Annotated in this window: 74 protein-coding genes and 2 pseudogenes (1 of these 76 running past the window's edge); 58 read left to right on the top strand and 18 right to left on the bottom strand. The window is 67.0% G+C overall.

The features are described from left to right. Positions 1–1182 carry the 5' portion of a TolC family protein gene (locus LT948_RS24550; RefSeq protein WP_003139513.1) on the bottom strand. Its footprint begins 81 nt before the window's first position, so the window shows 1182 of its 1263 coding nt (coding positions 1–1182); the start codon lies at positions 1180–1182; the stop codon falls past the left edge of the window. A gap of 706 nt (positions 1183–1888) precedes the next feature. Between LT948_RS24550 and LT948_RS24555 the strand changes: the two genes are divergently transcribed. Together LT948_RS24555 and LT948_RS24560 are read left to right on the top strand one after the other, a co-directional pair. After that, positions 1889–2623 (top strand): helix-turn-helix domain-containing protein, encoded by a 735-nt coding sequence (locus LT948_RS24555; protein ID WP_003117280.1) that lies wholly within the window; start codon positions 1889–1891, stop codon positions 2621–2623. A gap of 73 nt (positions 2624–2696) precedes the next feature. After that, on the top strand, positions 2697–3551 hold the full coding sequence (locus LT948_RS24560; RefSeq protein WP_023095634.1) for a sterol desaturase family protein: 855 nt from the start codon (positions 2697–2699) through the stop codon (positions 3549–3551). A gap of 29 nt (positions 3552–3580) precedes the next feature. Here the strand turns inward: LT948_RS24560 and tnpC are convergent, their stop codons facing one another. Next, positions 3581–3943, bottom strand: coding sequence for a Tn3 family transposase post-transcriptional regulator TnpC (tnpC, locus tag LT948_RS24565; protein WP_003117279.1), 363 nt, complete (start codon positions 3941–3943; stop codon positions 3581–3583). Then, positions 3943–6960, bottom strand: coding sequence for a Tn3-like element ISPa42 family transposase (locus LT948_RS24570; RefSeq protein ID WP_003117278.1), 3018 nt, complete (start codon positions 6958–6960; stop codon positions 3943–3945). Before LT948_RS24570 ends, tnpC begins: the two co-directional genes overlap by 1 nt. A 144-nt stretch (positions 6961–7104) precedes the next feature. On the opposite strand from LT948_RS24570, the pseudogene LT948_RS24575 reads away from it, so the two are divergent. Both LT948_RS24575 and LT948_RS24580 read left to right on the top strand, forming a co-directional pair. Further along, positions 7105–9216: pseudogene (locus tag LT948_RS24575) on the top strand (efflux RND transporter permease subunit); the annotation flags it as partial. 10 nt (positions 9217–9226) lie between these two features. Next, positions 9227–10189 carry a WD40/YVTN/BNR-like repeat-containing protein gene (locus tag LT948_RS24580; protein WP_023091813.1) on the top strand — a complete coding sequence of 321 codons (963 nt, stop codon included), beginning with the start codon at positions 9227–9229 and terminating at the stop codon, positions 10187–10189. 84 nt (positions 10190–10273) lie between these two features. Here LT948_RS24580 and LT948_RS33280 read toward each other — a convergent pair. Then, a pseudogene (locus tag LT948_RS33280) lies at positions 10274–10417 on the bottom strand (phytanoyl-CoA dioxygenase family protein); the annotation flags it as partial. A 234-nt stretch (positions 10418–10651) separates the two neighbouring features. On the opposite strand from LT948_RS33280, the gene LT948_RS24590 reads away from it, so the two are divergent. Then, positions 10652–11851 (top strand): PucR family transcriptional regulator, encoded by a 1200-nt coding sequence (locus LT948_RS24590; protein WP_023091811.1) that lies wholly within the window; start codon positions 10652–10654, stop codon positions 11849–11851. A gap of 22 nt (positions 11852–11873) precedes the next feature. Here the strand turns inward: LT948_RS24590 and LT948_RS24595 are convergent, their stop codons facing one another. Both LT948_RS24595 and LT948_RS24600 read right to left on the bottom strand, forming a co-directional pair. Next, positions 11874–12416 (bottom strand): hypothetical protein, encoded by a 543-nt coding sequence (locus LT948_RS24595; protein ID WP_003122765.1) that lies wholly within the window; start codon positions 12414–12416, stop codon positions 11874–11876. A gap of 714 nt (positions 12417–13130) precedes the next feature. Further along, complete coding sequence (locus tag LT948_RS24600) at positions 13131–14225, bottom strand: MBL fold metallo-hydrolase (RefSeq protein WP_196583550.1); 1095 nt, start codon at positions 14223–14225, stop codon at positions 13131–13133. Here LT948_RS24600 and LT948_RS24605 point away from each other — a divergent pair. From LT948_RS24605 to LT948_RS24695, 19 genes are all read left to right on the top strand, one after another. Next, entirely contained in the window at positions 14160–14480 is a 321-nt protein-coding gene (locus LT948_RS24605) for a hypothetical protein (RefSeq protein ID WP_159060630.1), read from the top strand. The genes LT948_RS24600 and LT948_RS24605 overlap by 66 nt on opposite strands. Positions 14481–14574: 94 nt before the next feature. After that, positions 14575–14937 carry a hypothetical protein gene (locus LT948_RS24610; RefSeq protein ID WP_003089210.1) on the top strand — a complete coding sequence of 121 codons (363 nt, stop codon included), beginning with the start codon at positions 14575–14577 and terminating at the stop codon, positions 14935–14937. 49 nt (positions 14938–14986) lie between these two features. Then, positions 14987–15727 (top strand): SDR family NAD(P)-dependent oxidoreductase, encoded by a 741-nt coding sequence (locus LT948_RS24615; protein ID WP_073657025.1) that lies wholly within the window; start codon positions 14987–14989, stop codon positions 15725–15727. Positions 15728–15942: 215 nt separating this feature from the next. Further along, complete coding sequence (locus LT948_RS24620) at positions 15943–16662, top strand: MOSC domain-containing protein (RefSeq protein ID WP_003117249.1); 720 nt, start codon at positions 15943–15945, stop codon at positions 16660–16662. A 117-nt stretch (positions 16663–16779) separates the two neighbouring features. Then, on the top strand, positions 16780–17376 hold the full coding sequence (locus LT948_RS24625) for a transglycosylase SLT domain-containing protein (protein ID WP_003089218.1): 597 nt from the start codon (positions 16780–16782) through the stop codon (positions 17374–17376). 527 nt (positions 17377–17903) lie between these two features. Continuing rightward, positions 17904–19340: an undecaprenyl-phosphate glucose phosphotransferase gene (locus tag LT948_RS24630; RefSeq protein WP_003111160.1), complete on the top strand. Its 1437-nt coding sequence runs from the start codon at positions 17904–17906 to the stop codon at positions 19338–19340. Then, positions 19340–20806, top strand: a complete 1467-nt coding sequence (locus tag LT948_RS24635; RefSeq protein ID WP_003089225.1) for a mannose-1-phosphate guanylyltransferase/mannose-6-phosphate isomerase — start codon at positions 19340–19342, stop codon at positions 20804–20806. The genes LT948_RS24630 and LT948_RS24635 overlap by 1 nt, the downstream gene beginning before the upstream one ends. After that, positions 20806–21717: a glycosyltransferase family 2 protein gene (locus LT948_RS24640; protein ID WP_003089226.1), complete on the top strand. Its 912-nt coding sequence runs from the start codon at positions 20806–20808 to the stop codon at positions 21715–21717. Before LT948_RS24635 ends, LT948_RS24640 begins: the two co-directional genes overlap by 1 nt. Positions 21718–21746: 29 nt before the next feature. After that, positions 21747–22517, top strand: coding sequence for a polysaccharide biosynthesis/export family protein (locus tag LT948_RS24645; RefSeq protein WP_003089227.1), 771 nt, complete (start codon positions 21747–21749; stop codon positions 22515–22517). 14 nt (positions 22518–22531) lie between these two features. Further along, positions 22532–24520, top strand: a complete 1989-nt coding sequence (locus LT948_RS24650) for a GumC family protein (RefSeq protein WP_003113719.1) — start codon at positions 22532–22534, stop codon at positions 24518–24520. Then, on the top strand, positions 24520–25707 hold the full coding sequence (locus LT948_RS24655) for a glycosyltransferase family 4 protein (protein WP_003089229.1): 1188 nt from the start codon (positions 24520–24522) through the stop codon (positions 25705–25707). The genes LT948_RS24650 and LT948_RS24655 overlap by 1 nt, the downstream gene beginning before the upstream one ends. After that, the gene (locus tag LT948_RS24660; RefSeq protein ID WP_003089230.1) at positions 25697–27025 is read left to right on the top strand and encodes a cellulase family glycosylhydrolase; all 1329 of its coding nucleotides are present in this window, start codon (positions 25697–25699) and stop codon (positions 27023–27025) included. The genes LT948_RS24655 and LT948_RS24660 overlap by 11 nt, the downstream gene beginning before the upstream one ends. An 8-nt stretch (positions 27026–27033) precedes the next feature. Further along, entirely contained in the window at positions 27034–28242 is a 1209-nt protein-coding gene (locus tag LT948_RS24665) for a glycosyltransferase family 4 protein (RefSeq protein WP_003111163.1), read from the top strand. Next, the gene (locus LT948_RS24670) at positions 28233–29336 is read left to right on the top strand and encodes a glycosyltransferase family 4 protein (RefSeq protein ID WP_003089232.1); all 1104 of its coding nucleotides are present in this window, start codon (positions 28233–28235) and stop codon (positions 29334–29336) included. The genes LT948_RS24665 and LT948_RS24670 overlap by 10 nt, the downstream gene beginning before the upstream one ends. A gap of 2 nt (positions 29337–29338) precedes the next feature. Further along, positions 29339–30775 (top strand): biofilm formation protein PslJ, encoded by a 1437-nt coding sequence (locus tag LT948_RS24675; RefSeq protein WP_003111164.1) that lies wholly within the window; start codon positions 29339–29341, stop codon positions 30773–30775. Between the two features lies 1 nt (position 30776). Further along, on the top strand, positions 30777–32186 hold the full coding sequence (locus tag LT948_RS24680) for a lipid II flippase MurJ (protein WP_003111165.1): 1410 nt from the start codon (positions 30777–30779) through the stop codon (positions 32184–32186). An 82-nt stretch (positions 32187–32268) separates the two neighbouring features. After that, complete coding sequence (locus tag LT948_RS24685) at positions 32269–33336, top strand: acyltransferase family protein (protein WP_003089238.1); 1068 nt, start codon at positions 32269–32271, stop codon at positions 33334–33336. A gap of 187 nt (positions 33337–33523) precedes the next feature. Then, on the top strand, positions 33524–35257 hold the full coding sequence (locus LT948_RS24690) for an FAD-dependent oxidoreductase (protein ID WP_073657023.1): 1734 nt from the start codon (positions 33524–33526) through the stop codon (positions 35255–35257). A 55-nt stretch (positions 35258–35312) separates the two neighbouring features. Beyond that, a complete protein-coding gene (locus LT948_RS24695) occupies positions 35313–36314 on the top strand; it encodes a DNA topoisomerase IB (protein ID WP_031636165.1) in 1002 nt (333 codons plus the stop codon). Here the strand turns inward: LT948_RS24695 and LT948_RS24700 are convergent, their stop codons facing one another. Together LT948_RS24700 and LT948_RS24705 are read right to left on the bottom strand one after the other, a co-directional pair. After that, a complete protein-coding gene (locus LT948_RS24700; protein ID WP_031636164.1) occupies positions 36315–36608 on the bottom strand; it encodes an inner centromere protein in 294 nt (97 codons plus the stop codon). A 71-nt stretch (positions 36609–36679) separates the two neighbouring features. Further along, positions 36680–37141, bottom strand: coding sequence for an Lrp/AsnC family transcriptional regulator (locus LT948_RS24705; RefSeq protein WP_003089245.1), 462 nt, complete (start codon positions 37139–37141; stop codon positions 36680–36682). A 309-nt stretch (positions 37142–37450) separates the two neighbouring features. On the opposite strand from LT948_RS24705, the gene LT948_RS24710 reads away from it, so the two are divergent. The 4 genes from LT948_RS24710 to lpdA are packed head-to-tail and all read left to right on the top strand — an operon-like array spanning position 37451 to position 42417. Further along, positions 37451–38683, top strand: a complete 1233-nt coding sequence (locus tag LT948_RS24710) for a 3-methyl-2-oxobutanoate dehydrogenase (2-methylpropanoyl-transferring) subunit alpha (RefSeq protein ID WP_003124669.1) — start codon at positions 37451–37453, stop codon at positions 38681–38683. Beyond that, positions 38680–39732 carry an alpha-ketoacid dehydrogenase subunit beta gene (locus LT948_RS24715; RefSeq protein ID WP_003089248.1) on the top strand — a complete coding sequence of 351 codons (1053 nt, stop codon included), beginning with the start codon at positions 38680–38682 and terminating at the stop codon, positions 39730–39732. The genes LT948_RS24710 and LT948_RS24715 overlap by 4 nt, the downstream gene beginning before the upstream one ends. Further along, positions 39733–41019, top strand: a complete 1287-nt coding sequence (locus LT948_RS24720; protein WP_073657022.1) for a dihydrolipoamide acetyltransferase family protein — start codon at positions 39733–39735, stop codon at positions 41017–41019. A 3-nt stretch (positions 41020–41022) separates the two neighbouring features. Beyond that, positions 41023–42417 carry a dihydrolipoyl dehydrogenase gene (gene lpdA, locus LT948_RS24725; protein ID WP_003120146.1) on the top strand — a complete coding sequence of 465 codons (1395 nt, stop codon included), beginning with the start codon at positions 41023–41025 and terminating at the stop codon, positions 42415–42417. Between the two features lie 132 nt (positions 42418–42549). Here the strand turns inward: lpdA and LT948_RS24730 are convergent, their stop codons facing one another. Beyond that, complete coding sequence (locus LT948_RS24730; RefSeq protein ID WP_003089253.1) at positions 42550–43368, bottom strand: transcriptional regulator; 819 nt, start codon at positions 43366–43368, stop codon at positions 42550–42552. Positions 43369–43536: 168 nt separating this feature from the next. Here LT948_RS24730 and LT948_RS24735 point away from each other — a divergent pair, with 168 nt between their 5' ends. The 6 genes from LT948_RS24735 to pvcD all read left to right on the top strand — a co-directional run bounded on the left by LT948_RS24735 (position 43537) and on the right by pvcD (position 50356). Beyond that, entirely contained in the window at positions 43537–44982 is a 1446-nt protein-coding gene (locus LT948_RS24735) for an alanine/glycine:cation symporter family protein (RefSeq protein WP_003089254.1), read from the top strand. Between the two features lie 99 nt (positions 44983–45081). Continuing rightward, the gene (locus LT948_RS24740) at positions 45082–46068 is read left to right on the top strand and encodes an asparaginase (protein ID WP_024947110.1); all 987 of its coding nucleotides are present in this window, start codon (positions 45082–45084) and stop codon (positions 46066–46068) included. 214 nt (positions 46069–46282) lie between these two features. Then, entirely contained in the window at positions 46283–47269 is a 987-nt protein-coding gene (pvcA, locus tag LT948_RS24745; RefSeq protein WP_003139453.1) for a paerucumarin biosynthesis protein PvcA, read from the top strand. A 17-nt stretch (positions 47270–47286) separates the two neighbouring features. Further along, positions 47287–48162 (top strand): paerucumarin biosynthesis oxygenase PvcB, encoded by an 876-nt coding sequence (gene pvcB / locus LT948_RS24750; RefSeq protein ID WP_003089257.1) that lies wholly within the window; start codon positions 47287–47289, stop codon positions 48160–48162. Between the two features lie 51 nt (positions 48163–48213). Then, complete coding sequence (gene pvcC, locus LT948_RS24755; RefSeq protein WP_042858150.1) at positions 48214–49716, top strand: paerucumarin biosynthesis protein PvcC; 1503 nt, start codon at positions 48214–48216, stop codon at positions 49714–49716. Next, the gene (gene pvcD / locus LT948_RS24760; protein WP_003120142.1) at positions 49709–50356 is read left to right on the top strand and encodes a paerucumarin biosynthesis heme-binding protein PvcD; all 648 of its coding nucleotides are present in this window, start codon (positions 49709–49711) and stop codon (positions 50354–50356) included. Before pvcC ends, pvcD begins: the two co-directional genes overlap by 8 nt. Positions 50357–50459: 103 nt before the next feature. On the opposite strand, the gene ptxR is transcribed toward pvcD, so the two are convergent. Next, positions 50460–51398 (bottom strand): HTH-type transcriptional regulator PtxR, encoded by a 939-nt coding sequence (gene ptxR / locus LT948_RS24765; RefSeq protein WP_003110741.1) that lies wholly within the window; start codon positions 51396–51398, stop codon positions 50460–50462. A gap of 562 nt (positions 51399–51960) precedes the next feature. Between ptxR and ptxS the strand changes: the two genes are divergently transcribed. The 8 genes from ptxS (at position 51961) to LT948_RS24805 (ending at position 61147) form a co-directional block, all read left to right on the top strand. Then, on the top strand, positions 51961–52983 hold the full coding sequence (gene ptxS / locus LT948_RS24770; RefSeq protein ID WP_003089268.1) for a transcriptional regulator PtxS: 1023 nt from the start codon (positions 51961–51963) through the stop codon (positions 52981–52983). Between the two features lie 71 nt (positions 52984–53054). Beyond that, positions 53055–53837: a TIM barrel protein gene (locus LT948_RS24775; RefSeq protein WP_033995477.1), complete on the top strand. Its 783-nt coding sequence runs from the start codon at positions 53055–53057 to the stop codon at positions 53835–53837. Beyond that, positions 53830–54780 (top strand): sugar kinase, encoded by a 951-nt coding sequence (locus tag LT948_RS24780; protein ID WP_003089272.1) that lies wholly within the window; start codon positions 53830–53832, stop codon positions 54778–54780. Before LT948_RS24775 ends, LT948_RS24780 begins: the two co-directional genes overlap by 8 nt. 61 nt (positions 54781–54841) lie before the next feature. After that, complete coding sequence (locus LT948_RS24785; protein ID WP_003113740.1) at positions 54842–56149, top strand: MFS transporter; 1308 nt, start codon at positions 54842–54844, stop codon at positions 56147–56149. 18 nt (positions 56150–56167) lie between these two features. Next, the gene (locus LT948_RS24790) at positions 56168–57154 is read left to right on the top strand and encodes a 2-hydroxyacid dehydrogenase (RefSeq protein ID WP_023097613.1); all 987 of its coding nucleotides are present in this window, start codon (positions 56168–56170) and stop codon (positions 57152–57154) included. A 167-nt stretch (positions 57155–57321) separates the two neighbouring features. Beyond that, positions 57322–58038 carry a gluconate 2-dehydrogenase subunit 3 family protein gene (locus tag LT948_RS24795; protein WP_033995475.1) on the top strand — a complete coding sequence of 239 codons (717 nt, stop codon included), beginning with the start codon at positions 57322–57324 and terminating at the stop codon, positions 58036–58038. A 2-nt stretch (positions 58039–58040) separates the two neighbouring features. After that, positions 58041–59816, top strand: coding sequence for a GMC family oxidoreductase (locus LT948_RS24800; RefSeq protein ID WP_073657021.1), 1776 nt, complete (start codon positions 58041–58043; stop codon positions 59814–59816). Positions 59817–59827: 11 nt separating this feature from the next. After that, complete coding sequence (locus LT948_RS24805; RefSeq protein ID WP_023099583.1) at positions 59828–61147, top strand: cytochrome c; 1320 nt, start codon at positions 59828–59830, stop codon at positions 61145–61147. A gap of 100 nt (positions 61148–61247) precedes the next feature. On the opposite strand, the gene LT948_RS24810 is transcribed toward LT948_RS24805, so the two are convergent. After that, positions 61248–62144, bottom strand: coding sequence for a LysR family transcriptional regulator (locus LT948_RS24810; RefSeq protein WP_009315794.1), 897 nt, complete (start codon positions 62142–62144; stop codon positions 61248–61250). 86 nt (positions 62145–62230) lie between these two features. On the opposite strand from LT948_RS24810, the gene LT948_RS24815 reads away from it, so the two are divergent. Next, positions 62231–63301, top strand: coding sequence for a CTP synthase C-terminal region-related (seleno)protein (locus tag LT948_RS24815; protein ID WP_015502924.1), 1071 nt, complete (start codon positions 62231–62233; stop codon positions 63299–63301). On the opposite strand, the gene LT948_RS24820 is transcribed toward LT948_RS24815, so the two are convergent. Beyond that, positions 63265–64470, bottom strand: a complete 1206-nt coding sequence (locus LT948_RS24820; RefSeq protein WP_003110750.1) for an MFS transporter — start codon at positions 64468–64470, stop codon at positions 63265–63267. The two genes, LT948_RS24815 and LT948_RS24820, sit on opposite strands and share 37 nt — an antisense overlap. A 146-nt stretch (positions 64471–64616) precedes the next feature. Here LT948_RS24820 and LT948_RS24825 point away from each other — a divergent pair, with 146 nt between their 5' ends. The 3 genes from LT948_RS24825 to LT948_RS24835 all read left to right on the top strand — a co-directional run bounded on the left by LT948_RS24825 (position 64617) and on the right by LT948_RS24835 (position 67549). Further along, complete coding sequence (locus tag LT948_RS24825; protein WP_003089292.1) at positions 64617–65207, top strand: TetR/AcrR family transcriptional regulator; 591 nt, start codon at positions 64617–64619, stop codon at positions 65205–65207. 7 nt (positions 65208–65214) lie between these two features. After that, the gene (locus tag LT948_RS24830; protein ID WP_003139434.1) at positions 65215–65730 is read left to right on the top strand and encodes a GNAT family N-acetyltransferase; all 516 of its coding nucleotides are present in this window, start codon (positions 65215–65217) and stop codon (positions 65728–65730) included. Positions 65731–65851: 121 nt separating this feature from the next. Continuing rightward, positions 65852–67549, top strand: coding sequence for a peptidoglycan D,D-transpeptidase FtsI family protein (locus LT948_RS24835; RefSeq protein ID WP_003110751.1), 1698 nt, complete (start codon positions 65852–65854; stop codon positions 67547–67549). 7 nt (positions 67550–67556) lie between these two features. Here the strand turns inward: LT948_RS24835 and soxR are convergent, their stop codons facing one another. Continuing rightward, positions 67557–68027 carry a redox-sensitive transcriptional activator SoxR gene (soxR, locus tag LT948_RS24840; protein WP_003089301.1) on the bottom strand — a complete coding sequence of 157 codons (471 nt, stop codon included), beginning with the start codon at positions 68025–68027 and terminating at the stop codon, positions 67557–67559. A 77-nt stretch (positions 68028–68104) separates the two neighbouring features. Between soxR and pumA the strand changes: the two genes are divergently transcribed. Beyond that, a complete protein-coding gene (pumA, locus tag LT948_RS24845) occupies positions 68105–68482 on the top strand; it encodes a monooxygenase PumA (protein WP_003089304.1) in 378 nt (125 codons plus the stop codon). A 24-nt stretch (positions 68483–68506) separates the two neighbouring features. Here the strand turns inward: pumA and LT948_RS24850 are convergent, their stop codons facing one another. Next, complete coding sequence (locus LT948_RS24850; RefSeq protein WP_003139432.1) at positions 68507–69568, bottom strand: NAD(P)-dependent alcohol dehydrogenase; 1062 nt, start codon at positions 69566–69568, stop codon at positions 68507–68509. A 208-nt stretch (positions 69569–69776) separates the two neighbouring features. On the opposite strand from LT948_RS24850, the gene LT948_RS24855 reads away from it, so the two are divergent. From LT948_RS24855 to arsH, 5 genes are all read left to right on the top strand, one after another. Then, positions 69777–70667, top strand: a complete 891-nt coding sequence (locus LT948_RS24855) for an AraC family transcriptional regulator (RefSeq protein WP_003110753.1) — start codon at positions 69777–69779, stop codon at positions 70665–70667. Positions 70668–70745: 78 nt separating this feature from the next. Next, complete coding sequence (locus LT948_RS24860; RefSeq protein ID WP_003089312.1) at positions 70746–71096, top strand: metalloregulator ArsR/SmtB family transcription factor; 351 nt, start codon at positions 70746–70748, stop codon at positions 71094–71096. A 13-nt stretch (positions 71097–71109) separates the two neighbouring features. Further along, positions 71110–72393 carry an arsenic transporter gene (locus tag LT948_RS24865; RefSeq protein ID WP_003089314.1) on the top strand — a complete coding sequence of 428 codons (1284 nt, stop codon included), beginning with the start codon at positions 71110–71112 and terminating at the stop codon, positions 72391–72393. A gap of 31 nt (positions 72394–72424) precedes the next feature. Next, positions 72425–72895 carry an arsenate reductase ArsC gene (locus tag LT948_RS24870; RefSeq protein WP_003112098.1) on the top strand — a complete coding sequence of 157 codons (471 nt, stop codon included), beginning with the start codon at positions 72425–72427 and terminating at the stop codon, positions 72893–72895. Positions 72896–72906: 11 nt separating this feature from the next. Beyond that, on the top strand, positions 72907–73599 hold the full coding sequence (gene arsH / locus LT948_RS24875; protein ID WP_023097609.1) for an arsenical resistance protein ArsH: 693 nt from the start codon (positions 72907–72909) through the stop codon (positions 73597–73599). A 12-nt stretch (positions 73600–73611) separates the two neighbouring features. On the opposite strand, the gene LT948_RS24880 is transcribed toward arsH, so the two are convergent. Then, on the bottom strand, positions 73612–74466 hold the full coding sequence (locus LT948_RS24880; protein ID WP_003122741.1) for a helix-turn-helix transcriptional regulator: 855 nt from the start codon (positions 74464–74466) through the stop codon (positions 73612–73614). Positions 74467–74753: 287 nt separating this feature from the next. Here LT948_RS24880 and LT948_RS24885 point away from each other — a divergent pair, with 287 nt between their 5' ends. From LT948_RS24885 to LT948_RS24910, 6 genes are read left to right on the top strand one after another with little or no spacing between them, the layout of a single operon-like run. Further along, a complete protein-coding gene (locus LT948_RS24885; RefSeq protein ID WP_003089323.1) occupies positions 74754–75182 on the top strand; it encodes a hypothetical protein in 429 nt (142 codons plus the stop codon). Positions 75183–75188: 6 nt separating this feature from the next. After that, entirely contained in the window at positions 75189–76646 is a 1458-nt protein-coding gene (locus tag LT948_RS24890) for a M48 family metalloprotease (RefSeq protein ID WP_209364720.1), read from the top strand. Continuing rightward, a complete protein-coding gene (locus LT948_RS24895) occupies positions 76643–77314 on the top strand; it encodes a hypothetical protein (protein WP_209364718.1) in 672 nt (223 codons plus the stop codon). The genes LT948_RS24890 and LT948_RS24895 overlap by 4 nt, the downstream gene beginning before the upstream one ends. After that, a complete protein-coding gene (locus LT948_RS24900; RefSeq protein ID WP_003089328.1) occupies positions 77311–77973 on the top strand; it encodes a hypothetical protein in 663 nt (220 codons plus the stop codon). The genes LT948_RS24895 and LT948_RS24900 overlap by 4 nt, the downstream gene beginning before the upstream one ends. Next, on the top strand, positions 77974–79518 hold the full coding sequence (locus LT948_RS24905) for a M48 family metallopeptidase (protein ID WP_024947115.1): 1545 nt from the start codon (positions 77974–77976) through the stop codon (positions 79516–79518). After that, complete coding sequence (locus LT948_RS24910) at positions 79505–80140, top strand: hypothetical protein (RefSeq protein ID WP_003089334.1); 636 nt, start codon at positions 79505–79507, stop codon at positions 80138–80140. The genes LT948_RS24905 and LT948_RS24910 overlap by 14 nt, the downstream gene beginning before the upstream one ends. A gap of 12 nt (positions 80141–80152) precedes the next feature. Here the strand turns inward: LT948_RS24910 and LT948_RS24915 are convergent, their stop codons facing one another. The 3 genes from LT948_RS24915 to LT948_RS24925 all read right to left on the bottom strand — a co-directional run bounded on the left by LT948_RS24915 (position 80153) and on the right by LT948_RS24925 (position 85224). After that, positions 80153–80440, bottom strand: coding sequence for a hypothetical protein (locus tag LT948_RS24915; RefSeq protein WP_003089338.1), 288 nt, complete (start codon positions 80438–80440; stop codon positions 80153–80155). 120 nt (positions 80441–80560) lie between these two features. Continuing rightward, the gene (locus LT948_RS24920) at positions 80561–82681 is read right to left on the bottom strand and encodes a TonB-dependent receptor family protein (RefSeq protein WP_033995469.1); all 2121 of its coding nucleotides are present in this window, start codon (positions 82679–82681) and stop codon (positions 80561–80563) included. Positions 82682–82812: 131 nt separating this feature from the next. Then, positions 82813–85224 (bottom strand): glucose/quinate/shikimate family membrane-bound PQQ-dependent dehydrogenase, encoded by a 2412-nt coding sequence (locus tag LT948_RS24925; protein WP_033995467.1) that lies wholly within the window; start codon positions 85222–85224, stop codon positions 82813–82815. Positions 85225–85424: the final 200 nt, after the last annotated feature.

The raw sequence follows: 85424 nt of genomic DNA on the forward strand, positions 1-85424 counted from the left end.
TTGCGCATCAATCAGGTCGCGCTGGGCAGTAATAACGGATGTGAGCTGGCTGTTACCGGCTTGGTAGGCGGCCAGTTCGAGATCGGCACGTTTGCTTGCAAGCGGGATCAAGGTTTTTTCGGTGCGTGACAAGGTCCTGCGCAGTTGCTCAAGCTCGGCAATACCGCCTTCCAGCTCAGCCTGATGGGCGCGCAGTAATGCTTCCTGCTCGGCTTCCATCTGCGACACGCTTTGTTGTCTGGCGTTGATCTTGGGCCCCTGACGTGTGCCTACGAACAACGGCAGGTCGAAGGTAAATTGCACCATCACCATATCGCCGAACTGGTTGTCGCGATTGTTGTAGGCAAACTCAACACCCCAGTCGGGGGTCTTCTCGGCGATGGCCTCGTTCAGCTCGGCGCTAGCCTCGCCGACTCGGGCGGAGGCAGCGCGCAACTCAGGGTGTGAGGCAATGCGTTGCTGCAGGTGCGGTGCCACCAGGTTCAGACTGGGAACACCTCCTTGCAAAGGCTGGTCAGCCTCGTTGCCTATCCAGCGGCGCAGCTTGGCACGAGCTACTGCCACATCGCGATTCAGTTCATCTCGCCGATCTTGTAACGCCAAAGCTTCCTGGTCGGCCTGCAACAGCTCGCCAGGCTGAGCACTACCGCCGGCAATCAGCGATTGCACGGTCGAGCGGAGCATCTCGATCTGACGGTCCAGTTGATCGAAGAGGCCAACACTGCGTTCGGCGTAGTACACATCCAGCCAGCTCACTGCCGTCTGGCGCTTGATCTCCAACTGCATGGCACGCTGCTCGGCCTCGGCTCGGCCTACTGAAGCCTCGGCCAACTGGCGCCGAGCCTGACGCTTGTCACTGTTGGGGACTTCCTGCATGAACCCAATGCGGCGCATGGTCATGGAGTCACGATTAAGCGTGTAACGGTCAGGGCCTTCGATCGGCAGGTTGTCGATGCCTAGAATCAGCTTGGGATCGGGCAGGGCGTCTGCGGGCTCGACAGCCTGCTGTGCCGATGCCACCTGCGCCTGGCGCGCGAGGTTCTCAGGGGCACTCTGCTCGGCCAGAGCTTGGGCTCGTTCGAAAGTTAGGGGCTGCGCCTGCGCGGCAAGCCAGGGAGCTGCCCAGAATGCGGCAGCCAACACACCGAGAAAGCCACGGCGTGGAAAAAGGAAAGCGGACATGCTTTCGCCTCCAATGCGATTGATCGAAGTCGCGACTACGAAACGTGACCGCGACGATGCGCCTGACTGTAAGGCGCGGGATGATCACTGCATTAGACGAAACGAGGAGGGCGCCAGAGTCCTGCGGGCTCTCGCTTAATCACCGACTGGGTCAGCAATATCTCGGGGCGTGAGGGGAGAGGGGATATGCTCTTGATCACGGTGGTCTGGAGAAGTCCTCCGGTCTTGCATTCCTGGCCGGGTTTGCAAGGGGACTTCTTGGCCACCCCATCAGACTTGTCCATTTGCTCGCAGCACGGAGCATCGGCCATTGCATGGCCCTGATGATCGGCGCTCTGCATCGGGCAAGGTTGTGCCGGCATGCTGAAAGCCACACCGCCGAAGGTCGGCAGCACGAGGCTAGCAATCATTAGCAGGATCAATCCAATCCGACGCACAGCAATTCACCAGTCGGGGCAATAGGCCGACGATAGCAGATTGCCCCCGAGCCATGAATGCTCCTTTTGACGATAACAGCACTTCGTTGATTTGGATCAAATAGAGTGTCTAGTCTCACAGGGCGAGCTGATTTTGTAGCGGGTGAGATTTCAATCGAGCAAGCGATAGAGTTCAGGCCAAAGAGGATTCTATAATCACTCCACAATTAGCTATAAAGCTCATTAGTGCACAAAATGCAGCGGGATGTGGAACCCTGAGGTGCCGCTGAATGAACGCAACGCAGGGTATCGGCTGGCATGGCAGAGCCTGGATTTCACCCGGGCTGGGCATTTTTCTGGGGCAGGCGGGTAGCCAAGATTGGCATAGCCACATGGCGCATCAAATTACCGTCAGCTTGAACGGCAGCTTGACTGTGAAGTGTACATCCTCGTCGGTGACGGCAAGGGCCATCTGCATCAGGGCAGGGGTGGCCCATCAGATCGAAGCTGACGAAGTGTTGTCGATCTACCTCGACGCGCTGTCCGATGAGGCGCGAGCACTTCCCGATAACATCGGGGAGGGCATCACTCCGATTCAGATGGGCGATACAGCATCGCTGCGAAAATTGCTGAGCAGCTCCGATCCGTCAGCCCAGCAAATTCGGGAAATGGTGCGCCTTGTTCTCAACCTTACGACTCCGCCGGCCTCCGATCCGCGACTGCAGTCGGTCCTCGCTGCGTTAAAAGAGCCGATTAATGGCAGGCAGGCGTTGGCCAAGCGCGTTCATCTGTCGCCTACCCGATTCTCACATTGGTTCGTCGAACAGACCGGTCTGCCGCTGCGCAGCTACCGGAAATGGAATCGCCTGGTCATAGCGCTCCAGCATATCGCCAGCGGCGCCAACCTGACTGCGGCCGCCCACGCTGCCGGCTTCGCTGACGCTGCCCACTTTTCCCGCACCTTCCGCGACCTGTTTGGCCTCGACCCCTCATCTGCCTTGGGTCATGTCAGTCTGAAAGGCTGAATTCAGCTTTTCTGTTCAAGCGCCATCACAGGTGATTGGCACAAAGTGGAGTCATCTCAGGGAGGGCTTCACGATGGGCAATTCACTCAGGTTCATGATCCGCTGGCTCAGCTACCCAACAATCTTTGGCGGGGCCGCAGCTTGGATGATCTGGTTGCTCTACACGGGTATTCCGTATTGGCCCAGCACGCCGATCATTGCCGCCCTAGGGATTCTGCTGGTGGCGCTGCTGGAACGCGTGCAGCCGTTCCGTGACGACTGGTTGGAGGACCACCAGGATACCCTTACTGATATCATCCATATGGTCGTGAACCTGTCCGTGATCCAGATTACGGCGACCGTGCTGGCCCGGCTGGGCGATTGGGTGCCCGCAGAGTTCCGTGTCTTCCCAACAGAGTTACCGCTGTGGGCTCAGCTAGTCATTGTCGCCGCCGTGCTGGACCTTAGCTTGTACGCCATGCACCGCTTCAGCCATCAGGTTCCATGGCTGTGGCGCTTGCATGAGCCACATCATAGCGCTGAGCGGCTCTACTGGATGAACGGCGAGCGCCGGCACCCGTTGCATGCCGCCATCATGGCAGGGCCTGGGCTGCTCGTGCTCTTTGCGATGGGCACTCCTTCTGCACTCGTGGCCACCTGGTTCGGCATCCTGACGGTACATTTGGCCTTCCAGCACTCAAATCTGGACTACTCGTTGGGCTGGCTACGGCGCGTCATCGGCGTTGCAGAAACACACCGCTGGCATCACAAACGCGACTTCGAGGATGCGCAGGTCAATTTTGGTGAGTTCTTGCTGGTGTGGGATCAACTGCTTGGAACCTTCTATGACAGCGCAAGCAAGCCCAGCAGCGCCGAAGTAGGACTGCGTGACCGGGACTATCCAACAGGCTATGTGGGTCAGATTGTCGAGCCGTTCAGAAGTCAGTAGCTTGCTCGGTGTCGCTGGCGACTAGCTGGTTAATGAGGATCGACCGGCATGAGTTCGATCAAGGGTTTCAGTTGAACTCTGACACTGGCCAGCCAATTGCCCAGTTCCACCAGATCCTCATCAAGCGACTCGGCTTCCTCCCAGATACTGCCGCCTTCCGTCACAGACACCGATAGTGCCGCACCATCGAGCACCGTTTTCGCCATGGCATGTACCCGCAGGAGGCCATCCCTGAGGCCGCCGATGTTGTTCATTTCCTTCAGCAGCAGATCCAGCCCATCGACTAGACGCAGCAACTGGATGGTGTCGTAGTCGTCATGCAAACGCTCCAGCGCCTCGGCATCTACCTCGCCGTAGGGCGTGACGCGAAATGACGCAGGAGGAATGTTCATCAGGTCATCTCCTCGGTTTCCGCAGTACCGAGCTTGCCAGTGCGGATGGACCCGGCTGCCTGCTGGAACACCGAGTCTTTGATCCAGGGCTCCGGCGGCCGGTTGAGCTTGAGGTTGAACTCGCCGAAACGCTTGACGTTGCTGGTCAAGTAGGGGCTGAGGAAGGACACATCTTCATCGGTGAACTGCCAGCCCTCGCGGGCCAATTTCTGCAGGATCCGCATCATGTCCACAGTGTTCTGCAGGATCACCGACGAGGCCACCATGTCGTTGTAGCGCAGTCGCTTCTGTTGCTCGTCCGGATCGTTCTCGGCGATCACGTCGCCACCGAAGGACAACCACTTGGAGAATCCGTTGTAGGACTCGATCTTGTTGGTGTTCGCGGTAACCTCCTGGCGCAACTCGCGACTGCCGATCCAGGTGAGCAGGAAGATCGTACGGATCACGCTGCCCAGTGCCTGTGCCGCGTGGTAGAGCTTGTTACGCCGGCTGTAGGAACCGAGTTTTCGCAGCAACATAGGCGAGGAGATTTTGCCCGCCTGGATCGATAGCGCGACCTGCATCAAATCCTGCCAATGGGTTTCAATCAGGTGCCAGTCGGCGGTGTCGGTGAACAGGCGGTTGATATGCTTATACGCAGCGCCGCGATCCGGCCGGCACATCACCAGGTCGCGCCAATTGCGGATGCGTGGCATCAGGTTGATACCAAGCAGATGAGTGAAGGCGAACACCGTGGCCGACTGGCCCTGGGTATCGGAATACACCGTATCAGCTTCGACGCTGAGATCGGCCTTGAGCAGCCCCTCGATTACATAAATTGCCTCCCAGATGCCCGGGGGGATGAAGTGCTGGAATACAGCGATGTAGTTGTTGGCCACATGCCGATAGGCAACGGCTCCCATCTTGCGGTAGCGGAAGTGGTAGCCGGCCAGCAGGTTGTCGTCATAGAAGTCGAACTGGGTGCCGTCCGCAGCCACCGCCTTGCCATCGCCCCAGAGTTTGGGCAGATCGAGCTGCAGGTAGAGCTCCACCAGCTCGCGGTTAGCCTTGTCCAGTTTCTCCAGCGAGAGGTGACGGCGATTGGTATAGGAAAGCATGTGGGGGGTGACATTACCGGCCAGATGCCGCGCGGCCTGGCTGGGGCCGAGGTTGCAACCCATGGCGAAGATCGTCATCAGGTAGCGCTCGGCAGGTTCTTTGAGCTTTGGCTCGTTGCCGGACATCGGCCCGAAATGTCGAGTGAACTGAATCCAGTGCTCGATGTTGGCCATGATGTCGAGTACGTGCCTGGCCGGCATGCGTTGCATGAGGGCCGTCTGTAGCGAGATGGCCGATGGCGGGATGTCGCGCGCCGTCACTCGGCGCAATACCGGTTCGCCGGCTTCGTTGATCGATACGTCCCCTCGGCAAGAGGGGAATTTGTCATCCAGTTGCTGCGCGGTTTCCTCCAACTGGGTCTTGAGGGAGGTAACAAATTCCTTCGCCGTGCCAGGCAGTTCCATCTTTTCGCAGTAGGCTGGTAGTCGCTGGAGACATTCGTCCCAGGGTAGCAACTGCTTGCGATAGTCGGCGAAGGATTCCGACCCTTGTACGCACATGTCACCGGATCGCAGTTCGTTGGCCAGGTAGGAGAATACGCAAACTTCCAGATAGCGCCGGTTGGTCGGTGGCCCCTCACTGGCAGGACGACGAACGACCTTGACCCAGCGCTCCGACGCAAACGACAAGTCGACGTGCTCGTCGATCCACACGCGGTGCAAATTCTCGCTGTCCTGTATCAGTTGAAGTGCCTGAACCAGCGACCGATCCTGAGTCGTGGGCTCCAGTTGGAGAAGGTGGCTGAGACGGAACAACAGCGAGCGATGGGACCTGAAATGCTTCCAGATCAACGGCAGGTAGTTATTACCGCCGGTAGCCTGGACTTCGGCACAGGTTTCGCGTAACCGTTCCAGGTTGCCGTCGGGGGAGAGGTATTCCCGAATCAGGCTACCTGCCTCTTGGTCATCCGGTTCCTGAACCAAAATCTGCACCACACCGTCCAGGGTGGCCGCCAGCTGCTCCAGCTTCTGACGTTGCCGTGCTTGGATTTGCTCTAGTTCTTCCTTGGCACGTTTGTGAATCGTAGAGATTCGCCGGATGAACATCTCGGCTAGGTGATCCCGAGTCCGCACGCGCATCCGATAGATCAAGGCAAGCATCAGCGTGTAACGCTTCGGCAGCGAACAGTCCTTAAGCTCGGCGACGTCCGACGCCGCAGCTTGGGCAGCGAAGTGGCGGATTTTGGTATCGACGATTCCATCAAAAATGGCATCTAGATTCCCAAAGCTCTCGAGCCAAGCCATGTGATCTATCAGCACTTCCAAGTGTTTGCGGGATGGCTTCTTGGGTGCCTGCTTGAGGGCGTTGAAGTCACTTTGGCGTCGCCCGAAATCCGTTTCGAGCAGTTCTTTCAGTTTGTAGACCACCTCAATTGGCGCCCTGGTCACAACGAGATTGAATAGCCGCTCCTGCATTGCAACTAAGGCATCCTCAGCAGCGTCATTGAGGGTGGAATAGGCTGGGAGTTCGTAGCTGCGCTGCAGCAACTCGCCGATCAGCACATTGATGATATCCGCCCGCTGGTCGAGTACCTCGGCAGATTCGTGCGCAAGGTGGAGAGCTATGGTGAGCGCTTCACTACCATAGAAAGCCTTGATCTGGAGGTACTCACGAATGGCCGCCTGATGCCTATAAAAAGTACGCGAGTTGGTATAGCGGGAAGTGATACGAGGGCCAAAACCGAGTGTATTCCTGATGTGGTCAGTGATTTCTGGAGGTATCTCGTCTAGGGGAGGAAAGTAATGGAGCTCTTGGAATACCTTGAGCTGGACTGCCAGCCCAAGGGAAAGGGCTGGGCTACGAGCTGTCCTGGAAATCCAGTCAAGCTCTCCTGAGGAAAGCGAATAGTTGCGGTGTAAGTCCTTCGCACTGAGGGTAGTTGCTAGTCGTGGATATGCCGTTCTCTCCAAAGCCGCCATCGCTCAGCCCCTATGCATGCAAATAGATCAGCATAGACGCTTCCGGGCATGAGGCAGGCGGGACAAACAGGCCAAGTGAAATTCTATTTATATCAATAGGATAGAACCACTATGTCCTAATTTTCCTTTATCTCGGCATGACCCCTGAAGCGGCTGTATGACGTCACCCAGGCGGTGACCTTCCTCCCCGGAGTATCGCGCAGCAGCGTGCGCTCCCTGTGGACGCCCAACGCCTTCGTCAACGAAATCACCGAGGAAGGTTTTCGTGCTGATCCGCTGGTACCCGGAACGGTTTCTCCCGAGCACCTGGATGACCGGATCATCGCGAAGATCGCCAATTCCACTGCCCAGGGCGGCTTCATCGGTACGCTGGTTTCCCGGGACCAGAGCAGCGCGATGATCACGGTGGAACTCAACGAGTACGATAGCCAGGGCGCCCATCTGGACTACGTAACCTTCAACCATCGGCTGGAGAAAGAGATCCGCCAGCGCTTCGAAGACGGCGATTTCGAAATCCAGATCATCGGTTTCGCCAAGCAGATCGGCGACATCGCCGACGGAGCTTCAGCCGTGCTGGAGTTCTGTTTGTTGGCGTTGCTGCTGACGGCGGGGGCGGTGTACTGGTATTGCCACTCGCTGCGTTTCACCTTGCTGGCGTTGGTCTGTTCGCTGGCCTCGCTGGTCTGGCAGTTCGGCAGCTTGCGCCTGTTGGGCTACGGGCTCGATCCGCTGGCAGTGCTGGTGCCCTTCCTGGTGTTCGCCATCGGGGTTTCCCATGGGGTGCAGCAAATCAACTTCATCGTGCGCGAGATCGCCATCGGCAAGAGCGCCGAAGAGGCGGCACGCTCGAGCTTCACCGGGTTGCTGGTTCCCGGGACGCTGGCGCTGGTGACCGCGCTGGTTTCCTTCGTGACGCTGCTGTTGATCCCGATCCCGATGGTGCGGGAACTGGCGATCACGGCTTCGCTTGGCGTGGCCTACAAGATCGTCACCAACCTGGTGATGCTGCCGTTGATGGCGTCGTTGCTGCGCGTCGACGACAAGTACGCAGCCGCCCAGGAGGTTTCCCGGCAGCGTCGCAGCCGTTGGCTGCGGGGCCTGGCCCGGCTCGCCGAGCCACGCAAGGCGCAGTGGGTGCTCGGCGCAGCCTTGGCGGTGTTCCTGGCGGCGATCTGGCAAAGCCATGACCGCGTCGTCGGCACGCTGCAGGCGGGTGCGCCGGAGTTGCGCGAGGACTCGCGCTTCAATCGCGACGCGGTCTCCATCGCCAGCAACTACGACATTGGCCTGGACTGGCTCAGCGTGGTGTTCGAAGTCGACAAGGCTCCTTCCGAGGTGGCCTGCGAGGATGTCGCCCTGGGCCAGTACCAGGATCGTTTCGTGTGGGCCATGCAGGGGGTGCCCGGCGTCCTCTCGGTCGCGTCCTTCTCCACCACCATGCGTCAGTTCAACGAGGGCTACAACGAAGGCAACCCGAAGATGGCGGCGGTGCCCATCGACCCGATGAACTACGCCGCGCTGGCCACCGAGGTTGCGCGAACCCCCGGGCTGATGCGCATCGATTGCAGCATGTCGGCCGTGCACCTGTACCTGGCCGATCACAAGGCCACGACCATCAACCGAGTGGTGGACGCCGCCAAGGCCTTCCGCAGCGAGTATCCGATGTCAGGCATTTCGATCCGCCTCGCCTCCGGCAACGCCGGCGTCCTGGCAGCGATCAACGAAGAGGTGGAGAAGAGCGAGACCCCCATGCTGCTTTACGTCTATGCCGCCATCGCCTTGCTGGTGTTCGTGGTCTATCGCGACTTGCGGGCGGTCCTGGTATGTTGCCTGCCGCTGACCATCGGCACCTTCATTGGCTACTGGTTCATGAAGGAGCTGCAGATCGGCCTGACCATCGCCACCTTGCCGGTGATGGTGCTGGCAGTGGGCATTGGCGTCGATTACGCCTTCTACATCTACAACCGCCTGCAACTGCACCTGGCCCATGGCCAGACGATCACCAAGGCGGTGGAGTACGCGCTGCTCGAGGTGGGCGTCGCCACCATTTTCACCGCCATCACCCTGGCCGTTGGCGTGGCCACCTGGGCCTTCTCGGAGCTCAAGTTCCAGGCCGACATGGGCAAGCTGCTGGCCTTCATGTTCATCGTCAACATGGTCATGGCCATGACCGTGCTGCCGGCCTTCGCCGTGTGGCTGGAGCGGGCGTTCCCGCGCAAACGTCCCGTGCGCATGATCGGCGCGCTGGTGCACTGAGGAGAGAAACATGAAGTTCAGGGTTTCACTCACCGTGGCCTTGCTCGCAGCAGGATTGCCGCTGATGTCTCTCCAGGCCGCGCCGTTGCAGGCCATGCCGGCCGTGCAGGCGGGCAATGCCACGCAGGCCACCATGCTGGCCGCCGGCTGGGCCGGAGAGCGGGTGGTTGCCGTGGGCGACCACGGTGTCGTGTTGTTGTCCGACGACCAGGGCAGGCAGTGGCGCCAGGCACGCTCGGTCCCACTATCCACGCCATTGACGGGTGTGTCCTTCGTGGATGCCAGGCACGGCTGGGCGGTGGGTCACTGGGGCGCGATCCTGTCCACCGCCGACGGCGGGGAATCCTGGCAGGTCCAGCGCCTGTCGAGCGAAGAAGACCGGCCGCTGTTCGCCGTGCACTTTTTCGATGCCCGGCAGGGCGTTGCGGTAGGCCTCTGGTCGTTGGTGCTGACCACCGAGGATGGCGGCAAGACATGGACGGAGCAGCCGTTGCAAGCGCCTCCAGGAGCCAAGCGGGCCGACCTCAACCTGATGGGGCTGTTTGCCGACAACCACGGCAGCCTGTACGCCACGGCCGAGCATGGGCAGGTGCTGCGCTCCGACGACCAGGGGAAGAACTGGCGTTACCTGGATACCGGCTATGAAGGCACCCTGTGGTCTGGCGCGGTGCTGGCCGATGGGCGTCTGCTGCTGGGTGGTCAGCGTGGCACCCTGTTGCAGGGCTCTGCCGATGGCAAGGCTTTTCGCAGAGTGCCAACGCAAGGCAAGGGCTCTGTCACATCCATAGCAGTGGCTGGCGCGCGGGTATTGGCGGTCGGGCTTGACGGACTGAAGGTACGGAGCAGGGATGGTGGAAACAGTTTCCAGGAAGCACCGTCGGCTGACGGCCTCTCGCTGACGGCGGCGCTGTTCAACGCCGACGGCACGCCGCTGCTGTTTTCACGTCGCGGAGTAATGCCCCGCCAGGAATGAAAGTGTTCACCGGCCTCTTTGCTTGTCCGGGGACTCGGTTGGGCCTGGCGCCTTCGGGGCCAGGCCGGCCAGCGTGGAGGGCTTCTAGAGCTGGAGATAGTCGGCCAGGTCTGCGTAGTTATGTTGCCACAGGCCTGGGCTGCCATTGGGGTACTGGGAGCGGAAGCCGAGGATCTTCTGAACGCGCGGAGCAAGCGTTCTGACCAGTTCGAGCGGCACGATCAACGGGCACCGGCGAACAAGCCCGCTTGCCACTGCGCTAAACCCCAAAAAAAGAACATGGAGCGTCACGGCGCCTCCTTGTATTTTTTGTTCAGGCAGTGAGTTCATGCTAGGTTTCCCCCAACCTTGCGCCAAGGTACGAACTGCACCATTTCCTCTGTGATTTTTGAGTGATTTGCACCGCCCATGACCAGTACGCCATCCTCCTGGCCACGCCCATCGGAAGCCGTTCGTGAACTCATGCGCAAAGGCGCCGAGCTCGCTCAGGCGCTGCCGCCGGAGTGGGTCGAGCGCCTCAATCAGGCGCTGTTCTCTTCACCGGAAGATGCCAAGCTGCTGGAGGACCCGGTCATCCTCGCGGCGTGCCGGCGCGCCAACCGCGCAGAGTTGCTGCATTGGGCGAACGCCAATCTGCAGCGCCCCGGAGAACCGGTGCAACCCTACGTCTCGGCCGACATGGTGGACACGGCCAGGGAGCTCGCCCGCAGAGGGCTGTCCGAGCTGCTGATGAATGTCGCGAGGTCGACACAGAACACCGCCTGGGAGCTATGGATGAAGATGGCCTTCAACCTGACGCAGGATCCCAGGGTGCTCGAGGAGTTCCTGGAGGTCTCGTCGCGGTCCATCTCGGAATTCATCGACAGCAACATGCGTGTGGTGACCCAGATCATCCTGGAAGAAAAGAGCGCCCAGGCCCATGACGACCCGATCGACAAACGAAGCCTGGTCAGTCGGCTGCTCGACGGCAGGGATGTGGATACGGAGCAATTCGGCAGGCGGCTGGGCTACAGCCTTTTCCAGAAGCACTACGCCGGCCTGGTCTGGTGCGAAAGCCCGGACGCCGAGATCCGCCTTCTGGAGGATGTGGCGCGTACCCTGGCGCAACTCACGGGCACGGCGGCGCCGTTGATCGTATTCGCCGGCCCCGCGACCCTGTGGGTCTGGAGCCATGCGGCGAAACCGCTGGACCTGAACCTGCTGCAAGGCATCGCACTGCAGTTTTCAGGGATTCGCGCAGCAATCGGCTCGCCGGGCACGGGAGTCAATGGCTTCCGTCGCTCGCATCTGGAGGCCCTGACGACGCAAAGGCTGATGGGCCGCCTGGCGGGCGCACCCGCCGTTGCCACCATCGACCAGGTGAGGATGGTGTCGCTGATGACCCAGGACGACCGCGCGGCCAGGCAGTTCGTCTTGAGCACCCTGGGGCGGCTGGCGACGGAGCCTTCGGTGCTTCAGCGCTCGCTGCACGCCTTCCTGGCCAATGGCTGCAATGTCACCCAGACCGCAGAAGCGCTGGGCACGCATCGCAACACATTGCTGCGCCGGCTGGAGCGTGCCCAGGACCTGTTGCCCGTCCGGCTTGCCGATCATCGCATTCAGATCGCCGCGGCCCTTGAACTGGTGATCTGGAGTACTCCCCTGATCGATGATGATAAATAACCATAAAGACCGAACGCGCTCTTCACAGTAAAAAGGATGCCCCGGTCAGGAAAAGACCGCCAATAAGGAAGAGGGTGATCAGACGAGTGCTGAGCCTGAGAGGAGGCTGATGCTCGACAGTCTTGTCCAGGGCGAAATAAAGCTTTCTGAGTATTTGCCGCTCATCGATATCGTCTGCATCGAATATTGAATCGATCACCGAGTCCGCGCTTGGAAATGGGTTATGCAAGAGCGGAGCGACATCGAATGCACTTTTCTGGAGCGCCCGCGCGGAAAGCAGAGCCGAAGTGACCAGGGCCGCAAGCGCTGCGATAGCAAGAACCACCTCCAGGGGAGTGATCATGCTGATACTGGCCGAAGTGCCAAAGCGAAGCATGGTCCCATATAGAGTTATCACGCCGGCGAGGGCACCGAGTGACAACGTGAACATGAGGCGAAGGTAGACCGTCACCAGGTTCCTTGAGGAAGAAACCTGCTCAAGATAGATTTTCACCAGTGCTTCAATGGTCAGTCGGCGCGCTTCGAATACAAGCCGACGCTCGTCGGGGGAGGGGCTAGGTGACATCCGTCGTCCTTCTGCTATGGTTGCCTGCTCGTTTCATCTTCGAATAGAAAGATGAGTCCCGCCAGAGCACTTTTTGAATATTCAATGCAGGACGGCGCTTGCTGCAGCAGCGCCGTCATCGTCAATGGAACATACCTACAATTTCATCTTCATGTCATGTTCCGGTTTCGACTCAAGACAGCGGACGTCGTCCCAATGCATTCAACGTCGATCTATCCATTCGACTGTTGATTGCCAATCCATTGTCCAGACGGAGTGCCAGAGCAGCCGGCAGGCTGCGAGTACGTGGCACAGGGTGAAAAAATCAGCCATGGGGCCAATGAGCCGCGGTACAGATGCAGTTTCATGGCTGCGCGATATTCAGCGTGCAGACGGGCATTTGCTCATGTCGGGTCCGTGTCGGCGATACCGCATTGTTGCAATCGGCTCCGTGCGAAGGAGGTAGCAGAGGTCTTGTGCGGGTGCTGCCAAATCTGTCCGGGATTTAACCTGGGCAGCGCCGTCGAGGTGTGGGACTCGACTGAAGGCTTCAAACCAAGCATGGAAGCGGGAACGGAGCGCAAAAGAGCAAGGATCTGATAAACGATACATGAGATTTAACATAATATACATTATGCGAATATAAAGGTTCACAGGACCTAGGGCAGCATCACGCATTTCGAAGCGACTCCATGGCGGCTTCCGTCTGGAGCCCTCGTGCGATCGCTCGCCGACCTAGCTTCTGCAACAGCCGTAACCCTGCACCTGCGTTTCGCTGTCGACCACTTCGCGCCACCAGCGTCGGCCGGCATGCGGTGCTTGCAGATCGATCCGTTCGCCCATCATCGGCGTGGAAACCCGTACGCCGTGTTCGGTGGCCAGTTCGAGTATCCGTTCGAACGGCTCGTACCAGGCATGCATGGCCAGGTCGAAGGTGCCGTTGTGGATCGGCAGCAGCCAGCGCCCGCCAAGATCCCGGTGAGCCTGGAGGGTCTGCTGCGGGTGCATGTGCACGTAGGGCCAATGTTCGTTGTAGGCGCCGGTTTCCAGCATGGTCAGATCGAACGGTCCGTAGCGTCGGCCGATCTCGGCGAAACCATCGAAGTAACCGCTGTCTCCGCTGAAGAACAGCTTCAGTTCGGCGCTTTCGATCACCCAGGAACACCACAGCGTACGGTTCCCATCATGTAGCCCACGGCCTGAGAAGTGCTGTGCCGGCGTGGCGGTCAGGCGCAAACCGCCAGCCTCGATATCTTGCCACCAGTCCAGTTGGCGCACCTTGCCTGGCGGTACGCCCCAGGCCAGCAGGCGGTCGCCTACGCCGAGCGGCGCCAGGAACAGTTCGACGAGCGGGACCAGGGCCTTGATCGCGGCGCGGTCCAGGTGGTCGTAGTGATCGTGGGAAAGAATTACCCCACGGATCGGCGGAAGATCCGCCAATGCCACCGGCGGCGCATGGAAACGCTTCGGCCCGGCGAACGGCAACGGCGAGGCGCGCTCGGAAAATACCGGGTCGGTCAGCCACCAGCTACCGGCCAGTTTCAGCAGCAAGGTCGAATGACCCAGGCGGAACAGACTGCCATCGACGGTCGCATCGAGTTCGGCACGGCTCGGGCTGAGCACGGGTAAAGGCTGCCGCGGGACGGTGCTTCTCGGCTTGTTGAAAAGCGCGTTCCAGAGCACCCGGGCACCGGGTGCCGGCATGTCCGCCGGCCTGGGGCTGAGATTGTGGAAACGCCCCTGGCGCAATTGCGGGGAATCGTGATGTCCGCCGATGGCGGCTCGCCGTATCGAGGGAAGTTTCAAAGCGTCATTATTCCTGTCTGGCATTTCGACAACCGCAGCGCAGCCGCCGGCATTCGTTCGCGGTCACTATTGGGCATCCTCCCCTCCTCGTCATTGCCTATTCCTCGGGAGTCCTTGCCCGATCGTGCGGGCCTGCTCAAACGGTCGAATACCCCGCTCGCCCCGATCATTGAGCGTCATCGACGAGGCCGTTCCGAAGCGCCCGAAGCTGTCATCGGCGCAGAGTCAAATCGACTCCATGCGGGTCATTACGACCGCAAAAAGACCGTGTCAATATGACTCATAAACCTTCAAATCATTGATCTACATCAATAAAAAACCTGGCATGGGAAATGGAAAGCCAATGGCGACTCCTTCCCATTCAGGATTTCCCATGAAACGCATGCTCCCGCTCATCGCACTGGCCCTGGCAACCACGACTCCCCTCGCCCACACCGCCGAAGTGATTTCCGCAGATAGGGACCGAACGGTCGGCTACGGCGCTGGCGGCGTGGTTGGCGTCATGGTCGGCGCGGCCCTCGGCGGTCCCCTGGGCGCTATCGCCGGGGCCGCGCTGGGAGCCCTGGGAGGCGCCTCCGTCCAGCAGGCAACCGGTCTGAGCGAAAACGCCTACACCGTTCGCTACGAGGACGGCACGACCGAACGCTTCCGCTCTCCCAACGCCCGGTTCGACGCCGGCGACCAGGTGCAGGTACAGGGCATCCGCCTCATCCCTGCCCCGTCGCTCTCGCGTTGATCCATCCCTATCGAAGACCCGTATCTCCATCACCCCACGAGGGATTCCCATGAGTGAATTCAACGACCGGTTCGCCGTCGTCACCGGCGCGAGTTCCGGCATCGGCCTGAAACTGACCGAAACGCTGCTCGGGCACGGCGCGACTGTCCTGGCGATGGCAAGGCGCGAACGACCGCCGGAAAGCCTGCACGCCCACTCCGGCAAGCGTCTGCACTGGCTGGCGGGCGACGTCACCCGCGAACGGGACCTGGACGCCCTGGCTTCGCGTGCCGCGTCCATCGGCCCCGTCGATTACCTGGTACCCAACGCCGGCATCGCCCAGCTCGCCGATGGCCTGGACAGCCTGGCGTTCGAGCAGCAGTGGCGGGTCAACGGCGCCGGGGCGCTGAACACCTTTTCCGTGCTCAGCCGGCAAACGAGCAAACCGGCCAGCGTAGTCTTCATCGGTACCTTCCTCAGCCAAGTGACCTTCCCCGGGCTCGCCGCCTACATCGCTTCCAAGGCGGCCCTGATCGCCCAGGCCAGGACGCTGGCGGTGGAATGGGCGGAAAAAAGCGTGCGGATCAACCTCGTCTCCCCCGGCCCTACCGCCACCCCGATATGGGCGTCGCTGGGCCTGAGCGATGCCCAGGCGGAGTCTGTCACCCGGAGCATCAACCAGCGCCTGGTCGACGGCAGCTTCCTCAGCCCCGGGGAAATCGTCGACGTGGTGATGTTCCTGCTGTCGTCGAAATCCGCCGGGCTCTACGGCCAGGAGTTGATCGTCGACAAGGGCTACGGGCTGCGCTGAGGGCCGCCGATGCCGGACGTCGTATCGCGACGTCCGGCGCCTTTGCGGTTTCCTGTCGGGACCCCACGGCAGCTCAACTAGGGGGCCTGGATGCCCCCGGCCCGCCGAGGCTATCGACGCATCCGGAGGGTCTGGCGGCTTGACAGCGGGCGAAGGCTTGGCGGACTCTACATTGTATTTAGTCGATACCATCTCGCATCTTAGAGAACCCTCCCATGCCCCTGCCTGCCCTACCCCTGGATGCCCTTCTCACCGGCCGCGCCCGGCCCTTCACCCGCCCCGGCTCGCGCAGCGGCATCGCCAAGTCTCCGCGCGACGGTGCGCTCAGGGTCACCCCCGTCGGCCTGGAGGGCGACGAACAGGGCGACCTGCGCGTCCATGGCGGCGTCGAGAAAGCGATCCACCATTACCCACGCGAACACTACGCCGCCTGGATCGCCGAACTGGGCGAACACCCCCTGCTGATGCAGGCGGGCGCCTTCGGCGAGAACTTCAGCACCAGCGGCTGGAGCGAAGCCGACGTCTGCCTCGGCGACCGCGTGCGGGCCGGCACCGCGCTGCTGGAGGTGTCCCAGGGGCGCATGCCCTGCTGGAAACTCAACGACCGCTTCGAGGTCGCCGGGATGTCCCTGAGGGTGCAGGAGTCCGGGCGCACCGGCTGGTACTACCGGGTGCTGGAGGAAGGCGTGGTGGCGGCTGGCGATATCCTGCAACTGGTCGAACGGCGCCATCCGGACTGGTCGCTGTTGCGCCTGTCCGAGGTGCTGTTCGACAGGCGGGCCGACGCCGAGCTGCTGCGCCAGTGCCTGGCGCTGCCGCTGACGCCATCCTGGCGGCGCACCCTGGAGCGGCGCCTGGAAAAAGGCCAGGTCGAGGACTGGGGGCCGCGCCTGGAGGGAGCCCCCGGCCAGGCCGAGACGCCCAGGCCGACCTGAGGAAGCGCCGACCGCCCCCGCAGGCAGGGAATCGGCCTGGGGATGCATGGAGTGCCGGAAAGCGGGTATAAAGCGCCAGCGTTAAGCGACCCAGACGTCTGCCAAAGGACCCCTTTCATGCTGCGGCTCTCGATGCCGGCCCTGCTCCTGGCTCTTGCCGGCTGCGCCACCAAGCCCCCCGCCAATCCCGATAACCTCTGCGAGATCTTCCGCGAAAAACCGAAATGGCACGAGGCGGCGCTGAAGATGCAGCAGCGCTGGGGCGCGCCGGTCCAGGTGCCGATGGCGATGATGTACCAGGAATCGTCCTTCAAGCACGACGCCCTGCCGCCGCGCTACTACTTCCTCGGTTTCATCCCCTGGGGCCGGGTAAGTTCCGCCTACGGCTACGCCCAGGCCAAGGACGAGACCTGGGCCGACTACAAGCGCGAGGCCGGCGGCTGGGGCGCCAGCCGCGACGACTTCGCCGACGCCCTGGACTTCATGGGCTGGTACATCCAGAAGAGCCAGCGAGTCAACGGCGTCTCCAAGTGGGACGCCTACGGCCAGTACCTGAACTACCACGAGGGCTGGGGCGGCTACCGCAACCGCAGCTACGACGCCAAGCCATGGCTGAAGAACGTCTCGCAGAAGGTCCAGTCCCGCGCCTCGCTGTTCGGCGCCCAGTACCGCAGTTGCCAGCAGGAACTGTCGCGCGGCGGCTGGTTCTGGTAGCCCGGTCCGCGCACGCCGCGGGCTCGAACCTCTTCCGCCTTCGACGAGGGTAGCGTCCGCCAAGACGGTCCCAAGCCGGATCGGCACGCTCGAACGGCCATCCTGCGTCATGGAACCGCAGGCGCATCCTGCCCAGGCAGCCCGCAGCGCCAGTGAACAGGCGGGTCGTCGAACCGGCGGCTGGCCACCTGGCCGAGCGGCCTGCCCTCACCTTTCACCCCGCTTCGCTTCCCAGGCCAGAGCGCTCGCGGATTGGCAGCGTCAGATTTCCTCGTCTACTGTTTGGATAAAAGTTTGGCGCCAGAAATACGTCAATAAATTGACTAAAAAAACTTACCCAGACTACGGATATTTCCCTGGGAATGCTAAGATAGCTATCACAAAGCCACTATCGACGAATGAACCTATTCGACGGGAAAATGACTAAACCGCGTGGCAAATGAAAAATAGTCACTAAATTGACGCTTCACCGCCTTGCTCTTCCCTATCCACTCAATGGACTGCCCGTGATCGGCAGAGCAAACAACATGCATTCGAAGTCGGTAGATAGCCTGTCGCTGACACGGGCTGGATTCATCGAGTACTTCCTGGTCGCGACCAAGCTGGTACACGCGCTCACCGCCATCGCCCCGGCGCTGTTCCTGCTGTACTACCCCGGCCTGGTTCCCGTGGAGCTGCGCAGCAACATGCTCGGGCTGCTGCTGTTCTTCGGCGCGCTCACGGTGATCATGTTCCAGGCACTGGACGTCTACTCCGACGATATCTTCAGCAACCGCCTGCGCTTCCGCATCATGTTCTTCGCCTGGGCCTCGGCGTTCTGCCTGCTGTTGTTCATGTACCAGGGCCTGGGCCTGTTTCCCTACCTCAGCAGCAAGCTGGTGATCTTCTGGTTCACCGGCAGCCTGCTGCTGTTCGGCGTGCAGCGCCTGCTGGTGCTGCGCCTGTACCGGGCCTGGATGAAACGCGGCATGTACCTGCAACGCACGGTGATCCTCGGCTTCACCGAGAGCGGCATGCACCTGGCCGAATACCTGGTACGCAACCACGACATCCGCTCCGGCATCATCGGCTTCATCGACGACCGCTCCGAGCGGGTCCCGGAGAACTACAACTCGCTGCCGCTGCTGGGCAACACCAAGGACCTGGAGAAGCTGATCCGCCAGGAACAGGTCGACCAGGTGCTGGTCGCCCTGCCCTGGTTCGCCGAGGGGCGCATCGGCGCCATCGTCCACCGCCTGCGGCAATTGCCGGTGAACGTCCTGCTGGTGCCGGACATGGCTGCCTTCCGGCATGCCCACAACCGCATCGTCGACGTTTCCGGGATCCCCATGTTCAACGCGTCCGAGCTGCCGCTGCGCGGCTGGTCGCCGCTGATCAAGCGCTGCGAGGACCTGGTCCTGGCGAGCATCGCGCTGGTCCTCTTCGCCCCGCTGATGGCCCTGGTGGCCCTGGCGATCAGGCTCGACTCCAAGGGGCCGGTGCTGTTCCGGCAGAAACGCTACGGCTACAACAACCGGCTGATCTGGGTCTTCAAGTTCCGCTCGATGTACACGGAAAGGACCGACGCCAACGCCGAACGCCAGACCACCCGCGACGACGACCGCATCACCCGGGTCGGTCGCTTCATCCGCAAGACCAGCATCGACGAGCTGCCGCAGCTGTTCAACGTGCTCGCCGGCAGCATGTCGATGGTCGGTCCGCGCCCCCACGCCACGGCGACCAAGGCCGCCGGCATTCCCTTCGAGGAAGCGGTCAGCGAATACAGCTCGCGCCACCGGGTCAAGCCCGGCATCACCGGCTGGGCGCAGATCAACGGCTACCGCGGTGAGACCGACACCCTGCACAAGATCAAGAAACGCGTGGAATACGACCTCGAATACATCGCCAAGTGGTCGGTGTGGTTCGACCTCTACATCCTGTTCCGTACGGTGCCAGCCGTACTCCTGACCAAGGAAGTCTACTGATGAACGCCGTCGCCCCGCTGATCCCCTGCATCGTTTCCGGCGGTTCCGGGACCCGCCTGTGGCCGGTTTCCCGGGAGAGCATGCCGAAACCCTTCATGCGCCTGGCCGATGACCAGAGCCTGTTGCAGAAGACCTTCCTGCGTATCGCCGGGCTGCCGGACGTCGCCCGCCTGCTTACGGTGACCAACCGCGACCTGCTGTTCCGCACCCTGGACGACTACCGCGCGGTCAACCGCAGCGGCCTGGCCCAGGACCTGCTGCTGGAGCCGGTGGGACGCAATACCGCGCCGGCCATCGCCGCCGCCGCGCTGCATGTGCAGGAGCACTTCGGCGACCAGGCGCAGTTGCTGATCCTTCCCGCCGACCACCTGATCCGCGACGAGCAGGCCTTCGCCGCGGCGGTGGCCGAGGCTCGCGAACTCGCGGCGCAGGGCTACCTGGTGACCTTCGGCATCACCCCGGAGCGCGCCGAGACCGGCTTCGGCTATATCGAACAGGGCGCCCCGCTGGGCAACGGCTTCCGGGTCGCGCGCTTCGTCGAGAAACCCGACCAGGCCACCGCTCAGTCCTACCTGGACAGCGGCAAGTACCTGTGGAATGCCGGCATGTTCTGCTTCCAGGCCGCCACCGTGTTGCAGGAACTGGAGCGCCACGCGCCGGAGGTGCTGATCGCCGCCCGCGCCGCCCTGGCCGACGGCAGCAGCCTGGAGAACGGCCAGTGCCGCCAGCGCGAGCTGGCCGCCGGGGCCTTCGCCGAGGCGCCGGACATCTCCGTCGACTACGCGCTGATGGAGCGCTCGGACAAGGTCGCCGTGGTGCCCTGCTCCATCGGCTGGAGCGACATCGGCTCCTGGCAGGCGCTGCGCGAACTCAGCGCGGCGGACGAGAACGGCAACCAGGTACGCGGCGAGAGCGTGCTGCACGACGTCAGCAACTGCTACATCGATTCGCCGAAGCGCCTGGTCGGCGCCGTCGGCGTGCACGACCTGATCATCGTCGACACCCCCGACGCCCTGCTGGTGGCCGACGCGGCGCGCAGCCAGGACGTCAAGTTCGTCGCCCAGGAACTCAAGCGTCGCGGCCACGACGCCTTCCGCCTGCACCGCACGGTCAGCCGGCCCTGGGGCACCTACACCGTGCTCGAGGAAGGCCGCCGCTTCAAGATCAAGCGCATCGTGGTGCGCCCCAAGGCTTCGCTGTCGTTGCAGATGCACCACCATCGCAGCGAGCACTGGATCGTGGTCAGCGGCATGGCGCTGGTGGAGAACGGCGAGCGCGAGTTTCTCCTCAACACCAACGAATCCACCTTCATCCCCGCCGGGCATAGCCACCGCCTGAGCAACCCGGGGATCATCGACCTGGTGATGATCGAGGTGCAGAGCGGCGAGTACCTCGGCGAGGACGACATCGTCCGCTTCAACGACATCTACGGTCGCGCCCCCGCCAGCGACGAGAAGAAAGCCTGATGCGCTGCGCCCTGGTCATTCCCACGCGCAACGCCGGCGCGCACCTGGACCGGCTGCTGCCGGCCCTGGCCGCGCAACGGCGGCAGCCGGACAGCATCCTGGTGGTGGACAGCCGCTCCAGCGACGACACGGTGGAGCGCTTCCGCGCCTTCGGCGCGCGGGTCGAGGTCATCGAGCCGGCCAGCTTCAACCACGGCGGGACGCGGCGCTGGGCCAGCCAGCAGGTCGAGGCCGACGCGCTGATCTACCTGACCCAGGACGCCATTCCCGCCTCGCCCGACAGTTTCGCCAACCTGCTCGACGAACTCTATGCCGAGGCCGACATCGGCGTGGCCTACGGCCGCCAGTTGCCGCACCCCGGCGCCGGCCTGCTCGGCGCCCAGGCGCGGCGCTTCAACTACCCGCCGGAAAGCCGCAGCAAGCGCCTGGCCGACGCCTCGGAACTGGGGATCAAGACCTGCTTCAGTTCCGACTCGTTCTCCGCCTACCGCAGCGACGCCCTGGCGGCCGTCGGCGGCTTCCCCGAAGACGTCATCGGCAGCGAGGACGCCTACGTCGCCGCGCGCCTGCTGCAGGCCGGCTACGCGGTGCGCTACGCGGCCAGCGCCGAGGTCTACCATTCCCACGATTACCGCTTGCTGGAAGAGTTCCGCCGCTATTTCGACATCGGCGTGTTCTACGGCCGCGAGCGTTGGATACGTGCCGCCTTCGGCGGCGCGGGTGGCGAGGGCAAGCGCTATGTCCTCGCCGAGATACAGGCCTTGCGTGCCGCCGGTGCCCTGTATCGCGTACCTGAAATAGCGCTGCGTAGCGCGTTCAAGCTGCTCGGCTACCGCCTTGGCCAGTTGGAACGCCACCTGCCGGTCGCCCTCAAGCGCCGCATCAGCATGTTTCCAGGCTACTGGAAGTGAACATCATGACCTACAGGAAGTGCTCCCTCATGAAACGCACCCTCCTCATGCTCGCCATGCTCGCCCTGGCCGCATGCAACACCCCCGCACGGATTCCCGCACCGGACAGCGACACCGTGGACAGCGGCAAGCGTGCCCTGGAAGAACTCGCCAGGCTACCGCCGGCGATGGAGCGGGTGCGCGTCGGGGACACCCTGCGGATCGTCCGCGATGCCGGGGAGATGCCGACCCTCTCGGCGTTCAACGTCGCCACCATCTATGAACTGACGCTGTACACCGTGCTCAACGACGGCAGCATCTACTATCCGTTCATCGGTCGCATCCAGGCCGCGCACCGCACGCCGCAGGAAATCGCCAACGAGCTGACCACCAAGCTCGCGCCGATCTACCGCGAGCCGCGGGTCACGGTGAACATCAACCAGGCGCCGGGCAACACGGTGTTCGTCGGCGGCGCGGTGCGCAACCCGTCGGCCGTGCCGATCCCCGCCGCCAACAACATGGAGCAGGCGATCCTCGGCGCCGGCGGCATCCTGCCGGTGGGCGACGCCCGCCGCGTGGCGCTCATGCGCGAGGACTCGGAAGGCCGCTACCACGCCTACTTCCTCGACTTCAGCCAGTTGATGAAGATCGGGCCGGAAGGCCGCAAGCCCCTGGCCATGCAGCGTGGCGACATCGTCTTCGTGCCCAAGTCGATGGTCGGCGACCGTATCGAGGGCGTCGACGTCTACCTGAACCAGTTGCTGCCCTTCGCCAAGTCCATCGGCGTCGGCGTCAGCTACACCGTCAACAACGATCGCTGAGGAGCGACATCGCCATGATAGAAATTCGTTCCTTGCGTGATCTGTTGCGCCTGCTGTTCATCTACCAGCGCGAGTTCAAGCTGGCAGCCCTCAGCGCGGTGGTGATCATCGTCCTCGGCGCCTTCCTGCTGCCGGCCAAGTACGAGTCCAACGCACGCCTGCTGGTCAAGCCGGGTCGTGACTCGACCCTGCCGATCGAGATCAGCAACCGCCAGGCACTGGTGATGCCGAGCACCCAGCGCGACCCTATCGTCGACGAAGAACGCCTGCTCACCGGCCGGCCGATCGTCCGCCAGGTGGCCGAGCGCTACCTCGAGGTGCTGGCCAACCGGCCGCCGCCGGAGGGCCTGTGGAAGCGCACCAAGTTCTATGTGAAGAAGGCCATCGGCGCGGTGTTCGACGGGATTCGCGTGACCCTGGAAACCTTCGGCGTGATCGAGGAAACCACCGCGGTCGAGCGCCTGGCCAAAGACCTGGAGAAGAAATTCGAGGTCACCCATGCGGCCGGCTCGACGGTGATGGAGATCAGCTTCACCTGGAGCGAGCCGGAAGTCGCCCAGGAAGTGGTCAAGGCCTGGATCGAGATCTACATGGAAGAGCGCACCCAGGCACTCGGCCGCAAGAGCCTGTACGCCTTCTACGAGGCGCAGACCGCCGACAGCGCGGCGCAGATCAAGAGCTACAAGGCGCAGATCCTCAAGCACCTCAACGAGATCGGCGCATCCAGCATCGAGGACCGCCTGCAGGACCTGTCCGAGCGGATCAACGTGCTGCGCGGCGAGCGTTTCAACTCGATCCGCCTGATCGCCTCCTCCGACAGCGCCCTGGAATCCACCCGCCAGCAACTCAAGGGGCTGCCCAGGGAGATCGTCACGGTGCGGCAGATCGCGCTGAACCCGGCGCAGCAGGACCTGCGCCGGCTGCTCAACCAGAAGCGCCTGGAACGCGCCGACATGATGCGCACCTACACCGACGACGCGCCGCCGGTGAAGGCCCTGGACGCCTCGATCCGTGCCCTGGAGAAGGAAGTCCAGGACGAAGGCGCCACCGTGCAGAGTTCCGAGGACCGCGCGCCGAACACCCTGACTACTCACCTGGAACGGGTCCTGCTGGACGAGACCAGCAACAACGCGGCCCTGCGCACCCAGCTCGCGGAGCAGGAAAAGCAGCTCGCCGAACTCGAGGCGCAACGGCGCGAAGCGCTGGACATCGAGCCGACCCTGGCGCGCCTGCAGCGCGAGCTGAACGCCACCGAGCGCAACTACGCGCTGTACGTCGACAGCCTGGAGAAATCGCGGATCGACCGTGAACTGGACAAGAGCCAGATCAGCAACATCTCGGTGATCGAGGAAGCCACCTACAACCCCGGGCGGATCTTCCCGAAAACCCTGCTGATGCTGTTCCTCGCCGTGCCCTTCGGCCTCGCCGTCGGCCTGCTGGTGGTCTATCTCTGCTACCTGCTCGACCAGCGCATCCACGACGGCGGCCTGGTCGAGGAGAAATTCGGCCTGCCGCTGTGGACCACCCTGCCGGAGCTGAGCAACAGCACCGCGGAGAGCAGCAACGCCTTCACCGCCAGCATCTACCGGCTGTACGGGCTGCTGCCCTACGCGCGCATCGAGGAAAAGGGCCTGACCCTGGGCCTGACCTCGGCGCGCCACGGTGAAGGCGTGACCTTCATCATCGAGCAACTGCGCCGCCTGCTGGAGGAAAACGGCGTGCGCGTGCGGATCGGCGGCGAACCGGCCCAGCCGGGCGAAGTGGTATTGCTCGACGCGCCGGCCCTGCTGGACAGCCGCGAGGCCTTCATCGCCCTGCGCCGCGCCGACCTGATCGCCCTGGTGGTAGAGGCGCAGAAGAGCACCGTGCCGGTGGTCGAGCATGCGCTGACCATCCTCACCACGGCGTTCGGCAAGGTCGACGGGATCATCATCAACCGGCGCCGCTTCGAGGTGCCGAGCAAGGTCCTGCAGACCATCGCCCGCTACCGGAGCGCGTTCTGATGCGGATCGCCCTCCTCGCGCCCCTGCCGCCGGAAAAGAATGGCATCGCCGACTACGCCAGTCATTTCCGCAACGCCCTGCAGGGTCTCGGCATCGAAGTAGCCACGCCGCTCGCCGGCGTGGCGGCCGACAGCGCGAATATCGCCAGCCGGCTGGACAGCGTCGACTGGAACGCCTTCGACCTGGTCCATGCCGAACTCGGCGGCGGCCGCCTGGGTGAGTTCATCGCCCTGCGCGAGCTGCGCAAGCGCTTCCCGCGCCTGCCGCTGAGCGCCACGGTGCACGATCCGGAGCGCATGGTCTGGCGCCGCGAGCGCCTGCCCTGGCCGCTGAACCTGCTGGAACGCCTGCCCTCCCCCCTGCCCCAGGCCGCCGTGGTGCTCGCCGACCCGCTGACCCTGCGCGAAGAGCGTGCCGTGGCCCAGGGCCTGACGCGCCTGGTGACCCTCACCGGCCTGGGCGGCGAGTGCCTGGCCCGGCGGATGCGCCTGCCGCCCGGGCGGGTCGAGGTGATCAACCACGGCAACCTGGAGATCGCCACGGTGCCGCTGCCGTCGCTGGACACCCTGCGCCTGCTGTACTTCGGATTCATCTATCGCGGCAAAGGCATCGAGGACCTGCTCGAGGCCCTCGCCGACCTGTTCGCCAGCGCGCCGGAGATGCGCCAGCGCGTGCGCCTGACCCTGGCCGGCGGCACCGCCGCGGAAATGGCCTTCGGCGCCGGCGGCAACTACCTCGACCAGTTGAAGGCACAGATCGCCGAGCTTGGCCTGGCCGATGCCATCGACTGGAACCTGAACCTGGCCGCCGCGGACATCCCACGTACCATCCAGGCCCACCACGTGATGGTCCTGCCGTACCGCGAGTCGAAGAAACTCGGTCTGCTCGGCCAGCAGCGCGGCACCAGCGGCGCCCTGTCCTGGGCGGCAGCCTGCGGGCGCGGCGCGATCACCTCGGACGCTCGCGCCTTCGCCGAGGAAGTCGCCAGCGGCAACGGCGCCATCTACCCTCAGGGAGACGTGGCAGCCCTCTCCGAACAGTTGTTGAACCTCGCTCGCGAACCCCGCCTAGCACAGGCCTGGGCCGAGCGCGCCGGAGCGATCGGCCATGCGCGGACCTGGCCGCGCACCGCGCTGCGCTTCCAGGCACTGTTCAACGACATGGTGGGAACCGTTCATGGCACGTAAGGGACTCTATCTGGGCGGCAGCGCGCTGCTGCTCGCCGTGGTACTGCTGCTGGTGTTCTGGGGGCGTCCCGCGGACGCCGAGATCCAGGTACTGAAGGCGCCTCGCGCGGTGGTCTGGAAAGACTTCCTCGGGGTCAACGCGCAGTTCCTCTGGTTCAGCCCGGAGCGCTACAACAAGCAGATCGACCGCCTGCAGGACCTGGGGCTGGAGTGGGTGCGCCTGGACCTGCACTGGGACCGCCTGGAAACCGCCGAGGACCAGTACCAGTTGGCCTCCCTCGACCAGTTGGTCAAGGATCTCGAGGCGCGCCAGCTGAAGTCGGTGTTCTACCTGGTCGGTTCGGCCCGCTTCATCACCACCGCGCCGTTCTACTCGCCCTTCCAGGACCAGTATCCGCCGCGCGACCCGGAAGTCTTCGCCCGGCGCATGGCGATGCTCTCGCAGCGCTACCCGAGCGTGGCCGCCTGGCAGGTATGGAACGAGCCCAACCTGATCGGCTTCTGGCGGCCCAAGGCCGACCCGGAAGGCTACGCCAAGCTGCTCCAGGCCAGCACCATCGCCCTGCGCATGGTCGACCCGGAGAAGCCGGTGGTTTCCGCCGGCATGGCCTTCTTCAGCGAGATGCCCGACGGCCGTACCATGTTCGATGCCCTCGGCCACCTGGGCGTGGAGAGCCTCGGCACCATCGCCACCTACCACCCCTATACCCAGTTGCCGGAAGGCAACTACCCGTGGAACCTGGACTTCGTCTCCCACGCCAACCAGATCAACCGCGCCCTGCGCAACGCCGGCGTGCCGGCGATCTGGAGCACCGAGTGGGGCTGGTCGGCCTACAAGGGGCCGAAGGAGTTGCAGGACATCATTGGCGTCGAAGGCCAGGCCGACTACGTGCTGCGTCGCCTGGCGCTGATGAGTGCGCTGGACTACGACCGGATCTTCCTCTTCACCCTCAGCGATCTCGACCAGCGCGCCAGCGTGCGCGACCGCGACTACGGCCTGCTCGACCTGGACGCCAACCCCAAGCCGGTCTACCTGGCCCTGCAACGCTTTCTCAAGGTCACCGGGCCGAAGCTGCGCCCGGCCGACCCGCCGGTCACCGAGGACCTGCCCGACGGTTCCTTCAGCATCGGCTGGACCCGCGAGGACGGTCGCAACGTCTGGCTGTTCTGGTCGGCCCGCGGCGGCAACGTGCGCCTGCCGAAGCTCAAGGAGGCCACCCTGCACGATCCGCTCAGCGGCAAGGTCACGCCCTTGAGCGGCAGCGACGGCCTGGAAGTCCCGGTGAAGTCCAGCCTGCAGATGCTGGTCTGGGAGTGAAGCCACCCATGCGTATTCTCTGGATCCTGCCCTACTCGCCCTGGCCCACCACCAGCGGCGGCAAGACCCGCCAGTACCACCTGCTGCGCAGCCTCGCGGCACGCGGCCACCGGATCACCGTGCTGCTGCACAGCAAGCAGCCGGTGAGCGCCGAGGATCGCCAGGCCCTGGAGCCCTTCCTCGAACGCCTGGTCGTGCTGCCGCGCCGACCGCTGCGCAGCCTCTCCACGCTGCTCGCCGCGCTGTTCGCGCCCTACCCGCTGCTGGCCAGCGTCAACGGCCTGTCGGCGGAGCTGCAACGCACCGCCACGGAGTTGCTGCGCGAGCCCTGGGACGTGGTCCAGGTCGAGCACAGCTATAGCTTCCAGCCCTACGAGCGACCGCTGCGCGACGCCGGCCAGCCGTTCGTGCTCACCGAGCACAACGTCGAGTCGTCCCTCGGTGCCGCCACCTACGACCGCCTGCCGGGCTGGGCGCTGCCCTTCGTGCGCTACGACCAGTGGCGTTACCGCCGCTGGGAACGCCGGGTGATGAGCCAGGCGGCAGCGGTCGTCGCCGTGACCGAGAAAGATGCGCGGCAGCTCGGCGCGATGCTCGGGCGCCCGGTGCCAGTGGTGGTCAACGGGGTCGACTGCGAGCACTTCGCCGCCGCCCGGCCGACGCCCGAAGCGCAGCGCGTGCTGTTCCTCGGCAACTACGAATACGCACCGAACGTCGATGCCGTGGAATGGATGCTCGACGAGATCCTGCCGCGGGTCTGGGCACACTGCCCCGAGGCGCGCATGAGCGTCTGCGGCTATGCGCTGCCGGCGGACTGGGCGCAACGCTGGAGCGATCCGCGCATCGAATGGCAAGGCTTCGTTCCCGACCTGCTGCAACTGCAATCGAGCAGTTCGGTGTTCCTCGCCGCGCTGCGCCATGGCGGCGGTTCGAAGCTGAAGGTGCTCGAGGCCCTGGCCGCCGGACTGCCGCTGGCGAGTACCGCGCAGGGCGTTTCCGGCCTGGAACTGCGGGACGGCGAGGACTACCTGGGCGGCGAAACCGCCGAGCAGCTCGCCAACGCCGTAGTGCGCCTGTTGCAGGACCCGGCGCGGGCCCGCGTGCTGGGCGAGAACGGCCGCGCCTACGCGCGCCGCGCGCACGACTGGAGCGTCGCCGCCAGCCAACTGGAACAGGTCTACGCCGGCCTCGCCGAAGGAGCGCCGGCATGCGCATAGGACTCGACTACCGCACCGTCGGCAGCTCGCCGCACTCGGGCATCAGCCGCCAGGTCTATGCCATGGAGCAGGCCCTGGAAAGCCTGCCCGGCACGCAGGTGACCCGCTTCACCGTGGCCCCTCTCGACGACCCGCTGCGCCAGCGGGCGGTCTGCCCGCCGTGGGGCTGTCCGCGCACCGCGATGCACCAGCCGCACCAGCGCCTGCGCTTCGAAGCCGGGTTCCTCCCACGCGCCTTGCGCGAGCAGGACATCGACCTGTACATCAGCACCTTCAACATGGGCCTGCCGCTACCGCCGCGTCCGCCGGGCGTGCGCTATGCGCTGCTGATCCACGACCTGTTCCAGATCACCCTGAAGAACTACCACGCCAACCGCCTGAAGGCGCTGGTCTATCGAGTCAGCGACTACCTGTCGATCGCCTATGCGCTGCGTGTCGCCGACCGTGTCTGGACCCCTTCGCAGTACAGCGCCGACGAGGCTGTGCGGCTGTTTCCCGGGGTCGCCGGGAAAGTCCGGGTGCTGCCCAACCAGGTCGACGGCTTCGCCGGCGAACCCGCCGACCTCTCGGCACGCGGCCTGCCGCCACGCTACTGGCTGCTGGTGGGTACCCGCGAACTGCGCAAGAACGTGCCCTGGTTCGTCAGCGCCTGGGCCCGGGCGCGCGCCCAGGCGCCCGGCGTGCCGCCGCTGGTGCTGGTCGGCAGCCTCGACCACCTGCCCGAGGAACAACGCGGCTTGCCCGGCCTGCACGCGCTCGGCGGGCTCGACGACGCCGAACTGCACGCGCTGTACCGCCAGGCCGAGCGGCTCTGGCAACCGTCCTACGCGGAAGGCTTCGGCCTGCCGGTGGTCGAGGCGCTGAGCGTCGGCACGCCGGTGGCGGTGGCCAGCGGCACCTCGCTGGACGAAGTCACCCCGCCGTCGGCGCCGCGCTTCTCGCCCAGCGACGGCGCCGCCCTGGAACGCCTGATGCTGCGCCTGGCCGATGCGCCGCGCGAAGCCTCGGCGGAAGAACTCATCGCCTGGGCCGCGCGCTTCAACCGCGAAGCCTACCGGCAACGGCTGGCCGCACTGATCGAGGAACTGAGTTGAGAATGTCGTTGGGAAACCTCGTCGCTGTCGTCTTCGGCCTGGCCTTCGGCGGAGCGCTGCTGATGCTCAGCCCGGCCAAGGCCGGCGCCGCCATGGTCGGCCTGGCGGCCGCGGTCACCATCCTGCGCTTCCCGTTCTGGGGGCTGCTGCTGTTCGCCCTGGTGGCGACCTTCATGCCCTACTCCACGGTCAACGTGGGGATCCGTTCGACGGTCAGCGAAGCGATCCTCGCCCTGACCTGGGGCGCGGTGCTCTGGCACATCTTCCTCTCGCGCCTGCCGCCGGCGCCGACGCTGCGCTACCGCTCCACCGAGCGCATGCTGCTGTGGCTGATGCTGTTCACCGTGCTGCCGTTCGTGGTCGGCCAGGTCAGCATCAAGGCCGAGGCCAGCGGCCTGTCGAACTGGCTGCGCTGGTTGCTCAACCTGTCCATCGTGTTCCTCGCCGGACGCCTGCTGGTGGAGCGCAAGAACCGCGAGACACTGGTCATCGCCCTGCTGCTGGGCACCCTGGCGATGCTGCTGATGTCCATCGCGGTGTTCATCCGCTACCGCTCGGCGTCGGGGATGGCGCCGATCCTGGCGATGTTCAACTACGCCAACCTGGACACCCTCAAGTTTGGCCTGGAGGCGCTTTCCTCGCGAATGGGCTCGCCATGGATGCACCCCAACGCCACCGGCGGGATCATGGCCCTGCTGCTGCCCCTGGCGTTCTGCTACGGGGTCGCCAACCAGGGCTGGCGGCGCGGCCTGGGCCTCGCCGTGGCGGTCCTCGGCGCCGCCGCGATCCTCCTCGCCAGTTCCCGCGGGGCGATGCTCAGCCTGGCGGTGGTGCTGTTCTGGATGTCCCTGCGCAAGGTGCCCTACACCGGCCGCCTGCTGTTGCTCGGGGTCGGCCTGGTGGTGGTCCTGGTGCTCAGCTACCCGCCGTTGCAGGAACGCCTGGCGACCATCTTCTCGCCGCAGAACGCCAGTACCGAGGTGCGCTTCGACGAATACCGGATGTTCCCCAAGGCCGTCGCCCGCTATCCGCTGGGAATCGGCTTCAAGGTCGACCCGCCGGTGCCGGGCACCGACCTCCTGGGCATCTCCAACCTGTGGCTGAACTTCATGTACAAGGTCGGCCTCGGCGGCATGCTGCTGTTCATCGCGGTGACCTGGCGCTGGTGGCGCGAAGCCCGTCCGGAGAAAGGCCCGATCCGCCTGACCCGCGACAACGCGATCTGGCTGGGCAGCACCGGCGGCATCCTGGCGGCGCTGGTCAGCGGCCTGTTCGACCACTACTTCAGCTTCGCCGTGGTGATGATCGGCCTGTTCTGGCTGCTGGTCGGGATCAACCTGCTGGAAGCCCGCCGGCTGTTCCCGGAACGCCAGCCGCAACCGCGGGCGGTGGGTTATCGCAAGCTCAAGCGACAGCTCGAGCGCGGGGCCGAGGCCTGAGATGCTCGGCTCCGCCTTCTGGCTGACCCTGGCCACCCTGCTCGGCCTGTGCCTGGGCTTCGCCCGCGAATGGCTGCTGGTGGCCTCCTGGGGCGCCGGCGAGCGCAGCGACGCCTTCCTCATCGCCCTGTTCCTGCCCGAGGCCCTGCGCATGTCGCTGGCCGGCGGCGTGCTCAGCGCGGCGGCCCTGCCACTGTTCCTCGAACGCCAGGGCGAACGTCGCCTCGACTGGCTGGCGGCGATCCTCCCGGCGCTGCTCGGTATCGCCGTAGCGCTCAGCCTCCTGCTGCTGGCGGCGGCGCCCTGGCTGGTGCGCTTGCTCGGCCCGGGCCTGGCCGAGACGGCCAGCGCCCAGGCCGCGGCCAACTTGCGGATCCTCGCCTGGTGCGTGCCGGGGCTGATGCTCCATGCGCTGTTCAGCATTCCCCTGCAGGCCGCCGAGCGCTTCGTCCTGGCCGGACTCGGCTCGCTGCTGTTCAACCTGCCGCCGGTGCTCTACCTGGCCTTGCACGGCCAGGCCAGCCAGCCCGAACAGTTGGCCCTGGCCTGCCTGCTCGGCAGCCTGCTGATGCCGCTGGTGCTGCTGCCCTCGCTGTGGATCGAGGGCTGGCGGCCCTGGCACTGGCGCCTGTCCGGCACCGAACTGGGCGAGCTTGGCGGGCGCATCGCTCCGCTGCTGCTGAGCAACGCCGCCAGCCAGGGCCTGGCGCTGGTCGAGCGGCTGGTGGCCTCGCTGCTCGGCGAAGGCGCGGTGACCTGGGTCAACCTGGCGCGCAAGCTGATGAACCTGCCGCTGATCGCCCTGATGAGCCTCAACCAGGTGTTGCTCGGCATGATGAGCCGACGCCAGGGTGGCGAGCGCCTGGCCCTGCTTCGCCGCGGCCTGGAGACCGCCAGCCTGCTGACCCTGCCGGCCGGGGTCGGGCTGGTCGCCGCCGCACCCGGCCTGGTGGCCCTGTTGCTGCCGCAGCAGACCGCCGGCTCGCCGTTGCCGGCGCTGCTGGCCTGGTTCGCCGTGCCACTGGTGTTCGGCGCCTGGAATGCCTTGCTGGCGCGTTACGCCTACGCCGCCGGCGATACTCGCCTGCCACTGCGCTGCGAGCTGCTCGGCAGCGCGCTGAACGCCGCGCTGCTGGCGGTCCTGCCGTTGATTTTCGGACTGCCGGGGATTCCCCTCGCAGCCCTTGGCGGGGTGCTCTGCACCGCGCTGCTGCTGATGCGTCGCCAGGCCCTGCTCGGCGCCCTGCCCTGGGCCCGGCTGTGGCTGCTGAGCGCCCTGGCCATGGCACTGGCCGCCGGCCTGCTGTTCCGCATCGACGGCATCTGGCTGCAATTGGGCCTGGGCACCGTCGCCGGCTGCCTGGCGCTGCTCGGCATGGCGCTCTGGCTGCGGCCCTGGCGCACCGATTGACCCATGGCTCCGGGTAGGGAGCCTGGCCCTGGGGGCCTTCGAACAACCACTGTGAGTTAGCGCGTCAAGCGGGAGTTGCAAAGTGAAAAAACGCTGGATTCAGATGGATGTGACCCGCGGCGTGGGCATCCTGATCATCGTCTTCGGGCACAGCTGGTTCGTCGCCAGTTCGCCGACCGTGCTCTATCCGTTGCTCTCTCCGTTCATCCTGCCACTGTTCTTCTTCATTTCCGGGGTGTTCTTCAGGACCGAGCAACCCTTCGGCGAGATGGCCCTGCGCAAGGCCGACGCCCTGCTCAAGCCGTTCTTCGTGACCATGCTCGGCTACGTCATCCTCCGCGACCTGCTGCGCGGCCAGCCGCTGCTGCCGGACATCGGCGGAGTGCTGTACGCCTCGGTCGACACCCTGCCCTGGCAGGCGCTCTGGTACCTGCCGCACTTCTGGGTAGCGACCCTGTTCGCCTGGTTCATGCTGCGCGTCATCCAGCGTCTCGGCCTGTCCCTCGCCGCCAGTTGCGTGCTGCTGGCCGTGCAACTGGGCCTGGGCATCCTGTTCCTCAAGACGTTCTGGCAGATCCCGGTGGAGTTCGGCGGCGAACAGTACCTGCTGCCGGGCCTGCCGTTCAGCCTGGACATCACCCTGATCAGCAGCGCCCACTTCATGTTCGGCTATGTCCTGCGCGACGTCCTGCGTCGCCACCAGAGTTCGTTGCTGACCCTGTGCATCGCCCTTGCCGTGACCACCGCCAGCTTCCTCTACTACCCGACGGTGGTGGACATGGCGCAGCGCCGCTACGACCACTGGTTCTGGGCCACCGTCCAGGCAGTGAGCGGCGTCTACCTGTGCTGGGCGCTGTCCGGGCTGATGATGAAGATCGACTGGCTGGGCAAGGCGATGACCTACATCGGCCAGTCGACCCTGATCCTGCTGATCTTCCACGGCGAGATCCAGCACAAGACCTTCAACCTGCTGGTCCACCTGGGCCTGTCGGAACCGGCCGCTGCCAGCGTCGCCCTGGTGATCTCGGTGATCGTCTCGCTGCTGATCGGCGAAGTGATCAAGCGCGTCGCGCTGCTGCGCGCCCTCTACTTCCCCTTCCCGGTGCGCAAGAAGGCCGCCGCGGTCCAGGGCGGCGGCGAAGCGCGCTGACGCCCTCGGCCCGGTGCGCCTGCGCCGGGCCTTTCCCCTCCCGTCTCCCTTTTCCCTAACGGGCGGCCGACCTCGCTTCGACCTGGCCGATGATCGCCCGCTCCTTTCGCCGAGCGGGTTGGTAGGCGGGCATTGCCTCCCTAGAATATGGAACATCGTTCCGAAATCTTGAAAAAAGGGAGAAGCCATGACCTCTGCGGCCGTCGAGACCACCCCGCTAACCTGCGACCTGCTGGTCGTCGGCTCCGGCGCCGCCGGGCTGGCGGCGGCGGTGACCGCGGCCTGGCACGGGCGCCGGGTAGTCCTGGTGGAGAAGGACCCGGTGTTCGGCGGCGCCAGCGCCTGGTCCGGCGGCTGGGCCTGGTTGCCGCGCAACCCGCTGGCGCGTCGCGCCGGCATCGAGGAGGACATCGAGCAACCGCGTACCTACCTGCGCCACGAACTGGGCGAGCGTTACGACGCCGCGCGGATCGACGCCTTCCTCGAAGCCTGCCCGCACATGGTGGCCTTCTTCGAGCGTCACACCCACCTGCGGTTCGTCGACGGCAACGGCATCCCGGACATGCATGGCGACACGCCGGGCGCCGCCGAGGGCGGCCACCAGCTGGTCGCCGCGCCCTATGACGCACGGCAACTGGGCCCGCTGCTGCCGCGCCTGCGCAAGACCCTGCGGGAGACCTCGTTCATGGGCATGCCGATCATGGCCGGCGCCGACCTCGCCGCCTTCCTCGACCTGACCCGCTCGCTGCCGGCCTTCCTGCATGTCGCCCGGCGCTTTTCCAGCCACCTCTGGCACCTGCTGCGCTACGGTCGCGCCATGCACCTGGTCAATGGCGTGGCTCTGGTAGCGCGCCTGGCCAAGTCCGCCGAAGCCCTGGGTGTGCGCCTGATCGAATCGGCGCCAGCCCGCGAACTGCTGCTGCGTGACGGCAAGGTGGTCGGCGCGCTGGTCGAGAGCGCCGAGGGACTCCTGCGCATCGAGGCAGGCGCCGTGGTCCTGGCCTGCGGCGGCTTTCCCCATGATCCGCAGCGCCGCGCCGAGCTGGCCCCCACCCTGGACACCCTGCTGCCGCTGCCGCCGCCGGGCTGCAACGGCGACGGCTTGCGCCTGGGGGAAAGCGCCGGCGGCCGGGTGGCCGACGACCTGCGCTCGCCGATCGCCTGGGCGCCGGTCTCGCGAATTCCCCACGGCGATGGCGAGACCGGGCACTTCCCGCACATCATCGAGCGCGGCAAGCCCGGGGTGATCGGCGTGCTGGCCAACGGCAGGCGCTTCGTCAATGAGGCGCACGGTTACCACGACTATGTCGCCGCCCTGCTCGAGGCCACCCCGCCCGGGCAGCCGGCACGCTCCTGGCTGGTCTGCGACCGGCGCTTCCTGCGTCGCTACGGCCTCGGCTACGTGCGTCCGGCGCCGCTGCCGATCGCCGCGCACCTGCGCAGCGGCTATCTCAAGCGCGGGACCAGCCTGGATCAGTTGGCAAGGAGCTGCGGCATCGACCCGTCCGGCCTGGCCGCCACCGTCGCCGAATACAACCGCCACGCCCGCGAGGGCCGCGACCCAGAGTTCGGCCGCGGCGGCACGGCATTCAACCGCAAGCAGGGCGACCCGGCGTATCCGGGGCCGAATCCCTGCGTCGCCCCCATCGAACGCGGACCGTACTACGCGGTGCAGGTCGAGCCCGGCTGCTTCGGTACCTTCGCCGGGCTGAAGACCGACGCCCAGGCCCGCGTGCTGGACGGCGGCGGCCAGCCGATCCCCGGCCTGTACGCGGCGGGAGCGGACATGGCGAGTCTGTTCGCCGGCCACTATCCCTCCGGCGGCATCAACCTGGGACCGGCGCTGACCTTCGGCTACATCGCCGGACGCCACATCGCCGGCGCCATCGGCTACGAGCAGGAGCAAGCGCAGCGCGGTTGAACGTTCCAACGGGCGCAGCGGCCTAAACAGGCAAGCTTTCCTTCGGAACCCAAGCATGAGCGCAGCGCCACCGGAGATCCCCGCCCTGCCCGCCGGCCTCTGCTACGTCGACGACCGCCAGCCGGGCATCCGTCGACGCCGGCAGGGCAAGCGCTTCGTCTATTTCGACGCCAACGGCCAGCGCATCGGCGACGCCGAGGAAATCCGCCGGCTGGACAAGCTGGCCATTCCGCCGGCCTATCGCGAGGTCTGGATCTGTCCCGACCCCAACGGCCATCTCCAGGCCACCGGCCGCGACGCCCGTGGGCGCAAGCAGTACCGCTACCACCCGCGCTGGCGCGAGGTACGCGATGCCGACAAGTACGAGCGCCTGCTGCGCTTCGGCCAGGCGCTGCCGCGGCTGCGCCGGCACATCGACGCCCAGTTGCGCCTGCCCGGCCTCGGTCGCGACAAGGTGGTGGCCCTGGCGGTTGCGCTGCTCGACGCCACCCTGATCCGCGTCGGCAACCACCGCTACGCCCGCGACAACCGCTCCTACGGCCTGACCACCCTGCGTACCCGGCACGTCGACGTGAACGGCAGTCGCATCCGGTTCCGCTTCAAGGGCAAGAGCGGCATCGAGCACGACGTCAGCCTGGAGCATCCGCGCCTGGCGCGGGTGCTGCGGCGCTGCCTGGAATTGCCCGGCCAGGACCTGTTGCAGTACCTGGACGAGGACGGCCAGCCGCACCGCATCGGCTCCCACGACATCAATGAGTACCTGCGCCGGCATACCGGCGAGGATTTCAGCGCCAAGGACTACCGTACCTGGGCCGGCAGCGCGCTGGCGCTGGAGCGCCTGCGGCGTGCCGAAGCCGACGGGCTTGGCGCGGTGGTGGCGGAGGTCGCCGCCGAATTGGGCAACAGCGTGGCGATCTGCCGGCAATGCTACATCCACCCGGCGATCATCGAGGCCTACCAGGCCGGACAACTGGGCCAGCTCAGGCGCGCCCGCAAGCGCCGCTGGCTGAGTGCCGAGGAAGTGACCCTGCTGGCCTTCCTCGACACGCCCGGCTGATCAGTTGCCCGGGTGCGGATCGATGCCGTGCCGGCGCAGCAGGCCGAGCAGGCGGCCAATCTCGGTCTGGCAGGCTTCCAGTTCCTTACGCAGGGTGTGTTCGCGGCGCTGCTGCTCCAGCTTCACGCGTTCGAGTTCGGCGCGCGCCTCACGGCGGATCTGCCGCTCGCGCTCCTTGTCGGAATGCTCGGCGCCGAGGGCCTCTTCGGTCTTGCGCGCGCGGTATTCGCGCATCCGCTGGGCGGCCGACTTGGCCTTGCCGCTCGGCTTGGGCCCGGGTTTGCTGGCTTTCATGAACGCCTCCATCTGCGTAACGTTACGCAATCAGAATAGCGTAACGTTACGCAGATAAACAGGGTCTATGCTTAGAGCGGCGGGGCCGAGCGCAGCATCACCGACTTCAGCGCGAAGGCCGACTTGATGCCAGCCACGCCGGGAATGCAGGTCAGGGTATTGGTGAGGAACGCCTGGTAGGCGGCGAGATCCTTGACCACAACCCGCAGCATGTAGTCGGCATCGCCGGTCATCTGGAAACAGCTCATGACCTGCGGCGCATCGACGATGCGTTCCTCGAAGCGCGCGAGGTAGTCGCCGGTCTGCTTTTCCAGGGACACCGAGACGAACACGCTCATCGCCCCGGACAGGCGCTCCTCGTCGAGCCGGGCGAAGTAGCCCTGGATGTAGTGTTCCTCTTCCAGGCGGCGTACCCGGCGCAGCGTCGGCGTCAGCGACAGGCCGACCTTCTGGGCGAGATCGCGCCAGCTCAGGCGGCCGTCGTCGGCCAGGGCGCGGAGGATTTTCAGGTCGATGCGGTCGAGTTCAGCCATGGTGCGTTGTTTCTCTTGTCAGCGATTCTTGTAGTTCAAACAACCCAATACTGCCGGAATACCTTAGTCAATTTGGAGCAAAAAACTAGCACCCGAAGCCTATACTGAAATTACAAAAACAAAACCCGAGGGCCTCACCATGAGTGACGTCACCCAGTACGACCGCGCCTGCCGTACCCCGGCATGCCTGCAACCCGCCCCCACCCACAGGACGGGAACCCGCCATCCGCCCAGTCCGCCGCTTCGAGCGCCGTTCGCCCGTTTCTGATCTCTCCAACCGTTTGGCCCGGACCGGGCCGGAGGCCTGTCATGAGTGATTACGAGCCGTTGCGTCTGCATGTCCCGGAGCCCACCGGGCGTCCTGGCTGCAAGACCGACTTTTCCTATCTGCACCTGTCCCCCGCCGGCGAGGTACGCAAGCCGCCGGTGGATGTCGAGCCCGCCGCGACCAGCGACCTGGCCTACAGCCTGGTACGCGTGCTCGACGACGACGGCCACGCCGTCGGTCCCTGGAACCCGCAGCTCAGCAACGAACAACTGCTGCGCGGCATGCGGGCGATGCTCAAGACCCGCCTGTTCGACGCGCGCATGCTCACCGCGCAACGGCAGAAAAAGCTTTCCTTCTATATGCAATGCCTCGGCGAGGAAGCCATCGCCACCGCCCACACCCTGGCCCTGCGCGACGGCGACATGTGCTTCCCGACCTATCGCCAGCAAGGCATCCTGATCACCCGCGAATACCCTCTGGTGGACATGATCTGCCAGCTTCTCTCCAACGAGGCCGACCCGCTCAAGGGCCGCCAGCTACCGATCATGTACTCGAGCAAGGAGGCCGGTTTCTTCTCCATCTCCGGCAACCTCGCCACCCAGTTCATCCAGGCGGTCGGCTGGGGCATGGCCTCGGCGATCAAGGGCGACACGCGCATCGCCTCGGCCTGGATCGGCGACGGCGCCACCGCCGAGTCGGACTTCCACACCGCCCTCACCTTCGCCCATGTCTACCGCGCGCCGGTAATCCTCAACGTGGTCAACAACCAGTGGGCGATCTCCACCTTCCAGGCCATCGCCGGCGGCGAAGGCACCACCTTCGCCAACCGTGGCGTGGGCTGCGGGATCGCCTCGCTGCGGGTCGACGGCAATGACTTCCTGGCGGTCTACGCCGCCTCCGAGTGGGCCGCCGAGCGCGCCCGGCGCAACCTCGGGCCGAGCCTGATCGAATGGGTCACCTACCGCGCCGGCCCGCACTCGACTTCGGACGACCCGTCCAAGTACCGCCCCGCCGACGACTGGACCAACTTCCCGCTGGGCGACCCGATCGCCCGCCTGAAGCGGCACATGATCGGCCTCGGCATCTGGTCGGAGGAACAGCACGAAGCCACCCACAAGGCCCTCGAAGCCGAAGTGCTGGCCGCGCAGAAACAGGCGGAGAGCCACGGCACCCTGATCGACGGCCGGGTGCCGAGCGCCGCCAGCATGTTCGAGGACGTCTATGCAGAACTGCCGGAGCACCTGCGCCGGCAACGCCAGGAGCTCGGGGTATGAATGCTATGAACCCGCAACACGAGAACGCCCAGACGGTCACCAGCATGACCATGATCCAGGCGCTGCGCTCGGCGATGGACATCATGCTCGAGCGCGACGACGACGTGGTGGTATTCGGCCAGGACGTCGGCTACTTCGGCGGCGTGTTCCGCTGCACCGAAGGCCTGCAGAAGAAATACGGCACCTCGCGGGTGTTCGATGCGCCGATCTCCGAGAGCGGCATCATCGGCGCCGCGGTCGGCATGGGCGCCTACGGCCTGCGCCCGGTGGTGGAGATCCAGTTCGCCGACTACGTCTACCCGGCCTCCGACCAGTTGATCTCCGAGGCGGCGCGCCTGCGCTATCGCTCGGCCGGCGACTTCATCGTGCCGATGACCGTACGCATGCCCTGTGGCGGCGGCATCTACGGCGGGCAAACGCACAGCCAGAGCCCGGAGGCGATGTTCACCCAGGTCTGCGGCCTGCGCACGGTGATGCCGTCCAACCCCTACGACGCCAAGGGCCTGCTGATCGCCTGCATCGAGAACGACGACCCGGTGATCTTCCTCGAGCCCAAGCGCCTCTACAACGGCCCGTTCGATGGCCACCACGACCGCCCGGTGACGCCCTGGTCCAAGCATCCGGCGAGCCAGGTGCCGGACGGCTACTACAAGGTGCCGCTGGACAAGGCGGCGATCGTCCGCCCCGGCGCGGCGCTGACCGTGCTGACCTACGGCACCATGGTCTACGTGGCCCAGGCCGCGGCCGACGAGACCGGCCTGGACGCCGAGATCATCGACCTCCGCAGCCTCTGGCCGCTGGACCTGGAAACCATCGTCGCCTCGGTGAAGAAGACCGGCCGCTGCGTCATCGCCCACGAGGCGACCCGCACCTGCGGGTTCGGCGCCGAGCTGATGTCGCTGGTGCAGGAGCACTGCTTCCACCACCTGGAGGCGCCGATCGAGCGCGTCACCGGTTGGGACACCCCCTACCCGCATGCCCAGGAGTGGGCGTATTTCCCCGGCCCCGCGCGCGTCGGCGCGGCATTCAAGCGTGTGATGGAGGTCTGAATGGGTACCCATGTGATCAAGATGCCGGACATCGGGGAAGGCATCGCCGAGGTCGAACTGGTGGAGTGGCATGTCCAGGTCGGCGACTCGGTCAATGAAGACCAGGTTCTCGCTGAGGTGATGACCGACAAGGCCACGGTGGAGATTCCCTCGCCGGTGGCCGGACGCATCCTCGCCCTCGGCGGCCAGCCGGGCCAGGTGATGGCGGTGGGCGGCGAACTGATCCGCCTGGAGGTGGAAGGCGCCGGCAACCTCGCCGAGAGTCCGGCCGCGGCGACGCCGGCCGCGCCCGTCGCAGCCGCCCCGGAGAAACCCAAGGAGACCCCGGTCGCGGCGCCGAAAGCCGCCGCCGAAGCGCCGCGCGCCTTGCGCGACAGCGAGGCGCCACGGCAGCGGCGCCAGCCCGGCGAACGCCCGCTGGCCTCCCCCGCGGTGCGCCAGCGCGCCCGCGACCTGGGCATCGAGTTGCAGTTCGTGCAAGGCAGCGGTCCCGCCGGACGCGTCCTCCACGAGGACCTCGATGCCTACCTGACCCAGGATGGCAGCGTCACGCGCAGCGGCGGCGCCGCGCAAGGGTATGCCGAGCGACACGACGAGCAGGCGGTGCCGGTGATCGGCCTGCGTCGCAAGATCGCCCAGAAGATGCAGGACGCCAAGCGACGCATCCCGCATTTCAGCTATGTCGAGGAAATCGACATCACCGACCTGGAAGCCCTGCGCGCCCATCTCAACCAGAAATGGGGCGGCCAGCGCGGCAAGCTGACCCTGCTGCCGTTCCTGGTCCGCGCCATGGTCGTGGCGCTGCGCGACTTCCCGCAATTGAACGCGCGCTACGACGACGAGGCCGAGGTAGTCACCCGCTACGGCGCGGTGCACGTCGGCATCGCCACCCAGAGCGACAACGGCCTGATGGTGCCGGTGCTGCGCCACGCCGAATCGCGCGACCTCTGGGGCAACGCCAGCGAAGTGGCGCGCCTGGCCGAAGCCGCGCGCAGCGGCAAGGCGCAACGCCAGGAGCTGTCCGGCTCGACCATCACCCTGAGCAGCCTCGGCGCGCTCGGCGGGATCGTCAGCACACCGGTGATCAACCATCCGGAGGTGGCCATCGTCGGCGTCAACCGCATCGTCGAGCGACCGATGGTGGTCGGCGGCAACATCGTCGTGCGCAAGATGATGAACCTCTCCTCCTCCTTCGACCACCGGGTGGTCGACGGGATGGACGCGGCGGCCTTCATCCAGGCCGTGCGCGGCCTGCTCGAACATCCTGCCACCCTGTTCCTGGAGTAAGCGATGAGCCAGATCCTGAAGACTTCCCTGCTGATCGTCGGCGGCGGTCCCGGCGGCTACGTCGCGGCGATCCGTGCCGGGCAACTGGGCATTCCCACCGTACTGGTGGAGGGCGCCGCCCTCGGCGGCACCTGCCTGAACGTCGGCTGCATCCCGTCGAAGGCGCTGATCCACGCCGCCGAGGAATACCTCAAGGCCCGCCACTATGCCGGCCGGTCGGCGCTGGGCATCCAGGTACAGGCGCCGAGCATCGACATCGCCCGCACCGTGGAATGGAAGGACGCCATCGTCGACCGCCTCACCAGCGGCGTCGCCGCGCTGCTGAAGAAACACGGGGTCGATGTCGTCCAGGGCTGGGCGAGGATCCTCGACGGCAAAAGCGTGGCGGTCGAACTCGCCGGCGGCGGCAGCCAGCGCATCGAGTGCGAGCACCTGCTGCTGGCCGCCGGCTCGCAGAGCGTCGAGCTACCGATCCTGCCGCTGGGCGGCAAGGTGATCTCCTCCACCGAGGCGCTGGCGCCCGGCAGCCTGCCCAAGCGCCTGGTGGTGGTCGGCGGCGGCTACATCGGCCTGGAGCTGGGTACCGCCTACCGCAAGCTCGGCGTCGAGGTGGCGGTGGTGGAAGCGCAACCGCGCATCCTGCCGGGCTACGACGAGGAACTGACCAAGCCGGTGGCCCAGGCCTTGCGCAAGCTGGGCGTCGAGCTGTACCTCGGGCACAGCCTGCTGGGCCCGAGCGAGAACGGCGTGCGGGTCCGCGACGGCGCCGGCGAGGAGCGCGAGATCGCCGCCGACCAGGTACTGGTGGCGGTCGGCCGCAAGCCGCGCAGCGAAGGCTGGAACCTGGAAAGCCTGGGCCTGGACATGAACGGCCGGGCGGTGAAGGTCGACGACCAGTGCCGCACCTCGATGCGCAATGTCTGGGCCATCGGCGATCTCGCCGGCGAGCCGATGCTCGCGCACCGGGCCATGGCCCAGGGCGAGATGGTCGCCGAGCTGATCGCCGGCAAGCGTCGCCAGTTCGCCCCGGTGGCGATCCCCGCGGTGTGCTTCACCGATCCGGAAGTGGTGGTCGCCGGGTTGTCCCCGGAGCAGGCGAAGGATGCCGGCCTGGACTGCCTGGTGGCGAGCTTCCCGTTCGCCGCCAACGGCCGCGCCATGACCCTGGAGGCCAACGAAGGCTTCGTCCGCGTGGTGGCGCGTCGCGACAACCACCTGGTCGTCGGCTGGCAGGCGGTGGGCAAGGCGGTCTCGGAACTGTCCACGGCCTTCGCCCAGTCGCTGGAGATGGGCGCCCGCCTGGAAGACATCGCCGGCACCATCCACGCCCATCCGACCCTCGGCGAAGCGGTCCAGGAAGCCGCCCTGCGCGCGCTGGGACACGCCCTGCACATCTGACTCCCACGAACCTCGGTAGCCGGCCAACCACCGGCGCACATTACCCCCTTGCCCGTCGGGCAAGGGGGCTTTTTTCGTGGCCGCGAACCGGGTCGTCAGCAGGTCTCACCGCCCTGCGCGATCCCCCGCCCCTCACTCCGTCTCCAGCAACCCATGCCGCAAGCTCCCCGCCGCCAGGCGCTGGCGAATATCCTCGTCGATCCGCGGATCGTCCGGGCGGTACAGGCGCACCTGGCGGTAGGCGTTGATCCGGTTGATTTCCGCACCGAGGTACTCCCAGACCACCCGGCTGCATGCCGGGGTCCGCCGGTCACCGCTGGAAACGCCCATCTTCAGGCCGTTCAGGCGGGTGATACGGCTCTTGAAACTGGGAATGAGGATGGTCTGGCTCATCTCGTTGAGGGTCAGCGACTCGTAGTCGATCAGGAACACCCGGTCCTGCAACTGGAAGGCCGCGCCGAGATAACGGCAACGCGCCCACTCCTCTGCCTGCACGTCGGTACTGCTGGTGCGCTCCTGGCGTTCCTGGCGCTCGAAGAGGAACACGCCGTCCTCCTCGTAGAGATGCACCAGGGAGAGCAGGATGCTGCCTGGCACCGACATGCAGTTGGCATATTCGAAGTAGTAGCCGCAGTAGCGGCCCAGGTCGCCGGCCTCGGCGCGCAGCGGTTGCAGCAGCCGCAACAGCGGGTCGTTGCTGGACTGGCGCGGCTGGGCGCTGGCACGGGCGCCGATCAGGCGGGCGAACTGTTCGGGCGGCAAGCCCAGCTCGTAGTCCTCGACGCCGAAGAAGTCGCCGATCCGCTTGCGGTTGTAGGGCGTCGGCTGGCTCTGGCCGCTGAGGTACTTGTTGAACTGCGCGCGATTGATCGCCAATTGCCGGCAAACCTCGGAAATCGAGCGGTAATGGCTGCAAAGCAGCTTGAGATTGGCGCCCAGGTGCTCGGACATCGGCGGCTCCGAAAGTGATGCTATGGACGCGATTCTAGCATCAGGTCGCATCAAGCAGGAGCAACCCGCGAAATTGTAACCGGGTGCGTCATGGCCAACCATGCGCCGCGCACCAAGGCGCTGCCGCAACGCACGCCGACACCAGAATAAGAACCGAGGTAGACCTCCATGCTTGAAATGCTCAACGATTTCCTTTCCGGAAAAGTCCTCATCGTCCTGATCGTCGGCCTGGGCGCCTACTTCACGATCCGTTCGCGCTTCGTCCAGTTCCGCCACTTCGGCCACATGTTCGGCGTGTTCAGGGAATCACTGCGCGGCCAGGCCGGCCAGCTCAGTTCCTTCCAGGCCCTGATGCTGAGCCTCGCCGGCCGGGTCGGCGCCGGCAACATCGCCGGGGTCGGCATCGCCGTGACCCTCGGCGGTCCGGGGGCGGTGTTCTGGATGTGGGTCACCGCGCTGGTCGGCATGTCCAGCAGCTTCTTCGAATGCACCCTGGCCCAGGTCTACAAGCGCAGCGACGGCGACGGCCTGTATCGCGGCGGCCCGTCCTACTACATCCAGCACGGCCTGAAGCTGCGCTCGATGGCGGTGGTCTTCGCGGTACTCCTGCTGGTGACCTACGGCTTCGCCTTCAACGGCCTGCAGTCCTACACCGTCACCCATTCGCTGCAGAACGCCTTCGGCTTCGCCCCGCAGCACACCGGGATCGCCCTGGCGGTGCTGCTCGGCGTGGTCTTCATCGGCGGCATCAAGCGCATCGCCGCGGTCTCCGACCTGCTGGTGCCGATCAAGACCCTGGCCTACATCGGTGTCACCCTGTACGTCATCGCCAGCCAGATCGAGCACGTCCCGGCAATGCTGGAAACCATCGTCAAGAGCGCCTTCGGCCTCGACCCGGCGTTCGGCGGCCTACTCGGCAGCGCCATCGTGATGGGCGTCAAGCGCGGCGTCTTCGCCAACGAGGCCGGCCTGGGCAGCGCGCCGAACGTCGCCGCGGTCGCCGCCGTGCGCCATCCGGCGGCGCAGGGCGTGGTCCAGGCCTTCAGCGTGTTCCTCGACACCTTCGTGATCTGCACCTGCACCGCCCTGCTGATTCTGCTCTCGGGCTTCTACACCCCGGGCTTCGAAGGCGACGGCATCGTCCTCACCCAGAACTCCCTGGCCGCGGTGGTCGGCGACTGGGGCCGGGTGTTCGTCAGCGTGGCCCTGTCGCTGTTCGTCTTCACCTGCATCCTCTACAACTTCTACCTGGGCGAGAACAGCCTGCAGTTCCTCAGCCGCAACCGCCTGGTGCTGATCGGCTACCGCGCGCTGGTGCTGGCCCTGGTGGTCTGGGGCTCGGTGCAGGACCTGTCCACCGTGTTCGCCTTCGCCGACATCACCATGACCTGCCTGGCCTTCGTCAACCTGATGGCCCTGGCTCTGCTGTTCAAGGTCGGCCTGCGGGTGATGCGCGACTACGACGTGCAGCGCCGCGCCGGGATCAAGCAGCCGGTGTTCGACTCGGCGCAGTTCGCCGACCTCGACCTGGACCGCGAAGCCTGGCCCGCCGGCCAGCACGCCGAGCCCCCGGCGCAGGCGGACGCCGAGCCGCTGCCGAGCGGCACTCGCTGAGTTTCGCGCAGGCGCCCTCCCCCTGGAGCGGCGCCTGCGCCACAATGGCGTCCCCTCTTCGCACGTCCGTCGCGAAAAGGCCCGACACAAGGATTACGGATGCTCCCAGTCAAGAACCTCTTCGTGCTCTACACCGGCGGCACCATCGGCATGTTGCAGACCCCGCAGGGCCTGGCCCCGGCCGGCGGCTTCGAAGCGCGCATGCGCGACCACCTGCAAAGCTTCGGCGACGCCCCGGACCTGCGCTGGCGCTTCGCCGAACTGCAACCGCCGCTGGACAGCGCCAACATGACCCAGGGCAACTGGCTGGCGATGCGCGACGCCATCGTCGCCGCGCTCGACGCCGGCCACGACGGCGTGCTGCTCCTGCACGGCACCGACACCCTGGCCTACAGCGCCGCGGCGCTGTCCTTCCTGCTCCTCGACCTGCCGATCCCGGTGCTGCTGACCGGCTCCATGCTGCCGGCCGGCGCGCCGGGCAGCGATGCCTGGGACAACCTGGTCGGCGCCCTGCGCGTCCTCCAGGAGGGCCACGCGCGCGGCGTACAGGTCTATTTCAACGATGCCCTGCTGCACGGCGCGCGAGTCAGCAAGCTGCGCAGCGACGCGTTCGACGCCTTCGCCGAACTGCCGCGACCGCGCCACGCCGAGCCTGCGCCGGTGCCTGCGGCGCTCGGCTACCGCCAGCCGCGCCGGGAAGTGAACCTCGCCGTGCTGCCGCTCTATCCAGGGCTGCGCGCCGCGCACCTGCGCGGGCTGCTCGACAGCGGCGTGGAAGCGCTGCTGCTGGAATGCTATGGCAGCGGCACCGGCCCGTCCGACGACGAGGAGCTGCTGGCGACCCTGCGCGAAGCCCACGCCCGCGGTGTGCTGCTCGCCGCGGTCAGCCAGTGCGCCTACGGCCAGGTCGAGTTCGGCGTCTACGCCGCCGGCAGCCGCCTGCGCGACGCCGGCCTGCTCTCGGCTGGCGGAATGACCCGCGAGGCGGCCCTGGGCAAGCTCTTCGGCCTGCTCGGCGCCGGCCTTGGACGCGACGAAGCGCAACGCTGGTTCGCCCTCGACCTGTGCGGCGAGAACGCCGACTGACCGCCCTGCGGCCGCCCGCCGGCGGCCGCTTCCTTCCGCCCTCCCCGCGATACGCGACAACGCCCGCGGCCCGCCCGTGCCCGGCGCCCATCGTCAAGCTTCAGCGAACAGTGTTTCCGGCCTTCCCCGGTTTATCCCCCGGCGGCGAGTCCACAGGATGTCGCCTTCCGCTGCCGGCCCCGCCGGCATCCGCCCACAAGGAGGAAACACCTGCATGTACGCCATCGCCGAAGACACCCTTCCCGCACGCGTATTGAAAGAACTGTTGCTCTATCGCCGCCGTTACCCCGAGCATCGCCAGAGCGCCAGCGAAGCGGACGAGGTCCGCCGCATCGAACAGGTCCAGTTGCCGCGCATCGCCGCCTTCATCGAAGCCGGCGAGCCCATCGAGTTCGTCCTGCCGGCGTTTCCGGCCAAGTCGCCGAACCCCGGCAAGGTCCTCGACAGCCGTCCGGACATGGCCGAGCGCCTGTCGCTGTCGTTCCTCAACCACCTGTGCCAGCGCATCCAGCTGTTCTATGCACCGGGCGCGAAGATCACCGTCTGCTCCGACGGCCGGGTGTTCGGCGACCTGGTGAGGATCGGCGATGCGCACATCAGCGCCTACCAGGATGCCTTGCGCCTGATGATCGAGGAGATCGGCGCCACCCATATCGGCGTGTTCAACCTGGAGGACGTACGCGCCTTCGAGGCCCAGCGCGACAACCACGAGCAGCTCCGCCAGTTGCTGATCGACGGCTACGCCGAGCCGCTGGAAAGCATCCGCGAGACCCTGCTGGCCAGCGAAGAAGGCCTGCTGCTGTACCGCGCCATCACCCGCTTCCTCTACGAGGACGGCCTGACCCCCGACTACCAGGGCTCGAAGACCGCCCTGCAACGCGACGCCAAGGAGCGCGCCTACGGGGTGATCCAGCGCAGCTGGGCCTGGGGCGCGCTGCTGGCCGACCAGTTCCCCCGCGCGATCCGCCTGTCCATCCATCCGCAGCCGGCGGACAGCCTGAAGTTCGGCATCCACATGATGCCGACCCGCGACGACTGGCTGACGCCCTGGCACGGCGTGGCGGTGAACACCGAGGACCGCTTCGTGCTGATGAAGCGCAGCGAGGTGCTGGAACTCGGCGGCGAACTGGTGCAGATCAACGGCCAGCCCAGTCACTACCGCCTGCCGGCCAGGGCCGCCCGGCGCGCCGCCGTGGCCTGAGCCCGAGGAGCCAGACGATGAACGCCTATCTCAGCGATCAACCGGTACGTCTCTCGCCGCTGCGCGACGAACAGGGCAACCAGCCGCGCTTCGGCCTGCTGCTGGAGCCCGGCCGCCCCGGCATGCACGTCGGCGAGCTGCCGGCGCAGTGGCTCAAGGGCCTGGCGCGCAGCCACCACCTGCTGCTCCTGCGCGGCTTCGCCGCCTTCGCCGACGCCGAGAGCCTGACCCGCTACTGCCACGACTTCGGCGAAGTGATGCTGTGGCCGTTCGGCGCGGTGCTCGAGCTGGTGGAACAGGAAGGCGCCGAGGACCACATCTTCGCCAACAACTACGTGCCGCTGCACTGGGACGGCATGTACCTGGAGACGGTGCCGGAATTCCAGCTGTTCCACTGTGTCGACGCGCCCGGCGACAGCGACGGCGGCCGCACCACCTTCAGCTCGACCCCGGCGGCGCTGCAACTGGCCGACAGTAGCGAGCTGGAACTCTGGCGCCGCGCCAGCGGCCGGTACCAGCGCAGCGCGGCGCACTACAGCAGCCGCTCGGCGGCGCCGATAGTCGAGCGCCACCCGCGCCGCGAATTCCCTATCCTGCGTTTCTGCGAACCGCCGGTCGAGGGCGACGCCAGCTTCATCAACCCCTCCGAGTTCCACTACGACGGCATCGCCCCGGAACAGCGCGGCGAACTGCTCGCCAGCCTGCGCCGCTGCCTGTACCACCCACAGGCGCACTACGCCCACCGCTGGCGCAGCGACGACCTGGTGATCGCCGACAACCTGACCCTGCTGCACGGTCGTGAGGCCTTCGTCCACCGCGCGCCGCGCCACCTGCGGCGGGTGCATATCCACGCCGAGCCGGCGCTGCGCAACCCGCACCTGCAGCGCGACTGACCGCCCCGCCGGCCGTGCGCGCCACGGCCGGCGTCCCGACAAGGAACCAGCATGAGCCATTCCGTCCCCAACGCGCTGATGACCGGCGCCGACTATCTCGACAGCCTGTGCGACGGTCGCCAGGTCTACCTCAACGGCGAACGGGTCGCCGACGTCACCCGGCACAGGGCGTTCCGCAACGCCTGCCGCAGCATCGCCGGGCTCTACGACGGCCTCCACGGCGAGCAGCGCGACGTCCTCACCCGGGTCGATGCCCAGGGCCGCCGCAGCCACCGCTTCTTCACCCCCGCGCAGAACGCCGAGGACCTGCTCGGCGCGCGCGAGGCGATCGGCTGCTGGTCGCGCATGACCTACGGCTTCATGGGGCGTACCCCGGACTACAAGGCGGCGTTCATGTCCGGGCTGGAGGCCGGCGCCGGCTTCTACGGCGACTACCGGCAGAACGCCTGCGCCTGGCACCGCGCCTTCGCCGACCGCGGGCTGTTCCTCAACCACGCGATCATCAATCCGCCGCTGGACCGCAGCAAGGCGATCCACGAGATGCGCGACGTGTTCGTCCACGTCGAACGCGAGACCGACCAGGGTATCGTCGTCAGCGGGGCGAAGATGCTCGCCACCGGCAGCGCCATCACCAACGCCACCTTCGTCGCCCCGGTCGCCTCGGCGCAGATGGAGGCCGGCAAGGCCGAGGACTTCGCCGTTGTGTTCTTCGCCCGCATGGACAACCCCGGCCTGCGCCTGATGTGCCGGCCATCCTACGAGGAGCGCGCGAGCAGTCCCTTCGACTACCCGCTGTCCAGTCGTTTCGACGAGAACGACAGCGTGCTGCTGTTCGACAAGGCGCTGATTCCCTGGGAGGACGTCCTGGTCTACCGCGACCTGCGCCGCGCCACCGGCTTCTATGCCGAGTCGGGCTTCGCCAACCTGTACAACTTCCAGTCCGGCATCCGCCTCGGGGTGAAGCTGGAACTGATGATCGGCCTGCTTTCCCTCGGCGTGCGCGCCAATGGCACCCAGGGCTTCCGCGGGATACAGGCGGCCCTCGGCGAGCTGATCGCCCTGCAGCACCTGCTGCAGGCGCTGACCACCGCCATGGCCCGCGACCCGGAGCGCAACGCCGCCGGTTCGGCGGTGCCGCGCCTGGAGTACGCCAATGCCCTGCGCATCCAGGTGCCGCAGATCTGGAAGCGTGTCCGCGAGTTGCTGGAAAGCGCCCTCGGCGGCGCCCCGCTGGTCACCGTCTCGGGCGCCGCCGACCTGCGCGACGGCGAGGCGCGGCGGCTGGTGGACAGCTACTACCGCGGTGCCGAGCTGGAGCCGGAGCAGCGCCTGAAGCTGTTCAAGCTGATCTGGGACGCCACCGGCAGCGAGTTCGGCGCGCGCCACGCGGTCTATGAGAGCCATTATTCCGGCAATGCCGAGCAGATCCGCCTCGACTCGCTGGCCTGGGCCAGCCGTCGCGGGCACCTGGCCTACTGCGAGGCGATGGTCCAGCGCTGCATGGCCGACTACGACATCCACGGCTGGCTACGGGGGCCCTGGCAGCATGACTGAGCGTAAACGCTGGCTGGCCGGCTGCCTCTCGGCCCTGCTTTCCCTGCCGCTGGCCGCCGCCGTGCCGGGCCCGGACGCGCCGGCCGACCTGGCGCGCGGCAAGGCGATGGCACAGAAGATGTGCTCGCGCTGCCACGACGACGACGGCAACGGCGGGCCACGACCGAACCGCAGCTACCCGAAGCTCGCCGGGCTCGACCGGGAATACCTGTACAAGCAGATCTACGACCTCAAGACCCAGCGTCGGCGCAACCCGGCCACCAACGGCCGCGGCGAGGAGCTGAGCGCGGCGGACGTGGTCAACGTCTCCGCCTGGTTCGCCGCCCAGCGCATGAGCGCCGGCGAGCAGACCCTGGCCGACCCGAGGCAACGCGAACGCGGCCGCCAGCTCTTCGAGGGCGGCCTGGCGCAGCGCGGCGTCCCCCCCTGCGTCACCTGCCACGGGCCCGCCGCCCAGGGCCTGGCGGCGCTGAAGGCGCCGCGCCTTGCCGGGCAATGGGCGGAATACCTGGCAACCCAGTTGCACGGCTTCCGCGACGGCAAGCGCGGCAACAGCGCGACCATGCGCGCGGTCGCCGGCGGCCTGGAGGATAGCGACATCCAGGCGCTCGCCGGCTACCTGGGCAGCCTGGGGCCGTAAGGCGAATAACCGCTCGCGGTTATCCGCCGCCTATCCGCGACGCCAGCGGCGAATAACGCCTGTGGCGTTATTCGCCCTCCCGCCCAGGCACGGATGCCCGGCGTCATTCGCCCTGCGCCAGGCGGAACGGCTCGCGACCGAGATGCTCGCGCAGCGACTCGATGAACGCCCTGACCCGCACCGGCATGTAGCGCGCCGAGGGGTACAGGGCATAGATGCCGCCCTGCGGCAGGTGCCAGCCGGGCAGCAGCCGGACCAGCCGCCCGCGGGCGATCTCGCGGGCCACCAGGAAGCTCGGCAGCACGCTGACGCCGGCACCGTCGAGCACCAAGCGGTACACCGCCAGGGTGTTGTTCGCCAGCAGGCGCCCTCGGGTCTGTACCGTGGCACGCTCGCGCTGGCGTTCGAAGGTCCAGGTCCAGGGCGTGCTCAGGCGGGTATGGCCGATCCATTCGCAGCGCGCCAGGTCGTGCGGCTGGAGCACCGGCGGCAGGCCGGCGAGGTATCCCGGCGTCGCCACGGCAACCTGCTGGAAGTCGCACAGTTTGCTGGCATGCAGGCCGGAGTCGCGCGGCCAGCCGATACGTACCGCGAGGTCGATGCGCTGGCCGACCAGATCGCTGAACTGGTCATCGGCCAGCATTTCCACCTGGACCTTGGGAAACTGCCGGATGAACGCCGCGGAAACGCTGCTGATGTGCCACTTGACGAAGTCCTGCGGCGCGGTGATGCGCAACCGGCCACTGGGCTCGCCCTGCAAGTCGCGCACATCGGAGAGCGCGCCGTCCAGCTCGCCGAGCATGCGCTGGGCCACGCCGAACAGCAGTTCGCCGCGATCGGTAAGGGTCATGCGACGGGTGGTACGGGTCAGCAACTGGATCCCGAGGTCGGCCTCCAGGCGTCGCAACTGCTCGCTGAGTAGCGATTTCGACAAGCCCAGGGCCTCCGCCGCGGCGGTGAAGCTGTTGTGTTCGGCGACGGCGACGAAGGCATACAAGTGATTCAGGTTCAGATGATTCAATCGCTCCAGGGCGGCGCTCATCCTGTCATTCCTTAGCCGGGAAGTGGGTCCGGACGGGTCTTGTCGAAAAAATCCTGCTGCGACGGAACGGCGGCATTCGACAGGACCCGCAACGATCGGTGAGCGTGATGACGCGACCGGGCGGTCAGGTCGTCGTTAAAGACCGCCAGGCGCGCATAAGTTTCAGCGCGCCACCTTCGTTTTCCGATAAGTGAGAACTGCTTCAGACGGTCGGCCGGGTGCTTTCATGTCAGCGAGCCCCGCCTGATTGATCGCTTTCTACCGACAAACCACTCTTAAAGTAGTTTCTCAAGTATTGGACAAACTTCCTTTTTATTTATGGAGATACGGCACATTCATCCCATTCGACATTAATAATCGAAAGCCATCATGCGAAACGATTATTCGTTTTTCATGAACAGCCTCCTGGCTGTCATGCCTGGCCGACCCTCGGTAGGCGTTTTTTTCCGTTGACGGGCATCGGCCTTCTGGTATTTTCTGAAACCGGTTTCAGCTCCTGGCATCCGCTGGCGAAGACCAGCCGGACACACCAATAAGAACAGCACCAAGAGGTACCAGGTCCGTGAATGGTTCAGTACTGCCCAGCCGTGGCCGCGTCACCATCAACCAGGTGGCCGAGGCCGCCGGCGTCTCCAAGGCCAGCGTGTCGCGCTATATCGGCGGCGACCGCCAGTTGCTCGCCGATGCCACCGCCCGGCGCATCGAGCGCGCCATCGACCAGCTCGACTACCGCCCCAACCAGATGGCCCGAGGCCTCAAGCGCGGGCGCACACGGCTGATCGGAATGCTGGTGGCGGACATCCTCAACCCCTACTCCGTGGCCGTCATGCATGGCGTGGAAACCGCCTGCCGCGAACACGGCTACAGCCTGGTGGTGTGCAATACCGACCGCGACGACGAGCAGGAACGTCATCACCTGGCCGCCCTGCAGTCCTACAACGTCGAAGGACTGATCGTGAACACCCTCGGCCACCATCCCGGCGAACTGCGCGCCCTGCACCGCGAACTGCCGATGGTGCTGGTGGACCGCCAGTTGGCCGAGCTGGATACCGACCTGGTCGGCCTGGACAACGCCGACGCCGTCGAACAGGCCCTCGACCACCTTCAACAACGCGGCTTCCGCGACATCCTGCTGGTCACCGAACCGCTCGACGGCACCAGCTCGCGGATCGAGCGGGTCCAGGCCTTCAATGCCTCCATCGGCCGGCGACCGGCGCTCAAGGGCCAGGTCCTGCAGACCGACGACTTCTTCCGCGACGGCCTGCGCGCCTTCCTTTCGGCCAGCGGCCCCGGGCCGAAGGCGCTGTTCACCTGCAACGGCGTCGCCACCCTCTGCGCTACCCGCCAACTGCGCGACCTCGGCTGCCGGCTGTTCGATGAGGTCGGCCTGCTGGCCTTGGACGAACTCGACTGGTACCCACTGGTGGGCAGCGGCATCACCGCCCTCGCCCAACCCACCGACGAAATCGGCCGCACCGCCTTCGAGCGCCTTCTGGCGCGACTCGAAGGCGACCGCGAGCCGGCGCGCCGGGTGACCTTCCCGGCGCAACTGATCGTTCGCGGCTCGACCCATCCACGCGGCTAGCGGCCTGCCGCCGGCGCGTTGCCGGCGGCTTTCGCACGGCCTGAAATGAAACCGGTTTCAGAGGATCGCCAATGTCCCTTCACCCTGTCTCCATCAGTCTTTCCAGCTACGGCGCGGACCTCGTTCGCAGTCGCGGCCAGGCCAGCTTCCTGCCCCTGCTGGGGATGGCCGGCGCGCAGCGCGTGGAACTGCGCGAGGAACTCTTCGCCGGCCCGCCGGATACCGAAGCGCTGACCGCCGCCATCCAGTTGCAGGGGCTGGAATGCGTGTTCTCCTCGCCCCTCGAGCTGTGGCGCGAAGACGGCCAGTTGAACCCCGAGCTGGAGCCGACCCTGCGCCGCGCCGAAGCCTGCGGGGCCGGCTGGCTCAAGGTCTCGCTCGGTCATCTGCCGGAACAGCCCGACCTCGCCGCCCTCGCCCGGCGCCTGGCGCGCCACGGCTTGCAGCTACTGGTGGAGAACGACCAGACGCCCCAGGGCGGCCGGATCGAGGTGCTGGAACGCTTCTTCCGCCTCGCCGAGCGCCAGCAACTGGACCTGGCGATGACCTTCGACATCGGCAACTGGCGCTGGCAGGAGCAGGCGGTGGACGATGCCGCCCTGCGCCTGGGCCGCTACGTCGGCTACGTGCACTGCAAGGCGGTGATCCGCAACCGCGACGGCAAGCTGGTCGCGATGCCGCCGTCGGCCGCCGACCTGCAGTACTGGCAGCGCCTGCTGCAGCATTTCCCGGAAGGCGTGGCGCGGGCCATCGAATACCCGCTGCAGGGCGACGACCTGCTCAGTCTCAGCCGCCGGCACATCGCCGCCCTCGCCCGCCTCGGCCATCCCCAGGAGGAACGCCAGCATGGCTGACTTCGAGATCCTCTGCTTCGGCGAGACCATGGCCATGTTCGTCGCCGAACAGCCCGGCGAACTGGACCGCGTCGAGCAGTTCGGCAAGCGCATCGCCGGCGCCGACAGCAACGTCGCCATCGGCCTCGCCCGCCTCGGCTTCGCGGTGGCCTGGCTGAGCCGGGTCGGCGACGACTCGCTCGGCCGTTTCGTACTCGACAGCCTGACCCGCGAGGGTCTCGACTGCCGCTTCGTCGAGGTCGACGCGCAAGCGCCCACCGGGTTCCAGATGAAGTCCCGCGAGGTCGATGGTGCCGACCCGCGGGTCGAGTACTTCCGCCGCGGCTCGGCGGCCAGCCGGCTGGGCCTCGCCCATATCCGCGAAGAAATGCTCGGCGCCCGCCACCTGCACGCCACCGGCATTCCGCCGGCACTCTCGGCGAGTGCCTGCGAACTGTCCCACGAACTGATGCGGCGCATGCGCGGCAAGGGCGCCAGCCTGTCCTTCGACCCCAACCTGCGGCCCTCGCTGTGGCCCAGCGAGCGCCGCATGATCGCCGAGATCAACGCCCTCGCCGCGCATGCCCACTGGGTCCTGCCGGGCCTGGAGGAAGGCCGCCTGCTCAGCGGCTGGCAGGAACCCGCGGATATCGCCGCGTTCTACCTGGACATGGGTGTCGACGCGGTGGCGATCAAGCTCGGCCCGAGCGGCGCCTACTATCGCGATGCCCACGGCGAAGGGCTGGTCCCCGGCGTGCCGGTGGCGACCGTGGTGGACACCGTGGGCGCCGGCGACGGCTTCGCGGTCGGGGTGGTCAGCGCGCTGCTGGAAGGCCTGCCGCTGCCCGACGCGGTGGCGCGCGGCAACTGGATCGGCAGCCGCGCGGTACAGGTCCGCGGCGACATGGAGGGGCTGCCGAAACGCAGCCAACTGCTCGACCGCGAGCGCCGCAGGAGCGCCTGAACCCGCCGCCCACGCGGCACCTGTTGCGACAAGAACAAGACAAGCTCAGGAGATACCGACCATGACCATGCCTCGCCTCGCCAGCAGCCGCTGGTGGTACATCATGCCGATCGTTTTCGTCACCTACAGCCTGGCCTACCTGGACCGCGCCAACTACGGCTTCGCCGCCGCCTCCGGGATGGCCGACGACCTGCGGATCACCCCCGGGCTGTCCTCGCTGCTGGGCGCGCTGTTCTTCCTCGGTTACTTCTTCTTCCAGGTGCCGGGGGCGATCTACGCGGAAAAGCGCAGCGTCAAGAAGCTGATCTTCGTCAGCCTGATCCTCTGGGGCGGGCTGGCCACCCTGACCGGGATGGTCGCCAACGTCTACCTGCTGATCGGCATCCGCTTCCTCCTCGGCGTGGTCGAGGCGGCGGTGATGCCAGCGATGCTGGTCTACCTCTGCCACTGGTTCACCCGCGCCGAGCGCTCGCGGGCGAACACCTTCCTGATCCTCGGCAACCCGGTGACCATCCTCTGGATGTCGGTGGTCTCCGGCTACCTGGTGGAGCATTTCAGCTGGCGCTGGATGTTCATCATCGAAGGCCTGCCGGCGGTGATCTGGGCCTTCATCTGGTGGCGCCTGGTGGATGACCGCCCGCGCCAGGCCGCCTGGCTGAGCGGCTCGGAAAAACGCGACCTGGAAGACGCCCTGGCCGCCGAGCAGCAGGGCATCAAGCCAGTGAAGAACTACCGCGAGGCGTTCCGTTCGCCAAAGGTCATCGTCCTCTCGCTGCAGTATTTCTGTTGGAGCATCGGCGTCTACGGCTTCGTCCTCTGGCTGCCGTCGATCCTCAAGCACGGCGCCAACATCGACATCATCGAAGCCGGCTGGCTGTCGGCGCTGCCCTACCTGGCGGCGGTGATCGCCATGCTCGGAGTGTCCTGGGCCTCGGACCGGTTGCAGAAACGCAAGCGTTTCGTCTGGCCGCCGCTGCTCATCGCGTCCATCGCCTTCTACGGTTCCTACGCCCTCGGCAGCGAGCACTTCTGGCTGTCCTACGCCCTGCTGGTGCTGGCCGGGGCCTGCATGTACGCGCCCTACGGACCGTTCTTCGCCATCGTCCCGGAAGTCCTCCCGGCCAACGTCGCCGGCGGCGCCATGGCGCTGATCAACAGCATGGGCGCGCTGGGCTCGTTCTCCGGCTCCTGGCTGGTCGGCTACCTGAACGGCATCACCGGCGGGCCCGGGGCTTCCTATCTGTTCATGAGCGGAGCGCTGCTGCTGTCGGTGCTGCTCACCGTGTTCCTCAACCCGCACGCCGACAAGCGCGAGCCCGATGCCGCTCGCGCGCACGCCTCGCGGCGGGCGGCGCCGGCCCACCCCTGACCGACTCCGGAGCATCCGATGAAGAAAGTGGTTCTCTACAAACGTCTCTCCGCGCCCCTGATGGAACGCCTGCGCGAACGGGTCGAGGTGCTCCTGGTCGAGGAGCCCGGCCGCGACGGCCTGGCCCGCCTGCGCGACGCCCTGCCCGAGGCCCACGGCCTGCTCGGCGCCAGCCTGCGCCTGGACGCCGGACTGCTCGACCTGGCACCGCGACTGGAAGCCATCGCCAGCGTCTCGGTGGGCGTCGACAACTATGACATCGACTACCTCGACCGCCGCGGCATCCTCCTCAGCAATACCCCCGACGTGCTCACCGAGACCACCGCCGACACCGGCTTCGCGCTGATCCTGGCGACAGCCCGGCGGGTAGTGGAACTGGCCGGCTGGGTGCGCGCCGGGGAATGGAAGAAGAGCGTCGGCGCCGCCCAGTTCGGTACCGACGTGCATGGCAAGACCCTCGGTATCGTCGGCATGGGCCGCATCGGCGAGGCCCTGGCCCGGCGCGGGCACCACGGCTTCGGCATGCGCGTGCTGTACCACAGCCATAGCCCGAAGCCCCACGTCGAAGAACGCTACGCAGCGAGCTACCGCTCCCTCGACGCGCTGCTCGAGGAATCCGACTTCGTCTGCCTGACCCTGCCGCTGACCGCCGCCACCGAAGGCCTGATCGGTGCCGCGCAGTTCGCCCGGATGCGCCCGCAGGCGATCTTCATCAACATCTCCCGTGGCCGGGTGGTCGACGAGGCGGCCCTGATCGAGGCCCTGGCCCAGCGGCGGATCCGCGCCGCCGGCCTCGACGTGTTCGAGCGCGAGCCGCTGTCTCCCGACTCGCCGCTGCTGCGCCTGCCGAATGTGGTGGCCACTCCGCACATCGGCTCGGCCACCGAGGAAACCCGCGAAGCCATGGCCCGCTGCGCGGTAGACAACCTGCTGGCCGCCCTCGCCGGCGAGCGGCCGCTGAACCTGGTCAATCCTTCGGCCTGGGCGCGACGGCGAGGCGCCTGAAGGCCGCGCCGGGCCGACGCCCGGCGCGCCGTTCTGCTTCACTTGCCGGTATTGGCCCGCCTGAATCCTTGCTGAAACGTTTTTTCAACGTGACACATGAACTTATAATTAGCCTGCTAATCATTATCAGAAAGACGAAACCGTGATGATCCAGAGAGGACCCCACCATGCCCGATGACAAGGCCGTCAACGGCCGCCGCGACTTCCTGCGCAAGACCCTGACCGTGATCCCGGCGGTGACCCTGGCCGGCTATGGCGTCGGCCATGCCATGCAGACGCCCGCCGCCGAGCAGGACAAACCCCACGAACGCTACCAGCCTCGCTTCTTCACCAACACCGAATGGGCTTTCGTCAACGCTGCGGTGGCGCGACTGATCCCCAGCGACGACAACGGCCCCGGCGCCATCGAGGCCGGGGTGCCGGAGTTCATCGACCGACAGATGGAAACCCCCTACGGGCACGGCGCACTCTGGTACATGCAGGGGCCGTTCGTCACCGACGCCGCGCCGGAGTTCGGCCATCAGTTGAAGCTGGTGCCACGCGACATCTACCGGGTCGGCATCGCCGCCCTGGAACGCTGGAGCAAGGCCAACCAGGGCAAGCCGTTCGCCGAGCTGGAGCCGTCGGCGCAGGACGACATCCTGCAACGCCTGGAAGCCGGCCAGATCGACCTGCAGGACCTGCCGGCCAAGCTGCTCTTCGGCCAGTTGCTGCAAAACACCCACGAAGGCTTCTTCTCCGATCCGCAGCACGGCGGCAATCGCGGCCTGGTGGGCTGGAAGCTGGTCGGTTTCCCCGGTGCCCGCGCCGACTTCATGGACTGGGCCGACCGTGGCGAGAAGTATCCCTTCCCGCCGGTGGCGATTTCCGGCGAGAGGGGCTGAACATGGCGACGACACTCAAACCGGTGGACGCGGTGGTGGTCGGCTTCGGCTGGACCGGAGCGATCCTGGCCAAGGAGCTGACCGAGGCCGGGCTCAACGTGGTGGCGCTGGAGCGCGGCGAGAACCGCGATACCTATCCCGACGGCGCCTACCCGAACACCCTCGACGAGCTGACCTACAACACACGCGGCAAGCTGTTCCAGAATCTCTCCAAGAGCACCGTGAGCATCCGCCACGGGATCAACGACACCGCGCTGCCCTACCGTCAGCTCTCCGCCTTCCTTCCCGGCGACGGCGTCGGTGGCGCCGGCCTGCACTGGTCCGGCGTGCATTTCCGGATCATGCCCGAGGAACTGCGCCTGCGCAGTCACTACGAGGAACGCTACGGCAAGAAATTCATCCCCGAAGGCATGACCATCCAGGACTACGGGGTCAGTTACGAGGAGCTGGAGCCGCACTTCGATTTCGCCGAGAAGGTCTTCGGCACCTCCGGCACCGCGCATACGGTCAAGGGCCAGGTGGTCGGCACGGGCAATCCGTTCGCCGCCGACCGCTCGGACGACTTCCCGCTGCCGGCGCTGCGCCAGGTGTACTCCGCGCAACTGTTCCGCAAGGCCGCCGAGGAACTCGGCCTGCACCCCTACGACCTGCCGGCGGCCAACGCTTCGGGGCCCTGGACCAACCCCTACGGGGTGCAGATGGGGCCGTGCAACTTCTGCGGCTTCTGCAGCGGCTACGCCTGCTACATGTATTCCAAGGCCTCGCCGAACCTGAACATCCTGCCGGCGCTGCGCCAGACCCCGCTGTTCGAACTGCGCGCCAACTGCAACGTGCTCAAGGTCAACCTCGACAGCGACGGCAGGCAGGCCACCGGCGTGATCTACGTCGACGCCCAGGGGCGCGAGATCGTGCAGCCGGCGAAGCTGGTGATCATCAGCGCCTTCCAGTTCCACAACGTGCGCCTGCTGCTGCTCTCCGGCATCGGCAAGCCCTACGACCCGCGCACCGGCGAGGGCGTGGTGGGGAAGAACTTCGCCTACCAGAACATGGCCACCATCAAGGCGTTCTTCGACAAGGACGTGCATACCAACCCCTTCGTCGGCACCGGTGGTGGCGGCGTGGCGGTGGACGACTTCAACGCCGACAACTTCGACCACGGACCGCTGGGCTTCGTCGGCGGCTCGCCGATGTGGGTCAACCAGGCCGGCTCCAAGCCGATCGGCGGCCTCGCCGTGCCGCCCGGCACGCCGAGCTGGGGCAGCGGCTGGAAACAGGCGGTCAAGGACGCCTACACGCACACCGTGTCGATGGACGCCCACGGCAGCAACATGACCTACCGCGACAACTACCTCGACCTCGACCCGACCTACAAGGACGCCTACGGCCAGCCACTGCTGCGCATGACCTTCGACTGGAAGGACAACGAGATCCGCATGAGCCGCTACGTCACCGAGCACATGCGCAAGATCGCCGAGGCGATGAACCCGAAGGCCATCTCGGTGAGCGTCAAGAACTTCGGCGACCACTTCAATACACGGGTCTACCAGACCACCCACCTGCTCGGCGGGGCGATCATGGGCAGCGATCCGAAGACCAGCGTGCTCAACCGCTACCTGCAGAGCTGGGACGTGCACAACGTCTTCGTCATGGGCGCCTCGGCCTTCCCCCAGGGCACCGGCTACAACCCCACTGGGCTGGTGGCGGCGCTGGCCTACTGGTCGGCCAAGGCGATCCGCGAGCAATACCTGAAGAACCCCGGTCCGCTGGTGCAGGCATGAGGAGCGCAACGATGAAACCGACAGCCTTCCTCGCCCTCTCCGCCCTCGCCTGCGGCATCGCCCAGGCCGCCGCAGCGCCGGACCCGACCCTGGTCAGGCAGGGCGAATACCTGGCCCGCGCCGGCGATTGCGTGGCCTGCCACACCGCCAGGGACGGCAAGCCGTTCGCCGGGGGCCTGCCGATGGAAACGCCGATCGGCGCGGTGTACTCGACCAACATCACCCCGGACCGCAAGACTGGCATCGGCGACTACAGCTTCGAGGACTTCGACCGCGCCGTGCGCCACGGCGTGGCCAGGTCCGGCGACACCCTCTACCCGGCGATGCCCTACCCGTCCTACGCGCGAGTCAGCGAAGCGGACATGCGCGCCCTCTACGCCTACTTCATGCATGGCGTGGAGCCGGTGGAGCAGCCCAACAAGGCCAGCGACATCCCCTGGCCGCTGTCGATGCGCTGGCCGCTGGCATTCTGGCGCTGGACCTTCGCTCCCGAGGTGAAGGACTTCCAGGCCGCCGCCGGGCAGGACCCGGTGCTGGCGCGCGGCGCCTACCTGGTCGAAGGCCTCGGCCACTGTGGCGCCTGCCATACCCCGCGTGGGCTGGGCATGCAGGAGAAGGCCCTGGCGGCGAGCGATGGCGCGGCCTACCTGTCCGGCAGCGCGCCGCTGGAGAACTGGATCGCCAAGAGCCTGCGCGGCGACCACCGGACCGGACTGGGCAGTTGGAGCGAAGCCGACCTGGTCAGCTTCCTGCGCACCGGCCGCAGCGAGCGCAGCGCGGTGTTCGGCGGCATGTCCGACGTGGTGGTGCACAGCATGCAGTACATGACCGACGCCGACCTCACCGCCATCGCCCGCTACCTCAAGTCGCTGCCGCCGGCGGACCCCGCCGACCAGCCGCACGTCTACGACGAGAGCGTGGCCCAGGCACTGTTCCACGGCGACGACAGCAAGACCGGCGCGGCGCTCTACGTCGACAACTGCGGGGCCTGCCACCGCACCGACGGCAAGGGCTATGCGCGGGTCTTCCCGGCCCTGGCCGGCAACCCGGTGGTGACCGGCAGCGACCCGACCTCCCTGGTGCACATCGTGCTCAAGGGCGGCACCCTGCCGGCCACCCACCAGGCACCGTCGAGCTTCACCATGCCGCCGTTCGGCTGGCGGATGAACGACCAGGAGATCGCCGACGTGGTCAACTTCATCCGCACCAGTTGGGGCAACCAGGCGCCGAGCGTCAGCGTCGACGAGGTCAAGCGCCTGCGCAAGGACACCGGCGCGGCGGCGGTGGGCGACATTCCGCCGCCGGGACCGGCCGCGGCGGATCGCGGCTGAGCGCCAGGCCTCTGGCGAAACGCCATTCCAGCCCCTCTCCCGCTCGCGGGAGAGGGTTGGGGAGCGGGAGCGCGCCGTACCGGGCACGGCCCTCCCCCCTTCATTCATCGCCCAAGCGCACATGCCGCCCCAGCTCGTCGAACAACGCGACCACCGAGCGCAACGCCCGGCAGTCCGGACGGGTCAGCAGCCACAGGGCGCTGGCGCAGCCCTCGAGGTCGGCGTCCAGTACCCGCAGGCCATCGCCGTCGCGTAGCAGGTAGGCAGGGATCGCCGCCAGGCCGAGGCCGGCGCGGGCCATCTCGGCTACCGCCAGCACACCGTTGCAGCGGTAGGCCGGGAGCACCCCGGGATAGTGTCGACGACGCCAGACCACGCTCGGGTGGTCGGGAAGGAAATCGTCCGGGGCGATCCAGTGCAGCATGGCGGGCTCCGCCGCGTCGCGGCCCTCCAGGTAGCGTTCGCTGGCGCAGAGCACGTAGCGCACCTCGCCGAGGTTGCGCCCGACCAGGTGTTCCGGCGGCGTGCGGGTCATGCGCAGGGCGATGTCGGCGTCGCGCCGGCTGAGGTTGGCAAAGTCGTTGGAGGTCGCCAGCTCCAGTTGCAGGGCCGGATAGCCAGGCATGAAGCGCGCCAGCGCCGGCAGCAGCAGGCCATGCAGGACGGCGTCGGAGCAGGTCAGGCGCACGGTACCGCTGAGCACCTCGCGCTCCAGTTCGAGGCCGATGCGCGCCGCCTCCAGCGCCTGTTCCGCCAGTTCTGCCTGCTGCGCCAGGCGGCGGGCGGTCTGGTTCGCCAGGTAGCCGCTGCGGCTCTTGTCGAACAACGCCTTGCCGAGGTTCTTCTCCAGCCGGCGGATGGCCCGGAAAACCGTCGACACATCGACCCTGAGCAACTCTGCGGCCCGCGCCAGGCTACCGCCGCGAACCAGGGCGAGGACCAGGGCAAGATCGGCATGGTCCAGGCGATATTGCAGCGGTGCATTCATCTTTTGCATTGGCGCCGATATCGAGTGCGGAAACGCAACTATAGAGTGAGCGCCAGGGCCCGCCAACCGGCGTGGCGAAACTGGAGCGAAAACGGATGTCCACCCCTCCCGCGGCGCCGCTGCGCATTGCCCTGGTCGGCGACCACGACCCGCACATCACCGCCCACCGGGCGATTCCCCTGGCCCTGCGCCTGGCCGGCGAGGCACTCGGCCTGGAGATCGCATTCGACTGGCTGGCCAGCGACCGCCTGCCCGCCGAGCCGGCGCTGGAGCGCTATGACGGGTTCTGGTGCGTGCCGGGCAGCCCCTATCGCGACGCCGACGCGGTGCTGCGCCTGATCGCCCATGCCCGGGGCCGGCGCCGGCCGTTCCTCGGTACCTGCGCCGGCTTCCAGCACACGATCCTCGAGTTCGCCCGCAACGCCCTCGGCTGGCAGGCGGCGACCCATGGCGAGGAGCATCCGCACAGCGACCAGGCGGTGATCGCCGCCCTGCCCTGCGCTCTGCTCGAAGCCCGCGAGGAAGTCCGCCTGCTGCGCGGCTCGCGCCTGGCCCTGGCGTATGCTGCCGACTGGATCGAGGCGGACTACCATTGCCGCTACGCAATCGCCCCGCGCTTCGCCGCGGAACTTACCGGCGGCGCACTGCGGGCCAGCGCCTGGAGCGCCGACGGAGCGATCCGCGCGGTGGAGCTGGAACAGCATCCGTTCTTCGTCGCCACCCTGTTCCAACCCGAGCGGGCAGCCCTGGCCGGCGTCCTGCCGCCACTGCCGAAGGCATTCGTCGAGGCGTGCCGGACGCAGCGCCGCGACCGCCCCCGGCGCGGCCCGACACCTTATTACGCAGTGATCTTCAGCTCCCATCGCAGCGCCGTCGACGACGGCTACGCCGAAGCGGCCGAGCGCATGCTGGAACTGGCCAGCCGCCAGCCGGGCTATCTCGGCGTGGAGTCGGTCCGCGGCACCGACGGTTTCGGCATCACCGTCTCCTACTGGGACAGCGAGGCGGCGATCCGTGCCTGGAGCCGCCACGCGGAGCACCGCGACGCCCAGGCGCGCGGCCGGCGCGACTGGTACGCCGGTTTCAGCGCGCGGATCGCCCGGGTCGAACGCGAATACGCCTTCCCGGCTCAGCCGGACACCGCGCAGTCGCCGGCCTCGTCCTGAGCCAGCACCCGGAAGCAGGCCAGGGCCAGCAGCCAGGCCAACCAGCCGGCGCCGACCGCGACGAGGAAACCGCTGGCGGCGCCGTAGCCCTCCACCACCCAGCCGGCCAGCGCCGAGCCCAGGGCCATGCCGATGCCCAGCCCGGTGATGGCCCAGGTCAGGCCTTCGGTGAGGCGTGCCGGGTCCACCGCGCGCTCGACCAGGCCCATGGCCAGGATCATCGTCGGCGCCACGCTGAAACCGGCCACCAGCACGGTCAGGGCAAGCGCAAGGATGCTCTCCACCCCTAGCAGCGGCATCAGGCTCAGGGCCATCAGCGTAACCATGCTGAGCAATTGCCGGGAAAGCGCCAGGCGCCAGCGCAGCAGCCCGAACAGCAATCCCGCGAGACATGAGCCGACGGCATAGACCGACAACACCAGGCTTGCCGCAGCCTTGTTGCCGTGCGCCTCGGCGAAGGCCACGCTGACCACTTCCACCGCGCCGAAGATCACCCCGATGGCGGCCAGCACCAGCGCCAGCACGCGTACCGCCGGATAGGCCAGCGCGCTGCCGGCGCGGCGCCGCGGATGGGCATGCAGCGGCGGTTCGGTGCCGCGTTGCAGGCTGAACAGGCTCACCCCGGCGACCAGGAACAGCGTCGCCAGCAGCGGCCCCGCCTCGGCGAACCAGCCGACGCTGAGGCTCACCGCCAGCACCGGCCCGATGATGTAGCACACCTCGTCCATCACCGATTCGAAGGAAAACGCCGTGTGCAGCTTCGGCGAGCCCCGGTACAGCTCGGTCCAGCGCGCCCGCACCATGGCCGGCATGCTCGGCATCGCCCCGGCGAGCAAGGCGAACAGGTAGAGCCAGGCATTCGGCGCTCGATAGTGCGTACACAGCAACAGCGCGCTCATCGCCAGGGCGCTGGCCAGAGCGGCCGGGAGCAGCACCCGGCCCTGGCCGAAGCGGTCCACCAGGCGCGATACCTGCGGCGCGAGCAAGGCATTGCAGAACACGAAGGTGGCCGCCACGGTACCGGCCAGCCAGTAGTCGGCATGCACCTGGGAAAGCATGGTGACGATGCCCAGGCCGGTCATCGACAGGGGCATCCGCGCCAGCAGGCCGGCGGCTGAAAAGCCCTTGGCGCCGGGCGCGGCGAACAGTTCGAGATAGGGGTTGCTCATGGAAAGCCTCGGCTGGCCGGCTCCAGCGGAACCGGCGACGACGGGAGAAGACGAAATTAACATACGCAGCGTATGTCAAAAATCATGGAGACATACGCAGCGTATGTCAATTATCCTGAAGCCCCTTCGCCACCCGGAGACCTCGCATGGCCCGCAAGCCTCGCGCCGAGATGATCGAGGAAACCCGCGCCAAGCTGATCGACGCCGCGCGCCGAGCGTTCGCCGACAACGGCTACGCCGGCGCCTCGATGGACGACCTGACCGCCAGCGCCGGCCTCACCCGCGGCGCGCTGTATCACCACTTCGGCGACAAGAAAGGCCTGCTGGCCGCGGTGGTGCAGCAGATCGACGACGAGATGAACCTTCGCCTCGGCGCCATCCTGGCTGCCGGCGAGGACCTCTGGAGCGGCTTCCGTGCCTACAACCGGGCCTACCTGGAAATGGCCCTGGAAGCGGAAATCCAGCGCATCGTCCTGCGCGATGCCCCGGCCATCCTCGGCAGCCCCAGCAGCGAGGCCAGCCAACTGCGCTGCCTAAGCTCGATGACCGGGCAACTGCGCGAACTGATGGACAGCGGGCGGGTCCGCCGCACCGACGCCGAGGCCCTGGCCTGGCTGCTCAACGGCGCGCTGGTGGACGCCGCCCTGCGTATCGCCAACGCCGAACACCCGCCGGAGAGCCTGGCCAGGGCCTGCCAGGCCCTGGACGTGCTGCTCGACGGCCTGCTCATGGAGTGAAAAGCCAATGGACTACCGCATCAGAACCAGCCGCGACGAGGACGCCGCGCTGCTCCCGGCCATCGAGCGCTCAGCCGGGGAAAGCTTCCGCCTGCTGCCCGAGCTGGCCTGGATCGCCGACGCCGGGGTCGCCGGGGTGGACTTCCATCGCCGCCTGATCGAGCGCGGCAGCCACTGGCTGGCGGAAGACGCCGATGGCCAGCCGGTCGGTTTCCTCGCCGCCGAACGCTGCGCCGACGAGTTGCACATCGCCGAGTTGTCCATCGCCCAGGCCCACCAGCAACAGGGCCTGGGCCGCCGCCTGCTGGAGCGGGCGGTGACCTACGCCCACGCCAGCCACTGCCGGGCGCTGACCCTGACGACCTTCTGCGACGTGCCCTGGAACGCGCCGTTCTACGCACGCCTGGGCTTCCAGCGGCTGACCTGGCAGGAAGCCGGCGAGCGCCTGCGCGCGATCCTCGGCCACGAGCAGGAGATCGGCTTCGCCGCCGACAGCCGCTGCGCGATGCGCCTGCTGCTCTAGACGGCGGCAAGGGGCTTGACCAGCGGGTGGCGGGTGACGGTACAGTTGCCAACTGCAACAGGATGTTTCAGCACTGCCCCGGACGGGCTTCCGCTCTCCCTCTTCCCCAGTGTGCCCTTGCATGAGCAGTCAACGCCGAAACTACCGCTTCATCCTTGTCGTCACCCTGTTCGTCCTCGCCTCCCTGGCCGTCTCCGGACGGTTGGTCTATCTCCAGGTCCACGACCACGAATTCCTCGCCGACCAGGGCGACCTCCGCTCGATCCGCGACCTACCGATCCCGGTCACCCGCGGCATGATCACCGACCGCAACGGCGAGCCGCTGGCGGTATCCACCGAAGTCGCGTCGATCTGGTGCAACCCCAGGGAAATGGCCGCCCACCTCGACGAGGTGCCACGCCTGGCCGGCGCCCTGCACCGCCCCGCGGCGCCGCTGCTGGCCCAGCTCCAGGCCAACCCGAACAAGCGCTTCCTCTACCTCGAGCGCGGCCTGTCGCCGATCGAGGCCAGCGAGGTGATGGCCCTGGGCATAACGGGGGTACACCAGATCAAGGAATACAAGCGTTTCTACCCCAGTTCCGAGCTGACCGCGCAGTTGATCGGCCTGGTCAACATCGACGGCCGCGGCCAGGAAGGCACCGAACTGGGCTTCAACGACTGGCTGAGCGGCAAGGACGGAGTACGCGAGGTGGCGATCAACCCGCGCGGCTCGCTGGTCAACAGCATCAAGGTGCTGAAGACGCCCAAGGCCAGCCAGGACGTGGCCCTGAGCATCGACCTGCGACTACAGTTCATCGCCTACAAGGCGCTGGAAAAGGCCGTGCTCAAGTTCGGCGCACACTCCGGCTCGGCGGTCCTGGTGAACCCGAAGAGCGGGCAGATCCTGGCGATGGCCAACTTCCCCTCCTACAACCCGAACAACCGCGCCAGCTTCGCCCCGGCCTTCATGCGCAACCGCACCCTCACCGATACCTTCGAGCCGGGCTCGGTGATCAAGCCGTTCAGCATGTCGGCGGCGCTGGCCTCCGGCAAGTTCGACGAGAACAGCCAAGTCAGCGTGGCACCGGGCTGGATGACCATCGACGGGCACACCATCCACGACGTCGCCCGGCGCGACGTACTGACCATGACCGGGGTGCTGATCAACTCCTCGAACATCGGCATGAGCAAGGTCGCCCTGCAGATCGGACCCAAGCCGATCCTCGAACAGCTCGGCCGGGTCGGTTTCGGCGCGCCGCTGTCGCTGGGCTTCCCCGGCGAGAACCCGGGCTACCTGCCGTTCCACGAGAAATGGTCGAACATCGCCACCGCCAGCATGTCGTTCGGCTACAGCCTGGCGGTGAACACCGCCGAGCTGGCCCAGGCCTACTCGGTGTTCGCCAACGACGGCAAGCTGGTGCCGCTCAGCCTGCTCCGCGACAACCCGCAGAACCAGGTGCGCCAGGCGATGGACCCGCAGATCGCACGGCGCATCCGGGCGATGCTGCAAACCGTGGTGGAAGACCCGAAGGGCGTGGTCCGCGCCCGCGTGCCGGGCTACCACGTGGCGGGCAAGAGCGGCACCGCGCGCAAGGCCTCGGGCCGGGGCTACGCGGACAAGTCCTACCGTTCGCTGTTCGTCGGCATGGCGCCGGCGTCCGACCCGCAACTGGTGCTGGCGGTGATGATCGATTCGCCGACCAGGATTGGCTACTTCGGCGGCCTGGTCTCGGCGCCCACCTTCAGCGACATCATGGCCGGATCGCTACGCGCCCTGGCGATCCCGCCGGACAACCTGCAGGACAGCCCGGCCGTCGCCGACCGCCAGCACCACGGCTGACCGCTGCCTAGCCGTCGTGCTCGCGGCCCTCGGCGTCCAGCCAGTGCGCTCCCGGCCCCTCGGCGGACAGCTGGTCGCCGGGGTTGCGCAACGGGCAGGCCTGGAGCGACAGGCAGCCGCAACCGATGCAGCCGTCCAGTTGGTCGCGCAACAGCAGCAGCTTGTCGATGCGCTCGGTGAGATCCTCCTTCCACTGCGCCGACAGGCGCGCCCAGTCCGCCGCGCTAGGGCTGCGCCCGGCCGGCAGGGTCTGCAGGGCGCGAGCGATCTCCGCGAGGGGAATGCCGACCCGCTGGGCGACCTTGATCACCACCACCCGGCGTAGCGTCTCGCGACTGAAGCGCCGCTGGTTGCCGGCGTTGCGCTGGCTGCTGATCAGCCCCTTGGTTTCGTAGAAATGCAGGGCGGAGACCGCCACGCCGGCACGCCTGGCCAGTTCGCCGACGCTCAGTTCGCGGGATGCGCAGGAATTCTTCATGATTGGCTTGACCTCAAGTTTGCTTGAGGTTTTACCCTGGGCCGGCCCTCGACACAAGTCACCCGGAGTAACCCGCCATGCTCATCCCCTCCTCCTACTGCTGCACCGACGACCAGTGCCCGGCCGCTAGCGAGCGGTCGCCGTGCTACGCGCAACTCATCGATATCGAGGTGGAACCCGCCAGCCAGTTGTCGCTGGCGCTGGAACAGAACGCGCACCTGCAACGCCTGGAACGCTGCTTCAGGAACTGCCCGGGCTACCTGTCCGCCAGCCTGCACCCCAGCGAGGACGGCCAGCACGTGCTGAACTACACCTGCTGGCGTTCACGCGAGGACTGCGAACGCGCCTGGCAAGCCCGGGAGGACGCGCAAGGCCCGCTGAGCGCGGGCGTCTGGCGGCTGGGGGCGAAAAGCGTGCGTTTCGAGACCTTCCTGGTCGACGCCGAGGGCTGCTGAGCCCGCCGGCGCCGACGGCCCGTCTCAGAAGGACTTCGGCAGGGAGGCCATGTCGATCACGAAGCGATACTTCACGTCGCTGGCCAGCATCCGCTCGTAGGCCTGGTTGATCTGCTGGATCTCGATCATCTCGATGTCGCAGGCGATCCCGTGGGTCGCGCAGAAATCCAGCATTTCCTGGGTCTCGGCGATGCCGCCGATGGCCGAGCCGGCGATCGAGCGGCGCCCCATCACCAGTTGCGCACCGTGCACCGCCGGCTCCAGCGGCTCGAGCAGGCCGACCAGCACGAGGGTGCCGTCGCGCTTGAGGGTCGCCAGGTAGGGATTGAGGTCGTGCTGGTGCGGCACGGTGTCCAGGATCAGGTCGAAGCGTCCGGCGACGGCGGCCATCCGCTGTGGGTCGGTGGAAAGGATCACCTGGTCGGCGCCGAGCCGCCGCGCTTCCTCTTCCTTGCCCGGCGAGCGGGTGAACAGGGCCACCTCGGCACCGAGCGCCCTGGCGAACTTCAGGCCCATGTGACCGAGGCCGCCCAGGCCGACCACCGCCACCCGGCTACCGGGGCCGATCTTCCAGTGACGCAGTGGCGAGTAGGACGTGATCCCGGCGCACAGCAGCGGCGCCGCCGCCTTCGGATCGAGTCCCTGGGGAATGCGCAGGACGAACCTGGCCGAGACCACGATGCGCTCCGAGTAGCCGCCGAAGGTCGGCAGGCCGTCGTGGCGGTCGCGGCCGTTGTAGGTCAGGGTCGGGTATTCCGCGCAATACTGCTCCAGGCCCTCGGAGCAGGCGGCGCAGTGCCGGCAGGAGTCGACCATGCAGCCGACGCCGACCAGTTCGCCGACCGCGAAACCGCTCACCGCCTCGCCGACGCTGGCGACCCGGCCGATGATCTCGTGGCCCGGCACCAGCGGGTACAGGCTGTTGTGCCATTCGTTGCGCGCCTGATGGAGGTCCGAGTGGCAGACGCCGCAGTAGAGGATGTCGATCACCAGGTCGTCGGCGCGCGGCGCGCGGCGTTCGAAGCGATGGGCGGCCAGCGGGGCGCTGGCGGACTGGGCGGCGTAGCCGCGGATCTGTAGGGTCATCGGTGTGTCCTCTTCGCAGGATGGCGGGCCGCGACGACCTTTTGGCGGCGGTCCGTTCGGGGGGCAATTGTTCGCCGGATGGGCGCCGCCGCAGAATGTCCATTCCTGTCGAAGCCTTGCCCATTCGTGCCGATGTTGCGTCCCGCCACTGCCCAGGCGCGCGCGGGGTTGCTACGTTTGCCTCCCCTCCTGGAGAAACAGCCAAGGCATGAGCACTACTTCCACCGACATGGCGTCGCTGATCACCACCCTGCAAGGCGAACCGGGTTTCGACGCCACCCGCATCCCCGGCGTCCGCCTGATGCGCGCCGAACAGGCCTATCCGCGCAGCCCGGTGTTCTACGAGCCGCGCATCTGCATCCTCGCCCAGGGCCAGAAGATCGGTTTCCTCGGTGGCGAAACCTACCGCTATGACGCCGAACGCTACCTGGTGATGTCGGTGCCCCTGCCGTTCGAATGCGAAACCCACGCCTCCGCCGCCGAGCCCTTGCTGGGAGTGAGCGTCGACGTGGAAATCGGCACCTTGAAGGAACTGCTGCTACAGATGGAAGAGGCTCCCGGCAGCGACGACGACAACGAACTGGCGCCCAGCGCGCCGATGGCTTCGGTACCGCTGGACGCGGGGATGGCCGATGCGGTGATGCGCCTGCTGCGCTGCCTGCAGAGCCCGCTGGACAGCCATATCCTCGGCCCGCAACTGGTCCGCGAGATCATCTTCCGCGCCCTGCGCAGCGAGCAGGGCAACGCCCTGCGTGCGGTGGCCGGCCGGCACAGCGGCTACGGGCGCATGGCCAGGGCCCTGCGGCGCATCCACACCGACTACGCCAGTGCGCTGGACATCGACACCCTGGCTCGCGAGGCGAACATGAGCGTGTCGACCTTCCACCACAACTTCAAGGCGATGACCTTCACCTCGCCCCTCCAGTACCTGAAGAGCGTGCGCCTGTACAAGGCCTGGAGCCTGATGGTGCAGGACGGGCTGAACGCCAGTACCGCCGCCAACCAGGTCGGCTACGAGAGCCCCTCGCAGTTCAGCCGCGAGTTCAAGCGCTACTTCGGGCGCACGCCGAGCGAGGAAGTCCAGGCCGCCCGCCGCTAGCCGGCAGGATCGGGGGCGCTTGCAATACATACGGATGTCCGTATATTCGGCTTTCCATATATTCAGGAAGGCCCAGCGATGCCCAGCCCCGCCGAAGTGTTCAAGTGCCTGGCCGACGAGACGCGCGTTCGCGCCACCCTGCTGATCGTCGACCAGGGCGAACTGTGCGTCTGCGAACTGATGTGCGCCCTCGCCGACAGCCAGCCGAAGATCAGCCGCCACCTGGCCCAGTTGCGCAGTGCCGGGCTGCTCCTCGACCGTCGCCAGGGCCAGTGGGTGTATTACCGCCTGAACCCTGCGCTGCCGGCCTGGATCCACGAAGTCCTGCAAGTGACCCTGCGGGCCAACGGCGACTGGCTGCAAGCCGACGCCGCGCGCCTGCGCGACATGGACGGCCGCCCGCAGCGCGCCTCCGCCTGCTGCCAATAGCGCGAGCCGCCCCATGCTGATCGCCTTCGCCATCTTCCTGTTCACCCTGGTCCTGGTCATCTGGCAGCCCAGGGGCCTCGGCATCGGCTGGAGCGCCAGCATCGGCGCCCTGCTCGCCCTGGCGCTGGGCAGCGTCGCGCCGGGCGACATCCCGACCGTCTGGAACATCGTCTGGAATGCGACCGCCACCTTCATCGCGGTGATCGTCATCAGCCTGCTGCTGGACGAGGCCGGCTTCTTCGAATGGGCAGCGCTGCACGTCGCGCGCTGGGCCGGCGGCGACGGCCGGCGCCTGTTCGCCTTCTGCGTGCTGCTCGGCGCGGCGGTCTCGGCGCTGTTCGCCAACGACGGCGCGGCGCTGATCCTCACGCCCATCGTGATGTCGATGCTGCTGGCCCTGCGCTTCAGCCCGGCGGCGACCCTGGCCTTCGTCATGGCGGCGGGCTTCATCGCCGACAGCGCCAGCCTGCCGCTGGTGGTCTCGAACCTGGTGAACATCGTCTCGGCCGACTACTTCGGGCTCGGCTTCGGCGAGTACGCCGCGGTGATGTTGCCGGTAAACCTGGTGAGCGTCGCGACCTCCCTGCTGGTGCTGTTCCTCTATTTCCGCCGCGACCTGCCGCCGGTCTATGCGCTGGAGCAATTGAAGCCGCCGCGGGCGGCGATCCGCGACCGCGCGACCTTCGTCGTCGGTGGCTGGATGCTGCTGGTCCTGCTCGCCGGGCTGTTCGCCCTGGAGCCGCTGGGTGTCCCCGTCAGCGCGGTGGCCGCGACCTGTGCGGCGCTGCTGCTGGCGGTGGCCGGGCGCGGGCGGGTGATCTCGACCCGGCGGGTGCTGCGCGAAGCGCCCTGGCAGATCGTGGTCTTCTCGCTGGGCATGTACCTGGTGGTCTACGGCCTGAAGAACGCCGGTCTCACCGACCTCCTGGCGCAGCTCCTGAACCGCCTGGCCGAGCACGGCGTATGGGCGGCCGCGCTGGGTACCGGACTGCTTTCCGCCGCCCTCTCGTCGGTAATGAACAACATGCCCAGCGTGCTGCTCGGCGCCCTGTCGATCCAGGCCAGCGACACCGCCGGCGCGGTGCGCGAAGCGATGATCTACGCCAACGTCATCGGCTGCGACCTGGGTCCGAAGATCACCCCTATCGGCAGCCTGGCGACGCTCCTCTGGCTGCACGTGCTGGCGCGCAAAGGCATGCGCATCACCTGGGGCTACTACTTCAGGGTCGGCGCCCTGCTGACCCTGCCGGTCCTGCTGGCGACCCTTTCGGCCCTGGCCCTGCGCCTGGCCATCTGACGGCCGCCGGCGACGGCGGCAGGAGCATCCCATGCGAGTCCTGTTCATGTGCACGGCCAACAGTTGCCGCAGCATTCTTTCCGAAGCCATGTTCAACCACCTGGCCCCGCCGGGTTTCGAGGCATGCAGCGCCGGCAGCCAGCCCAGCGGGCGGGTGCATCCGCGCAGCCTGGCAACCCTCGAACAGGCCGGCATCGCCACCCACGGCCTGTACAGCAAGGGCAGCGAAGCCTTCGAAGGCGCACCGCCGGACATCGTCATCACCGTTTGCGACGCCGCCGCGGGGGAAGCCTGCCCGCTGTATCTCGGCGCAGCGCTGAAGGCCCATTGGGGCCTGGCCGATCCCTCCGCCCTGGATGGCGACGAAGCCCTGCGGGATGCGGCGTTCCACGCCACCCTGGCACGCATCGAACAGCGTTGCAGAGCCTTCCTCGGCCTGCCCTTCGCTACCCTGGATCGCGACCAGCTCAAGCGTGAGCTGGAGCGCATCGGCTCGCTCTGACCGGAGGAAGCATGTCCGAACAACTACCCAACCTCGATCCCGCGCTGCTCGGCGACCCGCCCCCCGTCTCCGGGCACAGGCCGCGCATCCTCCTGCTCTACGGCTCGACCCGCGAGCGCTCCTTCAGCCGCCTGCTGGTGCTGGAGGCCGCACGCCTGCTCGAACGCTTCGGCGCCGAAACGCGGATTTTCGACCCTTCCGGGCTGCCATTGCCCGACGATGCACCGCTGGAGCATCCCAAGGTCCGCGAGTTGCGCGACCTGGTGCAGTGGTCGGAAGGCCAGGTCTGGTGCTCGCCCGAACGCCACGGTGCGCTGTCCGCGGTATTCAAGGCGCAGATCGACTGGATTCCCCTGGCGCTCGGGGCGGTGCGCCCGACCCAGGGCAAGACCCTGGCGCTGATGCAGGTCTGCGGCGGCTCGCAGTCGTTCAACGTGGTCAACCAGTTGCGCGTGCTGGGTCGCTGGATGCGCATGTTCACCATCCCCAACCAGTCCTCGGTTCCCAAGGCCTACCTGGAGTTCGACGAAGCGGGCCGGATGAAGCCATCGCCCTACTACGACCGGGTGGTCGACGTGATGGAGGAGTTGTTCAAGTTCACCCTGCTCCTGCGCGAGCGCACGGAGTTCCTGGTGAACCGCTATTCGGAGCGCAAGGAAAGCGCCGAGCAGCTTTCCGCGCGGGTCGACCAGCGTTCGCTCTGAGCCGCGTCCGCCTCACTCGCGCCCCGGCGGATGGCCGAAGCGCGCGCGGTAGGCATGGGTGAAGTTTTCCGGACTGGAGTAGCCCAGGCGGTAGGCGATCTGCGCGATCTGCCAGCGACCCTCGCGGACCATCTGCCGGCCGATCTCGAGACGCCGGTCGCGGACGTACTGCAACATCGAGCGACCGAACTCGTTCTTGAAAATCCGCCGCAAGGTGGTTTCGCCGACCCCCAGTTGGCGCGCCAGTTCGAGGCTGGCCGGCGGCTCACCGAGGTTCGCCTCCAGCAGGCGGCGCGCTTCGTGGGCCAGGTCGCGCTGGGCGCGTGGGGTACGCGCGCGACGAAGGTCCGCGCCGCCCAGGTAGGCGGCCAACTCCACAAGCAGGCCCAAGGTCAGGCTCTCTTCGTGCAGGCGTCCGAGGGCGCCGCGGTATGGATTCTGGTAGAGGCGCTCGAACAGGGCGGTGATGGCGCCGCAACGGGACAACTGGGTGAAGCTCGCGCCGTCGCCCTTCAGCCGCGCCAGCGGCCGCAGGGCGCCGTCGCCGGTTTCCAGTTCTTCCTCCAGGTAGCTGGCGGCGATCCGCAGCCCGCCCAGGCGCACGCGGCTGCCCGCCGGCAGGATGTCGAAGGCCTCCATCGGCTCGCCGGTGCCGAGCACCGAAGGACCGCCCAGGTTGTAGAGATAAGGCTCGCCGCCGTCGACGCTGTGCCGCCACTGGCCGTCGAACATCTGCACGATGCACAGGCCTTCCGGCAGCACCTTGTGGGTTCGCAGCGGCTCGGTGAAGCTCAGGTCGCAATCGAAATACTGCATCGACGGGCGCACCGTCCGCGCCTGGTAGTGACCGGTGGCGCTGCCGAGCATTTCGCGCGCGTCGAGGATCTGCGACTGGCACAGGGGCGAAGGAGCGTCGAAATAAAGCTCCGTGTCGTGGTAGGGATTCCAGCTTTCCATGGCGTAGGTATCGGTGGGACGCAACCATCTGAACCGGTTCAGGCAGCGGCTTTCCAGGATGGTTCCGTGCGCTGATCGAACCGAACCTGTGGGCGACGACACTTTTCCTGTGAGCGGCGGCCGCCTCGGTTGTTCATGGTCCGAGCCTGTATTAATAGATGCGCCCCTTTTACATCGCGTTGCCAAAGGGGGCGAGAATGATAGCAAAGTGGACTGCGGCGCTGCTGATGGGCGCACTGGCGTGGGGATCCTGCACGGCGCAAGCCGAAGAGGCGCGGCCGCCAGTCGCCGACAAGGTGGTGGCCTACCAGGGCCAGCAGGGGCTCAAGGTCTGGACCCTGCGTATCGGCGAAGCGGCGGCCGGCGAAGCGCTGTTGCAGGTCGAAGGACTGGACCACGACTGGGACCGCCTGATCCACAAGGTAAAGGTGGAAAAGAGCGCCAGGGACAGTCGCTACTCCACCGAACTGAACGGCAGCAAGTATGTGATCCTGATCGTGCGCGACGGCTGGGGCGAGCTCTACCTGCCCGGCGAACAGCAGACGCGGCAGGTCGCCTATAGCGAGTCGCTGTCATCCGCAGGCGAGCCCCAGGCATTCCTGACCGACTACCTCGAGCAGAAATAAACGCGGATGAGCCACGATACGCTGCGGGTAAGGCTGCTCGCGTTCCTCTTCCTGATTCCCCTGGCGCTCTACGCCTGGTCCGCCGTGCAGGCCTTCCGGGTCGACTCGACCCTGCGCGACGAACAGTTCATGCGCGACTGGAGCGCCTCGGCGCGCAACGACCCGGACGCCGCCGGCGCCATTCCCCGTCACCTGTTCCGCCCGGCCTATGGCGTCGAAGGTCATCTTCACCAGTTCGCCGAAGACGCCGAGGCCATCCGCCGCGACCATCCTTGGCTGGCCCTGCGTGGCTGGCTGGCCGCTTTCGGCAAGCTCTGCGCGCTGGCGTCGGCACTGGTCGCGGCCGCCTTGCTGGCGAGACTGGAATACGACGGGCGCCGCTCGATGCGCTCGCAAGCCTACCTGCTCGGCCACCTCGCGCCGGCCTGGCGGCGCCTCGGTCGACTGGTCCCGCTGCACGCCGGCCTGCTGGTCGCCGCCCTGGCCAGCCAGTTGCTCTACGAAGCGCTGTGGAGCTACAGCCACTGGCACAGCCACGGTTTCGTCGCCCTGCTCTTCTCGCTGCCGCTGTGGCTGCTGTTCCTCGGCGGCCTGCTCATGCTGCGGCGCCTGCGCGGAGAACTGCTGCCGCTGGAGGAACCGGTGCTCCACCTGCTCGGCCGCGAACTCGACCGGATCGCCGCGCCCGGCCTCTGGCAATGGCTGGGACAGATCGCCGACCGCGCCGGAGCGCCGCTACCGGACCATGTCGTCACCGGCATCGAGCACTGCTACTTCGTCACCCAGGCCAAGGTCCTGCTGGCACCCCGCGGCATTCCGCTGGAGGGGCGTACCCTGTACATCCCGCTGACCTATGCCACGGTCATGAGCGAGGCCGAAAGCGCCGCGATCATCGGCCACGAACTGGGCCACTTCGCCGCCGGCGACACCGCCCACGGCGCCTCCCTGTCGCTCCTGCAGCGGCAGGTGCGCCTGCGCATCGAACGCATCGCCGCCCCCGAGGATGGGCGTGTCGGCCTGCTCGGCAAGCCGGGCCTGTGGGCCGCGCTGTACTTCCTCGATCGCTTCGAGCGCGCCTACCTGCACTGGAATCGCCGCCAGGAACTGGCCGCCGACAAGGTCGGGGTGCGGGTAGCCGGCGCGCGGGTCTTCGCCATCGCCCTGCTACGCACCTGCGCCCTGGCAGGACTGATCGAACGCCTGCTGGCCAGCCCGCAGACGCGCAACCTGGTGCATGCGCTGACCGACCATCTGCGCGGGCACTCCCTGGAACTGGACGAACAGGACAGCGCGCGCCGCCTGGAACACCCCTTCGACAGCCATCCGCCGACCTACCAGCGGATCGCGGACCTTTCCCTGGCGCTCGACGACGACCTGCTGCGGCAGGCAAGGCGCATCGTCAGCGCCGACGACACGCAGTGGCTCAACCGCCTGCTCGATGCAGGCCACGGGGAAAGCCGATGATCCCGCCGGGCGCGCAAGCACCCTGCCCCGCCGGGGCAAGGGACGACGAAGCCACGCGGTTGCGGCGCTTCGTCGCCAGCGTTTCCAACCGGATAAGCATCGGCGCCGCCCGTGGCGCGGCGCCGCTGTCCGCCCTGCTCGGCCTGCTGCTGCTCGGCGGCGCCTGGACCTTGCGCGACCACCCCGGTCCCGGCCATGAGGCGGCGGCGCTGTGCCTGCTGGCGGCGGCCGCCCTCCTCATGTGTCTGGCCTGCCTGCAGCGCAACGCCAGGAACGCGCCGTTCCTCGTCCTCGGCCAAGGGCGCCTGCGCGCCCGCAGCCTGTCGGCGCCGCTGGACCTGCTGGAGGTCGCCGACCTGCGCCTGGAGGACGGAGTCTGGTTCTCCGCGATAGTCCTCGAACTGCACGGCAAGGCACTACCGGCGCCATCCACGCGCCCGCTCGACCCGTTCGCCGCGCGTGCCGTCAGCGAATGCCGGGACGGCCCACAGGTTCGCCTGCTGTCCCCCGGCTGGCGCCTCAATGGTCGCAACCTGTCGCTACTGGAGGCCGCGGAGGTCATCGACCTCTACCTGGACATCGCCCGCGCCCAGGCCCGGCTCCGCCAACTGGGCGAGATCCCGCCCAGTGCTTCCTCTTCACTCCCAACTCCAAGGATATTTTCATGAGCAACCAGGAACCCCGGGACCTCGTCTCCAACCTCGCCGAAACCCTCGGTGCCGAACACGAAGAGCTGAACCAGGCGAAGACCGCCGAGGTCATCGCCCACCTGGAGCGGGTGATTGCCAACGTACCGCCGGCCACCGAGTTCACCAATACCCGCAAGTACGTGGTGCTGGGTCCGCTGCTGAGCATCGTGCCCTTCATCATGACCGGCATGTGGTTCTCCCAGGGCAAGCCGGGGGTCGGCGTCGTCGGCTTGCTGCTCGGCCTGTTCGGGCTGTTCCTCGGCTACCAGCATCGCAACTCCGGCAAGACCCCCTTCATGCGCCTGACCCGTACCCAGCTCTGGGCCGACAGCCTGTCGGCTCCGGTCGAGCTGGCCGACGTCATCGATTTCAGCGTCAAGGCCGACATGCTGCAAACCACCCAGACCCTCCACCTGCGGCCCGAAACGCCGCTGCCGACCCATCGCGCCGTACGCCAGGTGTTCGCCTCCCAGGCCATGGCCTTCAAAGGCAAGGACCCGCGCATCACCATCATGTCGGCCGGCCTGCAGAGCGATGGCAAGAAGCTGGACTGCGACGACATGGCGGCGATCCTCGACGCCTACATCCAGGCCGCCCACGCCCAGCGCTACCTGCAACAACTGCGCAGCCAGGGCTGAGTGAAGGGCACGGCCCATCCGCGAAGGCTGCTGCTTTGCCTGGTGCTGGTTCCAGCGCTGCTGGCGGGGCTCGGCGCCTGGCAGTCCTGGCGCGCCGAGCAGCAGGCCGAGCGACTGGGCGCCGCGCAGCAGTGGGTCGAGCGCGCGCTCGCCGAAGCGCGGGCGCTGCCGCCGAGGGCCAGCGTCCGGGTGGACGGCCGGGCCTATGTGCGCGACCTGGCCCTGGCGCGGCTCGACGAGCAACTCGCCGACACACGAAGCGCACAGCGCCTGAATCGCTTCGCCGCCGTCCTCGCCGATAGCGGAGCCTGCCTGGCGGCGCTGGTCGCCGTATTGGGAGCCGTCTCCCTGGCCGGCATCGCCGGCGCCGCACGCAGCGCACTGCGCTCGCGTCGCTGCCTGCTCCTGTGGTTCGAGCTGGGCCGACGCCTGCTGCCCTGCCTGCTCCTCGCCCAGATCGGCCTGCTCGCCCTGGCCCTGGCCTGTGCCGGAACGTTCGAGATCCTCGGGCTGTGGCGGGTCGGCCAGGTTCCGGTCAGCGAAGGACGCACCCAGCTGAGCGTGGCGCTGATCCTGCTCGGCCTGCTGGCGTCGGCGTGGCAAATGCTGGCGAAGATCAGCCGCTTGCGCCTGCGCCCGGCGCCGGCCCTGGATGTCATCGGCCGCCGGCTGGGCGAAGAGGATGCACCGGAACTCTGGACGCTGCTGCGCGAGCTGGCGGCGCGCCTCGATACGCCAGCCCCGCAGCACCTGTTGGTAGGTCTCTGCGACGGCTTCTACGTGACCGCCAACCGCGTCTGCCTGCAACCTTCCGGCGAGCATCTGGAAGGACGCAGCCTATACCTCTCGCTACCGTTGCTGGGCCTGCTGGACCGCGCCGAACTGAGTGCAGTGATCGCTCACGAACTGGCCCACTTCGCCGGCCGCGACGCCCATTACAGCCTGCGCTTCCTGCCGATCTACCAGGACGCCGCGAGCCAACTGGCCGCCATCGAGGAGCAGGAAGCCAACGTCTTCGAACGTGCGGCACTGGAACCGGCGCGACTGTTGGCCGGGTACTTCCTCGAACGTTTCGGCCTCGCCGTGAACCACTGGAGCCGCCTGCGCGAATTCGCCGCCGACCGCCGCGCCGCACAACTGGCCGGTGCGCCGGCGATGGCCTCGGCCCTGCTGCGCAGCGCGGCGGCCGGCGCGCCGATACGGGCGTTCCTCGAACACTGCCTGCTCGCTCCGGCGCGCGCGCCGGACAACCTGGTGGACGCCATCCACGTCTACCTGGGCCAGTCCGGCCTGGAAGCACCGGACCCCGGGGCGGAGGGACTCCAGGTCCATCCGCAGGATACCCACCCTCCGCTGGGCCTGCGCTGCACGGCGCTGGGAGAGAGCTTCGAACGCACCTGGGCCGGGACCGCCGGCCGGGCCGTTCCGACACGACCGCCGAGCCAGGCGCTGAGCGTCTGGTTCGGCGCCCCCCTGGCGTTGAGCCGAGCGCTCAGCGCCGACCTGCTCGGCAAGACCTGTGAGAATCCCCATGCAAGAAACTGACGAAACCCTCGACGAACTGCCGCCGCTGGAAGCCCGCTGCGAGATCCGCGAGGTCTCGCGGGGCACCGCCTGCGTTGCCCTGCTCGCAGGCCTGGTGGCTGGCGCCACCGGTCTCTGGCTCGCTTCGCTGCCCCACGCCTGGCGCCTGGCCAGTGGCCAATGGCTGTTCTGGCTGCCAGCCGCGCTGCTGCTGGGCGGCGGCCTGTACGCCTGCCTGGCGGGCGTGTTCCTCTACCGGCGCCACGGCCAGGTCGCGCTCACCCTGACGCCGGAGAGCATCGCCTTCGCCAACGCGCCGCAGGTGCCGATGTACACCTTCCAGTCGCTGGAGATCGAACGCGGGCGCTGGTTGGAACTCACCTTCGCGACCACCTTCGATTGCACGGCACCGCGCTTCGACAGCCATGCCCGTTTCGACCCGCGGGCTTTCGCCCGCCCCGAAGCCCGTGCGGTGGCCGGAGGCAAGCGGGTCAAGCTGGCACTCTGCGGCGCCGCGCTGAACGGCCAGAAAATGGAACTGGAGCCGCTCGCCCGACTGATCTACCGGTACATCCTCGCCGGCCATCGCCAGCGCGCCCTGCAACATCATCGCGCGCCCGGGAGCGACGGCAGCGGGGCCTGAAGCGAGCAACACTCAGGCTGCGCGCTGGCGTTGCCAGTCCACCGCGGCTTTCAGGCGCGCCACCACCTTGCGCACGAAGAGCGGGTCGTCCGCCACGCAGAGTTCCGCGCTGACCCACTCCGGCCAGCCGGCCCCCTGGCGTTCGCGGGCACCCAGCAGGCGCTCGACTTCGTCGCGCACGGCGCGCTCCAGGCGTTCGCTGGCACGATTGCGGGACAGGTGGAGGCGCAGGCAGGCCTGTTTCTCGCGCTCCAGGGCGCGGCGTCGGGACAGCGGCAGTTCGGCAAGGTTGTGGCTCATGATCGGTGCTCCTTGTCGCGCAGGCAGGCGATTTCCGATTACTGTGCATTCATACAGTAATCGGAATTGACGACGCTGACAAGGGCTGGACGGGTAGCTCGAACAAGCGCGCCCGGCACTTCAGAACTGGTATTCGACCCCGGCTCCCGCGTACCAGGACAGCCCGGGGGCCGCTTCGTAGTAACGCCGGTTGCCGTCGCCGACGATGACCGAGCCGACGTACTGGCGGTCGAACAGGTTGTCCAGGCGCACCAACTGGTGGAAGGTCCAGGCCCCCAGGCGCTGTTCGAAGCGGGTGCGCCAGTTGAATACCGCATAGCTCGGCGCGGCCTTTTCGCTGTTGCTGTCCTCGACGTAGACCTGGCTGCGGTACATGCCTTCCCAGCCCATGCTGATGCCCTCCACGGGCTTCCATACCAGTTCGCCGAACAGGCTGCTTTCCGGCACGCCCGGCAGGTGCTTGCCCTTGCCGATGGTCTTGCCGCCGGCCTCGAAATCCGAATCGTAGGTGGCGGATAGCCGGGTATAGGCCAGGTTGGCGTTCCAGTGCTCGCTCAGTTCGCTCTCCACGCCCAGTTCGAAGCCGCGGCGCAGGGTCTTGCCGGCGTTCTGGTAGCTGGTGCGACCGCCGAGGGAGCTGGCGACGACGATCTCGTCCTCGGTGCGGATCTGGAAGATCGCCGCGTTGACCCGCGTATTGCCCCACAGGCGCGCCTTCAGCCCGGCTTCGTACTGGCTGCTGGTGGCCGGCTTGAGGCCGAAGTTGAAGACGTCCGGCGCGTTCGCCGCCACCGGCGCATAGGCCATCTCCGCCTGGGTCGGGGTCTCGAAGCCCTTGCCGGCGCTGAGGTAGCCGTGCAGGTCGGGGGTGAAGGCGTACATCACCGAGAACGACGGGGTGTTCTTCCGGTAGCGCCGCGAGCCGCTGGCATCGCCGTTGCTCAAGTAGCGGTCGTCGACCTCCATCTTCATGGTGCTGTGGCGCACCCCGGCCTGCAGGGTCCAGGCGTCGATGGCCCAGCTCGCCTGCAGGTAGGGATCGAGGCTGGTGGCGGTGTCCACCTCGTCGCGGCGCAACTCGCCCTTCACGCCGAGCTGGTCGCCGTTGAAGTTCTGGTAGCCGCGACGGTCGTCGCGGCTCTGGTCGTAGTCGAGGCCGACGGTCAGGTTCAGCTCGCCCGGCGCCTGGCGTACCGGTTGCAGCCAGCGCACGGTGCCACCGTGGAAGTCGCGGTCGAAGTCCACCACGCCGCCACCGCGCTGACTGTTGGAGGCCACCCCCCTGGGGATCGACAGGTACTGCACGACACTGCGCTTGCCCACGTAGGCGTTGACCTGCAAGGTCGCCTCGCCGAAGTAGCGCTCGTAGTTCATCCCGGCCTGCTGGTGGTCGATGCTCTTGCGCGTGTCGTACAGCTTGGCGTTGGCGGTGACGGAGCGCGGGTCGTGCTTGTAGGCGTCCCAGGTCTGCCCCAGCGGATCTTCAGTGTCGTTCTGTTCCAGACTGCTGTAGATCAGCGCCAGGCGGCTGTCGGCGTCGGGCCTGAAGTTGAGCTTGGCGAAGGTCTGGTCGCGGCGCGCGGCGCTGTGGTCGCGGTAGCCGTCGGTGTCCATCCGCGAGGCATCCACCAGGAAACCGACCCCGTCGCCCTCGCCTTCCGTGTACAGGTGGTTGCGGCTCAGGCCATCGCTGCCGACGGTGGTTTCCGCGCCGACCCGCGGGGCGCCCTGGCCGTCGCGGGAGAACATCTGGATCACCCCGCCGGCGTTGCTGCCGTAGATCGTCGAGGCCGGCCCGCGCAGTACCTCGATGCGCTCGGCGACGTCGAGATTGAGGGTCGCGGCCTGGCCCTGGCCATCCGGCGTGCTGGCCGGGATGCCGTCGGCGAGCAGCTTCAGCCCGCGGATACCGAAGGCCGAGCGGGCGCCGTAGCCGCGCGAGGAGATTTGCAGGTCCTGGGCGTAGTTCTGGCGGTTCTGCACCACCAGGCCGGGTACCCGCGGCAGGACTTCGGAGAGGTTGATGCCGAGCTGGCCGTCGGCGATCTGCCGGCGCTCGATGCTATCCACCGAGAACGGCAGGTCGAAGGTGTCGCTGGGGTTGTAGCTGCCGGTCACCACCATGGGTTCGAGGCTGCGTCGCTCCTCGCCCTGGGCGGCGCAGGCGATGGCCAGGCCGCAGAGCGCGAGGGAGCCGGGCAACAGGTGGGAGACGAAGCTGGGACGGGGTCGGGACGGCATGCAGGGTTCCGCGGGTCGCAAGGTATCGAAGGGGCTTTGCCAAGGGCGGGAACGCGCCTCCCCTTGGCAAAGCCCCTTCCGGGCCGAGGCCCGGAAGGCCGGGAGCCGGCTGTGGGCTCCCGGTGGGCGGGTCATTGCCTGGGCAGGGCGTAGGCGATGATGTAGTCGCCCATGCGGGTGCCGAAGGAGCCGTGTCCGCCAGCGACGATCAGCACGTACTGGCGACCGTCCTTGCCGGTGTAGCTCATCGGCGTGGCCTGGCCGCCGGCCGGCAGGCGCGCCTGCCAGAGCTGCTTGCCGTCCTTCACGTCGTAGGCGCGCAGGTACTGGTCGAGCGTACCGCTGAGGAAGGCCACGCCGCCGGCGGTGGTGATCGAGCCGCCCATGCTCGGTACGCCGACGGTGAGGCCGATCGGCACCGGGGTGTTGTCGCGGCTGGTGCCGTTCTTGTGCTGCCAGACGACCTTGGCGGTGGTCAGGTCGATACCCGCCACGTCACCCCAGGACGGCGCCTGGCACGGCAGGCCGATGGGCGACATGAACGGATGCATGATCACCGCGTAGGGCGCGCCGGTGTTCGGCTGCACGCCGCTGGTCTCGCCCTCGCGCTTGCTTCCGCTGGGCACCTTGTCGCGCGGCACCATCTGCGAGACGAAGGCCATGTAGTTGGGGCTGGTGAAGAGGATCTGGCGCACCGGGTCGACCGACACCCCGCCCCAGTTGAACACCCCGACGTTGCCCGGATAGATCAGGCTGCCCTGCTCCGACGGCGGGGTGTACTGGCCCTCGTAGCGCAGCGAGCGGAACTGGATGCGGCAGAGCATCTGGTCGAACGGGCTGCTGCCCCACATGTCGCGCTCGGTCAGCGGCGGGCGCAGCAGGTTGAGGTCGGAACGCGCCTGGGTCGGCGCGGTATGGTCGCCCTCCACCGCGCCCTGCGGCGCCGGCACTTCGCGGATCGGCACGATCGGCGTGCCGTCGCGGCGGTCCAGCACGTACAGGCTGCCCTGCTTGGTCGGCGCGATCAGCGCCGGCTTGACGCCATCGGCGGTCTTCAGGTCGAGCAGGGTCGGCTGGCTGCCGACGTCCATATCCCACAGGTCGTGGTGGGTGAACTGGTAGTTCCAGCGCAGCTTGCCGGTGTTCAGGTCGAGGGCCACCAGGCCGGCGCTGAACTTCTCGGCGCCGGGGGTGCGGTTGCCGCCCCACTGGTCGGGCATCTGGTTGCCCAGCGGCAGGTAGACCTGGCCGAGCTTCTCGTCGACGCTGGCCAGCGACCACATGTTCGGCGAGTTGCGGGTATAGAACTTGCCGGGAGCCAGGGGCTCGGTCTCGTCCGGGTTGCCGCTGTCCCAGTTCCACACCAGCTTACCGTCGTGCACGTCGAAGGCGCGGATCACCCCGGACGGCTCGTTGGTCGACTCGTTGTCGGTGACGTGGCCGCCGATGATCACCAGATTGCGGGTGACCGCCGCCGGCGAGGTGGAGTAGTAGCCGCCCGGGGTGAACGGACCGATGCCGGCCGTCAGGTCGACCGCGCCCTTGACCCCGAAGTCCTCGCAGACCTTGCCGTTGTCGGCGTTGATCGCGAACAGGCGGGCGTCGGCGGTGGGCAGGAACAGGCGCCGCGGACAACTGGCGGCGACCGCCTTGCCGGCCTCGGAGAGCGCGGCCGGCGGCGCGCCGACGTCGCTCCTGGCGTACTGCTCTTCGTCGTAGTAGGAGACGCCACGGCAAGTCATGTGGGCGAAGCCCTTGAAGCCTACCGGGCTCTGGATCTGCGGATCGAAGCGCCAGATTTCCGCGCCGGTGTCCGGGTCGAGGGCCAGCACCTTGCTGTGCGCGGTGCAGGCGTAGAGCATGCCGTTGACCTTCAGCGGGGTGTTCTCGTTGGTCAGTTCCAGCGGATCGTCGGCGGTCGGCAGGTCGCCGGTACGGATGCGCCAGGCTTCCTCGAGCTGGCCGACGTTGGCCGGGGTGATCTGCTTCAACGGCGAGTAGCGGTCGCCGAACTCGGTGCGGCCGTAGGCCTGCCAGTCGCCGTCCGGCATCGCCGGGGCGGTGCTGGTCATGCCGCTGTCGCGGTCGATGCGACCGACGATCTGCCCCGGATTGGTGAACTGGCTGCCCACCGCGGCGGCGCCGGCCAGGACCACCGCCACGCCCAGCGCCGCGGTGCCCAGCGGCGCCGGCCCCTCGGCCAGCAGCGGACGACGGAACCAGGGCAGCCAGAGCAGCAGGCCGAAGACGAACCACAGGGCCAGGCGCGGCACCAGTTGCCACCAGTCCAGGCCGACTTCCCACAGCGCCCAGACGGTGCTGGCGAACAGCACCAGGGCGTACAGGCCTAGCGCCGCACGCTTGCCCAGCAGCAGCAACAGCCCGCTCAGGGCCAGGCCGATGCCGGCCAGCAGGTAGTACAGCGAGCCGCCCAGGCTCGCCAGCTTGATGCCGCCGGCCAGCAGCGCCAGGCCGGACAGCAGGATCAACAGGCCGAGCAGGCTCGGCAGCAGGCGCGATCGACTGTGGTTACCTTCGCTCATCGTCCGGTACTCCCTTCGGGGTTGATGACAGGCATTGCTTACTCTCCTATTACGTTCTGCACGCCGGGCTGTTCAGCCCGCCGCGCCGCGTTGGGCGGCGCTGAAGAAATGGCCGCTGGCCATGACCGAATCGCGGTTGTCCGAAGCAACAGCCTAGAACACCGTCTGGATCTTGATCCCCGCCACCAGCGCGTTGTCGA

The sequence above is a fragment of the Pseudomonas sp. CP-1 genome (assembly GCF_021213715.1).
Classification (GTDB): Bacteria; Pseudomonadota; Gammaproteobacteria; order Pseudomonadales; family Pseudomonadaceae; genus Pseudomonas; species Pseudomonas aeruginosa.

Coding starts and splice junctions, on each gene's coding strand:
- LT948_RS24625 (WP_003089218.1), top strand. CDS start 16,780: ATGCTGCGGCTCTCGATGCCGGCCCTGCTCCTGGCTCTTGCCGGCTGC.
- soxR (WP_003089301.1), bottom strand. CDS start 68,027: ATGAAGAATTCCTGCGCATCCCGCGAACTGAGCGTCGGCGAACTGGCC.
- LT948_RS24900 (WP_003089328.1), top strand. CDS start 77,311: ATGAGCAACCAGGAACCCCGGGACCTCGTCTCCAACCTCGCCGAAACC.
- LT948_RS24885 (WP_003089323.1), top strand. CDS start 74,754: ATGATAGCAAAGTGGACTGCGGCGCTGCTGATGGGCGCACTGGCGTGG.
- LT948_RS24720 (WP_073657022.1), top strand. CDS start 39,733: ATGGGTACCCATGTGATCAAGATGCCGGACATCGGGGAAGGCATCGCC.
- LT948_RS24710 (WP_003124669.1), top strand. CDS start 37,451: ATGAGTGATTACGAGCCGTTGCGTCTGCATGTCCCGGAGCCCACCGGG.
- ptxR (WP_003110741.1), bottom strand. CDS start 51,398: ATGAGCGCCGCCCTGGAGCGATTGAATCATCTGAACCTGAATCACTTG.
- LT948_RS24920 (WP_033995469.1), bottom strand. CDS start 82,681: ATGCCGTCCCGACCCCGTCCCAGCTTCGTCTCCCACCTGTTGCCCGGC.
- LT948_RS24790 (WP_023097613.1), top strand. CDS start 56,168: ATGAAGAAAGTGGTTCTCTACAAACGTCTCTCCGCGCCCCTGATGGAA.
- LT948_RS24895 (WP_209364718.1), top strand. CDS start 76,643: ATGATCCCGCCGGGCGCGCAAGCACCCTGCCCCGCCGGGGCAAGGGAC.
- LT948_RS24810 (WP_009315794.1), bottom strand. CDS start 62,144: ATGCAAAAGATGAATGCACCGCTGCAATATCGCCTGGACCATGCCGAT.
- LT948_RS24850 (WP_003139432.1), bottom strand. CDS start 69,568: ATGACCCTACAGATCCGCGGCTACGCCGCCCAGTCCGCCAGCGCCCCG.
- LT948_RS24820 (WP_003110750.1), bottom strand. CDS start 64,470: ATGAGCAACCCCTATCTCGAACTGTTCGCCGCGCCCGGCGCCAAGGGC.
- LT948_RS24560 (WP_023095634.1), top strand. CDS start 2,697: ATGGGCAATTCACTCAGGTTCATGATCCGCTGGCTCAGCTACCCAACA.
- LT948_RS24595 (WP_003122765.1), bottom strand. CDS start 12,416: ATGTCACCTAGCCCCTCCCCCGACGAGCGTCGGCTTGTATTCGAAGCG.
- LT948_RS24815 (WP_015502924.1), top strand. CDS start 62,231: ATGTCCACCCCTCCCGCGGCGCCGCTGCGCATTGCCCTGGTCGGCGAC.
- LT948_RS24775 (WP_033995477.1), top strand. CDS start 53,055: ATGTCCCTTCACCCTGTCTCCATCAGTCTTTCCAGCTACGGCGCGGAC.
- LT948_RS24570 (WP_003117278.1), bottom strand. CDS start 6,960: ATGGCGGCTTTGGAGAGAACGGCATATCCACGACTAGCAACTACCCTC.
- LT948_RS24600 (WP_196583550.1), bottom strand. CDS start 14,225: ATGCCAGACAGGAATAATGACGCTTTGAAACTTCCCTCGATACGGCGA.
- LT948_RS24925 (WP_033995467.1), bottom strand. CDS start 85,224: ATGAGCGAAGGTAACCACAGTCGATCGCGCCTGCTGCCGAGCCTGCTC.
- pvcB (WP_003089257.1), top strand. CDS start 47,287: ATGAACGCCTATCTCAGCGATCAACCGGTACGTCTCTCGCCGCTGCGC.
- LT948_RS24915 (WP_003089338.1), bottom strand. CDS start 80,440: ATGAGCCACAACCTTGCCGAACTGCCGCTGTCCCGACGCCGCGCCCTG.
- LT948_RS24800 (WP_073657021.1), top strand. CDS start 58,041: ATGGCGACGACACTCAAACCGGTGGACGCGGTGGTGGTCGGCTTCGGC.
- LT948_RS24670 (WP_003089232.1), top strand. CDS start 28,233: ATGCGCATAGGACTCGACTACCGCACCGTCGGCAGCTCGCCGCACTCG.
- LT948_RS24865 (WP_003089314.1), top strand. CDS start 71,110: ATGCTGATCGCCTTCGCCATCTTCCTGTTCACCCTGGTCCTGGTCATC.
- LT948_RS24610 (WP_003089210.1), top strand. CDS start 14,575: ATGAAACGCATGCTCCCGCTCATCGCACTGGCCCTGGCAACCACGACT.
- LT948_RS24645 (WP_003089227.1), top strand. CDS start 21,747: ATGAAACGCACCCTCCTCATGCTCGCCATGCTCGCCCTGGCCGCATGC.
- tnpC (WP_003117279.1), bottom strand. CDS start 3,943: ATGAACATTCCTCCTGCGTCATTTCGCGTCACGCCCTACGGCGAGGTA.
- LT948_RS24880 (WP_003122741.1), bottom strand. CDS start 74,466: ATGCTCGGCAGCGCCACCGGTCACTACCAGGCGCGGACGGTGCGCCCG.
- LT948_RS24870 (WP_003112098.1), top strand. CDS start 72,425: ATGCGAGTCCTGTTCATGTGCACGGCCAACAGTTGCCGCAGCATTCTT.
- pvcA (WP_003139453.1), top strand. CDS start 46,283: ATGTACGCCATCGCCGAAGACACCCTTCCCGCACGCGTATTGAAAGAA.
- LT948_RS24640 (WP_003089226.1), top strand. CDS start 20,806: ATGCGCTGCGCCCTGGTCATTCCCACGCGCAACGCCGGCGCGCACCTG.
- LT948_RS24890 (WP_209364720.1), top strand. CDS start 75,189: ATGAGCCACGATACGCTGCGGGTAAGGCTGCTCGCGTTCCTCTTCCTG.
- LT948_RS24635 (WP_003089225.1), top strand. CDS start 19,340: ATGAACGCCGTCGCCCCGCTGATCCCCTGCATCGTTTCCGGCGGTTCC.
- LT948_RS24805 (WP_023099583.1), top strand. CDS start 59,828: ATGAAACCGACAGCCTTCCTCGCCCTCTCCGCCCTCGCCTGCGGCATC.
- LT948_RS24630 (WP_003111160.1), top strand. CDS start 17,904: ATGCATTCGAAGTCGGTAGATAGCCTGTCGCTGACACGGGCTGGATTC.
- LT948_RS24715 (WP_003089248.1), top strand. CDS start 38,680: ATGAATGCTATGAACCCGCAACACGAGAACGCCCAGACGGTCACCAGC.
- LT948_RS24555 (WP_003117280.1), top strand. CDS start 1,889: ATGAACGCAACGCAGGGTATCGGCTGGCATGGCAGAGCCTGGATTTCA.
- LT948_RS24855 (WP_003110753.1), top strand. CDS start 69,777: ATGAGCACTACTTCCACCGACATGGCGTCGCTGATCACCACCCTGCAA.
- LT948_RS24660 (WP_003089230.1), top strand. CDS start 25,697: ATGGCACGTAAGGGACTCTATCTGGGCGGCAGCGCGCTGCTGCTCGCC.
- LT948_RS24785 (WP_003113740.1), top strand. CDS start 54,842: ATGACCATGCCTCGCCTCGCCAGCAGCCGCTGGTGGTACATCATGCCG.
- pvcC (WP_042858150.1), top strand. CDS start 48,214: ATGAGCCATTCCGTCCCCAACGCGCTGATGACCGGCGCCGACTATCTC.
- LT948_RS24910 (WP_003089334.1), top strand. CDS start 79,505: ATGCAAGAAACTGACGAAACCCTCGACGAACTGCCGCCGCTGGAAGCC.
- LT948_RS24580 (WP_023091813.1), top strand. CDS start 9,227: ATGAAGTTCAGGGTTTCACTCACCGTGGCCTTGCTCGCAGCAGGATTG.
- LT948_RS24605 (WP_159060630.1), top strand. CDS start 14,160: ATGTCCGCCGATGGCGGCTCGCCGTATCGAGGGAAGTTTCAAAGCGTC.
- LT948_RS24615 (WP_073657025.1), top strand. CDS start 14,987: ATGAGTGAATTCAACGACCGGTTCGCCGTCGTCACCGGCGCGAGTTCC.
- LT948_RS24650 (WP_003113719.1), top strand. CDS start 22,532: ATGATAGAAATTCGTTCCTTGCGTGATCTGTTGCGCCTGCTGTTCATC.
- LT948_RS24780 (WP_003089272.1), top strand. CDS start 53,830: ATGGCTGACTTCGAGATCCTCTGCTTCGGCGAGACCATGGCCATGTTC.
- LT948_RS24740 (WP_024947110.1), top strand. CDS start 45,082: ATGCTCCCAGTCAAGAACCTCTTCGTGCTCTACACCGGCGGCACCATC.
- LT948_RS24620 (WP_003117249.1), top strand. CDS start 15,943: ATGCCCCTGCCTGCCCTACCCCTGGATGCCCTTCTCACCGGCCGCGCC.
- arsH (WP_023097609.1), top strand. CDS start 72,907: ATGTCCGAACAACTACCCAACCTCGATCCCGCGCTGCTCGGCGACCCG.
- pumA (WP_003089304.1), top strand. CDS start 68,105: ATGCTCATCCCCTCCTCCTACTGCTGCACCGACGACCAGTGCCCGGCC.
- LT948_RS24730 (WP_003089253.1), bottom strand. CDS start 43,368: ATGTCCGAGCACCTGGGCGCCAATCTCAAGCTGCTTTGCAGCCATTAC.
- LT948_RS24860 (WP_003089312.1), top strand. CDS start 70,746: ATGCCCAGCCCCGCCGAAGTGTTCAAGTGCCTGGCCGACGAGACGCGC.
- LT948_RS24795 (WP_033995475.1), top strand. CDS start 57,322: ATGCCCGATGACAAGGCCGTCAACGGCCGCCGCGACTTCCTGCGCAAG.
- LT948_RS24590 (WP_023091811.1), top strand. CDS start 10,652: ATGCGCAAAGGCGCCGAGCTCGCTCAGGCGCTGCCGCCGGAGTGGGTC.
- LT948_RS24695 (WP_031636165.1), top strand. CDS start 35,313: ATGAGCGCAGCGCCACCGGAGATCCCCGCCCTGCCCGCCGGCCTCTGC.
- LT948_RS24700 (WP_031636164.1), bottom strand. CDS start 36,608: ATGAAAGCCAGCAAACCCGGGCCCAAGCCGAGCGGCAAGGCCAAGTCG.
- LT948_RS24690 (WP_073657023.1), top strand. CDS start 33,524: ATGACCTCTGCGGCCGTCGAGACCACCCCGCTAACCTGCGACCTGCTG.
- LT948_RS24665 (WP_003111163.1), top strand. CDS start 27,034: ATGCGTATTCTCTGGATCCTGCCCTACTCGCCCTGGCCCACCACCAGC.
- LT948_RS24705 (WP_003089245.1), bottom strand. CDS start 37,141: ATGGCTGAACTCGACCGCATCGACCTGAAAATCCTCCGCGCCCTGGCC.
- LT948_RS24680 (WP_003111165.1), top strand. CDS start 30,777: ATGCTCGGCTCCGCCTTCTGGCTGACCCTGGCCACCCTGCTCGGCCTG.
- LT948_RS24835 (WP_003110751.1), top strand. CDS start 65,852: ATGAGCAGTCAACGCCGAAACTACCGCTTCATCCTTGTCGTCACCCTG.
- pvcD (WP_003120142.1), top strand. CDS start 49,709: ATGACTGAGCGTAAACGCTGGCTGGCCGGCTGCCTCTCGGCCCTGCTT.
- LT948_RS24675 (WP_003111164.1), top strand. CDS start 29,339: ATGTCGTTGGGAAACCTCGTCGCTGTCGTCTTCGGCCTGGCCTTCGGC.
- LT948_RS24825 (WP_003089292.1), top strand. CDS start 64,617: ATGGCCCGCAAGCCTCGCGCCGAGATGATCGAGGAAACCCGCGCCAAG.
- LT948_RS24735 (WP_003089254.1), top strand. CDS start 43,537: ATGCTTGAAATGCTCAACGATTTCCTTTCCGGAAAAGTCCTCATCGTC.
- lpdA (WP_003120146.1), top strand. CDS start 41,023: ATGAGCCAGATCCTGAAGACTTCCCTGCTGATCGTCGGCGGCGGTCCC.
- LT948_RS24830 (WP_003139434.1), top strand. CDS start 65,215: ATGGACTACCGCATCAGAACCAGCCGCGACGAGGACGCCGCGCTGCTC.
- LT948_RS24655 (WP_003089229.1), top strand. CDS start 24,520: ATGCGGATCGCCCTCCTCGCGCCCCTGCCGCCGGAAAAGAATGGCATC.